Below are 114,161 nucleotides of genomic sequence, written 5' to 3'. Positions count from 1 at the left end.
TGCAATCTCGGTGCGTACCCGGGTACTGGTGAGCGTCTGGCCGAGCTGATCCAGTTCGGTTTCGACCAGGCGCTCGTGCAAGGCCCACAGGCTGGGGTTGTGGGTGGGGATGGGTGAGCGCAAATCGACATCGGCCAGCAGGAATCGGTTGGCGGGCTGGCCAAAACGTGGCAGCAGGCCGAAGGCGGCGCGGTGGGGCGTGTCGTCTGCCGGGGGCGGGGTGATGAGCTCGACGGCCAGCGGTGTCAATTCCCGGCGCGTGAGCCAGTGGCACAGCGTGAGCAGGGTGAGCACCGCGTATTCCACGCGTTGGCGCGGTATGGGCCGGGTGGCGCCTATGTGGCTGAGCACCAGCCAGTAGCCGCGCGGATCGCTCTGCAGGGCGAAGGTGGTGGCATCCGAGATGACGGCCATGTGCCGTTCCAGGTGCCGAAAGCCGGTCAGCAGATCGGGGCCAGAGGCGAGCGCATAGCCCACCAGATCCACATTGCCGTAGCGGGCCGTCAGGTTTCGATCAAGGCCCAATGCGGGATTGCCGTGGCGGGCAACAGCCAGTTCCCATAAGTGACTTACCCGGTCCACATCCACTCGGGTGTGCGGCTGCTGCAAGGCTTGCAGGTCGATGCCGGCTTGCGTGCACAGATCGGCGGCAGGCAGCCCCTGGGCCGTCAGCATGTCGGTGATGCCGCGCACCCATGCCGCAGAGCTGGTGCGCGGCGTCATGCGCGGTCTCCGGGGTTAGGGAGAACACTGGAGTGGCACTCTGAAGTCACTGTTTTGGCGCGGTTGCGATAGTGGCAAATGGGGCAGGGTTCGCACAATCGGCGGCGAGGCCGGATGCACAGCGCATGCGGTTCCTCGGCAGGGGGGCCGAGCATTCCACAAAACCCCCGAGGAGACAAACATGGCCGATTATCTTTGCAGTTGGCGCATCCGGGCTGCCATGCTGGTGGGGGTGCTGCTCGCAGGGTGCGCAGGCGTTGGTCGGCAGCCCGCCGCGCCTGAGTTGCGTGAAACCCGCTATGGGCTGGTGCGCGGGGTGAACGACAGCGCTGCCAGCGGCACCTATGTATGGAAAGGGATTCCCTTTGCCCGACCGCCCGTCGGTGATCTGCGTTGGCAACCACCCGTGGCGCCCGAGGCGTGGCAAGGTGAGCGCGATGCCACCCGCTTTGGTCAGGCCTGCCTGCAGATAGGGCGTATCTATGGGCCGGGAGCGAACAACCGTTTCGATGAAACCATTGGCCAGACGCTGAACACCCCCGTGGGCAGCGAGGACTGTCTGACGCTCAACATCTGGCGTCCGGCGAACGAACAGGGGCAACTGCCGGTGCTGCTGTTCCTGCATGGGGGCAGTGCCATCTCGGGGTACACCGCTGACCCGGTGTACGACGGTGCGGCGCTGGCCCGTGCCGCGGGTGCCGTGGTCGTCACGGCGAACTACCGGCTGGACGTGCTTGGTTTTCTGCACCTGCCCGATCTGCAGGCTGGCCACCAGCCTGCCACTGGCAACTATGCGCTGCTGGACCACCTCCAGGCGCTGCGCTTCATCCAGGACAATATCGCCCACTTTGGTGGTGATCCGCGCAATGTGACGCTGATGGGGCAGTCCGCAGGCGCCATCAACGCTCTGGCGCTGCTCACGGTGCCCGAAGCGCAGGGGCTGTTCCACAAGCTCGTGGCCGTGAGCGGTGGTATTTCACTCCCGGCCAATCTGCCGCCCGGCAGCATCCCTACGCTGAGTCCGTCTGCCAAATACGCGGCCCAGGCGGCGGGATTGCTGGCCCATCTGGCGCTGGCCGACGCTCTGGCAGGCGACCTGGGGCAAGCCAAAGCCCTGGTCGCGGGCTGGACCCCCATGCAGAAAGCCCGCTACCTGCGCGGCAAGGACGGGCGCGTGCTTTTGCAGACGGTGCTGGCGAACCGGTTGACCGGCTCGGGCCCCATCCCTGATGGCGTGCTGCTACCGGCTGACCCCATGGCCGCCATCGCCGCCGGCCGCTACCACAAGGTGCCGGTGCTGACGGGCTATACCGCCGAAGAGGGCAAGCTGTTCGCGCCTTTCCTGGCACTGCTGGGCGGTAAACCGGGCATGAAGATCGGTGACGCCGAGCGTTTTGCCATGATGCAGCGCTTCGACCCCGATGCGCCGCCGACGCTCACGGCGGGCGACATCCTCGATGCCTCTTACCTGCCGGTGTCTGCGCCGGGCACGGGTTACAACGCTCGTACCCGGCTGCTGGCCAGCCGCTTCTTCGATCCCAGCCGCGACAACCTGCTGGACACGCTGCGCGGCCAGCAGAAGGAGGTGTGGAGCTACCGCTTCGACTGGGCCCAGCAGCCCGCGCCCTGGAACGAGGTGTACGGCGCGGCCCATGCTTTCGATCTGCCTTTCCTGTTCGGCAACTTCGGCCCCTCGGTTTTCTCCCGAGCCAGCAACAGCAGCGCCAACAGGGCGGGGCGCATGGCGCTCTCCCAGGCCATGATGGACAGCGTGGCTGCGTTCATGCGCACCGGACTGCCAAACAACGCCACCGTGGCCATCGACTGGCAGCCATGGCCGCGCAAGCTGGTGTTCGACGCCGATGCACAGGCTGTGCGCCTGCGACAGGAGTAAGGCAATGGCAGTCGCCTGCAGTCAGGCCAATGCCGTGGCGGCCAGGTGGGCGTTCAGCGCCTCATCGTCCACGATGGCCACACGGCCGAAATCCAGCGTCACGATGCCTGCGGCCTCCAGTGCCTGCAGCACGCGGTTGACGGTCTGGCGTGAGAGCCCGGCCAGCTGTCCCAGCTCCTCTTGGGTGAGATTCAGCCTGCGCGTGCTGCGCCAGAACAGGCGACTGAGGTACAGCGCCACACGGTGTTCGGGCGAGCGTATGCGGCCGGCCTCGATGATGGCCATGGCCTGGCCCAGGCGCAGGTTCATGTGCTGCACCAGGAACTGGTTGAACGCCAGGCTGGTGTCGCGCAGCGTGTGGAACAGCGGCAGGGGCAGGCACAGCAAGGACGTAGGGCGCAGTGCCACCACCTCGTACTTGCGTGCTTCGGCCTTGAGCGCAGAGCCCTCGCCAAACCATTCGCCGTCCGGAATACCTATGAAGGCCGAAGTGCGTGCCTTGCATGCGGGGCTGCGCAGGGTCACCAGCCCCTGGAGCACAGCGTGCCAGCCCTCGACCTGCGAGCCGACCGGCAGCATGACCTCGCCTTTGGCGCCTTCTGTTTGGTACACGCCGCTGCGCACCGCTTCCTGCAGCGTTGCGGGCAGGCTGGGATACCAGGGCTGGCTGCAAATGAAGCGCTCGGCAGGGTGGGCAACGCAGAACATGCAGCCATTTTCGCAGTTCTGCGGGGGCGCGATCGGGAAAACCCTGGGCAGTTGTCTGCGTGGCGACAGGTGTTGGCAGCGCAGGGAGCGGGCGCGACACTGCGCCCCGTTGGGCCTTGCAAGGCCTGGGTGTGACTCAGGGAGACCGATGTGAACAAGCGAGAGTTTCTGGGGGCGCTGGGTGTGGCCGCTGTGGCGCCCTGGGGCGCGGCGCATGCTGCTGCGGGGGTGACGGACGGCGAAATCTTGCTGGGCCAGTCTCTGGATCTGTCGGGGCCGCTGGCCGAGATGGCGCCCGATATCGTCAACGCCAGCAAGGCCTGCTTCGATGCCGTCAATGCCCAGGGTGGCATCCACGGGCGGCGCATTCGCATACTGACCGAGGACGACGGCTACAAGCCCGAAAACACCGTCAACAACCTGCGCAAAATGCTGGGCCAGGATGGGGTGTTTGCCTTGTTCAACCTCACCGGCACGGCCAACGTTGCTGCGGCCTTGCCCCTGCTGGCCCAGGAAAGCCCTGCGGTGCCTTTGATCACGCCATTCACGGGCGCCGACCTGGTGCGCGCCCCCGGCCTGGACCACGTGTTCAACCTGCGCGCCAGCTACGGGGACGAGGTGGACAAGCTTGTGCAGCACCTGACCACCATCGGTGTGCCGCGCATTGCCGTGCTGTGGGTGAACAACGCGTTTGGCAAGGATGGCCTGGCGGGCGTGCGCAAGGCCATGGACAAGCGCGGGCAGAAGCTCCATGCCGACGCGCCCGTCCAGGCCGATTCATCCGATGTGGCCCAGGCCGTTGCCGCGCTGGTGGCTGCCGATCCCACGGCCATCATCCTGATCACTGCCGGGGCGCCCACGGTCAGCTTCATCAAGGCCTACCGCAAGCACAGCCGGGGGGCACGGTTCTACACGCTCTCGGTCATGGGTACGCAGGCGACCCTGCGTGCGCTGGGGGAGGACGGCGTGGGGGTGGTGGTCGCCTCGGTGGTGCCGTTTCCGTGGAGCCAGAGCCTGCCCCTGGCGCGCGAGTACCGCACGGCACTGCAGGCGGCAGGGTTCGGTCAGCATGTGTCCTTCATCGGGCTGGAGGCCTACATGAATGCGCGCCTGGTGGTCGAGGGGCTCAAGCGCGCGGGTCGCGATCTGACCAGGCCGCGATTCCTCCAGGCGCTGGAGTCCCTGCGCCACTACGACCTGGGAGGCTTCGAACTGGACTACGGCAAAGGCGTGCGCCAGGGATCAAGGTTTGTGGATTTGACCATCATCGGCAAGGGCGAGCGGTTCACCCGTTAGGATGGTGCGTGGGTTATTTGATTGCTACACAAAGGAGTACACATGTTGGGTTTGATGCAGAGCCAGCCGTTGCTGATTTCGTCGCTGATCGAGTTTGCCGAGCGGCACCATGGCGACGGGCAGATCGTCTCGCGCCGGGTGGAGGGTGACATCCACCGCTACACCTACAAAGAGCTTGCGGCGCGCTCGCGCCAGCTGGCCAATGCCCTGGATGCGCAGGGCCTGCAGTTCAGTGACCGCGTGGCCAGCCTGGCCTGGAACGGCTACCGCCACATGGAGATGTATTTCGGCGTGAGCGGCTCGGGTCGCGTGCTGCACACCATCAACCCGCGCTTGCACCCCGAGCAGATTGCCTGGATCGTGAACCACGCCGAAGACCAGGTGCTGTGCTTTGACCTCACCTTCCTGCCGCTGGTGCAGGCGGTGCACGCCAAGTGCCCCACGGTCAAGAAATGGGTGGCGCTGTGCGATCCCGACAAGCTCCCGCAGGACAGCGGCGTTCCCGGCCTGGTCAGCTACGAGAGCTGGATCAGCGCCTATGCCAGCAGCTATGACTGGCCGTCGTTCGACGAAAACAGCGCTTCCAGCATGTGCTACACCAGCGGCACCACGGGCAACCCCAAGGCTGCGCTGTACAGCCACCGTTCTACCGTGCTGCACGCCTACGCGGCAGCGCTGCCCGATGTGATGTGTCTGTCGGCACGCGACGCCGTGCTGCCGGTGGTGCCCATGTTCCACGTCAACGCTTGGGGCATTCCCTATTCGGCAGCACTCACGGGCTGCAAGCTGGTGTTCCCTGGGCCGGCGCTGGACGGCAAGTCGGTGTACGAGCTGATGGAGGCCGAGCAGGTCAGCTACGCTGCGGGCGTGCCCACGGTCTGGCAGATGCTGCTGGGCCACATCAAGCCTGCAGGGCTGAAGTTCTCCTCGCTCAAGCGAACGGTCATTGGCGGCTCGGCCTGCCCGCCCGCCATGATCACGGCCTTCCAGGAAGAGTACGGTGTGGAGGTGCTGCACGCCTGGGGCATGACCGAGATGAGCCCGCTGGGCACGCTGTGCACGCTCAAGAACAAGCAGCTGGGCCTGTCCAAGGACGAGCAGATGAAGGTGCGCCAGAAGCAGGGCCGCGCCATCTTTGGCGTGGACATGAAGATCATCGACGGCGACGGCAACGAGCTGCCCTGGGATGGCAAGACCTATGGCGACCTGTTGGTGCGTGGCCCCTGGATTCTGGACACCTACTACAAGGGCGAGAGTCCGCTCATCAAGGACGCCCAGGGCCGGGGCTGGTTCCCCACCGGGGACGTGGCCACCATCGACGCCGACGGCTTCATGCAGATCACCGACCGCAGCAAGGACGTGATCAAGTCGGGCGGCGAGTGGATCAGCTCCATTGACATTGAAAACATCGCCATGGCCCACCCGGCCATCGCCATGTCGGCCTGCGTGGGCATGCCCCATCCCAAGTGGGACGAGCGCCCCATCGTGGTGGTGGTGAAGAAGCCTGGCGCTGAAATCACGCGCGAGGAGTTGCTGAAGTTCTACGAGGGCAAGACCGCCAAGTGGCAGATCCCGGACGACGTGGTGTTTGTCGATGCCATTCCGCTGGGTGCCACCGGCAAGATGCTCAAGACCCGGCTGCGCGAGCAGCTCAAGGATTACAGGCTCCCCGGCCTGTGATTCAGGACTGGCGCGGCCACGGGGGTCGGCCGTGCCAGTCACATGTGCGATAGGGGCTAGGGGCAATCCCTGAGCAATGCCGCAGCGCAACACTGTACGCTGCATCCATCGATTCAACCGGAGACTGAAAACATGAAATTTGCTATTAAAACCGTAGCTGCTTCCGTAATGCTGGTAAGCGCTGGCGCTGCATTTGCTCAAAAGGGTGAAACCGTCAAGATCGCCTGGATGGACCCGCTGTCTGGCCTGATGGCTGCGGTCGGCACCAACCAGCTCAAGAGTTTTCAGTTTCTCGCTGAAGAGTTCAACAAGAAGAACGCTGCGGGCGTGAAGTTCGAGATCATCGGCATCGACAACAAGCTCAGCCCGCAGGAGACCAGCAGCGCCCTGCGCTCGGCCATCGACCAGGGCGTGCGCTACGTGGTGCAGGGCAACGGCTCCGGCCCGGCCCTGGCCATCATCGACGCGCTGGAAAAGCACAACGCCCGCAACCCCGGCAAAGAGGTGCTGTACCTCAACTACGCCGCCGTGGACCCTGACCTGACCAACAGCAAGTGCAGCTACTGGCACTTCCGCCTGGATGCCGACACCTCCATGAAGATGGAAGCCCTGACGACCTACATGAAGGACATTCCCGAGGTCAAGAAGGTCTATCTGATCAACCAGAACTATGCGCACGGCCACCAGGTGTCCAAGTTCGCCAAGGAAATGCTCAAGCGCAAGCGTCCTGATGTGCAGGTGGTGGGCGACGACCTGCACCCCCTGGCGCAGGTGCGTGACTTTGCGCCCTACATCGCCAAGATCAAGGCCTCGGGCGCCGATACCGTGATCACCGGCAACTGGGGTTCCGACCTGGCGCTGCTGGTCAAGGCCGCCAACGATGCGGGTCTGAACAACGTCAACTTCTTCACCTACTACGGCTCGGTCACTGGCACGCCCACGGCCATGGGTTCTGCGGCCGCAGGCCGTGTGTACATGGTGGCCTACGCGCACATGAACCTGCCCGGCCCGCTGAACCAGATCGTGGTGGACTACAAGAAGAAGTTCAACGACGACATGTACACCGGCGCCGTGTACCACGCCTACTCCATGCTGTCGGAAGCCTTTGCCAAGGCCAAGACCACCGATCCGGTCAAGGTGGCCGCGGTGTTGGAAGGCATGAAGTTCAAGAGCTTCAACGGTGAAGTCGAGATGCGCAAGACCGACCACCAGCTCCAGCAGGGCCTGTTCATCTCCAAGTGGGAAAAGGCCGGCGGCAAGAACCCGCTCGATTCCGAAAGCACGGGCTACACCTTTGTCCCGGTCAAGTACTACGAGCCCTATGTGGCCAGCACGCCCACTTCGTGCCAGATGAAGCGTCCTTCCTGATCGCGCCCTGGGGCGGCGCTGGTCGCGTCCACGCCATCTGCGTGGAACCTGTTCAGCGTTGCCTTGGCAAGAGGCCCGACGCCCCTCGGGCCTCTTTTTTTGACTCGGTGTAGCGGTAACTGCGATGAATCTTGAATTTTTTGTCATCTCCATGCTCAACGGCATGAGCTACGGCCTGCTGCTGTTCATGCTCAGCTCGGGCCTCACGCTGATCTTCAGCATGATGGGTGTGCTCAACTTTGCGCACACCAGCTTCTACATGCTGGGGGCCTACTTTGCCTACACGCTGTCGGGGTTGGTGGGCTTCTGGCCTGCGTTGGTGCTGGCGCCACTGGCGGTGGGTGCGCTGGGGGCACTGTTCGAGCGCTACAGCCTGCGCCGGGTGCACAAGTTCGGCCATGTGCCCGAGCTGTTGGTCACTTTCGGGCTGTCGTACCTGATTCTGGAACTGGTGCAGCTTGTCTGGGGCCGCTCGACGGTGCCTTATGGCCTGCCCGAGCAACTGCAGGGGCCGTTGTTCACGCTGTTCAACACGCAGTTTCCCAAATCGCGTTCCTTCGTCATGCTGGTGGCGCTGCTGATGTTGCTGTCTGTGTGGCTGCTGCTCACGCGCACCCGCATCGGCCTGGTGATCCAGGCGGCACTCAAGCACCCCGAGATGGTGCAGGCCCTGGGCCACAACGTGCCGCGCGTTTTCATGCTGGTGTTCGGCGGTGGCTGTGCGCTGGCCGGGCTGGCCGGCGTGATCGGCGGCAACACCTACGTGACCGAGCCTGCCATGGCGGCTTCGGTGGGTTCCATCATCTTCGTGGTGGTCGTGGTCGGCGGCATGGGGTCGCTGGCGGGGGCCTTTCTGGCCTCGCTGCTCATCGGCGTGGTGCAAACCTTTGCCGTGGCCATTGACCAGTCGCTGGCCACCGGCCTGCAGGCCTTGGGCATGACGGTGACCGAAGAAACCTTTGGCTGGCCGGTGCTCAAGCTCACCGTATCGCAGGTGGCACCGATCCTGCCCTACCTGTTCCTGGTATTGATATTGATCTTCCGCCCCAAGGGCCTGCTGGGCACGCGGGAGGACTGACGCCATGACTTCCAACACTGCAACCACCACGCCCACGGCGTACTACCGTTTCAAGCCCTGGAATGTGGGCCGCATCGTCATCTGGGGGATGTTTGCGCTGCTGCTCATCGTGGCACCGCACCTGTTCACCAGCAGCCTGGCGCTGACCATGCTCTCGCAGATCGGCTACCTCATCATCATCTGCCTGAGCTACAACATGCTGCTGGGGCAGGGCGGCATGCTGAGCTTCGGCCATGCGGTCTATACCGGCCTGGGCTCGTTCATCGCCATCCACGCCATGAACCTGGCCAGCAAGGGCAGTCTGCCCATTCCGCTGGTCCTGATTCCCTTGGTCGGCGGGCTGGCAGGCATGTTCTTTGCCATCTTGCTGGGTTACGTCACCACCAAAAAGGCCAGCACCACCTTCGCCATGATCACCCTGGGCGTGGGCGAGTTGGTGGCCGCCATGGCGCTGATGTTCCCCGAGTTCTTTGGCGGCGAGGGCGGCATCACCACCGACCGGGTGTACGGCACATCGTTCTTCGGCATTAACTTTGGTCCGGGCATCCAGGTGTACTACCTGATCGCGGTGTACTGCTTTGTATGCACGGCGGCCATGTTTGCCTTCACCGGCACGCCGCTGGGCCGCATGCTCAATGCCGTGCGCGACAACCCCGAGCGCGCCGAGTTCATTGGCTACAACACGCAAAAAGTGCGCTACCTCGCCTTCATCATCGCCGGGTTCTTTGCCGGCATTGGCGGGGGGCTGACGGCCATCAACTTCGAGATCATCACCGCCGCCGACAGCGTGAGCGTGATCCGTTCGGGCGGATATCTGCTGTTCACCTTCCTGGGTGGGGCCACGTTCTTCTTCGGCCCCATCATCGGTGCGGTGCTGCTGGTGCTGGCGTCGGTGCTGCTGTCCGAGCTGACCAAGGCCTGGCTGTTGTACCTGGGTCTGGTGTTCTTGTTCATGGTGATGTACGCCCCTGGTGGTGTGGCCAGTCTGATCATGATGAACCTGCGTGTGGCCAAGTACGGCAAGCTGGGTCGCCTGTGGCCTTCGTACCTGGGCCTGGGCGGCACCGCCCTGGTGGCCTTGCTGGGCGCGGCCTGCATGGTCGAGATGACCTACCACCTGCAACTCAACGCGGCTTTGGGGTCAGAGATGACCTTCATGGGTGCCACCATCAATGCCAAGGGGCTGACCAGCTGGTTTGGCGCCGCCTTTGTGATGCTGACCGGGCTGGGCATGTTCGAGCTGTGCCGACGCCAGTTCCGGCACCAGTGGGGGCAAATTCAGGAGCAGATCGAACATGAAATCAAGCGTGGGGAGGCGCTGTGACCATGGCGCATGACACCACTTATGCACTGGAGCTGCGCGACCTGCGCAAGTGCTTCGGCAAGACAGAAATCATCCGCGGCGCCAACCTGGCCGTGAAGGCGGGCGAGCGCGTGGCCATCATCGGCCCCAACGGTGCGGGCAAGTCCACGCTGTTCAACCTCATCAGCGGGCGCTTCGCGCCCACCAGCGGCGAGGTGCTGCTGGGCGGCCAGCGCATCGACGGCAAGAAGCCCTTCGAGATCAACCGCATGGGCCTCTCGCGCAGCTTCCAGATCACCAACATCTTCCCCAACCTCAGCGTGTTCGAGAACCTGCGCTGCGGTGTGCTCTGGAGCATGGGCTACAAGTACACGTTCCTGCGTTTTCTCTCGGGGCTGGATGACGCCAACGAGCGTGCCAAGCAGCTCATGGAAATGATCAAGCTGGAGAAGAAGCGCGACACGCTGGCGGTCAACCTCACCTACGCCGAGCAGCGCGCGCTGGAGATCGGCATCACCATCGCCGGTGGCGCCAGGGTCATCCTGCTCGACGAACCCACTGCCGGCATGAGCCGCAGCGAGACCACGCGCTTCATCCACCTCATCAAGGAGGTGACCGAAGGCCGCACACTGCTGACCGTGGAGCACGACATGGGCGTGGTGTTTGGCCTGGCTGACAAGATCGCCGTCGTGGTGTATGGCGAGGTGATTGCCTTTGACACCCCCGAGAAGGTGCGCGCCAACCAGCGCGTGCAAGAGGCCTACCTGGGCTCCGCCGTGGCCGATGCGCAGGCGGGAGGACACTGACATGCTGCATATTGAGAATCTTCACGCCTACTATGGCAAAAGCCATGTGCTGCATGGCGTTACCTTCGATGTGCAGCCGGGCGAGATCGTTGCCCTGCTGGGCCGCAACGGCTCGGGCCGCTCCACTACTGCCAAGGCCATCATGGGCCTGGTGGACTGGGAGGGCACCCTGCAATGGAAGGGCCAGAACCTCAACGGCAAAAAGGCCTACGAAATTGCCCACCTGGGCCTGGGCTACGTGCCCGAGAGCCGCGACGTGTTCCCCAACCTCACGGTGCACCAGAACCTGCTGCTGGGCCAGAAGGGCAGCGGCAAGGGCAGCCGCTGGTCGTTCGACGACATGTACGACATGTTCCCGCGCCTCAAGGAGCGTCGCAACATCGAGGCAGGAGTCATGTCGGGCGGTGAGCAGCAGATGCTCACCCTGTGCCGCACGCTCATGGGCGACCCGGACTTCATCATCATCGACGAACCCACCGAGGGCTTGGCGCCCAAGATCGTCGAGCTGGTAGGCCAGTACCTGAAAAAAATCAAGGACCGCGGCGTGTCGGTGTTGCTGATCGAGCAGAAGCTCACCATCGCCATGGACATCTCCGACCGCACCCTGGTCATGGGCCATGGCAGCATCGTGTTCCAGGGTACCCCCGATGAACTGCGCGCCAACAGCTACGTGCGCAAGGAGTGGCTGGAGGTCTGACGAGGCCGTACAACGTCAGAAATAGCGCCGCACGCTGAGCTCCCACCGCCGTGCGGCCGGCCAGAGACCAAACTGGCTCAGAGGGGCGCCATGGTTGCGCTGCCACTGCAGCGCCACATCGAACGCCTTGCCCCGGTACCGGGCTTCCAGCCAGAAGCGGCGGCTGGCGTCCACCCGGTCCAGGTGCCACAGGCTGCTGAGGTCCAGGCCGGGCATGAGCGCGTCTTTCCAGGTGGCATGGAAGAACAGCGCCCAGCGTGTGGGGGGCTCCAGGGCCTGCAAGCTCCAGGCACGGTACTGCAGGTAGGTGGGCAGCGGCTCGCCGCGCAGGGCCTGCCAGGCGCTGCGCCCTGGGGCCGTGCCGTTGTAGTGCAGTTCTGCCGTCAGCGTGAGTTTGTGGCGGGTGGTGTGTGTGGCACCGGCTGCCAGCCGGTGGCGCCAGCGCTGGGGGCCGGGCAGGTCCAGTGCCTCGTGCCACTGCGTGTGGGTCTGGCCGGCAGCCCATTCCAGATGCGCCACGGTGGCCTGATCCACCAGTCCGGAAAGGTTCAGTCCCCATTGCGCGCTGTGCCCTTGGCGCAGGTGCAGCAGTCCTTGGGCGCTGAGGGATTCGCCCCAGCGGGGAGCAAAGGCCAGCAGCGCGCGGTGCTGGTGGTTGGTGGCGCCCCAGTCCGGGTGCCAACCACTCGGGGCTGGCTTGCGCTGCTCGAGGCGAGGCGAGTAGGCGAACTGCCATGCGCCGTCGGCCCCCAGTTGCTGCACGCGCACCATGCCGCTGCCCTGGCGGTTTTCGCGCAGGCTGGCGGGATCCATGGACACTTCCGAGCGCACCGATCCATCACGGAAAAAATCGGTCGGGTTGTAGCCCAGCGCCACCCCCTGGCGCAGCCGGATGCGCCCCGCCTCCACCAGCACCTGCGTGCTCGCGGTGTAGCCCAACACGGCGTCCTTCAGGGTGTGCACGGTGTGTTCTTGCATGGGTGCAGGGCGCGAGCGCACATCCAGCCGACCCGCAGCCCGCAGTTGCCAGGGGCCGCTGGCTCTGGGCTCCAGCCGCCAGTCCAGGCTGAGGCGGGTGTCGTTCTGCGCAGCACCACCGGTCTGCGGCCAGGCGGCCCCGGCAGCAAGTTCGGCATGGGCCTGCCAGGGGCGTGCTTCGGTGGCGGCGGCCGGGGTGTCGTCGGCCAGCCGCAGTGCGTCGGATTCTGCGTCGTCTGCCAGTGCGGGCAAGCCGCAGAGCATCGGTAGAACAATGGCGATCCAGCGCATCATTCGGGCCTGAACCGGGGCAGGTAGTCGCGTTGCAGCCAGGCTTGCGGCACCTCGCGGCGTTCCCATTGTGAGTAACGCATCACCGTGACCCAACTGGGGTCCAGCCCGTCGATGATCACGGTTTCCGTGGGGCGCTCGGTGCCAAAGGCGTTTTCGTAGCGTCGGTAGTACGCCGTCTTGAGCAAGGCGCCCGTGTCGGCATAGAAGCGTGCCTTGACGGGCCGGTGGTTGCTGGCATCGACCCACATCTCGACGCGTGGATAGTGGGCGTCGGGGCCCTGGGCTTGCAGCTCGAGTTTCAGGCACTGGCGTGGCTTGCGGTCACCGTCCTGTGTGGTGTCTTCCACCGCATTGGTGGCACGGTAGTCGCGTGCGAAGTTGGTGGTGACCACATCGCCGTTGGACGCCTGGCCCAACAGGCGCTGCTGGGGTGACAGGCGAATGCTGCCCTGGCTGGCAGGGTCATAGAACCACAGGTCCTTGCCGTTGTAGAGAATGAGCTTGCCCACATCGCGTGCCGGGGCCAGGTAGCGCACCAGACTGCGGAATTGCCCGCCCACCGCGTCGGGCCGGGAGTACACGGCGAGCTGGCTGCTGTCGGTCTGCCGACCCTGGCGGTATTCGACCAGGGTATTGACCAACCCAAAGGAAAAATCCGGGTTGCGGATCGCATCACTGGCCGCCAGAACGGCCTGGGGATCGGGTCCGGCCCAGGCATGGGTGTGCCATGCGGTCAGTGCGGCCAGAGAGAAGGTAAGAAGTGAACGTCGTTGCATGGTATGCCTTGATCTGACGGGTTTCAGGCGTGGCGCAGCGCGTCCACGATGTCCATGCGCGCTGCGCGCCGTGCGGGCCACCAAGCCGAGGCCAGGGTGACCGCCAGCATGCCCACGATGCTGCCTGCCAGCAAGGGCAGGTCTTGCCACACCCGCACCAGCACCAGATAGGCATACGAATAGCCCGGCGGCGTCCAGGTCCAGCCGCTGTGGTTGATGGCCCAGGCCACCACGGCCGTGGCCAGCAGGCCCAGCACCGTGCCCGCCGCACCCAGCAGCAGGGCTTCGCACAGGAACAGGCGGCGGATGCCGCTGCAGCGCTGGCCCATGGCTCGCAGGGTGCCAATCTCCACGGTGCGCTCCACCACCGCCGTGCCCATGGTGTTTGCAATGGTGAACAGCACGATCACCGCAATCAGCAGCGCGATGAAGCCGAACATGGAGGCCATGAACTCATCGGTCTGCCCAAACATCGGGTTCAGCATGCGAAAGTCCAGCACCTCCAGGTCTTGCGCGGCAAAGTCCTGCGCCAGCAAGGCGTGCAGCCGTGCGCGGGCCGCAGGCATCTGCGCGGTGTGCTGCAGTTGCACCACGATGGACGTGACCTCGGGTGCTTGCGTGCCGTACAGCAGGCGCTGGGCTTGCGGCAGGTGCATCGCCAGGTACATGTCGTCAATCGCCTTGATGCCCAGGTTCACGGCCTTGATGGCCTGCAGGCTGGCCACATTGGGGGCACCCTTGGCGGTGGCCACCAGCATTTCGATGCGGGTGGGCGGGCGCTCGGCATCTGGGCTGCGTTCCAGGGCCGAGAGCGCGGCCACATCGTCGGGCACGGCGGGGGCTTCGGGCGCCTGCACTGCTGCAGAAGTGCGGGCGCTGGTGTAGGCATTGGTGCTGGCATTGGTGCTGGCATTGGTGCAGTGTGGCACTTGCAGCGCTGCGCACAGTTGCAGCTTGCGCGCCACGCCGGTGCCTATGACGGCGGCATGGGGCGCCGTGCCCTCCAGCGCCAGGGGCTGGGCGTAGCTGACCATGCCGTAGTCGTTCCATTGCATCAGGCGGTTGATGTCTGGTGCCACCAGCCCCTGGGCCAGCACCGAGCGCGTGTGCCCCGACTCCATGTGCCCCGCAATGCCGCCCAGTTGCAGTGTGGGTGTCACCACGCGCAGCAGGGGCGCCAGTTCGGGGTCGCCGCTGATGGCGTCGATGACGCGCTGGTAGCCCGCAATGCCGTAGGCCGTGGGGTTGTCGCCCCCATCCACAAAATAGCCGCGCCGCTGCACCTGCAGGTGGCCGCTGAATTGGACAAAGCCGGTCTCCATGCCATACAGGATGTTGGAACGGTAGCCGCCAAACAGCAGGATGGCGGTAAGCCCCACCACCATGGCCAGCAGGGTGGCCAGGGAGCGGCGGCGGTTGCGCAGCAGGTTGCGCAGGGCGAGCATCCAGAGGTTCATGCGGCCACCTCCGCGCTGGTGTCCCGGTGCTCGATGGCGTCGATGCGGCCATCGCGGATGCGCACCACGTCGTCGGCCTGGGCCAGCACCATGGGGTCGTGCGACGAGAACACAAAGCTCGCCCCGCGCTCGCGCTGCAGGCGGCGCATCAGGGCAATGATCTCGGCGCCGGTCTGGCTGTCGAGGTTGGCGGTGGGCTCGTCGGCCAGCACCAAGGCCGGTTCGGTGGCAAGGGCCCGGGCAATGGCCACGCGCTGGCGCTGCCCGCCCGACAGTTGCCCTGGGCGGTTGCCTGCGCGGTCTGCCAGGCCCACGGCGTCCAGCAGCGTGCGCACTCGCTCTTTGCGTTGGGCAGCCGGTACTGCGGCCAGCACCAGCGGGTATTCCACATTCTCAAAGGCGGTCAGTACCGGCAGCAGGTTGAAGTTCTGAAACACGAACCCGATGCGCCGTGCGCGAAAGTCCGACAGCGCATCGTCCGTCATGGCCTGCACGGCCTGGCCATCGACCTGGATTTCGCCTGCATCGGGCCGGTCGATGCAGCCCATCATGTTGAGCAGCGTGGTCTTGCCGCTGCCCGAGGGGCCGCACAGCACGGTGAAGCGGCCCGGCCGGATATCGATGCTCACTGCGCTCAGGGCGGGAACCGTCACGGTGTCCAGCCGGTATGTTTTGCCCACGTTGCGTAAACTCACTGGGTACATGAACACTCCCTTTTCAATGCATGGCGCCTATCGTAAAAACCAAGCCCATGGGGTGTATTGAATGATTGCGACACCGCCGCACACGGCACGCGCCCCCTATCACCACTTTCACAAAATCCCGCCCTGGCCCCGTGAGCCCGCCATGACCTACAGCGATGCGCGCTCCGAGCTGTGGCTGCCGCGCAGCGCCCTGGCGTCCTGCGTGCGCGGGGTGATGGCGCGCGATACGCTGTCGGTGGCGCTGGATGAACCGCAGCGCTACAACCACATGCCAGTGGCCCCTACGTGCGCGCTGCTGTGGTACCTGCGGGGCGAATGCCAGGTGCTGGAACCCGGCGCGCCGCCACTGCCCCACAGCCCGCGTGCGCCCATTGCTGCGGCCACGCTGTGCGGCCCCTTCACCCGGCCCACCACGAGTTGGAACCCCGGCCCCATGCATGCCTTCATGGTGCTGCTCATGCCCGATGCGCTGGCGCACATGACGGGCCTGGACACGGCCGCGCTGCTGGATCGCATCGTCCCGGCCGAAGAAGTCTTTGATGCCGACTGGCAGGCCCTGTTTGCCCAGGTGGCGCAGGCCGACAACGACGATCAGCGCGTGGCCCTGGTCGAAGCCTTCTTGCTGCCCCGCTGGCAGCAGTCGCGGCCCGCATCGGCGCTGCACAGCCACCGTCTCACCGACTGGTCGCGCAGCGTGGCCCTGCGCGCCGCCAGCTCGGGCCTGGGCCGCAGCCTGCGCCAGGCAGAACGCCGCATCAAGCAATGGACCGGGCAAACGCAGCGCAACCTGCACGGCCTGGGCCGCTCGGAGCGCGCCTTCTTCGAAGGCGCACAGGCGCACCAGGACGGCGCCGTGCATTGGGGCGACATCGCCCAGGCCAGCGGCTACGCCGACCAGGCCCACATGTGCCGCGAGTCCCGGCGCATCACCGGCTACGCACCGGGCGAGCTGTATCGCCTGATGCAGAGCGAGGAAAGCTTCTGGGCGTACCGGCTGTGGGCTTTTGGGGTCGGGGCCTCCTTGGAATAGGCCGTTTGCCCCTGGGCGTTTGGGCGTCGCCTGGTGGCATTTGTCCCAATAGAGACATAGACCTCTGGTCAAAGCGCGGTCTGCCCCTACAATAAAAATCGCACGACCGTTCTTTTTCCACTTTCCAAGGAACAACAGCATGACCGCTGAATACAAAGTCCACGGCAGCGTCGCCGTGATCACGCTGGCCAATCCGCCTGTCAACGGCCTGGGTCTTTCTACCCGCCAGGGCATTGTGGACGGCCTGGACAAGGCGCAGCAGGATGCCGCCGTCAAGGCCATCGTCATCACCGGCGCCGGGGGGGCGTTCTCGGGCGGGGCGGACATCAAGGAGTTCGGCACCGACAAGGCGATGCAGGAGCCCAATCTCAATTCCGTGATTGCAGCCATTGAGAATGCCAGCAAGCCCGTGGTGGCTGCCATCCACAGCGTGGCCATGGGCGGCGGCCTGGAACTGGCCCTGGGTTGCCATTACCGTGTGGCGGCACCGGGTTGCAGCATTGCGCTGCCCGAGGTCAAGCTGGGCATCCTGCCCGGTGCGGGCGGCACGCAGCGTCTGCCCCGCGTCATTGGCGTGGAAGCGGCCCTGAACATGATCGTCAGCGGCGAAGCCATCAAGAGTGAAATGCTGGCCATGCTGCCGGGCCAGAAGCTGTTCGACAAGCTAGTGGATTCGCCCGAAGCGCTGGCCGCCGAGGCCCTGGCCTTCGCGCAGAGCGTGGCCGACGTGCGCCCGCTGCCGCTGGTGCGCAACCTGCCTTGCAAGCACCCCGAGGGTGATGCGTACTTCCAGTTCGCGCGCAACATGGTCAAGGGCATGAGCAAGAACTTCCCTGCGCCCGCCAAGTGCGTGGATGCCGTGGAGGCCGCGACCAAGAAGAAGTTTGCCGATGGCATGGCCGTTGAGCGCGAGATCTTCATCAACCTGATGTGGACGGCCGAGTCGCGCTCGCTGCGCCACCTGTTCCTGGCCGAGCGCGCCGCGAGCAAGATCCCTGACGTGCCCTCCGACACCCCCAAGCGCGACATCAAGGCCGTGGCCGTGATAGGCGCCGGCACCATGGGCGGCGGCATTGCCATGAACTTCCTGAACGCCGGCATCCCCGTCAAGATGCTGGAGATGAAGCAGGAGGCGCTGGACCGTGGCATCGCCACCATCCGCAAGAATTACGAAGCCCAGGTGGCCAAGAAGAAGCTCAAGCAGGACAAGTACGAACAGCGCATGGCCTTGCTGTCCACCACGCTGGACTACGCCGATCTGAAGGACGCCGACCTCGTCATCGAGGCCGTGTTCGAGGAACTGGGCGTGAAGGAAGCGGTGTTCAAGCAGCTCGACGCCGTGATGAAGCCCGGTGCCATCCTGGCCTCCAACACCTCCACGCTGGACGTGAACAAGATCGCCCACTTCACCCAGCGTCCGCAGGACGTGGTGGGCCTGCACTTCTTCAGCCCCGCCAACGTGATGAAGCTGCTCGAAGTGGTGCGTGGCGAAGCCACAGCCAAGGACGTGATGGCCACCGTGATGGCTGTGGCCAAGAAGATCAAGAAGGTTGCCGTGGTTTCGGGCGTGTGCGATGGCTTCATCGGCAACCGCATGATCGAGCAGTACGGTCGCCAGGGCGGTTTCCTGCTGGACGAAGGCTGCACGCCCCAGCAGGTGGACAAGGCCATGGAAAAGTTCGGCATGGCCATGGGCCCGTTCCGCATGGGTGACCTGGCGGGCAACGACATCGGCTGGGCCATCCGCAAGCGCCGCTATACCGAGAAGCCCGACATGAAGTACAGCAAGACCGCCGACCTGCTGTGCGAAAAAGGCCGCTTCGGCCAGAAGGTGGGCAAGGGCTGGTACGACTACGTGCCCGGCAAGCGCGACGCCATCCCGAACGCCGAAGTGGAGCAGATGATTGCCGACCACCGCGCAGCGCTGGGCATCACCCCGCGCAAGATTTCGGACGAAGAAATCGTGCAGCGCCTGGTGTTCGCTCTGGTCAACGAGGCCGCCCACATCCTGGAAGAGGGCATTGCCAACAAGGCCAGCGACATCGACATTGTGTACATCTACGGCTACGGCTTCCCGGTGCACCGTGGCGGCCCGCTGAACTACGCCAACGAGATCGGTCTGTTCAACGTCGTGCAAGCCATGAAGCGCTTTGCACAGAACCCGCTGGACGATGCCGCGTTCTGGAAACCCGCTCCGCTGCTGGCCAAGCTGGCCGCCGAGGGCAAGACCTTCCAATAAGCGCGCAGCCACACAACCGAACAAGGAAACCACATGACTTCCGCAGTAATCGTATCGACCGCACGCACCCCCCTGACCAAGAGCTGGAAGGGTGCCTTCAACATGACCCACGGCGCCACCCTGGGTGGCCACGTGGTCCAGCACGCCATCCAGCGCGCAGGCATCGAGGCCGCCGAGGTGGACGACGTCATCATGGGCTGCGGCACCCCTGAGGGTGCCAGCGGCGCCAACATCGCCCGCCAGGCCGCGCTGCGCGCGGGCTGCCCCGTCACCGTGTCGGGCATGACCATCAACCGCTTCTGCTCGTCCGGCCTGCAGACCATCGCCACCGCCGCCCAGCGCATCATCGCCAATGAAGGCGACATCTATGTGGCCGGCGGCCTGGAAGTCATCTCCTGCACCGCGCAGGAAATGAACCAGCACATGCTGCAGGAAACCTGGCTGATGAAGAACAAGCCCGAGGTCTACTGGCCCATGCTGCAAACGGCCGAGCAGGTCGCCAAGCGCTACAACATCAGCCGCGAGGCCATGGACGAGTACGGCGCCGCCAGCCAGCAAAAGGCCACCGCTGCGCTGGAAAAGGGCCTGTTCACCGACGAAATCGCCCCCATCACCGTGACCATGGGCGTGGCCGACAAGGTCATGGGCCTGACCACCAAAGAAGTGACCGTGAGCGTGGACGAAGGCATCCGCGCCGGCACCACCTATGACGGCATCAAGGGCCTGCGCTCGGCGCTGCCGGGCGGCCTGGTGTCGGCCGGCAACGCCAGCCAACTCTCCGACGGCGCGGGCGCCGTGGTCGTGATGCACGAAGACCTGGCCGCCAAGAAGGGCCTCAAGCCCCTGGGCCGCTTCCTGGGCTTTGCCGTGGCCGGTTGCGAGCCTGACGAAATGGGCATCGGCCCCGTGTTCGCCATCCCCAAGGTGCTCAAGCGCCTGGGCCTGACGATGAACGACATCGACCTGTGGGAGCTGAACGAAGCCTTTGCCGTGCAGGTGATCTACTGCCGCGACAAGCTGGGCATTCCCGCTGACAAGCTCAACGTCAACGGCGGCGCCATCGCCGTGGGCCACCCCTTCGGCATGAGCGGCCAGCGCCTCACCGGCCACGCCCTCATCGAAGGCAAGCGCCGCGGCGCCAAGCGCGTGTGCGTGACCATGTGCATCGGCGGTGGCATGGGCGCTGCGGGCGTGTTTGAAGTGCTGTAAGCACCGATTCCCTGCCCGAGTGCATCAACAGAACGCCCCGTGCAGACCGATGGGTCTGCACGGGGCGTTTCATTGGGTGACCAGAAGGCAGATGGAGCGGATGGAGGGAATCGAACTCTCTCAGCAAGCTCTTGGGAAGCTGCCGCTCTACCCGTGCGCCCTGCGCCTGCTTACTTGAGTATGTCCCCCAAACACAAATACTTGATCTCGACATAGTCATCCATGCCATGGTGCGAACCCTCGCGCCCCAGGCCGGACTGCTTGACACCGCCAAAGGGCACATGCTCGGTGGCCAGGATGCCCACGTTGATGCCCACCATGCCGTACTCCAGCGCCTCGCTGACCCGGAAGATGCGGCCCACATCGCGGCTGTAGAAATAGCTCGCCAGCCCGAACTCGGTGTTGTTGGCCGCGTCGATGGCCTCCTGCTCGGTCCTGAACTTGAACACCGGGGCGAACGGCCCGAAGGTCTCCTCACGCGCACACAGCATGTCGGGCGTGGCATTGGCCACCACCGTGGGCTCGTAGAACTGACCCGAACCCAGGCTCGTTAGGCGCTTGCCGCCGGTCAGCACCTGGCCACCCTTGGCCACCGCATCGTCCACATGGCGCTGCACCTTCTCCAGCGCGGCTTCCTCGATCAGCGGCCCCTGGTTCACCCCCTCCTCAAAGCCATTGCCCACCTTGGCCGTCTTGACCTTGGCAGCGAACTTGGCGACGAACTGGTCGTACACCCCCTCCTGCACATAAAAGCGGTTGGAACACACACAGGTCTGACCCGCATTGCGGTACTTGCTGGCAAAAGCCCCTTCCACGGCCGAATCGATGTCGGCATCGTCAAACACAATGAAAGGCGCATTGCCACCGAGCTCCAGCGACATCTTCTTCACCGTAGGTGCCGACTGCGCCATGAGAATGCGGCCCACCTCCGTGCTGCCGGTAAAGCTGATGTGGCGCACCGTATCGCTGGCGCACAACACCTTGCCAATGGCAATGGAGTTGGCGGCATCGGCCGACAGAATATTGAGCACCCCGGCCGGAATACCCGCACGCACCGCCAACTCGGCAGCGGCCAGGGCCGTGAGCGGCGTGAGCTCGGCAGGCTTGATGACCACCGGGCAACCCGCGGCCAGGGCCGGGGCCACCTTGCGGGTGATCATGGCCAGCGGGAAGTTCCAGGGCGTGATCGCCGCGCACACGCCGATGGGCTGCTTGAGCACCAAGAGGCGCCGGTTGTTGTCGAACTGCGGCAGGGTCTCGCCATTGACGCGCTTGGCCTCTTCGGCGAACCACTCGACAAAGCTGGCGCCATAGGCCACCTCGCCCTTGGCCTCGGGCAGGGGCTTGCCCTGCTCGGCGGTCATGATGCGGCCCAGATCGTCCTGATGCTGCATGAGCAGGTCATACCACTTGCGCAGCAGGATGGAGCGCTCCTTGGCGGTCTTGGCGCGCCAGGCAGGCCAGGCGGCGTTGGCGGCGGCGATGGCGGCCTGGGCATCCTGGGGGCCGAGGTTGGCCACGTTGGCCAGCAGGGCGCCGGTGGCCGGGTCGTGCACGGCGAAGCGGCTGGGGCCTGCGATCCATTGGCCGTCAATCAGCGCATCGGTCTTGAGCAGGCTGGGGTCGTTGAGCAGCGAAAGCGGGGAGCTTGGGGTGTTCATGGCAAGGCTCGGTCGTGTCGGAAAGGTGAAAAGGGTAGCGCCAAATTCAGGGTGCGGGTGTCGCAAAGGATTACTTGCGCCGCCCGCGCAGCCATTCGAGGGTCATCATCAGCGCGGTGGTGAACAGCGTCAGCAGCGTGGCCACGGCGGCGATCACGGGCGAGATGTTTTCGCGGATGCCGGTGAACATCTGGCGCGGCAGCGTGACCTGCTCGGGCCCGGCGAGGAACAGCGTGACCACCACCTCGTCGAACGAGGCCGCAAAGGCGAACAGCGCGCCCGAGATCACGCCCGGCGCAATCACGGGCAGCGTGACCTTGAAGAAGGTGCGCACCGGCCCGGCGCCCAGGCTCAGGCTGGCCTTGACCAGGTTCTGGTTGAAGCCCTGCAGCGTGGCCAGCACCGTGGTCACCACGAAGGGCGCGCCCAGCGCGGCGTGCACCAGCACCAGGCCGAGGTAGGTTTCGGACAGGCCGATGCGCGCGAAGAACAGGTAGGTGCTGACGGCCACCACGACGATGGGCACCACCATGGGCGAGATCAGCAGGCCGCTGATGAGTCCCTTGCCCACGAAGCGCGTGCGCGCCAGCCCCATGGCCGCGAGCGTGCCCAGGGCCGTGGCCAGCAACGTGGCCAGCGGCGCGACGATGAAGCTGTTGCGCGCGGCGCGCGCCCATTCGGCCGAGGCGAACAGTTCCTGGTACCACTGCAGCGACCAGCCCGGCAGAGGGTACGACAGGAAGGAGCCACTGGAGAACGACAGCGGCACGATGACGATGATGGGCAGCAGCAGGAACAGCAGCACGCCAACGCAGAAGGCGCGCAGCGCCAGCCAGCCCAGCTTGTCGGCCAGGCGGTAGTGCGCAGGGAAGTAGGCGGTTTTCATGGTGGGTAGTCCGCGCAGGGGTTAGCCTAGGTTGAGTTCAGCCTTGCCGAACTTGCGGTACACGGCATAGAGCACCAGGGTGGTCACCAGCAGCACCGAGCCGAGCGCGGCCGCCATGCCCCAGTTGACCTCGACGTTGGTGTACTGCGCCACGTAGTAGCTCAGCATCTGGTCGGTGGGGCCGCCCAGCAGGGCAGGGGTGACGTAGTAGCCGATGGCGGTGATGAACACCAGCAGGCCGCCCGCGGCCACGCCGGGGTAGGTTTGCGGCACGTACACGCGGAAGAACGCGGCCAGCGGCGTGCTGCCCAGCGAGATGGCGGCGCGCAGGTAGTTGGGCGGGATGGACTTCATCACGCTGTACAGCGGCAGCACCAGGAAGGGCAACAGGATGTGCACCATGGCGATGACCACGCCGAGCCGGTTGAACAGCAGCGGTACGGGCGTGTCGGTGAGGCCGATGGAGATCAGGAAGCGGTTGACCAGGCCGTTGCTTTGCAGCAGCACGATCCAGGCGGCGATGCGTACCAGCACCGAGGTCCAGAACGGCACCAGCACCAGGATCATCATCAGGTTAGCGCGACGCTCGCTCAAGGTGCTGAGCCAATAGGACAGCGGGTAGCCGATGAGGATGGCCAGCAGCGTCACCGTGGCGCTCATCTCGAAGGTGCGCACCAGGATGTCGCGGAACGCGGCGGCTTCTGCGGGCACCTGGGTGATGCGCCCCTCGGACGTGCGCTGCAGGTCCACGGCGGCGAGCAGGTAGTCGGGCGTCCAGCGCGAGGCGTTCTTGGCAATCGCCTGCCAGTACGGCAGTTCACCCCAGCGGGCGTCAAGTGCCAGCATTTGCTCGCGGGTCTGGGCATCGGTCAGGCCGGTGCCCAGCGGCAGCGCGCGGTAGGTGCCCATGATGAGCGAGCGCGCGCCGCTGATTTCGCTGTTCAGGCGCCGCGCCAGGGCGCCGGCCTGCGCCGTTTCCTGCAGCGCCGAGAGGTCGCGCACCAGCGCGGCATAGGCCGCGTCGGGCGGGGCGCTCTGGCGGTCCCAACGTTGCAGCGCCGCGCCGGTGTGGCCCAGCGTATCGGCCACCTCGGGGTTCTCGATGGCGCGCACCAGCAGGCCCGCCAGCGGCACCACGAACACCACCAGCAAGAAGGCCAGCAAGGGCAGGGTGAGCGCCATGGAGCGCAGGCGGCGCCTGCGCTCGGCGGTGCGCAATTGGCGCCCCAGATCGGGGGGCGCGTCCTGGTCCTGGGGAATGGCCATGGTGGCGATGCTCATGCGGGGGCCTTCATGCGGGTGGATGTTTGGCGGTGCGTACTCCGTGTCCGAATCACGCGTGTCTAGGCGCGAAGCCGCAGGCAGTGCCGAGGCACGACAAGGCTGAGCAACAACGACACGCGTGATTCAGACATGGAATCATTGGGCGGCCCAGGCGGCGAAGCGCTTTTCCAGGGCCTCGCCCTGGTCGGCCCAGAAGGCCACGTCAAAGCGCAGCGCATCCTTGCTGTTGGCGGGCGAGGTGGGCAGCAGTGCCTGCACCTTGGGATCGATCTTGGCCATGGCCTTGGTGTGGGTCGGGCCGTAGGAGATGTGGCGTGCGTATTCGGCCTGGGCATCGGGCGAGCTGGCCAGGGCGATGAACTTCATGGCCGCTTCCTTGTTGGCACCGCCCTTGGGCATGACCCAGAAGTCCAGGTCGTAGATGCCGCCGGTCCAGGTGATCTTGAGGTTCTGGCCCTCGCGCTGGGCGGCGTCGATGCGGCCGCTGAAGGCCGTGGTCATGGCCACGTCACCCGCCACGAGGAACTGCGGGGGCAGGGCGCCGGCTTCCCACCACTGGATGTGGGGCTTGAGTTCGCCCAGCTTCTTGAAGGCGCGGTCGGCGCCGTCCTTGGTGCCCAGCACCTTGTACACGTCGGCGGCCTTCACGCCGTCGGCCATGAGCGCGAATTCGAGGTTGTAGCGCGCGCCCTTGCGCATGCCGCGCTTGCCGGGGAATTTCTTCACGTCCCAGAAATCGGCCCAGCCGGTGGGGGCGTTCTTGAGCTTGTCGCCGTGGTAGGCCAATACGGTGGACCAAACGAAGGCGCCCACGCCGCATTCATGCACGGCGGCGGGCAGGTAGTCGGACTTGCTGCCCAGCTTGCTCCAGTCCAAGCGTTCGAACAGGCCTTCATCGCAGCCGCGGCTGATGTCCGGGCCCTCGACCTCGACCACGTCCCAGGTCACCTTCTTGGCCTCGACCATGGCCTTGATGCGGGCTTGTTCACCGTTGTATTCCACGGTGGTGATCTTGGTGCCAGTGGATTTTTCGTAGGCCTCGACAAAGGCCTTCTTCTGCGCCGCGCCGTTGGCGCCGCCGAAGTTCACCACGGTGATGCCCTGCTGGGCCAGGGCCGGGCCAGCCAGCACGGCGGCTGCGGCCAGCACCAGGGTGCGAAGGGGGAAATGTTGCATGGTTGTCTCCTTGGTTGGTTGTGAATGCAAAAAGGGAAATCAGAGGTACACGCGCATGTGCTGCGGGGGTGCATGCAGGTGGACGCGGTGGCCGGGGGTGGGCACGGCGCTGTGGCCCAGCGCGAGCTTGACCATGACCTCGGCCTCGCTGGGCAGCTTGCAGCGCAGGCGCAGGTGGTCGCCGAAGTAGATGATGTCCATCACCGTGCCGCTCACGGTGTTGGGCCGCGCGGCCTCGGCCAGTTCGATGCGCTCGGGACGCACGCTGCACTGCACGGCATCGCCCACGCCGGCGCGGTTGACGTTGATGCCTTGCAGCCGCTCGCCGCTGGGCAGCACCACGTCGCAGGTGTCGCCGTTGGTGGCGTGCACCTTGGCCTGCAGCACGGCGTTGTCGCCCACAAAATTGGCCACAAAGCGGTTGACCGGGGTTTCGTAAAGCCGGTCCACGCGGTCGATCTGCTGGATGCGTCCGTCGTTGAACACCGCCACGCGGTCGGACATGGTCAGCGCCTCGGCCTGGTCGTGCGTGACATAGACAAAGGTCACGCCCAGGCGGCGGTGCAGGGCCTTGAGCTCGATTTGCATGTGCTCGCGCAGTTGCTTGTCGAGCGCGCCCAGCGGCTCGTCCATCAGCACGAGCTGGGGGTCGAACACCAGTGCACGCGCCAAGGCCACGCGCTGCTGCTGCCCGCCCGACATCTGCGCCGGGTAGCGCATGCCCATGGTGTCCATCTGCACCATCTCCAGCGCCCGCTTGACCTTGGCTTCCAGTTCGGCGCGGGGGAGCTTGCGCACATGCAATGGGTAGGCGATGTTCTCGGCCACCGTCATGTGCGGGAACAGGGCGTAGTTCTGGAACACCATGCCGAAGTTGCGCTTGTGCGGTGGCGTGCGCGTGATGGGCTGGCCATTCAGGCAGATCTCGCCTGCGGTCGGGGACTCGAAACCGGCGAGCATCATCAGCGTGGTGGTCTTGCCCGAGCCCGAGGGCCCCAGCAGCGACAGGAACTCGCCGCGCTGGATGTCCAGGTTCAGGTCACGCACCACCAGGCTGGTGCCGTCGTAGGTTTTTTGCACCCCTCGAAAGGTCACGAGGGCTTCGCTAGCGGTCATGGGCAGAGGTAGGTTCGTGAAAGGGGATGGTTGCCACTGTAGGCGGACTGTCATCGCACCGACATATACAGACGCCGGTGCGGCGGTGGGGCACTGTGCAGCAAGCCAGGCCGCTACACAGAAACCCTTGGTGCCATCGCAGGCAAGAAGCCACCGGTCGATATGCTATTGATTTAATAGCTGCAAGCGCTTATGGATATTGCGCTGGAAACCATTTTTATGCCTAATTATTTAGGCCCTTGCCTGTGCCTGGCATTGCTCAGCCCGCCAGTGCCGCCTGCAGCGAGGCACCGATGATGGCCAGGCCTTCATCGATCACCGCGTCGCTGGCGGTCAGCGGCACCAGGATGCGCACCACGTTGCCGTAGGTGCCACAGGTCAGCAAAATCAGGCCGCGCTGGGCGGCATGCGCGGCCAGGGCCTTGGCCAGGGCGGCGTCGGGGCGGTGGGGGTTGCCGTCCTGGCACAGCTCCATGGCCACCATGGCGCCCAGGCCGCGCACCTGGGCCACGCAGCGGTGCTGCTGGGCCAGGGCCTGCAGGCCTTCCGTCAGGCGCTGGCCCACGTCTTCGGCGCGCTGCAGCAGGTTTTCTTTCTCGAACACGTCCATCACGGCCAGCGCGGCAGCGCAGGCCAGCGGGCTGCCCGCATAGGTGCCGCCCAGGCCGCCGGGGTTGGGGGCGTCCATCACGTCGGCGCGGCCGATGACGGCAGAGATCGGGAAGCCGCCCGCCATCGACTTGGCCAGGGTGATCATGTCGGGCGCCACGCCGCTGTGCTCCATGGCAAACCACTTGCCTGTGCGTCCCGCACCGGTCTGCACTTCATCGGCAATGAGCAGGATGCCGTGCTGGTCGCACACGGCGCGCAGGTGCTGCAGCAGGGCCGTGGGCGCCACGTTGAAGCCGCCTTCGCCCTGCACCGGTTCAATGATGATGGCCGCCACGCGGCTGGGCTCCACGTCGTTCTTGAACAGGGCTTCGAGCGAGTCGATGGCGTCCTGCACGCTCACACCATGCAGTTCGTTGGGGAAGCGCGCATGGAAAATCTCGGCCGGGAAGGGGCCAAAACCCGTCTTGTACGGGGCTACCTTGCCGGTCAGGCCCAGCGTCATCATCGTGCGCCCGTGGTAGCCGCCGGTAAAGGCAATCACCCCCGAGCGGCCGGTGTGGGCGCGTGCGATCTTGACGGCGTTTTCCACGGCCTCGGCGCCGGTGGTCAGGAACAGCGTCTTCTTTGCGAAATTGCCCGGCGCCTTGGCGTTCAGGCGCTCGGCCAGTTCCACATAGGGCTCATAGGCCACCACTTGGAAGCAGGTGTGCGTGTAGCGGTCGAGCTGATCCTTCACGGCCTGCACCACGGCGGGGTGGCGGTGGCCGGTGTTCAGGACGGCAATGCCGCCCGCGAAATCGATGTAGCGCTGGCCTTGAACGTCCCAGATCTCGCCGTTCTCGGCGCGGTCGATGAAGATCTGGTGCGAATGGCCCACGCCGCGAGGAACAGCGGCTTCACGGCGCGCGTAGAGGGAGGCATTGCTGGGCAGGGGGTCGCGGTGCATGGATATCCTTTGGTCTGCAAATCGTGTTGCCACTGTAGGAGCCGCCCCGCGCCGCTAACATATACAGATAGCCCGCGCTCCCCTCTGCACTGTGCTGTTCAGCTTGCCTGTACAGACAAACCCTTGGTAGTACCCGTCCTGCCCGCGATCCCATGTTCTCTTTGAATCCCCAGTCCTCCACGCCGCTGGTTCTCCAGGTGGTCGAGGGTTTCCGGCAGTTGGTCGAAGACGGCAGTTTGCGCGCCGGGGCCAAGCTGCCTTCGATTCGGCAGTTTGCCCACGCCCACGGCGTGAGCGTCTATACGGTGGTGGACGCCTACGACCGACTGGTGGCCCAGGGCTACTTCGTTTCGCGCCCGCACTCGGGCTTTTTTGTGCGCCGCCGGGCCGACGCCGCCCAGGCGCCTGCCGCGCCGGGCGGGCAGTTCAGCTTTGATTCCATGTGGTACATGCAGCGCATTTTCGAGAACCGCGCGCTGCGCCTCAAGCCCGGCTGCGGCTGGCTACCGGGGGACTGGCTGTTTTCCGAAGGCGTGCGGCGCAGCCTGCGCGCGCTGGCCGCCGAGGACACCGACCTGGGCGGCTACGGCGAGCCCAAGGGCTACCTGCCACTGCGCCAACTGGTGCGCGACCTGCTGGCCGAGCACGAGGTGGTGGCCAATGCCGAGCAGGTGCTGCTGACCCTGGGTTCCAGCCAGGCCATGGACCTGGTGGCGCGCCATCTGGTGCGCCCTGGCGACCCGGTGCTGGTGGATGAGCCGGGCTATGCCAACCTGCTGTCGTCACTGCGATTCCTGGGCGCACGTCTGGTCGGTGCGCCGCGCACGCCCCAGGGCTACGACCTCGATGCTTTGGAGGCGCGGGTGCAGGAGCACCGCCCCAAGGTCTTTTTCACCCAGCCCCGGCTGCAAAGCCCCACGGGCTCGACCGCGCAGGTAGCCCACCTGTACCGCCTGCTGCAACTGGCCGAGAAGTACGACTTCGTGGTGGTCGAGAACGACATCTACGCCGACCTGGACCCCGAGCCCCGGCCCACGCTGGCCAGCCTGGACCAGTTGCGCCGCGTGGTCTATATCAGCAGCTTTTCCAAGACCATCTCGCCCAACATCCGCGTGGGCTACCTGGCCGCGCAGCCGGATCTGCTGGAGGAGCTGGGGCGGCTGAAGATGATTTCCGGCCTCACCTCGTCCGAGTTCACCGAGCGCCTTGCCTACGGTGCCTTGCTGGATGGGCGCTGGCGCAAACACACCAAGTCGCTGCGCGACCGCCTGGCCGTGGCCCAGCAGCGCGTGGCCTCGCAGCTGCTGGACCTGGGCTTTGTCCTGTTTGCCGAGCCCAAGGCCGGCATGCTGCTGTGGGCCCGCCATCCGGCCATCGCCAATGCCACCGAGCTGGCCTACAAGGCCGCCGAGCAGGACATCCTTCTGGGCCCTGGGCATTTGTTCAATGTGGAACTCGAACCCAGCCCATGGATGCGCTTCAACGTGGCGCATTGCCAGGACGAGGCCTTGTTCGCCTTTTTACGCAGCCAGACCCTCTAAAATGCAAGGTTCGCCTGGGGTTTTGCACCCCAGGCCAGAGCGCCGCCGTTTCCCACCCAAGACCACGCCATGACAACACCGATCACCGTTGCCGACATCCGCAAGACCTTTCTGGACTTCTTTGCCTCCAAGGGCCATACCGTGGTGGCATCCAGCCCGCTGGTGCCGGGCAACGATCCCACGCTGATGTTCACCAATTCAGGCATGGTGCAGTTCAAGGACGTGTTCCTGGGCACCGACAAGCGCAGCTATGTGCGCGCTGCCTCGGTGCAGGCCTGCCTGCGCGCAGGGGGCAAGCACAACGACTTGGAAAACGTGGGCTACACCGCACGCCACCACACCTTCTTCGAGATGCTGGGCAATTGGTCGTTTGGCGACTACTTCAAGCGCGAGTCGCTGAAGTGGGCCTGGGAACTGCTGACCGAGGTCTATAAGCTGCCGCCCGAGCGCCTGCTGGCCACTGTGTACGAAGAGGACGACGAGGCCTTCGACATCTGGACCAAGGAAATCGGTCTGCCGCCCGAGCGTGTGATCCGCATCGGCGACAACAAGGGCGGCCGCTACAAGTCCGACAACTTCTGGATGATGGCCGACACCGGCCCCTGCGGCCCGTGCTCGGAAATCTTCTACGACCACGGCGACCACATTCCTGGCGGCCCTCCGGGCAGCCCCGACGAAGACGGCGACCGCTTCATCGAGATCTGGAACAACGTGTTCATGCAGTTCGACATGAAGGAAGACGGCTCCGTGGTGCCGCTGCCCGCGCCCTGCGTGGACACCGGCATGGGCCTGGAGCGCCTGGCCGCCATCCTGCAGCATGTGCACAGCAACTACGAGATCGACATCTTCGACGCGCTGATCAAGGCCGCCGCACGCGAGACCGGTACCGCCGACCTGGCCAACCCCTCGCTCAAGGTGATTGCAGACCACATCCGCGCCACCTCGTTCCTGATCAGCGACGGCGTGATCCCCAGCAACGAAGGCCGCGGCTACGTGCAGCGCCGCATCGTGCGCCGTGCCATCCGCCATGGCTACAAGCTGGGCCAGAAGACGCCGTTCTTCCACAAGCTGGTGGCCGATCTGGCGCGCCTGATGGGCGATGCCTACCCCGCCATTCGCGAACAACAGCAGCGCATCACCGAGGTACTCAAGACCGAGGAAGAGCGCTTCTACGAGACCCTGGCCAATGGCATGGAGATTCTGGACGCAGCGCTGGACGGCGGCGCCAAGGTGCTGCCTGGCGAAGTGGCCTTCAAGCTGCACGACACCTATGGCTTCCCGCTCGACCTGACCAACGACGTGTGCCGCGAGCGTGCCGTGGCGGTGGACGAGGCCGGCTTTGCCTCCGCCATGGACAAGCAGAAGGCCCAGGCCCGCGCCGCAGGCAAGTTCAAGATGGACAAGGCGCTGGACTATGCGGGTGACGCCAACCGCTTCACCGGCTACGAGCACCTGGCTGAAACTGCAAAAATCGTAGCACTCTACGTAGATGGGGTAAGCGTTGCAGCCCTGAAAGCCGGTCAAAACGGTGTGGTGGTGCTGGACACGACCCCGTTCTACGCCGAAAGCGGCGGCCAGGTGGGTGACGAAGGCGTCATCACCAGTGGCTCGGCCCGGTTTGCGGTGGGCGACACGCTCAAGATCAAGGCCGACGTGTTTGGCCATCACGGCACGCTGGAAGAAGGCACGCTCAACGTGGGCGACACGGTGCAGGCCCAGGTCAACACGGCGGTGCGCGCCGCCACCATGCGCAACCACTCGGTCACCCACCTCATGCACAAGGCCCTGCGCGAAGTGCTGGGCAGCCACGTGCAGCAAAAGGGCAGCCTGGTCAATGCCGAGCGCACCCGCTTCGACTTTGCGCATAACGCACCCGTCACCGATGCCGAGATCCGTGAGATCGAGCGTCGCGTGAACGAGGAAATCCTGGCCAACGCGGCCACCCAGGCGCGTGTGATGGACATCGAATCGGCCCAGAAAACCGGCGCCATGATGCTGTTCGGCGAGAAGTACGGCGAGACCGTGCGCGTGCTGGACATCGGCAGCAGCCGTGAGCTGTGTGGCGGCACGCACGTGCAGCGCACGGGCGACATCGGCCTGTTCAAGGTGGTGGCCGAAGGCGGCGTGGCCGCTGGCGTGCGCCGCATCGAGGCGGTGACGGGCGCGAATGCGCTGGCCTACCTGCAAAGCCTGGAAGACACGGTGAACCAGGCCGCTGGCGCGCTCAAGGCGCCCGTGGCCGAGCTGAACGCCCGTATCGCACAGGCACTGGACAACGCCCGCGCTCTCGAAAAGGAAGTCGCCGCCCTCAAGGGCAAGCTGGCCTCGGCCCAGGGCGACGAATTGCTGGCCCAGGCCGTGGACGTCAAGGGCACCAATGGAACGATCAGGGTGCTGGCCGCAGCCCTGCCGGGCGCCGATGCCAAGACCTTGCGCGAGACCATGGACAAGCTCAAGGACAAACTGAAAACCGCCGCCATCGTGCTGGCCGCCGTGGATGGCGACAAGGTGCAACTGGCCGCTGGCGTGACCCAGGATTCCATTGCCAAGGTCAAGGCCGGGGAGCTGGTCAACTTTGTGGCCAGCCAGGTGGGCGGCAAGGGCGGCGGCAAGCCCGACATGGCCATGGCCGGCGGCACCGATGCGGCCAAGTTGCCTGCGGCGCTGGCATCCGTGGCGGGCTGGGTGGGCGAGCGGCTCTGAAGCTGGGCGGGGGGGGGGGCTGGCCTCAGCCCCTGACCGCACGCTTCAGAAAAGTTCCACGTCGTCGTTGCTGACCTGCTTGGTCTGCAACAGCCCAGCGGCCACGAGGTCGTCGTAGTAGCGCACCTGGTTGCGGCCGTTTTCCTTGGCAAAGTACAGGGCCTGGTCGGCGCGGCCCAGCACTTCCACGGGAGAGCCATTTTCCGCAGAGACAAAGCCCACGCTCACGGTCACCTGGCCGACCTGAGGGAAGTAGTAGTCCTCGACGTTCTTGCGGAAGCGGTTGAACACCTTGTGCGCCGTGGCCAAACTGGTGGAGCGCAGCAGCACCACGAACTCCTCGCCACCAAAGCGGAAGATGCGATCGTGGCTGCGAAAAGACGAGCGCAGGATGTTGGCGACCAGGATGAGCACCTCGTCGCCATAGAGGTGACCAAAGCGGTCGTTCACCATCTTGAAGTGATCGATGTCCACCACCGCAAGCCATTGCTTGTCTGCGCCTTCGGCGCCGGGCTCCGCGCTGTCGCGGGGCAACTCCAGTGCTATGGGCTCGGAGGTGTCATGCGTCGTGGCGCGCGCAAACTGCTCGTCGAAGGTCTTGCGGTTGAACAGCCCGGTCAGCGCATCGCGCTCGCTGTAGTCCAGCAGGCTTTGGTAGTTCTGGAACACCTGGAAGACGCTGTTGATCGTATCGATCTTCTGCGCAGAAAAGGGCCGCGCCTGGATCACTTCCAGGCAGGTGTGCACCTTGTCGTTCATCCAGACGGGCAGCCACAGGGCGTGGCGCCCCTTGCCCAACTTAGCCACGGCCTGCGAGGCATGGGCTTGCAGGCATTCATGCAGCGCGGGCATGTCGGCCACGCGAACACGCTGGGGGTCGGACTGGGCCTCCGTGCCCGCGCTGAGCCATTGGCCCCTGCCATCCATCCAGGTACGCGGCCGACAGTAGTACTCACCGTCCAGCATAAACACTTCCAGTGAACGCACCTGCACCATGCCGCTGAAGGCTTGCAGCGTGGTAAGCACCGATACCTCCAGCCGTAGGTGGTCGCGGTGACCGGTCATTTCGACCAGGTTCTGCAGAATGGGTTTCATGGGAGCGGGCTCCTGCGGTTCATGCGCGGCGCTGGAACACCAGGTCCCAGACGCCGTGGCCCAGACGCAGCCCGCGGTTTTCGAACTTGGTCAGCGGGCGGTAGTCGGGCTTGTCGGCATAGCCCGCAGCGGTGTTGGTCAACAAAGGCTCGGCGCTCAGCACCTGCAGCATCTGCTCGGCGTAGGGCTGCCAGTCGGTGGCGCAGTGGATGTAGCCGCCAGGGCGCAGGCGCGCGGCGAGCTTGGCCACCAGCGCTGGCTGGATCAGGCGGCGCTTGTTGTGCTTGGTTTTGTGCCAGGGGTCGGGGAAGAACACATGCACGCCTGACAGGCTTGCGGGTGCCAGCATGTGGTCTATGACCTCGACAGCGTCGTGCTGCAGGATGCGGATGTTCTGCAGACCTTGTTCGCCAATGCGCTTGAGCAGGGCGCCCACGCCGGGTTCGTGCACTTCGCAGCACAGGAAGTTGTCCTCTGGGCGCACGCGGGCGATGTGGGCGGTGGCCTCGCCCATGCCGAAGCCGATTTCGAGGATCAGCGGTGCCTCGCGCCCAAAGGCGGCCGGCGCATCGAGCGGTGCGGCGGCGTAGGGCAGGATGAAGCGCGGCCCGAAGTCGGCAAAGGCCTTGGCCTGGCCGGTGGTGGTGCGGCCTGCACGGCGCACAAAGCTCTTGATGGTTTTGGGGTGGAGCACGCCCTCGGGCGCGCTGCCGGGCGCTGTGGTGCCGGCCGGCGGTGGTGCGGATACGTCGGACGCGAGCAGGGTGGGGGCGGGATGCATGGTTTCGATCACGATGCCCGATTGTAGAGAGCTGCCCAGGCCTTGACCCACTGCGCAAGCGCCTGGGCGGGCGTGGTGTTGTGGGGATGCACCAGTGGCGGCAGCCCCAGCACGGCAGCAGCCTGTCCCAGAGCGGCCACTGGGTCGTCCAGCTCCAGCGGTGCCGCGCCGTGTTGCTTGGAGAGCTTCTCGCCGTCGCAGCCGCGCACCAGGGGGGTGTGCAGGTACTGCGGCGTGGGCAGGCCCAGTGCGTGTTGCAGCAGCATCTGGCGCGGGGTGTTGTCGGCCAGGTCTTCTCCACGCACCACGTGCGTGATGGCCTGTGCGCCATCGTCCACCACCACGGCCAGTTGGTAGGCCCACAGGCCGTCGGCCCGCAGGAGCACGAAGTCACCCACGCTCTGGGCCACATCCTGTTGTTGGGCTCCCAGGCGCCGGTCGTGCCAGTGCAGTACACCATTCGCTATCAAAAAAGGAGCTGCTTGCGCTTTATCAACGGGCGCTTGAGGCCATTTTTGTATGTAGTCCGTGGTGGCAAAGCGCCAGGCACGGGGGCTGCGGCCCCGCAGGCCCTGGCGGCAGGTGCCGGGGTAGGGCAGCCCTGCGTGCCGCTCGCGCTGGTGTCCTGCGGCCAGCAATGCAGCTTCGATGTCCTTGCGGCTGCAGGCGCAGGGGTAGGCCAGCTCGGCTTGTACCAGGCGGTCCAGCGCCTGTTGATAGCTGCTGCCGCGGGTGGACTGCCAGACTGGCGCCTCGTCAGGCACCAGACCGCAGGCGGCCAGTTGTGCCAGGATGTGCTCTCCCGCGCCGGGCTGGCAGCGTGGTGTGTCCACGTCTTCGATGCGCACCAGCCAGCGGCCGCCGGGGTGGGCGCGCGCATCCAGCCAACTGGCCAGGGCGGCCACGAGCGAGCCCGCATGCAAGGGGCCGGTGGGAGAAGGAGCAAACCGGCCGGTGTAAGGTCCTGGCTCTGCCAGGCTCATGCCACGGCCAAGGCCAGTTCCAGCCCCGAGACGAAGGCGTCTTCCACGCGGTGGCCCAGGCACCAGTCACCGCACACGCCCAGTCCTGCCGGGGCATCCCACAGGTGGCTTTGGCCCAGGGGTTGCAAGGTGCGTGCGTGGCGCCAGCGTTGCAGTTCGGCATGGGCGGGCTCGGTGCGGATGCCGGTGATCTCGGCAAAGGCCTTGCGCAGCTTGGCCAGCACGCGGGCAGGGTCGTCCTCCAGGTGCTCGGCAGACCATTCGGGGCTGGCCTGCACGGTCCAGCGCTCGATCAGGCTGCGCCCTGGCTTGGACGATTCGCGCGCCACCCAGGCGATGCGGTGGTGTGTGCTGCGCGCTGCATTCCATTGCGGGCCAAGGGTGGTGAGGCCGGGCTGCATGGCCTGTGGGTAGGCCAGCATCAAGGTCCAGCAGGGGGCCATGGCAACGCCCGAGAGGTTCTTGGCCAGCGGGCTGGCGGCATCGGCCAGCAGGGTTTGTGCGGGGATCGCGGGCATGGCCAGCAGCACGGCGTCGAATCCCGCGTGCACATGGCGCGCGCCATCCTTGCTCACGGTGGTCAGTTGCCAGGCGCCAGGGCGCAGACGGTCAGGTTCCATGCGCACCACCTGTGCGTCGGTGTGCAGATGGCCCGCGTCCTGCAGCGGAGTCGCCCAGGCTTGCACCAGGGCATCCATGCGGGGTGCCGCCACCCAGTGCGGGTCTTTGGGCACGGGGCTGGCCGCGACGACACGGCCCGCGGCGTCGAGCACGCGCACCGTGCTGGCGCTCCAGGGGCGGCACAGGCCTGGCTGGGTTTGCAGCACGCGCTCCAGGCGCGGGTCGCGCACGGTGAAGTACTGCGCCCCAGCGTCAAAGCTGCCAAAGGGGCTGTCCACGCTGCGGGTGCGCCCACCGGGCTCGGGGTGCTGCTCAAACACACTGACCTGGTGCCCGGCCTGCACCAGGGTGCGTGCGCAGGCAATGCCCGCAACCCCCGCACCCACAATGGCGATGTGGCGCGGTGCCTTGGCAAAGCCTTTGCGGCGGACGGTGGAGGGCGATGTGTGGGGGGCTTTGGGCATGGCAGGGGCTTTCTGGCAGAGGTTGCTATGGCTTGTACACCACTCTACACGCCCGGCAGCCGACGCTGCACCGTTCTGGATCAGAAATGGTGGTGATTTTCCAGGAGTGCCCGGCGTGTGGTGGGACTGTGCAGCTGTTCCAGCCACCATTGCAAAGCCCTCCCCGGTACCGTGAAACCGGGTCCACCCCAGGCGTAATGCAGTGATACCAGCCGTTCGGGTCGGGCCACCTTGCGCTCGACCAGGCGGCCCGCCTCCAGGTAGGGGCGCACCATGGATTCGGGCAAAAAACCACCGCCCAGGCCGCGCAACTGGGCCTGTATCTTGGCCTGCATGCTGTCCACCGTGAACACGTCCTGCCCGCCGAGCAAGCCCATGGTCAGCCCGCCGCGCAGCGCCGAATCGGCAACGGCGATCGCCCGGTGCCCGCGCAGCACGGCGTCGGCGATGGGTTCGGTGGCCTGGGCCAGGGGATGGTGGGGCGCCACCACGTAGATGAAGCGCTGGCTGCCCAGCGGCATCTGCTGCAGCCCTGCCACCGCAGGCCCCAGGGCGCCCACGCCAATGGCCAGGTCGGCCCGCCCCGAGGTGAGTGCCTCGAGCGTGCCGGACATGATGCCGTCGCACAGCTTGAGGCGCGTGGGCGGGCTCATGACATAGAACGCCTCGACGAGCTCCAGCATGGTGTGCGGAGAGATCACGCCATCGACCGAGATGGTGAGCTGCGGCTCCCAGCCCGTGGCCACGCGCCGCACACGGTGGGCCACCGCGTCGATGTCGTGCAGCAGGCGCCTGCCTTCGCGCAGCAGCTCGGTACCGGCCTCGGTGGGGCGTGCCTGGCGCGCGCTGCGGTCGAACAGCAGCACGTCCAGCGCATCCTCGATCTGTCGCACCCGGTAGGTCAGCGCGCTGGGAACCAGGCCCAGCTTGCGCGCTGCAGCGGCAAAGCTGCCTTCCTCGGCAATCACCTCCAGCATGGCGAGGTTTTCGGGGGTCAGGGCGTCGCGAATGTCTTGCATGGTCGGACTGGTTTGTTTCAAGGATTTTGAATCATCCCATCAAAGCGCTCGTGCCTATCGCGGGCGATGGCGCCCTACAGTCCTTTCAGAAGGAGCACACCATGCTGACACTGCGCAAATCCCAGGATCGAGGCTATGCCGACCACGGCTGGCTGCGGTCGTTTCACAGCTTTTCGTTTGCGGGCTACCACGACCCGCGCTTCATGGGCTATGGCAACCTGCGCGTCATCAACGAAGACCGCATTGCGCCGGGCACTGGCTTTGCCACCCATGCCCACCGGGACATGGAAATCATCAGCGTGGTGCTGTCGGGCGCATTGGCCCATCGGGACAGCATGGGCAACACGACGGTGATTCCGGCGGGTGACGTGCAGGTGATGAGCGCCGGCAGCGGCGTCACGCACAGCGAATACAACCACGCCAGCGGCGAGGAAACGCATTTCCTGCAGATCTGGATCGAGCCCTCACAGCGGGGGCTGCAACCTAGCTACGATCAGATGCCCTTTGGCTGGCAGGCCGGGCAGGGACTGCGGCGGCTGGCTTCCGGGCAAGACCAGATGGGCACCCTGCGCATCCACGCCGATGCCGCCCTGTGGGCAGGTCACCTGGCGGCAGGTGAAGCGGCGGATCTGGCACTGGATGGGGCACGCAAGGCCTATGTGCACCTGGTGCGTGGCAGCCTGCGCGTCAATGGCCAAGCCCTGCAAACGGGTGATGCCGCCATGCTCGAAGGAGAGGCGCTGCTGCAATTGGAGGCAGCGTCGGAGGGCGCGCTGGTGCTGGTGTTCGACCTGCGGGCGTAGGGCGTGTCGTCATTCAATTCCCCCACGCGAATTGAATGACCACACGCCCTGGCAAGCCTGCCGCACGGGTCCTCAGGCCTGTCGCACGAGCAGCGCTTCCTCGATCTTGCCAGCCAGCTGCGCGATCGCCAGCGCCGCTGGGCAGCCCGGAAGCTGCAGCAGCAGCAACTGGCGCCGCATTACGGCATCGCGCACGGCGGGGTCGGCCGGAATGTCGCCCATGTGGATGAGCCTTAGTGCGCGACCGGTGGCGGTGGTCACAAACCGTTCCAACACCTGTTGCAGCTGGCCGGTAATGGCCCGGCCGTCGCCGGGGCGGGCCGTCTGGTTGATGACCATGCGCACATGCTGGCGCTTCTGCTGCATGGCCAGCACCTTGATGGCGGCGTAGGCGTCGGTCAGTGACGTGGGTTCGGGCGTGGCCACGATCAGCACCTCGGAAGCCAGTGAGACGGAGAACAGCACCACGTCGGAGATGCCGGCGCCGGTATCGAGCAGGATCACATCGAATCGGGGCGCCAAGGTCTGGATCACGTTCAGAAACTGCGTACGGACCTCGGGCGTGAGGCGCGAGTACTCGACCATGCCCGAACCCGCCAGCAGCACGGAAAAGCCCCCTGGCGCTTCGATCACAGCGTCTTCGAGGGTGGATTTGCCCGTGAACACGTCGTGCAGCGTGGTCTTGGGATACAGGTTCAGCACCACGTCCAGGTTGGCCAGGCCCAGGTCGGCATCCAGAACGAGCACGCGCTGGCCGCGGCGGGTGAGTGCGGCGGCCAGGTTGGCCGACACGAAGGTTTTGCCCACGCCCCCCTTGCCGCTGGTGATGGCAATGATGCGGGCACCCGTGGGCGCACCGGTGGGGGGGACGGTGGGGGAGGGAATGGAATTGGACGACGCTGGGCTCATGGTCTTGCCTTCAGGGGGCGTTGTCTTTGGGGATCATGGCGGCCAGGTCGCCCCAACCGGAGGGGGTGTAAAGCGGGCCGATGAGCATGCCTTTTTCATCCGCGCTGACCGTGCTGTCGGGCTGGGGTTCAATGCACACGCGGTTGCGGCCCTCGGCCTTGGCCAGGTACAGCTGGTGGTCGGCACGGTCGGTCCAGAGAATGGGAGAGGAGCGGATCCACTGCATGGCATAGGCACCGCCAATGCTGATCGTCACCTCCAACTGGGTCGATGGGTCGATCTGCACGGGTGTGGCCGCCACGGCGCGCCGGATGCGCTCGGCCACTGCCATGCCAAAAGCTGCCTGGCAGGCGGGCATGACGATCGCGAATTCCTCGCCGCCGTAGCGCGCCAGCGTGTCCATGGGCCGCACGCATTGCGCCAGGGTGCGCGCCACGGCCTGCAGCACCCGGTCGCCCGCACTGTGGCCGTAGGTGTCGTTGACCTGCTTGAAACGGTCGATGTCCAGCATCAACAGCAGCGCGGCTTCACCCGAACGCGCCACGCGGTCGATCTCGCGGTCCAGCACGGCCTGGAAATGCCTGCGGTTGGCCAGGCCCGTCAGAGGGTCTTTGAGCGACAGAGTGCACAGACCGTCGATGATTTCCTGCAGCTGGCGCGCGGGCGTCTGCCCCGGCGCGGGCAGGCAGCCCGCGTCCATGCCGACGAGCGCACAGGCTGTCTCCAGGCGCAATTCGCGCAGATCGACAAGGGAATGGTCAGGTTTGGGCAGCACAGGCGTGAACAGAGCAGACGCCAAAGTGTACCTTTGCCCCGAGGCGCCATGAGTGCACAAATAGCGGGTAAAGAACCTGCTCATGCCCGCTACGATGGCGGCATGCAAGACACAAACCCATTCCCGGACCCGGCCACTGCACTGATCCACCACGCCTACCAGCCCCCGGCAGGTTTCGAGGCGCCGCAGCCTGGTGTGTTCAAGGCCTCTACCGTCATCTTCCCCAACGTGGCCGCGATGCGCGAGCGCGAGTGGAAGGACAAAAGCGGCTACACCTACGGCCTGCACGGCACGCCCACCACCTTCATTCTGGAAGAGCGCATCTGCGCGCTTGAAGGTGGCCTGCAGTGCGTGCTGGTGCCCAGCGGCCTGGCGGCGTTGGCCAATGTGGCGCTGGCCTTGCTGCGCCAGGGCGACGAGGTGCTGGTCCCCGACAACGCCTATGGGCCCAACAAGGCCATGACGGCCTCGCTGCTGGCGCAGTTTGGCGTGCGCCATGCGCTGTACGACCCGCTGGACCCTGCCGACCTGGCTCAGCGCATCACCCCCGCCACGCGGCTGGTGTGGCTGGAGGCACCGGGCTCGGTGACGCTGGAGTTTCCCGACCTGCGTGCCCTGGTGGCCCTGTGCCGTGAGCGCGGTGTGACCACAGCGCTGGACAACACCTGGGGCGCGGGCCTGGCGTTTCGTCCGTTCGACCTGATGGGCGATGGCAGTGGCAGCCTGGCGGTGGATGTGTCTGCCCATGCCCTGACCAAGTACCCCAGCGGCGGGGGCGATGTGCTGATGGGCAGCATCACCACGCGTGACCCGGCACTGCACTTGCGCATCAAGCTGGCCCACATGCACCTGGGCCTGGGCGTAGGTGCCAACGATGCCGAAGCCGTGCTGCGGGCCTTGCCCAGCGTGGCGCTGCGCTACCACACCCACGACCGGGTGGCGCGGAACCTGGCCCGGTGGATGCAGCATCAGGCCCCCGTGGTGCAGGTGCTGCACCCGGCGTTGGAAGGCGCTCCGGGCCATGCGCACTGGCATGCCTTGTGTGGCCAGGGTCAGGACGGGCAGGGCGCTGCGGCAGGTTTGTTCAGCGTGGTGTTCGACCCCGCGATCCCGCAGGCGCGGGTGGACCACTTTTGCGACAGCCTGCACTTGTTCCGCCTGGGCTACAGCTGGGGTGGACCCATGAGCCTGGTGGTGCCCTACGACCTCGCCAGCATGCGGCAACGACCCAGCACCCATGTGCGACCGGGGCATGTGGTGCGGTTTTCCATCGGCCTGGAGGCGGAGGCCGACCTGCGCGCCGACCTGGCGCAGGCGCTACGCAGCGCCTTTGTGCAGAGGTAGCGCTTGTCATAGCCGATCAAATCAGTCGGATTTGGTTTGATTGGCATCAAGAAGGCAGGTGGCGGCATACAGTGCATTGGACTTCATCGCGCATGCCATGACCACCACCAGCCAAACCGAATCCAGCCCATTCACGGTCAGTTTGCAGCCATTGAACTGGGGCGATCCGCTGCGTTGGCTGGCCCTGGGCTGGGCGGACCTGCGCGCGGCGCCAGGGGTGGCCGTGTTCTATGGCTGCTGCTTTTGGGGCATGGCGCTGGTGCTGGGCTGGGTGTTTCGCCGTCAGCCTGAGTATGTGATGTCGCTGGCCAGCGGCTGTCTGCTCGTGGGGCCTTTTCTGGCCATGGGTCTGTATGACACCAGCCGCCGCCGCCAGGTCGGCCTGGCACCGGAACTGGGCAGTTCACTGACCTGCTGGGACCGCCACCTGGGCAGCATGGGGCTGCTGGTGCTGGTGCTGGTCATTGTTGAGTTGCTGTGGGGGCGGGCTTCTCTGGTGGTGTTCGCGGTGTTCTTCAACACCGGGCTTCCATCCACCACCGGTGTGGTGGACGCCCTGCTGAGCCCGCAGAACTGGAGCTTTGTGGGGGTGTACCTGTTGGTGGGTGGCGTTTTTGCTGCGCTGGTTTTTTCCACCACAGTGGTGTCCATTCCCATGATCCTGGACAGAGACACCGATGCCCTGACCGCCGCCATCACCAGCATGCGTGTGGTGCTGGACAACCCAGGCGTGATGGTGCTGTGGGGCAGCCTGATCACGCTGATGGTGGCGCTTTCCCTGTGGGCCTGGGGTGCGGGCCTGCTGGTGGTGGGGCCGCTTCTGGGGCATGCGAGCTGGCATGCCTACCGCACCGCTGTGCGTTCGGCAGGGCAAACCGGGCTGGCGGGGGCCTGAAGCTGCTACAGTGGCTTTCCACTGCAGAAAGTACACCTTGGCAACACCCAACTACGGCTACGAAAAGCGCCAGCGCGAGCTGGCCAAGAAACAGAAAAAAGAAGACAAACTGCGTGCCCGTGCCGCCACTGCGCGCCGAGGCGCAGGGGACAACGGGGCCGAGCCGTCTCCGAGCCCGCCCGCAACGCAGGACGGGCAGGCACCTAACGCAGCAAACCTTTGAGCGTGGGCCACACGTTGTCCAGCATGCGCGGATGGGCCTGCTCGTTGGGGTGAATCCGGTCCGTCTGGAACCAGCGCATGGCGTCCGGCGCATTGGCCACCCCCTCCAGCAAAAAGGGCACCAGTGCGGTCTTGTACTGCTGGGACACAGTGACAAAGGTCTGGGCAAAGCGGCGCGTGTAGTCGCCGCCATAGTTGGGCGGCACCTGCATGCCCACCAGCAGCACCTGGGCACCGGCTTTTTGCGCCGCCTGCACCATGGTGGCCAGGTTGTCCTCGGTGTTCTTCAGCGGCAGTCCGCGCAGCGCATCATTCCCCCCCAGTTCGATCACCACCACCGTGGGCTGGTGCTGCGTCAGCAGCGCGGGCAGGCGGGCGCGGCCCCCAGCGGTGGTGTCGCCGCTCACGCTGGCGTTCACCACCTTGGCATTTACCTTCTGTTCTTGCAGGCGCTGCTGAAGCAGGGCCACCCAGCCCGAGCCACGCTGGATGCCGTATTCGGCGCTCATCGAATCGCCCACCACCACAATCGTGTGCGCACGGCCCTTGCCTGCCGCCAGGCCTGGCGCAGCGTAAAGCCCCACCAGAGCGCCGCCCGCGGCGCTCAGGATAAAGTGGCGACGATTCCATTTGGTATTCACTTGCGGACACCTTTCTACGTTCATGTCTGATTCTTCCACGCCCCCCGTGACCCCGGTCATTGCCGTCGAGCATGTGTTCAAGTCGGTCAGCGACTCCACGGGCACGCTCGACATTCTGCGCGACATCGATTTCCGCCTGGCGCCCAGGGAAACCGTGGCCATCGTGGGTGCCTCGGGCTCGGGCAAGAGCACGCTGCTGTCCATCATTGCCGGGCTGGATACCCCCACGCGCGGCACGGTGCGCCTGGACGGGCAAGACCTGTTCGCGCTGGACGAGGATGCCCGCGCCGCACTGCGGGCGCAGAAAGTGGGCTTTGTGTTCCAGAGCTTTCAGCTGATGGGCAACCTCACCGCACTGGAAAACGTCATGCTGCCGCTGGAGCTGGCGGGCCAGCGCGAGGCGCGCCAGCGTGCCGCCGATATGCTGGCCCACGTGGGCCTGGGCCAGCGCCTGGGGCATTACCCCAAGCTGCTGTCGGGTGGCGAACAGCAGCGCGTGGCCTTGGCGCGGGCGTTTGTGGTGCAGCCGGCCGTGCTGCTGGCCGACGAGCCCACCGGCAGCCTGGACTACGCCACCGGCGAGACCATCATGGAGCTGATGTTCCAGCTCAACCGCGAGCAGGGCACGACCCTGGTGCTCGTCACGCACGACCGGGGCATTGCCCAGCGTTGCGAGCGACGCATCACCATCGAGGCCGGGCGCATTGCAGATATGTAGTGTTTTTGGCCTCTGGCTCAATAAATACAGGCGCAAGCAGCTATAAATATGATAGCAAATGGCGCAGCGGATAATCACCCCCCATGTCCAGTCCTAAAGTCCTGTTCGGCTTCCATGCCGTGGGGGTGCGCCTCAAGACCGCACCGCAATCCATCATCGAGATCTATTACGAGCCCACGCGCCGTGACCAGCGCATGCGCCAATTTCTGGAGCGTGCGCGCGAAGCCGGGGTGCGCCTGATCGAGGCCGACGGCCTGCGCCTGGCCAAGCTCTCGGGCAGCCACGGCCACCAGGGCGTGGCCGCGCGGGTCAACCCCATGGCCCAGGCCAGCTCGCTGGACGACCTGCTCGATCGGCTCGAAGCCGACGGCGGGGTGCCGCTGCTGCTGGTGCTCGACGGCATCACCGACCCGCACAACCTGGGCGCCTGCCTGCGCGTGGCCGATGGGGCGGGTGCCCATGCCGTGATCGCACCCAAGGACCACGCCTGCGGTATCAACGCCACCGTGGCCAAGGTGGCCAGCGGCGCAGCCGAGACCATTCCGTATTTCATGGTGACCAACCTGGCGCGCACACTCAACGAGCTGAAGGAGCGCAACATCTGGATCATCGGAACCAGCGACGATGCGCCCCAAACCATTTACCAGGCGGATTTCAAGGGCCCCGTGGCGCTGGTGCTGGGCGCCGAAGGCGATGGCATGCGCCAGCTCACGCGCAAGACCTGCGATGCGCTGATCAGCATCCCCATGCAGGGTGCGGTCGAAAGTCTGAACGTGTCCGTGGCCAGCGGGGTGTGCCTCTACGAGGCCCTGCGCCAGCGCAGCTGAGCAAGGCATGGACAGCGCCGCGCTCGAAACGGTGCAGGCCTGGCTGCGCGAGGCGCCGCAAATTGCGGTGCTGACCGGGGCCGGTGTCAGCGCCGAATCGGGCGTGCCCACCTTCCGCGATGCGCAAACCGGCTATTGGGCGCAGTTTCGCCCCGAGGACATGGCCACCGAGGAAGGTTTTCGGGCGCAGCCTGCCCTGGTGTGGCGCTGGTACCAGCATCGGCGGCAGCTGCTGCAGGGCGTGCAACCCAACGCGGCGCACCTGGCCTTGGCGGACTATGCACAGCAGCACCCTGGGCGGCTGACGCTCATCACCCAGAACGTCGATGGCTTGCACCAGCGTGCGGGCAGCGCAGACGTGCTGTGCCTGCACGGCGACCTGATGGAAGATCGCTTTCTCGATCTGCCCCGGCCCTGTTGCCACCCTGACACCGTGGAAGCGGGCGACCCACCCCATTGCCCGCGCTGCGGTAACCTGCTGCGCCCTGGCGTGGTGTGGTTTGGAGAAGCCTTGCCCCTGGCCACGCTGGAGGCCGCCCAGCGCGCCGCCCGCCGCTGTGCGCTGATGCTGGTGGTGGGTACCGCTGGTGCCGTGTACCCGGCGGCAGGCCTGGCCCACCTGGCGCGCGATGCCGGTGCCAGGGTGGTCATCGTCAACCCCCATGCCAGCGAGCTGGACCCCGTGGCCCATGCCGTGCTGCGGGGCACGGCGGCGCAATTGCTGCCGCTGTTGTTGGCGCCTGAGTCAATGCTCCCGCAGTCGGTAGGGGGCCCCAGCGGCGCGTGATCGCCATGGATCGCTGGGCTCGGTGGTGGCGCGCATGCCACCGGGACGGTGGTCACAGTCCTGTGGGGTGATGAGGTGCTGGTGGGGCCAAGCACCATGCAGCTGCACGTTGCGCGTGCACCCCAGCCAAGGGTTTTCACTGTGTCCGCACAGCCGCAGGCTGTCGCTGAACTGACAGGCGGGGCAGGGGGCCGGAACGTAATCTTCGGCCACCTTTTCTTGCATGGAGCCCCGCACCACCATGAGCCGCCGCGACTTTCTTCTGCATTCCACCCAGGCCCTGGCCGTCGGCACCATGCCCGCCTGGATGCGCCACAGCCACGCCGCCGAGACCGAGGGCGTCGGGCGCGTGGTCACCCTGGGCTGTTCCCTGGCCTTGTCGGGCCCCTTGGGCGCGGCGGGGCTGGAGCAGGTGGCCGGCATGAAAGCAGCGTTCCACGAGATCAATCGCTCCGGTGGCATCCATGGTCGCGAGATCGCATTGCAGGTCATGGACGATGCCTATGTCCCCGCGCGCACCCTGAAGAACGTGACGGAGTTGGTCGATGCCCAGTCGGTCTTTGCTCTCATCTCGCCCATGGGCACGGCCAACACAGCGGCCTTGTTGCCACTCATCGAGGGCAAGGGCATTCCAACGGTGGGGCCGATTACGGGCGCGCCCTCCGTCCGCAGCCCCGAGCAGCGCAACCTGTTCTTTGTGCGCCCCAGCTATGCCGATGAGGCGCGCCGCCTGGTGCAGCAGATGGTGGACATGGGTTTGCGCCGTATTGCCGTGGTGTACCTGGACAACCCCTTCGGAAAGGAGGTACTGGGCTACCTGTCCGCCGCACTGGACGAGGCGCAGGTCGAGCGTGCCGGCGCTTTTGCCCTGGCTGTGGACGGCAAGAACGGCGAGGAGGTGGCCGAGAAGGTCTATGCCGATCGACCGGGGGCGGTGGTGCTGGCCACAACGGGCACAGCCAATACGGCTTTTGTGCTGCCATTCCGCGCGCGCGCCAAGACCGTGCCGCTGGCAGGCCTTTCGGTGACGCTCTTTGTCTCCGAGTTGCCCAAGCTCGGGGACGCTACGCGGGGAATGGCTGCGGTGCAGGTGTTTCCGGATGCCACCTCCGCCAAGTCGGTGGTGGTGCGCAAGTTCCAGACTTCGATGAAGAGCGCGGGAGCGAAGCCGGAGTACCTCACCAGCGGCAGCAGCCTGGAGGGCTGGATCAACGCCCAGGTCATGATCGAAGGTCTGCGCAACGCAGGCAAGGACCTCAGTCGCGAGCGCCTGCGCGCCGGGCTGGCGGGCATTCGCTCGCTGTCCTTTGGTGATTTCCATGTGGGCTTTGGCAACAAGGCCCCTTATGTCGGGTCGAACACGCTGTATCTGGCCATTTATGCGGAAAACGGACGCCGGGTGAGTTGAGAACCGGGGTTTCGGTTGCGTTCTACAGGGGAGTGTCAGCGCGGCGTGTGGGACCAGCAGCATCCGTCTTACCAAAATGGACTCCGTGGGGCGGCGTCACTGCAGTCCTTGTGCAATCATTTGACAGTACGCCATGGATTCCAGGTTCTCCACCGTTGTCCTGTCTCCCGCTGCGCGCCCTTGGCAAACTGCCCGGGCGTGGTGGCAGCGCCATGCCCGCCATCTGGCGAGTTGGATGGTGCTGTCGCTGCTGGCCTTTGTTCCGCTGGCGGCTGGGGTGCTGTGGCTGGCGGCCAGCGAGCGGGTGCTGGTGGGTGTGGAACTGGGCTGGAGCCAGGAATTCCAGGCCGTCTGCCTGCACCCTGAGGCTGATTGCAAACGGCCGGTGGTGAGCATTCGCAGCCCTAATGGGGCGCTGGAGCTTGACGCCTGGCTTTTGAGCGACGCGGGGCATTTCCTGCCCAGCCATGAGCTGCGCGAAGCCTACAACGACCGCCACAAGGCCCTGCACGCCTTGTTGGTGAGCGACTCCGCGCGCCTGGTCATGGCCGATGGCAGCGAGCATCCGGTGACGGTGCGCGACCGGGGATTGGGCGGCATCGGCGCCATGCTCTGGTGGCATTTGTTGCTGGCTGCGCTGGCATGGACCAGTGGATGGGCCCATTATCTGCGTCAGCGCAGCCTCGGAAACGGGTTTCTGGCGTTGGCCTGCAGCGGATACGCCGTTGGCATGGCGTTGGGCGGGCTCGAACTGGTGCATGGCCTGGCCTGGCCCCTGGGGGCTGCGGGCAGCATCAACGGCGCGGCGCGGGCTGCGGTGCAACTGGCGTTTGCGGGCTACCTGGGCTATGTGTTGACCCTTCCGCGCCGGTATGTGCCTGCGCGATGGTTGGGCGTCCTGCCCTGTTTGGCACTGGCTGTGATCGTGGTGGACTTGGCCGCCCTGGCACCCGCACCCATGTGGGGACACCAGGCCTTCATGGTGGTGTGGACGCTGGCCCTGCCGCTGGCCATGGGCTGGCAATGGCGGCGCTCGCACAGCCCCTTGCTGCGGGCCCTGATGCAGTGGTTTGCCCTGGGTGGCTTGATATTGCTTGCGCGTTTGGCGCTGATCCATGCCTTGCCGGTGCAAGACCTGGAGACACGCGCCTTTTTCGTCAGCGCCAGCTTCCTGGCGGTCAAGACCTACTCCATCGTCGTGCTCCTGGTCAGTCCGGTGCTGGGTTGGGCGCAGGGGGGGCTGCGCCGCATTCTGCTATGGGTGCTGGCCAGTTTGCTGTTGGTGGTTTGCGACCTGATGCTGGTACTGGCCCTGAGCGTGCAGGCCGAGACCGCCCTGCTCATCAGCCTGTTGGTGGTGGGTGCGGCCTATTTGCCTTTGCGTGGCTGGATTGCACAGACCTTGCTGGGGATCCGGCCGCTGCGACTGGAGCAGCACATCGCTCCGCTGTACGACGTGGCACGTGCAGCCCAGCAATCCGACATGGCCGCATTGCAGGCTTGGCAGCAGTTTCTGCAGCAGGTGTACGAGCCCGAGAGCAGTGTGCTGGCGCAACAGGCGGGTTCGCACAGCCGCATGCAGGAAGCGGGTGGCGCCCTGTGGGCTCCACTGGCATGGACGGGGCAGGGTGTGGTACTGGTGCATGCCCATGGCGGCAGGCGCCTGTTTGGCCCGCAGGACGAACGCTTTGCCGACCACTGCGCCCACCTGGTACAGACCATGGTGGAGAAAGACCGTGCCGCCATGCAGGCGCGCCAGAGCGAGCGTGAACGCATTGCGCACGACCTGCACGATGACCTGGGAGCACGTCTCCTGCACATGGCCCATGCGGCGCCCCCTGGCGACTGGGGGCGTTATGCCCAGGACACGCTGCAGGAGATGCGTCTGATCACCCACGGCATGGCGGGCGAGGCGGTGGCATTGACCGATCTGCTCGCCGACCTGCGCGCCGAACTGGCCGCCCGCATCCGTGCAGCAGGTCTGCAACTGCAATGGCAGAGCGCGCTGCCGGGCCAGGTAGGTTTGCATAGCGTGCGCCCGCAGGCCGCACTGGCCTTGGCGCGCATCATGTCCGAGGCCGTACGCAACGCCATCAGCCACGGCGGAGCCAGCCGCATCGAGGTGTTGGTGCAGGTACTGGAGGAGTGCTTGCTGGTGCGGGTGCGCAACGATGGCCCCACGACTGATCCGGCGACCTGGCGCGCAGGGCTGGGCATGCAGTCCCTGCTGCGCCGGGTGCAGCGCCTGGGTGGGCAATTGCAATGGCAGGCGCTGGGTTCCGGTGGTACGGCCATAGAAGCACGCCTGCCCCTGAGCGCCCTGCAGGAGCCAGGCTGAGCCATGACAATCAGGCACATGAACATTCTGATTGTGGAAGACCAGCCCGAAGCCTGCGCGCTGCTGCAAGACATTGCCCAGCAGGTGTACCCCGGCGCACAGACCACGCACTGCCCGACCGTGGCACATGCGCTCATGCGGGTGACCGAAGCATGGGACCTGGCCCTGATCGACCTGCGCCTACTCGATGGCTCGGGGCTGGAGGTGTTGCGCCGTTTCAAGCAGTGCCACCCTGAGGTGCCCGCCGTGGTGACCACACTGTTTTCTGATGACGCCTCGGTGTTTGGCGCCCTGCAGGCAGGGGCCGATGGCTATCTGCTCAAGTCCGAACCGGTCTGCGACCTGGTGGCCGCACTGCAGCGCATCGCCCGGGGAGAGCTGCCGCTGTCTCCTGCGGTGGCCCGCAGGGTGCTGGGTTACTTTCGCAGCACCCCAGGCGCCGATCTGAGGCCCAGCGCTGACCTTGCCGAAGCGCTCACCCCCAGAGAAAGCGACGTGCTTGCCGCCATTGGTGAGGGCCTGAGCATCCACGAGACCGGAGAGCGCCTGGGCATCACCTACCACACGGCCAACGGCTACATCAAATCCATCTACCGCAAACTGGGCATCAAGAGCCGCGCCCAGGCAGCGGTTGAGGCACAGCGGCGCGGATTGCTGCAATAAGTCACGGTGTCCCCCAAGTTCTGGGGGTGGGCATGCTCTGCAAGGGTTTCCACAATGGCGCTCATGTTGCATAGTCCCTGTCGCATGGACCGGGCTGCAATTTTTGGAGCCGAGGAAATCGACACATGACACGTACCAGACACATTGGGAGCACGCTGCTGTGGGGCTTGGCCTGCGGGTGGCCCCTGGGTGCCAGTGCAGCACCCTTGGCCGAACTGGCCTGTGCCGCTGGCGTGCACTGCACGGGTACTGCCAGCGCCATCGGGGCGCGTGCCCGCCTGGGTATGGATAGGAACCAGGCCGAGCTTGCCTTTGTCGAAGCCAGCAGAGACTGGCCCGACACGGTGTGGGCCTGTGCTGCCACTGCGTCGCAGTGTGGGCACCTGAGCCGCGATGAGGCGCGCATATTGATCGGGCTGCATGACGATGCCTACGGACCAGCGCAGCGCTTGCGTGGGGCTCCGCCAGCAGCGCAGTCGGCAGCCATGCAGGCGCCCCTGGTTGTCGCCGCAACAAACCCCTCCGCAAGTGGGCGAGGGCAGCGACCGGCCGGGATCGATGTCGAAGTGCCTCGCCCGGGGGCTTCGGAGGTCGTGCTTGTACCACCATCAACACCTGGGACGGATTTCCAGCCCCGGGACGGGCACTGGGTATTCCGGTTCGAAGGGCAGCCCCGTGCCAGTGGTGGTTGCCTTGCGGGTGTAGCCCAGGCGGTCGCAGGGCAGATGCCGGCGCCCCAATCGGGGCAGGTCGTGTTTGCGCGGCCCTTCAGCGGCGGCCAGCTCATTCCCAGCCCGCAGGTGCAGTGGAGCCGTGTGGCGGCCAACCACTGGAAGGCCAGGCTCAAGACAGCCAGCGCTGCCATGTCCATGGAGTACGACCTGCGGGTGCTCAGCCCCGAGCGCATGGAGGGTGCCAGCATCGTGCGCGTCACCGTGCCGCAGGCCTGCACCATCCAGTCACCTTTTGTTTTCACGCGCCAGTCATGAGACAGGCGTTCACTGCAACTTTTTGGAGAGGGAACACCATGAACCATTCGCGCATGGGCCGGGCCGCCTGGTGGCTGGCCGCCGGTATGTTGCTGTCGATGGGCGCCCAGGCACAGCAAGCCCAGCGCGCCCCCAGCCCACCGCAAGGGCCGGGGCAGAGCATGCTGGTGCTCGATGCCTCGGGGTCCATGTGGGGAAAGATGGGGGGGCGGGCCAAGATCGAGATCGCACGCGATGCTGTGGCACAAATGCTCGATGGCTGGCCCGCAGGCCAGCAACTGGGCTTGATGGCCTATGGCCACCGCAGCAAAGGCGACTGCAGCGACATCGAGCTGTTGCGTGCCCCAGGTGCGCTGGACCGCAGCGCCATGGTGCAGACCGTCAATGCGCTGCAACCCAAAGGGATGACGCCCATTTCGGCATCGGTGCGCATGGCAGCAGAACAACTCAAGTTCAGCGAACGCAAGGCCACGGTCATTCTGGTCTCTGACGGCGAGGAAACCTGCCATGCCGATCCCTGTGCCGTGGGCAAGGAACTGGAGAAGCTGGGCGTGGATTTCACGGCCCACGTGATTGGCTTTGACATTTCCAAGGGCAGCAAGGCCGAGCAACAGCTCCAATGCCTGGCTTCCAGCACGGGCGGCCGGTATCTGGACGCCCGTGATGCGGGCAGCCTGAGCGATGCCCTGCGCAGCGTGGCCAAGGCTGCGCCCCCCGCGCCCAAAGTCAATGCCACCCAGGGCCGCGAATGGATGCCCAACACCATGCTGTGGTGGGAGGCGGGCACACAGATTGAGGGTGGCGGGAGCGAGCGCGATGGGGAGCTTGGCGTGAAGGACTTTGCCAAGGGCCAGACCGCCCGCGACTGCCAGGCACTGTGCATGCAGCACACGGCCTGCGGTGCCTGGGTGTACAACCCACCGGGCAGTTATTTCATCGAGCACCCACGGTGTGATCTCAAAGGCACGGGTGGTGCGCTGAGCGAAGAAAAGACCAATCCAGGTGAAGGTTGGGTCTCTGGCGTGAAACCCGGCGCCAAGGTCATGTTCCAGCCCGCTGCTGCGAATTGATGCGCAGCGCAAACCATTCTGATCACTTCAAGGACATTGCACCATGAACACTTCCCCCCTGGCTTCGACAGACCGCGCAGCGCTGTTGCAGCGTGTGCTCGATATCTTGATGCGCCCACGCGATACCTGGCTACAAATCGACGCCGAGGACGGCAACCCGGCGCGCATTTACCTGGGCTATCTGGTGTTTCTGGCCGCTATTCCGGCAGTGGCTGGGTTCATCGGATACAGCCTGATCGGCGTGGGTGCTTTTGGCATCTCGGTGCGCGTGCCCGTGGTGCAAGGTCTGGTCAGCATGGTGGTGGGCTATGTGCTGTCGCTGGCCATGGTGTACGTGCTGGCGCTGATTGCCAACATGCTGGCACCGCGTTTTCAGGCGCAGCAAGACATGGGCAGCGCCTTCAAGCTGGTGGCCTATGCCTCCACGGCCGGCATGCTGGGTGGGGTGTTCAGCATCCTGCCGTCACTGGCCATGCTGGGCTTGTTGGCAGCCCTGTATTCGGTGTACCTGATCTACACCGGTATCCCTGTGCTGATGAAGGCCCCTCAAGAGAAAGCGGTGGGCTACACGGCAGCCTTGGTGGTCTGCGGCATTCTGGCAGGCATTGTGGTCGGGTTGGCCACATCACTTGTGACTCCGGGGGCACGGGGTCTGGGTGCAGGCATGGCGGGCATGGGCGACACGGGCTCGGTCGCGATGAAGGTTCCCGGCACCGACATCAAGATCGACACAGGACGCCTGGAGGAAGCCAGCCGCAAAATGGAAGAGGCCCAGGCCAAGGGAGACACCCAGGCCGCAGCCAAGGCAGCCACCGAGATGATGGGCGCTGCACTGGGTGGCAAGGGTGGTGAGCCCTTTGCGCCAAAACTTCTGCGGGACACCCTTCCCGAGCGTGTGGGCGATTTGCCGCGCACGGCGATCGAGGCGCGCTCCGAAAGCGCCATGGGCATGCAGTTCACCCATGTCAGTGCGCAGTACACGCACGAGGACAAGGAGTTGGAGATCCAGATCCAGGACCTGGGCGCCGTCCCTGCGCTGCGCATGGCCATGGCGGGCTGGGCGACGACCACCGCCGAGAGCGAGAATGCCGATGAAGTGGAGCGCATCTACCGTCAGGGCGACACGACCATCAAGGAAAGCTACCGCAAGGACGGCAGCAGTTCGGATGTGGCGCTGATGCTGCCCAACGGGGTGATGGTGCAGGCCTACGGCAGGCTGCCGGTGGAGGACCTCAAGCGCCATCTGTTGCCCTTGGGCCAAAAGCTGGGGGCGCTGCGCAGGGCCTCTTGATGTGGGCCGAGGGGGCAGGGCTCTTGCGCTAGCTCAAACACCCCATGCATCGTGTGCGCAATTGCCGCGCCGTGTGTTGACGTGCAGGTCAACCGCTGCCGATACTCCCCTACAGCTCGACGCCTTCCTCCGCCGCCCGCCATGGGTGTGTGCGGCGGACGGTTCACCTGGGAGGGGCCATGGAGCGATCGCACACCACAAAGGCTGCGCTGGAGCAGGAACTGGCGCAATGGCAGCAGCGCTGCGCTGCCTTGGAGGCCGAACTGACCGCCAAGGACAGCGCCATGCGCGAAGCCCAGGACACACTGGAGCGCAGCGCGGCCTACAACAAGCGGGTGTACCAGGATTCGCCGGTGCCCATCGTCATCATCGACCCAGCGATCGGCATCGTGGACTGCAACACCGCAGCGGTGCGTATCTACGGCTTCCAGTCTCGGGACGAGGTGCTAGGCCGCATGCCGCTGGACTTTTCTGCGCCCACGCAATACGACGGCACCGACACCCAGACCGCGGGGGAGGAAATCACCCGTTCCATCGTCGAGCACGGTATTGCCAATTTTCTGTGGCGTGCGCGTCGTGCGAATGGCGAAATCTTCGACGCCGAGGTCAATCTCATGGCCTTCGACTGCGGGGGGCGCATCCTGCTGCGCTTCACCGTGGACGATGTGTCAGAAAAGCGCCGCGCCCGCCTCGAGATCGAGCGCCAGCAGGCCGAGATCCGCAAGCTGCTGGAGGAGCAGCAGGTCATCTTCGAAAACGCTCCCAATGGCATGTGCTTCACGGCGGACGGCATCATCCTGCGGGTCAACCGCAGGTTGTGCCAGAGCCTGGGCCTGCAGCCGTCCGACCTGGTGGGCCATTCGGTGGCGCAGCGGTTGTTTCGGGATGAAGCCAGCTATCAGGCGTTCTCGGCCGTGGCGGCACCGCTGCTGGCGTCGGGGCAGGAAGTGCATGTGGAGTGGGATTTCCGGCGCAACGATGGGGCGGTGTTCGAGGCCATGGTGTCGGGCCAGGGCATCAATATCCCTGGGTTCGAGCGCTCGGCCGTCTGGGTGTACGAGGACATTGCCGAACGCAAGCGCCTGGAACGGGAGCGCCAGGAGAACGAGGCCCGGCTGCTCCGCATTCTCGAAAACAGCCCCGTGGGCGTGATCATCGGCACCGAGGCCGGGCAGATTGTTTTTGCCAACCGCCAGCACGCGGAAATGCTGGGTGTGCGCCCCGAGGAGCTGGCCACACATCCTGCCAGCAAATCCTGGCGCAACCCGGCGGATCGCCAGACCTTTATGGAGCGCTTGCGCCGTGAAGGCGCCGTCAAAGGCTACCAGGCCGACTTCGTGCGCTCCGATGGCACGCCCGTCACGGTACTGCTCTCGTCCATCCTGCTCGACTTTTCGGATGGGCGTTACCTGGTTTCCTGGATCTACGACATCACCGAACGCCAGAAGGCCGAACAACTGGTAGCGCGCAGCGAGGAACGCCTGGCCCTGGCCTTGCGGGGAGCCAGCCTGGGGCTGTACGACTGCACCATCAACGACCAGCATGAGATCGTAGAAGTGGCGGTCAACGACATTTGGGCGGGGATGCTGGGCTACGACAAGCAAAGCCTGTTGGCTCAACATCCCAACCACATGGCCTGCTGGGTGTCACTGATCCACCCTGACGACGTGCAGCGCGTGCAGGACCACCTGCGCCGCTTCCTGCTCAACGAGATACCCGACTACACCGAAACCTTCCGCATGCGCAGCGCATCGGGCGAATGGCGCTGGATTCTCGACATCGGCCACGCAGCCTTGCGCGGCAGCGATGGCTGCCCACGCCGTCTGGTGGGCATCAACCAGGACATCACCGAGCAAAAGGTGGCCGAAGCCAGCCTGCGTGACAGCGAGGCCTACAACAAGATGCTGTTCCAGGAGTCTTCGCGCCCCATCATCATCCTGGATCCGGACTTTGGCTACATCGACTGCAACCCGGCGGCGGTGCGGATCTTTGGCGTCAACGCCAAGAGCCAGTTGCTGGGCAAAGGCCTGTTGTTCCTGTCGGCGCCCGAGCAATACGGCGAACAGGACAGTGCCAGCCTCATGCAGGACACCCTGCAGCGCGCTCTGACCCAGGGGCATGCCCGCTGCGAGTGGCGCTACCAGCGCCCGGATGGGGACACCTGGGACGCCGAAGTGCACCTGGCGGCCTTCGAGTACCGGGGGCGCCGCCTGGTGCAGTGCATGCCCGAGGACGTGACCGAAAAGCGCCGTGCGCGCCTGGAGATCGAGCTGCAGCAACGCGAGTTGCAGAACCTGCTGGACGAGCAGCAGATGATTTTCGACAACGCCCCCAACGGCATCATCTACACCGCCGATGGCGTGATCCTGCGCGTGAACCAGCGCCTGGTTGAGTACCTGGGCTACCGGGCAGACGAGCTGGTGGGCCAACCTGGCAGCATCATCCAGCAGTCACCCGAACACTACGCACGCTTTGGCGCGCTGGTCGGGCCAGTGCTGGCGGCGGGTAAGGACGTCAACGTGGAATGGGACTTTGCCCGCAAGGACGGCGGTACCTTCGTGGCGCAGGTATCGGGGCGGGGCATCCGATCGGCTCGCCACCACCATGTGACGATCTGGGTGTTCGAGGACATCGCAGAACGCAAGGCCGCCGAGCGTGCCATGGAGCAGGCGCGCCGTGTGGCCGAGGACGCTGCCAAGGCCAAAAGCGACTTCCTGGCCAACATGAGCCATGAGATCCGCACGCCCATGAACGCCATCATCGGCATGTCCCACCTGGCGCTGCAGACCTCGCTGGATGCACGCCAGCGCAACTATGTGGAGAAGGCTCACCGCTCGGCCGTGGGTCTGCTGGGCATCATCAACGACATCCTCGATTTTTCGAAGATCGAGGCGGGCAAGATGGTGATCGAAGACACCGAGTTCTGCCTGGACGATGTCATGGAGAGCCTGTCCAACCTCATTGGCCTGCGCACCGAGGAAAAAGGCCTGGAGTTGCTGTTCTGCGTGCCGGGGCAACTGCCCACGGCGCTGGTGGGCGACCCGCTGCGCCTGGGCCAGATCCTGGTGAACCTGGGCAACAACGCCGTCAAGTTCACCGAACAGGGCGAAGTGGTCATCGGCATCGAGGAAATCGACCGCGATGCCGAGCACATCGAACTGCACTTCTGGGTGCGCGACACCGGCATCGGCATGACGCAAGCGCAATGCGCCAAGCTGTTCCAGCCCTTCAGCCAGGCCGACAGCTCCACCACACGCCGCTACGGCGGCACGGGGCTGGGGCTGGCCATCTCGCGGGCGCTGGTGGAGCAGATGGGGGGGCGCATTTGGGTTCAGAGCGAACCGGGTGTGGGTTCGGAGTTCCACTTCACAGCGCGCCTGGGACGTAAGGCACAGGGCAGTGCCTCGCGCCGCATGTCGCGCGAGGTGCTCCAGCACATGCGCGTGCTGGTGGTGGATGACAACAGCAGCGCCCGCGAGATCACGGCCAGCATTGCCCGTGGCCTGGGCCTGCGGGTGGACACGGCGGCCAACGGCCAGGCCGCGCTGGCCTGCGTGGCACAGGCCGAGCAGCAGGGCCAAGCTTACGACCTGGTGCTGATCGACTGGAAAATGCCCGAAATGGATGGCATTGAAACCCTGCGCCTCATGCATGCGCGCCGGCTGCCCAACGTGCCCGCCAGCATCATGGTCACCGCCTTTGGCCGCGAAGAGGCGCTGGACGAGGCGGAACGCCAGGGCGTGGCGCTCAAGTCCGTACTGACCAAGCCGGTGATGCCCAGCCAGTTGCTCGACGCCATTGGCGCCGCCATCGACCGCAAGGGCTTGGTGGAGAACCGCACCGGCATCATGGCGCACGAAAGCCGCAATGCCATGCGCCAGCTCGAAGGCGCACGGGTGCTGCTGGTGGAAGACAACGAACTCAACCAGGAGCTGGCCATGGAGCTCTTGCGTCACGCCGGGGTGCAGGTCACCCTGGCCACCAATGGGCTGGAGGCGCTGGAAACGCTTCAGGCGCGTGGTGCAGACTTTGACGGCGTCCTCATGGATTGCCAAATGCCTGTGATGGACGGCTACGAGGCCACGCGCCGCATCCGTGATAACGCTGCCTTGCGAGCGTTGCCCATCATCGCCATGACCGCCAACGCCATGGCCGGTGACCGTGAGCGCGCATTGGCCATGGGCATGAACGATTACATCGCCAAACCACTGGATGTGGGCAGCATGTTCAGTACCTTGGCGCGTTGGCTGGGCAAGTCCGCAGCGCCCGCCGCAGAGGTGCGCAAGCCCCATGCATCAGACGCCTTGTCGCCAGCTTCTGCCATGCCAACGCACAATCTGCCGCCCTTGCCGGGCATTGACGTGCATGCGGGCCTGGTGACCTCCATGCACGACGAAAGCTTGTACCGCTCGCTGTTGGGCCGTTTCCTCGCGGGGCAGCGGGCGTTTGGTGTCGATTTTCGGGCGGCGCAACAGGCATCAGACTCCAGCGCCCCAGAGCGACTGGCGCACACGCTCAAGTCGGTGGCGGGCAGCATTGGTGCGCGTGGCGTGCAGGCCGCCGCTGCCGACCTGGAGCGTGTCTGTCGTGCGCTGGCACCCCTGCCCGCGGTGGAGCAGGCATTGTCTCGGGTCGGGGCGGAGCTGGCGCCGGTCATCGAAGGCCTGGCGACTTGCCTGACTGGCGAGCACAGTCCCGCACCGACCCCCGCTGCCCCCGCCAAGGCGGCTGAGGGCGAGGCCATCGCCTTGTTCTGCGCCCAGCTCCAAGCCTTGCTGGCAGAAGGCGACAGCGCGTGCATGGAGTGGGTGGGACGGCAGCCGGGGTTGCTCGCCCAGGCCTACCCGGAACACCACACTGCCATTGCGCAGGCCATCGAGGGGTTTGACTTTGAACAGGCGCTCCAACTCATCCGCTGCGGGTAGCGCGCGCTGGCCTCAGTGTCGGCGCGCTAGCGCGCCTTGAGCACGTGGCGGTTGCGCCCCGCGCTCTTGGCTTCGTAGAGCGCAGCGTCGGCCAGATCCACCAACGCCTGGTGCGACTCGTCGGCTTGTGGTACCACGGTGGCCACGCCCAGGCTGATGGTGACATGCGTGTGTGTGCCGGACTGCGCGTGTTCCAGCGCCCGGGCCAGGATGCCCAGGCGGATCTGCTCGGCCAGGTTGGCTGCGCCAGCGCTGTCGGTGCTGGGCAGCACACAGGCAAACTCTTCTCCGCCACAGCGGGCGACCAGGTCGCAGGGGCGTGTCACGCAGGTGGCCAGCGTGCGTGCCACCTCGATCAGGCATTGGTCGCCACCAGGGTGTCCGTAGTGGTCGTTGTAGGCCTTGAAGTGATCGATATCGATGGCGATCAACGAGATGGGGGCCTGCTCGCGCGCTGCGCGGCGCCATTCCATGTCCAGAAAATCATCGAACCGGCGCCGGTTGCTGATGCCGGTGAGGTGGTCCTGCGTGGTCAGGCGTTGCAGCAGGTCGCGGCTGCGTTTGAGATCCAGGTGATTGCGCACGCGTGCCTGCACGATGGAGGGCCGGATCGGCTTGACGATGTAATCGATGGCGCCTAGTGACAGGCCGCGGGCCTCGTCTTCCTCCTCGTCGCGCGAGGAGACAAACAGTACCGGAATATTGGCTGTGGCTGCATGGCTCTTGAGATGCTTGCAGACTTCATATCCGTCCATGCCGGGCATCATCACATCCAGCAGGATGAGGTCCGGGGTTGGCTCGGCCTGTGCCAGCGCCAGGGCGCGTTCCCCATTCAGGGCGACCTTGACCTTGTACTGTCCCTTCAGAACGGCAGAGAGAACCTGTAGGTTTTCGGGCGAGTCATCCACCACCAGGATCGTTGCCTGTGCATCCATCAGCCTGTCTCCATCATTCGCCTGGGGCGCTATTTGTTGCTGAATGTGTATGCGCGCCAGCATAGAGGCGCCAAGACGCCTTGTGCATAAAAAAACGGCGTTACCTGTGCTGGATCAATACCGCAGTGCAGCAAACCTGCGCCAGCCACCAAGGCAGCAACAGACCGACAGCAGGGTAGAAAGAATGGGCCTGGAACGGCCCTCAGACCCAGCCCAACGCACCCAACAAGGCCCCAGCAGCCAGCAGCCACAGCAGGTGCAGGCGCGTGCGCCACACCAGCACGGCCACCACCGCAGCCAGCAGCCAGAGCAGGGCATCGGTGGTTGGCTGGCCCTGGCCACGGCCCAGCACCCAGGTGGCAGCCATCAGCAGCCCGATGACCACGGGCGCCATGCCTTGCTTGAAGGCCCGCACCGAACGCCGCTGCCGGTTGCGGTGGGCCCAGCGCGTGGCCAGCCAGGTCAGTGTGGTGCTGGGCAGCATGATGCCCACCATGCAGACCAGCGCCCCCCACAGGCCCAGGGCCCAACCCCAGGGGCTGGCGCCTGCCGCGTTGAGGCCCACATGCCAACCGATGAGCGCAACAAACAGCACGTTGGGTCCTGGCGCTGCCTGGGCAATGGCAATGCTGGCGTTGAACTGCACATCGGTGAGCCACGCTTGTTGGTTGACCAGATAGCGGTGCATGTCGGGCGCTGTGGCAATGGCGCCGCCCACCGCCAGCAGCGAGATCGACAGGTAGTAGAGAAACAGGTTTAGCCAGTCCATGGCCTGCAGTGCAAAGACCTGGGTCATGGTGCCAGTCTTCGCCAGGTAAGGACGCAGGCCACACCGCCCAGCACCAGTAGCACGCCGTACAGCGGGATGTGCCACCACACCACCGCCACAAAGGTGGCCAGCGCCAGGGCGGCGCACACCCAGGGTCCCAGCACATGCGTGCGCAGCGACGCTGCCAGCTTGAGTGCCATGCCACCGATCAGACCCGCCGCCACTGCGCCCATGCCGCGCAGTGCTCCCGCCATGGCCGGGTGGGTGGCCCACTGGGCATAGAGCAGCGCGGCCGCCAGTGCCAGCACCATGGGCAGCGTGAGCATGCCTGCCAGCGCCGCCAGGCCGCCGCGCAGGCCAAAGTGGCGGTCACCGATCATCAGCGACAGATTCACCACATTGGGCCCCGGCATGACCTGGGCCACGGCCCAGTCTTCCAGGAACTCCTCATTGGTCATCCAGCGCTTTTTCTCGACCAGTTCGCGCTGCACCACTGCCACCACGCCGCCAAAGCCCTGCAGCGCCAGCCATGTGAAGGACCAGAACAGATCCGCGGGACTTTGCGGCCGGGGGTGATCCTGAGCGTGGGCAGCAGGCGGGGAGGGGTTCAGCGACATTTTCAAGAAAAATTGGCCTTCAACGCTCTATCTATAAGCGCCAATAGCTATCAATAGTATAGCAAAATGGCCGTGGAAGCATGCTGCCGTTGATGCCGGGCTATGCTTGCGGTTCAGGCCATTGGCTACAAACTCAAGAGTACTCCCATGCGACTGATCCGTTACGGCCTGCCCGGCGCCGAGCGCCCCGGCATGTTGGATGCCCAGGGCATCCTGCGCGACCTTTCCATGCTGCTGCCCGACATCGGGCCAGCGCAACTGGCGCCGCGCACCCTGGCGGCCCTGGCTGCCATCGACGCCACCCGCCTGCCTGCGGTGCAAGAGCCGGTGCGCCTGGCGTGCCCCGTGGCGGGCGTGGGCAAGATCGTGTGCGTGGGCCTGAACTACCGCGACCATGCCCTGGAGGCCGGCCTGCAGCCGCCCACCGAGCCCGTGCTGTTCATGAAAGCGGTGACCGCACTCAGCGGCCCGAACGACCCTCTGCTCATTCCACCCGGAGCCACCAAGACCGACTGGGAGGTGGAACTGGGCGTGGTCATTGGCACACGGGCGCAGCGCATTGCCGAGGCGCAGGCCTTGCAGCATGTGGCAGGCTATGTGCTGGCCAACGACGTGTCCGAGCGCGCCTGGCAAATGGAGCGCGGCGGCCAGTGGGACAAAGGCAAGGGCCACGACAGCTTTGCCCCCATCGGGCCCTGGCTGGTGACCACGGACGAACTGCCCGATCCGCACGCCATCGGCCTGTGGCTGGAAGTCAACGGCCAGCGCATGCAAGACGGCCACACCTCGCAGTTCATCTTTGGCGTGCCGCAGGTGCTGGCCTACATCAGCCAGTTCATGCGTCTGGAGCCTGGCGACATTGTGTTGACCGGCACCCCGGCCGGCGTGGGCCTGGGCCGCAAGCCCCAGCCGGTGTTCCTGAAGCCCGGCGATGTGGTGCGCCTGGGAGCCGGCGGGCTGGGTGAACAGTGCCAGACCTGCGTGCAGGTCTGACGGTGGGGCGCCTCAGCCCAGCTTGCCGCGCAGCTTGTGGTTGGGGGTGCGCCAGCCCGCCTGCTCGGCGTACTTGACCTTGTGGACCTTGAGGTCGGCCTGGGTTTCGTACTTGACCCAGAGGATCTTGAAGCTGGCCTGCTGCTCGTAATCCACAAAGCACCACACCGCATCTCCCTGCGCTTGGGTAGCGTGGTTCACCTCGAACCAGCACAGGTCGGCCTGGCTTTCGTAGGCCACTTCACAGACCTTTGCATCGGCCTGGCTATCGTATTTGGTCTCCAGAATCTTGGCCATGGTTGCTTTCGATGGGAGGAGGGGCGCCTTGTAGGCCACCCGGATGGGATCTGCCTTGCGCACCGGGCAAAGGGGCGGCAGGTTTCGTGGGTAAACACCTGGAGGCCATCGACTGGCTCCAAGAGCCGCCGTCAGGCCTGCAAATGTGGCGAGTGTATTGCAGGATCTTTGCTTGCCTTGGAGCAGGGGTAGGCAGAACAGCCGCGCACCCAGGCCCGCCATGGGCGCCCGAAGGGCCAATCGCAGCGCATCTTGTGGCTAAGATAGCCGTGCCCCACGGCAGAACTCTTGCTGTTCGGTACAGTCTGCCTTCATGCCAACTCCTTTGCGGAGTTGAACGTTACCTTCCCCATCTGACATTCACACGATTCGACCAGGCCACGACCTCGATGCTGCTTACCACCCTCGTACTTGCTCCCTTTGTCGGCAGCCTTTTGGCGGCGTTGATGCCCCAGGATGCGCGAAACCGCGAGTCCTGGCTGGCGATCGGGGTCACGGTGTGCGGATTGCTCATCGGCGGCCTGCTGTTTCCCCAGGTGGCCAGTGGCGAGGTAGTGCGCACCGAGTTCGCCTGGTTGCCTGCGATGGGGCTGAACTTCGCACTGCGGGTCGATGGACTGGCGTGGATATTCAGCATGCTGGTGCTGGCGATCGGCCTGTTGGTGGTGCTGTACGCGCGCTACTACATGTCGGCAGAGGACCCGGTTCCACGCTTTTTCTCTTTTTTGCTGGCCTTCATGGGCTCCATGCTTGGTGTGGTGTTGTCGGGCAACCTGGTGCAACTGGTGGTGTTTTGGGAGCTCACCAGCCTCACGTCCTTCTTGCTGATCGGGTATTGGCATCATCGCGCCGACGCCCGGCGGGGCGCACGCATGGCTTTCACCGTGACCGCTACCGGGGGGCTGTGCCTGCTGGTGGGTGTATTGCTGGTGGGGCATATCGTTGGCAGCTATGACCTGGACGCTGTTCTTGCTGCGGGCGACACCATCCGCGCCCATGCCTTGTACCTGCCGGCACTGGTCTTGGTCGCGCTCGGCGCCCTGACCAAGAGCGCACAGTTCCCTTTCCACTTCTGGCTGCCGCACGCGATGGCAGCGCCCACGCCCGTGTCTTCGTACCTGCATTCCGCCACCATGGTCAAGGCGGGTGTGTTTTTGCTCGTGCGCCTTTGGCCCGCGTTGGCAGGCACCCCGGAGTGGACTTGGCTGATCGGTGGAGCCGGCGTGTGCACCCTGTTGATCGGTGCGTTCATCGCCATCTTTCAGCACGACCTCAAGGGCTTGCTGGCGTATTCGACCATCAGTCACCTCGGTCTGATCACGGTGCTGATTGGTATTGGCTCCCCCATGGCCATCGTGGCCGCCATCTTCCACATCCTCAATCACGCCGTGTTCAAGGCCTCGCTGTTCATGGCGGTCGGCATCATCGACCACGAGTGCGGAACGCGTGACATGCGCCAGTTGCGGGGCCTGCGCCATTCCTTGCCGATCACGGCCACGCTGGCCATTGTGGCGAGTGCGGCAATGGCGGGCGTGCCCCTGCTCAACGGATTCCTGTCCAAGGAGATGTTCTTTGCCGAAACAGCCCTGGTTGGCGGGGATACGGATTGGTCCATGTCCGTGGCAGCTTTGGCCATGGGCATCTTTGGCGTTGCGTACTCGCTTCGTTTCATCTCGGTGTTCTTTGGCGCTCCGGCGCAGAATCTTCCGAAAGAGCCGCACGAACCACCGCACTGGATGAGGCTGCCGGTCGAACTGCTGGTATTCACCTGTCTGGTCGTGGGTGTCATTCCAGGGCTCAGCATCGAGCCGCTGTTGAACCTTGCGGTGGTCGCAACGCTTGGGGATGCCGCACCGACCTATGACCTGGCCCTTTGGCATGGTTTCAATCTGCCCTTGGTGATGAGCGTGGCAGCACTGTGCGGCGGCGTGCTGTTGTATGCGGTGCTCCGCCGACATTTCAACCTCCAGCAACGCGAGCATGTGCCTCTGATTTATCGGTTCAACGGCGCCCAGGCGTATGAAAGCGTGATGCTGCAGATGACCCGCGGGGCGGACCGCTTGCTGCGCTATGTCGGCACTGAACGGTTGCAGGCACAGTTGCTGCTCATGATGCTGGGATTGTTGGTGGTGCCACTGTGGCTGGCGGGCCCGCCGCCCGCATGGATCGTGCTGCCCCTGCAAGACTTCGATCCGCTGTTTGCGGGCCTGTGGTTGGTGGGGGCCGGCTGCGCAGTGGCCGGGGCCTGGATGGCCAAATACCACCGCCTGGCCGCACTGGCCCTGATTGGCGGCACCGGCATCGTGACCGCAGCGACCTTCCTGTGGCTGTCTGCTCCTGATCTGGCCTTGACTCAATTGATGGTGGAAACCGTGACCACGGTTCTCATCCTGCTTGGCTTGCGTTGGTTGCCCCCCAGGTTGGAGTCCGTCGCCGGTTCGGCCCAACGCTCTTGGAGCGACTGGGGGCGCCGAGCGCGTGACCTCGCCATCGCCATCAGCGGCGGGGCTGCGCTGGCAGCGTTGACCTATGCGGTGCTGGTGCATCCAGCGCCGGACACCATGGCGGACTTCTTTCTCCTGAACGCGCTGAGCGGTGGCGGCGGCAGCAACGTGGTCAATGTGCTGCTGGTGGATTTCCGCAGCTTCGACACACTCGGTGAAATCACCGTGCTGACCATCGTCGCCTTGACGGTGTACGCACTGTTGCGCCGCTTCCGTCCCGCTCCCGAAAGCGTGGCCCTGCCGCCGCAGCAAACCTTTGAGGGTGATCCGGCGAGTCGGCAAAGCCCGGCCGAGCAAGCCAATAGCGGCTACCTGCTGGTGCCTGGCATCTACATGCGTTTGCTCTTGCCGGTGATGGGCGTGATGGCGGTCTATTTCTTCATGCGTGGCCATAACCTGCCCGGCGGGGGGTTTGTTGCAGGTCTGATTTTTGCGGTCGCGCTTCTGGTTCAGTACATGCTGGCTGGTACCACCTGGGTCGAAAGCCATGTCAATCTTCGTCCCCATCGCTGGCTGGGCGCGGGCTTGTTGATCGCTTGCACCACGGGCCTGGGGGCCTGGTGGTTTGGTCACCCCTTCCTCACCACCCATACGGCGCATGTGGACTGGCCTCTGGTGGGCGAGTTGCATCTGCCCAGCGCGTTCGTGTTCGATCTGGGTGTGTTCGCTGTGGTGGTGGGCACCACCATGTTGATGCTGGTCGCGCTGGCGCACCAATCGGTGCGGAGCCATCGCCAGACAAGTGAGCTGGCCGAGGCGCACGATGAACAGACGGACGTGGGGAGGGCCTCCTGATGGAAATCACCCTTGCCATCTCCATCGGTATCGTCTTCGGCTCGGGCATCTGGCTCATCCTGCGCCCGCGCACCTTTCAGCTCATCACCGGGCTGCTTTTGATGTCCTATGCCGTGAACCTGTTCATCTTTGCGATGGGCAGGCTCTCGGTGGACAAGCCGCCCATCACACCGAGCCTCCCCATCGATCCCACCCAATTTGCCGACCCGCTGCCACAGGGGCTGGTGCTGACCGCGATCGTGATTGGCTTTGCCACCACGGCGCTGTTTCTGGTGATGATGATCGGTGCCAGGGGCCTGTCTGGCAGTGACCATGTGGACGGTGAGGAGCCTCGCCCATGAGTGCGCTGCCCTGGATCCAACACCTGGTCATCGTGCCGGTTCTGCTGCCACTGATCGTCGGTGCGCTGCTGATTCCCATCAACCAGACCCGCTACGGACTGAAATTTGCTCTGGGCATCGGCAGCGGCCTGCTGTTGTGGGTGGTGTCCGTGGCGCTGCTGCTGATGGCCGACGGGGAGCATTGGCCGGCAGGCATCGGCGTCTATCTGGCGTCAAACTGGGCTGCCCCCGTGGGCATTGCCCTGGTGGTGGACAGGTTGACTGCCATGATGCTGGTGCTGACCTCCACCATTGCGCTGGCCGTGCTGGTGTTTTCGGCACGTCGTTGGGATCGGGTCGGCGTCAGCTTTCATTCCCTGTTCCAGTTCATGCTGATGGGGTTGAACGGCGCATTTCTCACCCATGACCTGTTCAACCTCTTCGTGTTCTTCGAGGTGATGCTGGCGGCCTCCTATGGGCTGGTGCTGCACGGCTACAACCTGCGCCGTATCCAGGCAGGCATGCAGTACATCGCGGTCAATCTGGTGGCATCTCTGCTGTTTCTCATCGGTGTCTCGCTGATCTATGCCGCATCGGGAACACTCAATATTGCAGATTTGGCGGGTCGCGCCCCGGCGCTTGGGGCGCAGGACACCTGGCTGTTGCAGATCGGCGCCACGGTGATGGCGCTGGCTTTCCTGACCAAGGGCGCCATGTGGCCGCTTGGGTTCTGGCTGCCCACCACCTACGCCTCGGCCTCCGCGCCCGTGGGTGCCATGCTGGTGCTGATGACCAAGGTGGGCGTATATGCCGTGTTGCGCGTCTGGCTTGCAGTGTTTGGAGCCGAGGCCGGGGGGATGAGCCACTTTGGTCTGGCAGCACTCACTGCGGGCGGAATGGCCACCTTGCTGTTCGGAGCGATTGGCATGCTGTCGAGCCAGGACGGCGGGCGCATGGCCGGTTTTGGCGCCATCATCTCCTCGGGCACGCTGATGGCGGTCATTGGCCATTCGGGCACCGCAGTGCTGGCAGCGGGACTGTATTACCTGCTGGGCTCCACGCTCGCGATGGCCGCGTTCATGTTGCTGATCGAGCTCACCGAGCGCATCCGGCCACCGGGATCCGCCATGCTGGCGTTGACCATGGAAGCCTTTGCCGTGGAGGACAAACCGGAAGACCCCGTCGGCGTGGGCATTCCTGGCACATTCACGTTCCTGGGCCTGAGTTTTGTCGTCTGCGCTCTGGTCATCTCAGGCATGCCACCGTTGGCGGGTTTTGTGGCCAAGTTCAGCCTGTTCCATGCCCTGCTTGCGGCCAGCCCAGAAGCCGTCCCATGGAGCACCTGGCTGCTGATCGCGTTGATGGTCGTTGGCGGGCTGGCCGCCATCATTGCGTTGATGCGCCTGGGGGTGCGTATATTTTGGGCATCGGGAGTGGTCAAATCGCCGCCGCTGCAAGTCACTGAGGCGGCATCCATCGGCGGATTGGTGGCCCTCTGCATGGCACTGACGGTGCAGTCCGGTGCCGTTTTTGATTTCCTGGGGCGCACCACTGAGGGGTTGTTGCGCAGCCAGGACTACCCCCAGCGCGTATTGGGGGAGCAGCCCGTGCAGCGAGTACCGCAGATCGAGGTGCCACGATGAAGCGCTGGTTGCCATCCCCATTGCTGTCGGTGGGTTTGCTGCTCATGTGGCTGCTGCTGAACCAGACCCTGGAACCTGGCCACTGGCTTCTGGGCGGTTTGCTGGGGATTGTGGCACCCCTTTTGGCAAGGCCTTTGCAGCCCCATGGCTACGCCCAGCTCCGCCGCCCACTGGCGCTGCTGCGCTTGATGGGTTTTTCGATTGTCGAGATCGTGCGGTCTTGCTTCAACGTCTCCCAAATCATCATGCTGCGGCGCTCGGCCAATGTGAATTCACAGTTCATCCGCGTGCCGCTCGACCTGCGCAGTCCGCATGGTCTGGCTTTGCTCTCGTGCCTGATCAATACCACCCCCGGAACCGTGTGGGTGGATCATCTCCCAGACAAACACGAACTGCTGTTGCACGTCTTCGACCTGCACGACGAGGCATGGTGGGTGGATACGATCAAGAGCCGGTACGAGCGCCCCATCATGGAGGTTTTTGAGTCGTCCGCTACCGAAAAAGGCCACACATGACGACAGCCGCACTGCTTTCGGCAGCCTCTTTTTTCGCGATGGCCTGCGTAGTCCTGTCGATGCTGTTGTGCACATGGCGCCTGATGATCGGCCCGTCTGCCCAGGACCGCGTCCTCGCGCTCGACACCCTGTGGATGTGCACCATGCTGCTCGTGCTCATGCTCGGCATCAGGCATGGCAGCCAGATCTACTTTGAGGCGGCGCTGATGATTGCCCTGGTTGGTTTTGTTTCAACGATCGCGCTGGCCAAGTTCCTGATGCGCGGGGAGGTGATTGAATGATCAGTGTGGAAGCCTTGCCTTGGTGGGCAGCCATTCCGGTTGCGCTGTTGCTGGTACTGGGGGGCTTGATCACCTTGATTGGCGCAACCGGCCTGGCGCGGTTGCAGAGTTTTTATCAGCGAATCCATGGCCCGGCGATCGCCGTCACACTTGGCGCCGGCTGCATCCTCATCGCATCGATGGTGTATTTCACGGTAACCCAGTCGCGGCTGGTCATTCACGAGTTGCTCATCAGTGTGTTTGTACTGATGACGGCGCCCGTGGTGGCAATGTTGATCATGCGCGCCGCGTATTACAGAGATCAGCGCGAATCCAGGAATGAACCAGGAGATCAAACGATTCCATAAAGCAGCCATTTCAGCCCAACGCGCCTGAAACGTGCGGGTTTTGAGAGGTTGTTAGACGATCTGGAGCGCTGATGTGGCCTGCCCGGAGGGACTCGAACCCCCGACCTATAGCTTAGAAGGCTATTGCTCTATCCGGTTGAGCTACGGGCAGGTGTGGCCTTTGCAAGGCCCCGGATCATAACCGGATGCTGTGCTGCCTTGATGCCTGATCAGGCCTATTCCATGTCTTCAAATACCAAGCTGGGTGTCACCATCACGCGCAACACTTCTTCGGGCAGACCGACGAGGCGCTGGCTTGCGAAGCCAAAGGGGGTGTCGGCTTCCAGCGCGGCGATGGCTACGTTGGCCATGGGCTGGTTTAGAGGGACGTAATAGCTGCCTGCCGGCACATCGATTGCGGTGCGCGCCAACGGGCTTGCCGCTGTGGTGCCGGGTGACTGGGGTGCTTCGGCCAGTACCGCTCCCGCTTCTGCAACCCGCAGTACCTGCAAGCCATGCAGGCGCAAGCGCTCGATGGCCGGCTGTGCCGTGGGTGCGACCCAATAGCCGCAGGGGCGTGCGCGTTCCAGTGTGGGGCTCAGGCGCAGTGCGCTGTCCCATTCCACGGTGGTCGGCATGTCTGCGCCAGTGTCCGGGTTCAGCAGGGTGAGTTCGCGGCTTTCGGTGGTGTGCGCGGCCTGCACCACCACCTTGTTGCGGCAGGCCAGCGCCACGGTGTCACGTATGACGAAGGAGCGCACTTGTTCCAGGCGCGCTGCGCGCTCGGAGGCCATGCGCAGTGCGGCGGCCATGGCATTGACCTGGGTGTGTACGCGTCGCTGGATATGGGTACGGCCCAGACCTACGCCACGGCTGGCTACGCGCAGGCTGACTGCGTGCTTGAGGCCCCACAGGTTGCGGCCACTGTCGGGCTGCACGCTGTCCATGACCATGCGGCGCTCGCCAGGCACGGCAGACGGGCTGTGCGCCCATTCCACGGCCAAGCCCAAGCCCTGCAATGCCTGTTCCAGCGGCTGTTGCATCCATTCGCGTGCGGCCTTGGTCACGAACTCGTGGACGTTGCCGGTGGTGGCGTAGCTCAGGTGGGCGTCATGCCGGTTCAGGCCGCCAAACTGCGTCAGCACGGCGCCTGCGGCAGGGAATTCGCCGCTGTCGAGCACCACCATGGGCCGGTAATCGCGCACGAGTTGGTTCAGTACGCGGGCTTCGGGGCTGTGCAGCAGCAGATGGTCGCGTTGGAGGTCGGTGCCGTCCGCTGTTGCGGCAGTGCCTGCTTCGGCACCGTCGGGGTTGGCGCGCGGCACGATGATGACGTTGATCCGCTCCAGCAAAGGTGCCAACAAGCCCTGCGCCAGTTCCTGGGCCACCACCAAGAGTGCCTCGCTGGAGGCTGGTGCATCGCCGTGCTGCTGTCCGATGAGCAGCACCGTGGGGCGTTTGCTCTCGGCCAAGGCTTGCGGTTGCTCGTCGCGTTCCTGGGTCAGGACCAGGGCGTGTATCGGGGCTCCCCGTTGCGATGGGCCCAGTTGCAACACGGTGGCCCGGGTGGTCGGCGGTGTGGTTTGCTGGGCCAGGGCATGGAGCCACTGGCCAATTTCGGCATTGGTGGTGAAGGCGCGGCGATCGGGGTGCAGACCTGGGGTGTGGTAGAGGATGGGCGGGTCGGGGAAGCGCGCTGCCACTTCAGGCCGGTAGGGCAGGTCGGGCAGGGTGCCAGTCAGTGGAGCCAGCGAGGGACGGACCACGGGCGCCGTCGTCGCCCCATCGGCGGTGCGTGGCACCGGCGCGGGCAGCACCACACCAGGGCGGGCCATGGGCGCCGGGGCCTGTTCCTGGCGGCTGGGCGGCGGAATCTGGCGCACCGGAGGAGGGGGACGGCTGGCATTGCGATCGGGCCAGGGGGGGAGCGGGGTGCTGGCACAGCCTGCCAGCAGTGCGCTGGTCAGGGCTGCAGCCATGAGCGCGCAGGGCCGGGCGCCCGCGCGGCTGGGGGTTGGAGAGCTGGAAATTTGCGAGAGGCTCATGCGTGGACCACGGTGCCCTGGCGCCGCCACATGGGGCCGGGGTAGGGCGGCATATTACCTGCGAAGCCGCTGGGCAGTCACAGGCGCACAAGGTCTGGTGTGGTGGATGGCACGCGTCATCGGAGAGGCCCGGCTGTCGATGCTCCAATAGCAAAAGCGCCAGTAGCTATCAAAACAATAGCTGCTGGCGCTTGAGGGACGGGCGGTGGCTGCAAATTGTTACAAATATGCAGCTTCCAGGGATGCGCGCTGACAGGAAGGCAGGGCGCAGCGACTGGGTTTCAGCGGCTGAAGCCGCGGGGGCCGCCGCGACGACGGCCACGGTCGGCCATGCTGTCGATGCTGGTGCGCATGGGGTCGGGTTGGCCGGAGCCTCCCATGCCACGGCGGGCCTGCAGGTTCAGGCCGCTGTGGGTACCCAGGTGTGCGTCGGGGCGTGGCGGCTGGTCTTCGAAGCGCTGCGGACCGCCCGCGCCAGGAGCCGAGCCACTGCGGTTGCGGCCACCACCGGCTTGCTGTGGTCCCTGGCGATTGCCACGGGGTGCCGGTTGCCCTTGGCGCGCCGCCTGGCCCTGGCTGTGCCCCCCACCCGCGTTGCCTTGGCCGGCAGGCTTTTTGCGTTGGCCGTTACCGCCCGCTTTACCCGCACCGGCGTTGGCACCCTGACGGTTGCCGCGCTCGCCCTGGGGGGCCTTGTTGGTGCGGATGCGCTCCATCATCTCGCTGCGGGCGGCCTTGGCGGCGGCCAGCATCACGTCGCGGCTCGGTGGCTTGCCAGCGCCGCCCCAGAGGGTCTGGCGACCCATCGCAATGGGCTCGGCCTTTTCGCCTTCGTCCGGGCCGAAGCCATCGAGGATTTGCACGGGGATTTCCTGCTTGGTGAAGCGCTCGATCTCCATCATGAAGCCCTCTTCGTCCATGCAGACCAGGCTCACAGCCTGGCCTTCACGCCCGGCGCGACCCGTGCGGCCAATACGGTGCACGTAGTCCTCGGGGACGTTCGGGATCTCATAGTTGACGACATGCGGCAGGTCGTCGATGTCGATGCCGCGGGCGGCAATGTCGGTGGCCACCAGGGCGCGGATCTGACCGGTCTTGAAACCCTCCAGCGCCTGCGTGCGAGCGCTCTGGCTCTTGTTGCCGTGCAGTGCCATGGCCGTGACGCCGTTTTTCTGCAGAAAGTCGGCCACGTTGTTGGCGCCAAACTTGGTGCGCGTGAACACCAGCACCTGGCTCCAATCGTTCTCTTGGATGATGTGCAGCAGCACTTGCTTTTTCTTGGCGCGGCCCACGGGGTGAATGACCTGGCTGATGCGCTGCACCGTGGTGTTGCGCGGCGTGACCTGGATGCTTTGCGGGTTGCGCAGCAAGGTGTTGGCCAGTTCGCGGATTTCGTCGCTGAAGGTGGCCGAGAACAGCAGGCTCTGCTTTTCGCGCGGCACCAGGGCAAGAATCTTCTTCACATCATGGATGAAGCCCATGTCCAGCATGCGGTCGGCTTCATCAAGCACCAGCACTTCGACGGTGGACAGGTCCAGGTGCCCCTGCTGCTGCAGGTCCAGCAGGCGGCCGGGCGTAGCCACGAGGAAATCCACACCGCGCTGGATGCGGTCGATCTGCGGGTTCATGCCGACGCCGCCGAAGATCACCGTGGAGTCCAGATCGAGGTACTTGCCGTAGGTGCGGATGGATTCCTCGACCTGTGCGGCCAGCTCGCGCGTGGGCGTCAGGATCAGCGCGCGCAAGCCTTTGCCACCGCGCTTGCCTTGCGGGGCGGGCTGCTGTGAAAGGCGGTGCAGCAAGGGCAGCGTGAAGGCGGCCGTCTTGCCCGTGCCGGTCTGTGCGCCGGCCAGCAGATCCTGGCCCTGCAGCACGGCAGGAATGGCTTGCGCCTGGATCGGGGTGGGGTTTTCATAGCCCTGCTCGCGCACGGCCTTCAGGATGGCCGGGGCCAGGTTCAGTTCGTCAAATGTCATGTAGGGAGATGCGCCTTCCGGGCGCCGGGGATCAGCCTGTCGGTACAACCGCTGTGGGCTGCCGAGCCAGTGTCAAGCCGATGGTTCTTTCGGATGGGACGGTGCAAATCGGGATTGCTGTCCCCAGCACATGTTGCTGATGCCGTGTCCACTGGAGGGCACGGCGCATGGCTATTGTCGCATGAGTCGATAATCACGGTTTGCCCACGGCACAATTGCCGCACTTTTTGACAGAAACAACTCCATGGCCCAATACGTCTATTCCATGAACCGTGTCAGCAAGATCGTGCCGCCCAAGCGGCAGATCCTGAAGGACATTTCGCTCTCTTTCTTCCCTGGCGCCAAGATCGGTGTGCTCGGTCTCAACGGCTCTGGCAAGTCCACGCTGCTCAAGATCATGGCGGGCGTGGACAAGGAGATTGAGGGCGAGGCCATTCCCATGCCGGGCCTGAAGATCGGTTATCTGCCGCAGGAGCCCCAACTCAACCCCGAGCACACGGTGCGCGAGAGCGTGGAAGAGGCCATGGGTGAAGTGTTCGCCGCCAAGGCCAAGCTGGAAGAGGTGTACGCCGCCTACGCCGAAGAGGATGCCGACTTTGACGCGCTGGCCGCCGAGCAGGCGCGCCTGGAGGCCATCATCGCCACGGCCGGCACCGACTCCGAGCACCAGCTCGAAATCGCCGCCGACGCGCTGCGCCTGCCGCCCTGGGACGCCAAGGTCGGCGTGCTTTCTGGCGGTGAAAAGCGCCGCATCGCGCTGTGCCGCCTTCTGCTGTCCAAGCCCGACATGCTGCTGCTCGACGAACCCACCAACCACCTGGACGCTGAATCGGTGGACTGGCTGGAGCAGTTCCTGCAGCGTTTCCCTGGCACCGTGGTGGCCATCACCCACGACCGCTACTTCCTCGACAACGCGGCCGAGTGGATTCTCGAACTGGACCGCGGCCACGGTATTCCGTACAAGGGCAACTATTCCGACTGGCTGCTGCAGAAGCAGAACCGCCTGGAGGCCGAGCAGAAGGGTGAGGAAGCCCGCGCCAAGGCCCTGAAGAAGGAACTGGAGTGGGTGCGCCAGAACGCCAAGGGCCGCCAGGCCAAGAGCAAGGCACGTATTGCCCGCTTCGAGGAGCTGAGCGATTACGAATACCAAAAGCGCAACGAGACGCAGGAAATCTTCATTCCTGTGGCCGACCGCCTAGGCAGCCAGGTCATCGAGTTCAAGAACGTCAGCAAGTCCTTCGGCGACCGCTTGCTGATCGACAACCTGAGCTTCAACATCCCAGCGGGCGCCATCGTCGGCATCATCGGCCCGAACGGCGCTGGTAAATCGACGCTGTTCAAGCTGATCGCCGGCAAGGAGCAGCCCGACAGCGGTGAAGTGGTGATCGGCCAGACCGTGAAGATGGCATTCGTGGACCAGCACCGCGACGTGCTGGCCAATGAAAAAACCGTCTGGGAAGACGTCTCTGGCGGTCTGGACATGCTCAACATCGGCAAGTTCCAGATGGCCAGCCGCGCCTATTGCGGCCGCTTCAACTTCAACGGCGGCGACCAGCAGAAGAAGGTGGGCATGCTCTCGGGCGGCGAGCGCGGACGCCTGCACCTGGCCAAGACCCTGATCCAGGGCGGCAACGTCCTGCTGCTCGACGAACCCTCGAACGACCTCGACGTGGAAACCCTCCGCGCGCTGGAAGACGCACTGCTTGAATACGCAGGCACGGTGTTGGTCATCAGCCACGATCGCTGGTTCCTCGACCGTATCGCCACGCACATCCTGGCCGCCGAAGGTGACAGCCAATGGACCTTCTTTGACGGCAACTATCAGGAGTACGAAGCCGACAAGAAAAAACGCCTGGGTGAAGAGGGCGCTCGCCCGCACCGCATGCGCTTCAAAGCACTCAAGTAGAAGTACGATAGGAGACCCGCGAACAATCCACCCGCCTGCAACAAAATGCAACAACCAGCTCCCGGTTCACGGACGGTGTTTCGTGCCTGCGTCGTCAACGCGGTGCGCGAGGGCGAGTCGCTGATGCAGCAGTTGGTGACGGTGACGCGGGGGGCGCTGGCCACTCAGGAAAGCGAGTTGCGCGACATTGCGCGGCGCAACCTGGCCAGCGATGCGCTGCGCCTGCTCAACCAGCACGAGGCAGCGCTGCTCAAAGGCTACCCAATGGCGCTGCTGGAGGTGTTTGCGGACGGCCCGGAGCCAGCGCGCACCACCAAGGCCGATGCCACCGGGCTGGATTTTGGCGAGCTCTCCCTGGTGGATGACGACGAAGTGCAGGCGCAGGTGGAGCTTTCACGCGCCCAGCAACTGGCCGTGCATGCGACCGAGGCGGTGCTTTCCGAGCTCAACGGCCTGGTCAGTGCGGCCCAGGGGCTGCGCCGCGTGCACCCTGAACGCAATCCGCTGCGTCCAGAAAACTACATTCGCGCCCTGCAGCAGGTCATTGCCGATACCGGCGTGGCCTCACCCATTCGCGAAGCCTGGATGCAGCCCATGCGCACACAGTTGGGCAGCCTGCTGGTGGATGTTTACAAGCGCGCGGCGCAAAGCCTGCGCGACCAGGGCGTGCAGCCTGTGGGGTTTGGAGCTGCGCCGGGGGCTTCAACGGGCTACGGCCCAGCGGGACGCAGCGCCTATGGCAATGCCTACGCCGCCCCGGGCAGCCAGTGGGGAGGCGCTCCCAGTGGCCATGGCGGCAGCTATGGCGGCGGTACAGGCTATGGCCCGCCCACCGGATACGGCCGCACGGGATGGGCCGCGGCCGATCCCGGCATGGGGGGGCTGGCTTCCGAGGCGGAGGAGGCCTTGCTTACCGTCGGCATCTTGCGCCAGATGTTGGCCGGAGGGGGCGATCCCTTTGAGTCGGTGCGCGCGCCGATGCCGATGGCTCCAGCCGGCATGACAGGGCGGCGCGGAGGTGAGGTGGCACCCTATTCCACGCAGGGCGCGCCCATCAGCGGCCATTACGCGCCCATGAATGTGTCCGCCGCCGAGGCCATGGAAGACATCGCCCAGCTGGAACGTCTGGTGGGGCGCTTGGCTGGCAGCAGCCAGCCTGGCTATGTCCCCAGCGGGCACAGTGCCCCGCGCAGTCTGTATGGGGTGAGCTATGGCGCGGCAGAAGAGGCATCTCCAGCACAGGCGGCTGAAGTCGTTGCGCGCATGGTGGAGAACATCGCTCAGGATTCTCGCCTGCTGCCGCCGGTGCAGCAGGCCGTGCAACGCATGGAGCCAGCCATTCGCCAGCTGGTGCGTTATGACGTGCGCTTTTTCAGCGACGCCAACCACCCCGCGCGCAGACTGCTGGACGAAGTGACCCAGCGCAGCCTGGCCTACACCGACGTCAACGCCTCCGGGTTTCGCAGCTACATGCGCCTGGTGCAGCAGGCAGTGGATCATCTGGCCCAAAAAGAAATTACCAGCGCCGCCCCCTTTGAGGCCGTTCTCAAGGCCCTGGAGTCGGCTTGGGCGCAGCAGGAGAAGAAGCTGCAGGCCCGACGGGAAGCCGAGCAGCAGGCACTGCTGCAGGCCGAGCAAAGGGAAATGCTGGCTGAAAAGATTGCTGCCAACATCCTGAAGCTCTCGGGTGTCGGCCACGTGCCTGCGGACATCATGGACTTTGCCACCGGCCCCTGGGTCCGCGTGGCGGCTCAGGCCCAGGTGCAGCAACCCGGTGCGGCAGATGGCGACCCTGGCGGTTACCTGGCCTTGATCCCGGAGCTGTTCTGGAGCGTGCAGCCCGCCTTGGTGGGCACCGACAAGGATCGCCTGATTGAAGTCATTCCCTCCATGTTGGCCAAGCTGCGCCAGGGGCTGCAGTCCATTGACCACCCGGTGGAAGAGACCAACGCCTTGATCGAGCGGCTGGTGCTGTTGCACCAGCAGGTGCTTGATGCCGCCGAGCTGGCGTCCCAGCAGGCAGCGCTGGATGTGGATCCTTCGTCGGACACTGCCGAGGCCATTCTGGAACAGGAAGCCACATCGAGCGTGGCAGGTCTTGACGTCAACCTCGAAGACTCGGCGCCAGAGGCGAGCCCGGAGCAAGAGGTCGATGAAGACCCTTTCTACATCGGTGCCTGGGTCGATCTGGTGACCAATGGCAAGGTGGTGCGCACCCAGCTTACCTGGGCCAGCCCGCACAACACCTTGTTCCTTTTTACCGGTGCAGACGGTAGCACCCAGTCCATGACCCGACGCATGCGCGACAAGCTGGCGGCCGAAGGGCTGTTGCGCGTGCTGCCGCGCCAGCATGTGGTGGATCGTGCCATCGGCGCCATGGCCAGCGCCCGTCGCAGCAAGCGCCCAAGCAACACCCGAAAATAATCAGGCGTCGGGAACTTTCTTGCGCACCAGCTGAATGTGGTTGCGCAAGGCATACAACTCATCGGCATAGGCCAGCGGAACGCTCACCTTGAGTACCTGGGCCTCCAGTGCGTCCAGTGCCTCGATGGCCGCGCTGGCAGGCATGCGCCCGGCGGCCATGTCGTCTTCCACACTGCGCAGCCGTCCATACCAGCGGAACACCCGCGAACGCACGCGGAACTGGTAAAGCGGCGGCACGACGCGCGAGAGCGGCAGCATGACGGCGATCAGGATGCCCAGCACCAGCCACATGCGCTCGATCAGATTGGCCAGCCAGAATGGCAAGTAGCGCTGCAACAGCGGCACCGGCTCGTTGATGGCGCGGTCGGCCTCGGGTGCGATGGGCAGCTCGTTATTGCGTGTGCCCGGAAACTCGCGTGCCCGGTTGAACCAGCCCGCGCCCCCATGCAGACCCTGGGCGCTCTGGGCAAAGAGCTGCAACAGGGCGGGGTGGGTGCCCTCGCGCGCCAGCAGGGCGGTGGTGGACGCCACCAAGCGTACATCGGCAGGGGGCACGTTGGTCGCCAGATCCACCACGCCCCGGGGCAGGGTGACGGGTGTGAGAAACGGAAAGCGACGTCCATAGGCCTCGTTTTGCGGAAAGTCCATCAGACGCACGCCTGGGGTCTGCAACAGCATCTGCACCATGGGCGATTCGGGGGCCGAGGCAAACACCAGCACGTCGATGTCGCCCGCCAGAAAAGCCACCGTGGCCGGTGTCTGCTCCAATCGCGACACCTTCAGCGCCTGGGTGTCAAGGTGGTTGGCTTCGAGCAGCTTGTCGATCAGCGTAGGCACGCCACTGCCTGCACTGCCCACATTCACGCGCAGGCCCTGCAATTGGGGCAAGGCGTCGAGCCGTCCGGAAGGCGACACGCGGCGCGCGGCTTTTTCACGATAGAACAGCCACAAAGGCTCGACAAACAGGCTGCCCAGCGACCGCAACTGTTCATGGTCTTCAGGCTGCAGCACGGCGGTGCCACCCTGCACAAAGGCCAGGTCGGCGTGGCCCTCGCGCAGCAGTTGCAGATTGGTCAGCGAGCCCTCGCTGGGCAGCAACTGCACCGTGATGCCTTCCACAGCCAGCGCCTGCTGGTAGCGCTTGCCGAATTCCTCGTAGGCACTCTGCGCCGGGCCGGTGGCCAACACCACGGTCTTGGGTGGTGTGGGCTGAAGCCACCAGTAGGCCAGTGCCAGCAACAGCACCGGCAGCAAAGCCAGCGGCCCGGCGGACACGATCATGTCGCGCAGCGAGAGCAACGAGTTTCGGAAGGCCTGGGACATGAGGTTGGAACGCGCTCTCAGCCGAGATCTGCCATGCACGGAAGAAGCAGCCCCTCGGGCGTGGTGATGCTGCGCGCCGCCTGCACCGCACGCAGCGTGGCGCGGGCCGTGGCCTCGGCGGCCAGCGCGCACAGCAGCAGCATGCCGGGGTTCCTGCCCGCCAGGCCCGTGCCAAGGGTGAACAGCGTGTCGCCATCGAGCTGGGTGTGCACCGGGTTGATGCTGCGCGCCAGGCCATCGTGCGCGGCAACGGCCAGACGGTGCGCCTGCGCCTTGGTGATGACCGCATCGGTCGCCACCACGCCAATGGTGGTGTTGGTGCCCGCCAGCAGCGACTGCGCCAACTCGCCGCGCAACAGCGCACGCCGGGTATCGGCCAGGCGCAATCCATCGGCGGTGCGGGCGCCCGCCACAGGTTGCGCAGTGTCGGGGTCGATCACATCGCCCACCGCGTTGCAGGCAATGAGCGCGCCCACTGTCACACCATCGACCGTGACCGAAGCGCTGCCAATGCCGCCCTTCATGGCCCGCGCCATGCCGAACATCTTGCCCACGCTGGCCCCCGTGCCCGCACCGACATTGCCCTCGGCCGGGTCGGCGCGCGAGGCGGCGGCGCAGGCGGCGTGGCCCGCCGCCGCATCGGGCCGGATGCGCATGTCGCCCACCATCAGATCGAACAGTACGGCCGAAGGCACGAGCGGAAGCCGGCCTACGCCAATGTCCAGCCCCACGCCTTGCTCTTCCAGCCAGCGCACGGCGCCCGTGGCGGCCTCCAGGCCCCAGGCGCTACCGCCCGAGAGCATCACGGCATGCACTTTTTCGACCAGGTTGCAGGGGTCGAGCAAATCGGTTTCACGGGTTCCAGGCGCCGCGCCGCGCACGTCCACCCCGGCCACGGCACCCTCACGGGCGATCACCACGCTGCAGCCCGTGGGGCGGCGCGTGTCGGTGAAATGTCCCACCTCGATCCCAGCCACGCGGGTGATGCTGCCAGGATCGGTGGCGCTGCTCATGCCTTGGCGCCCTGGTGGTAGCTGCTGAACACGCGCGTGCTGCCGTCGCGTGCCACCAGCAGCACATCGTAGGGGTCGCGCCGGTTGCCGTACACCGGGCCGTCCATGCCGGGTGATCCCACCGGCATGCCCGGCACCGCCAGGCCCAGTGCGTTGGGCTTTTGCTGCAACAGGCGGCGCACGTCTGCGGCGGGGACATGGCCCTCGATCACATAACCGCCGACCAGGGCAGTGTGGCAGGAGCCCAGCTTTTGTGGCAAGCCCAGGCGCGCGCGGGCGCCGGTGTTGCCGATGTCGTGCACCTTGAACTGGAAGCCGGCGGCTTCCATGTGGGTCACCCAGTCATGGCAGCAGCCACAGCTGGGGTCCTTCCAAAGTTCCACAGGCGTGCCTTGGGGTGTGGCGGCCTGGCTCCAGCGGGGCCAAGTGATGGCCGCCACACCCGCCCCCAACAGGGGCAGGGCGGTGGTCAGCCACTGGCGGCGGGGCAGGGAGCGCAGGGGAGGGCGAGGTTGGGATGGCATGGCGATCCTTGGGGCGTTCAATGGAGAGGAAATCCGAAATGGCGCGCTACAGACATTGTGCGGCATCTCCCTCGATCGGAGCCGCTGCGGTGCGCAAAGGTTCCGTCCGGTGGCTCAAGTGCCGGTGTAGCGCCCAGGCCGGTGGTTCAAGGCCAGCACCAGGTTGAGCGCCACGGCGCCCACCACCGACCAAGCCACGCGCAGGGGCTCTACCGTCCACAGGGCCAGCAGCACAATGCAGCAGTCCACCGCCATTTGTACCTTGCCTGCACGCCAACCGTAGCGGTCTTGCACGTACAGCGCAGCGATGCCCACCCCGCCCAGGCTGCAACGGTGGCGAAACAGCGCCAGAAAGCCGGTGCCGGTGATCAATCCCCCGGCAATGGCGGCGTACAGCGGTTCGATGCGTGCCATCTGCAGCCACTGGTGCTGCCACTCGGTCATCAGCGACAGCAGCAGCACCGCCACAAAGGTCTTGAGCGTGAATTCGCGCCCCAGCTTGCGCAGCGCGAGCCAGTAGAACGGCAGGTTGAGCACGAAGAAGATCTTGCCGAAGCCCTCGCCAGTGGCGTAGTGCAACAAAAAGGCCAGGCCCGCCGTGCCGCCGGTCAGCAAGCCTGCACTGGTGAAGAACGCCACGCCCACGGAAATCATCAGCACCCCGGTAAAGATAGCTACCACGTCTTCGGTGGCGCTGTGGGGCTCGGCGGCGGGAGGGGTGGGCGCGGTCATTGGCGGCGTGCAATAGAAAAGCGGGGGGAGAGGAATTGGAACACGGTTGCACTACAGCCCCACCGATGTCGGCAGCCTACCCCGCGCGCAATTCCCCCAGCGCCTGCCGGATCACGCTGATGCCGCCACTGATGGCCAGGCTCGCCATGATGGCTGCCACCGCCAGGTCGGGCCAGGCGGCGCCGGTGCCAAACACACCCAGCGCGGCCGCCAGCACGGCCAGGTTGCCCAGGGCGTCGTTGCGCGTACACAGCCAGACGCTGCGCATGTTGGCGTCACCCTCGCGCCAGGCGTAGAGCAGCACGGCCACACCCAGGTTGGCCGCCAGGGCCAGCAGGCCGATGGCACCCATGGTGACGGGCTCGGGCGGCACGCCCTGCAGCGCACCCCAGGTCACGCGCGCAATCACGAACACGCCAAAGGCCAGCATGCTTGCACCCTTGAGCAAGGCTGCGCGCGCGCGCCAGGCGGTGGCCATGGCCAGTACCCACAGCGACACGCCGTAGTTGGCCGCATCGCCCGCAAAGTCGATGGCGTCGGCCAACAGCGCTGCCGAGCCCGACTGCACGCCAGCCCCCAGCTCCACAACAAACATGGCAGCGTTGACGAGCAGCGCAATCCACAGAATCCGGCGGTAGCGCGGATCGGCGCTGGGGGGTGGGCTGCTGCAGCAGCCGCCATGGCAATGGGCGGACATAGGGGTTTCTCCAGAACAAGCGATCGATGGCATGATTGGAAACCCTCAAGCCACTTCAAGGTCAAGCATGTCTGCGCCAACCCCCCACCATCGTATCGGCGACGCAGCCCGCCGCTCGGGCGTGACGGCGGCCAACATCCGCTACTACGAGAAGGAAGGCCTGCTGCCCGCCGGTGTGCGTGCCGACAACAGCTACCGGCTCTACAGCGATGCCGATGTGCACCGTCTGCGCTTCATCCGCCTGTGCCGGGCCATGGACATGTCGCTGGACGAAGTGCGCTCGCTGCTGTCGCTGGACCTGCGCTCCAAGGCCGACTGCGATGCCGCCTGCACCACCATCGACGCCCACCTGCAGCATGTGCGCGAACGCCTGCAGGAGCTGCAGGCGCTGGAGCGCAGTCTGCTGGATCTGCGCAACGGCTGCGACGGCACAGGCGCGCACTGCCGCATCATCGAAGCGCTGCATGCCCAGGCAGATGCCCAACCCGGTGGCGAGTCTCCACGACCTGGTGGCCCCTTGCGGCATGTTTGATTTGCTACTATATTGATAGCTGATTGCGATTGATAAATAAGCGCTAGAGCCATATTTCATTCAAATATTCTGTCGCCCGCTATCATCCTCCCCATGCTGCACCGCCTTGCACCGCCAGCCCTGCATGCCCGCCTGTGGATGGCCCTGCAGCGCCGTGTGCTTGCCTGGGGGCGCATGGTGTATTTGGGAGCGGTGGTGCTGGTGCTGGCACTGTCGCCATCGACCTACGCCCACCCAGCACGGCGCAGCCTGATGCAGCGCATCTATCTGGAAACAGCCCCCATCCTGCCGGGCTTTACGGTGCTGGCCGCGCTGCTGAGCCTGGTGCTCACACGCATTGTGGTGGTCACGGCGCTGAGCTATGGGCTCACCGCCTATGCGCTGGAGATGGTCATCCGCGTGCTGGTGCTGGAGCTCATCCCGCTGACGGCGGCGCTGTTTGTTGCCTTGCGATGCACCATTCCAAGCGGCGCGGCGCTGGCCCAATTGCGCCATGCGGGCCATCTGGACGCTCTGCGCCGCGCCGGTGCCGACCCGGTGCGCGCCGAACTGTTGCCGCGCGTGGCTGCTGGGGTGTTTGCCTGCATCACGCTGGCGGCACTGTCCTGCGTGGTGGCCCTGGTCATGGCCTACCTGGGGGTGTACGGTTTCAATCTGGCGGGCTTGCCCAGCTATACACGCATGTTCGGCCAGGTGTTTTCGCCTGCGGTGACACTGGTTTTTGGCATCAAGACGCTGCTGTCCAGCCTGGCCGTGGCGGTGATCCCGCTGGCCTCTGCCCTGTACGATGAAGGCCAAGCCCTGTCGCAGCAAAGCGAGTTGGGCGGCCTGGCGCGCATGTTTGCGGTGCTGCTGCTGATCGAAGTGGCCTCGCTCGTGGGCAATTACTACTGAGAAGGTATGAACGCCACCCCACCGTCCCCACCCCCGGCTGCGCCCGAAGCGCTGCGCCCGGTCGCACACCTCGAACTCAAGGCCGCCGCGCTGCTGCTGTTCACGCTGGCACTCATCGTCGGCTCGGTGATGTACCTGCTGTATGCGCGCGGCGCCTTTGAGCCCACCCAGACCCTGGTGCTGGTGGCCGACGACTCCGAGGGCGTGGTGGTGGGCATGGACATGACGTTTTCTGGCTTTCCCATCGGCCGGGTGCGCCGCATTGAATTGGCCGACGAAGGCAATGCACGCATCGTTGTCGATGTGGCGCGCAAGGACGCGCACTGGCTGCGTGTCTCCAGCGTGTTCACCCTGGTGCGCGGTGTGGTGGGAGGTACGGCCATTCGTGCGTATTCGGGCCTGCTCAACGACGACCCGCTGCCCGACGGGGCCGTGCGCCCGGTGCTGCGCGGCGATGCCACGTCGGAGATCCCGCAGCTCATGGCCAGTGCACGTGAACTGCTGGGCAACCTCAATGCGCTGACCGCACAGGACGCCGCCCTGGCCAGCAGCCTGGCCCAGGTGCGCACGCTGACCGAGCGGCTCAATGCCCCTGGCGGCGCATTGCAGGTGCTCATGGGCAATGCGCAGGATGCAGGCAAGGTGCTGGCGGCGCTCGACCGCACCAACGCCTTGCTCACCCGCATCGACGGCCTGGCCGCGAAGACCGACACCCAGCTGTACGGTCCTGGGGGCCTGATGCCCCAGGTGCAGGCCAGCGTCGCGCAGCTGGGTGGCTTGCTGGCCGACACCCGCGCCACGCTGAAGAAGGTGGACGCCGTGCTGGCCGAGGCCCAGGCCGTCGGCGCCAATGTGCGCGAGGGCACGGCCGATCTGGGGGCGCTGCGTGCCGAGGTGGAGTCCAACCTGCGCAAGATCGACCAACTGGTGGGCGACATCCAGCGCAAATGGCCGTTTGCCCGCGATACGGAAATCAAGCTGCCATGACTGCGAACGCCATCCCCTGGACAGGGCGCACAGCCGCCGCTGCCACCCTGTGTCTGCTGCTGGCAGCATGCTCCAGCCAGCCCCCCACACCCGCGTGGCAAATGGATTCGCATGGCGCATCGCAGCGTGCGCTGGAGGCCTACCTCAGCGGGAACCAACGGGTGGCGACACTGGAATGGCAGCACGCCCGCCAAGCCATTGCCCGCACTGGCCAACCCGCACGCATGGCACGGTTGGAGCTGCTGCAATGTGCCGCACAAACTGCCAGCGCCATGCCCTGGGACTGCCCTCGCTTCGAGGCCCTGCGCACCGATGCTGCCGGGCCAGAGCGGGCCTACGCCGCCTATCTGGCTGGCCAGACGCTGGACCCCGTGCAGGCGGCGTTGTTGCCACCCGCACAGCAGGCCCTGGCCCTTGCCACCACGGACGCTGCGGCCGCTGCCCACGTCCTGCAGCTTTCTGACCCGCTGGCGCGCTTGGTGGCGGCCGGGGTGTTGCTGCGCCGGTCTCAGGCATCGCCTGCAGTGGTGCAGGCAGCTGTGGACACCGCGTCGCAGCAGGGCTGGCGCAGGCCCTTGCTGGCCTGGCTGGGGGTGCAGCGGCAGTGGGCAGAGCAGGGCGGTCAACCCGATGTCGCCGCCCGCATTCGGCGCCGCATGGATTTGGTGGAGCAGGGCGCTGCGCCCTGAAGACGGCCCTCCACACCACGCCCACACTTGCCATGGTCAGCCCTGAGCCAGCGAACGGCGCCCGCGCATCGACAGGGGCTTTTGCGCGGGCAGGGTGGTTGCGTCTGCGCTTTGCCGATGCGGCGCTGGAAGCCGACTTTCGCCGCTACCACCTGGCAGAGTTTCTGCCCCGCATGCGAAAGTCGCTGCCGGTGGCTCTGGCGCTGTTCCTGGCCTTCGCAATGCTGGATGCCTTGAGCCTGCCGCCGTTAGTGCGCGACGGCGTGCTTGGCTTGCGGCTGGGCGGCATCGTGCCGGTGCTCGCGCTGACCTGGGTTGCCTTGTACGTGCGCAGCCTGCGTGAATGGCTGCAATGGCTGGTCAGTGCTTCGGCGCTGGCGAGCGGACTGGGGATCGTGGGCATCATCTGGGTCGCTCGGGTGCACGCCTTCGGCTTGCCTTATGAAGGCATCATCCTGGCCACCTTCTTTTCCTATTTTTTGACCGGGCTGCGCTTTGTGGCTGCTTCCCTCTGCGGGTGGCTGGTGTTCCTGGCCTATGTGGCCATGGAGCTTCACGTCGGCCTGAATGGCGACACACTGTTGTACAACGCGTTTTTTCTGGCCACTGCCAACCTGATTGGATGCTTTGGAAACCATTTTCTGGAGCAAGCAGTACGTCAGAATTTTTGCTCCATGGTGCAAATGCACAAGCTCGCCGAGCGTGATTTCGTCACCGGACTGCTCAACCGCCGCGCCTTCAGTACCAGGGCAACAGGCATATGGCGCGAGGCCCTGCGGGATGGGCGCAGCATCGGCATCGCCATGGTGGATGTGGACCACTTCAAGCACTACAACGACCATTACGGCCATGCGGCCGGTGACGTGGCCTTGCAGTCGGTGGCCCATGTGATTGCCGAGCATGCCCGCAGACCGCTGGACGCTTGCGCCCGCTATGGCGGCGAGGAGTTTGTGGTGCTGTGGTACGACGTGGACGCCGACCATGCCATGGCCCTGGCCCAGCGCATGTGCCAAGCCGTGCAGGCGCTGGGTTTGCCGCATGTGGCCTCGCCCACCGCAGGGGTCGTGAGCATCAGCGTGGGTCTGGTATGCACTGCGGTGCACAACGCAGCCCAGTGGGACGCGGCCCTGCGCGCTGCGGACCAGGCCTTGTACCAGGCCAAACAGCAAGGGCGCAACCGCGTTTGCGCGGCCGACCCCCGCACCGCGGCGGGCGGATGACCGCCAGCCCTGGCTGTGGGCTGCGTCGGACAGCAGGGTTATTGCCAATGCGCAAGCGCTCGCAATATCTGGATACTTTTTCACGCACGACCGTTCGTTTTTGACCTGCATCACCATCCCCAGGGCGCGGTTGTGCATCCCAGTGGCAGGGATGGCAGACCAATCACCACGACGAGAGGGAATCCTGATGCGTACTTTGGGCCTGAACATTTCTCGAATCCGTCCGCGCCGCTGGGCGCTGGGTGCGGTGGCACTGCTGGGGGCGCTGGCCACAGGGGTGTATGCCACCAACTATTCGCTCTGGATCAATGGCCGCACCGGAGGCGGCCAGCCGGGCAACCATGCCGACTTCACGTACTGGGGCCCTGCCAGCACCGAGGCGGGGGTCAACAAAAAATCGGTCAATTGGGACGGCTACAACCGCATTGCCGACCAGAACTACCGCATCCGCGACGCCCTGGACTGCTACTGCACCGGGCAGAACTGGTGCTACATCGCCGCGCACAGTGCAGGCAACCTGCAGATCGGCTATGCGCTGTCGCTCTACGGCGGATCTGCCCGTTACAAGAAGAATGCCACTCCCAATGCCTCGGGGGTGTGCGGCAACACCGATGGCAGCACCCAAACGGGGTGGAATATCAAGTGGGTCAACGTGGCCGCAGGGGCCGCCGGGGGCAGCGAGCTGGCCAACGTGGGCAGTTGGGCGGTGTCGGACCCTCTCACATCCGACCTCAAGACGGCCACCGCACGCGCCATGTACGACCACAACCAGACCCGCGCCAAGTGGTTCTACATGTATGCGGGCGCCAAGGGCACGCTCTACTCGGGCATCCTGCCGGGACAGGACGATGAGGCCGTGGCCTACCACTCGGCCGGCGGTGTGTCGGGCAGCGGTGGCGCTGGCTTCTGCAACCCCTCGGACTGGTTTTGCAACGATCTGACCCTGGGCACAGCGGCCAACGAGGGTGGGCGCGCGAAATGGGCTTACCACAGCGTCCAGTTCCGGGACGACAGCGAGTCCCTCGACCACTACACCCGGGGCAACTGGGGCGGGGTGGTCTCCAAGGTGCGCGCCGACATGGCCGCCAACGCCCGCTGACCCTGCGGACACCCGGTGGCATCGCGGGCATGGATTGCGGCGGGCCTGGCCGCCGCTGCCGTAGGTGGGGCATGGTGGTGGTTGGCGGGCGACGGGGCCTCGGCGGGCGGGGCAGGGGCTGCCGCCAGCGCAGCGCCCTCGTCCGCCATGGCTTCAACCCTCGCCACGCCGGGACAGGCTGGTGCGTCGGGCCCGCCCACGCCCGGCGCGCAGGCTCCCCTGAGTGCTGCAGGGCAACAGGCCCAGGCCGAAAAACTGCGCTTGTGGCAAGCCCGCTACGAGCGCGCGGAGCAGGTGTATGCCAGCTACCGCGACGCCACACGCTACCCGCACGAGTCGCGTCCCCTGGCGGATCACCCCGACCAGGTGCGTCCTTTCGATCCGGTGACGGAAGAAACCCCTTTGCGCGATGCCAAGGGCGATGTCGTCAAGGGCGTGCGGCTACGCACCACCCAGGATCGGGTCTTCCTCAGCGGTACCGACGTGGCCCGTTTTTCCATCGAGGCCCTGAACGAAGAAGGCCAGCGCCTGCCGCTGATCGTGCGCGGCGCAGCAGCCCAGTCGGTCCCGGACACGCGCACGCCGGTGCCGCTGATCCAAACCGACCTGGCCTTTGCTGACAACGGCACCGGTGCCGATGCGCTGGCAGGCGACGGCGTGCATAGCGCCTTGCTCAGCCCTGCACAGCAAGGCTTTGGTCAATACGACGGCACCATCCGCATCCTGGCCCAGGTGGCTGCGCAGGGGCGACAAGGGGTGGCGCATTTCGACGTGGTGTACGCACCCGCCGTGCCCGCCACCTGGCACGGGGTGCGGGAGGCGGTGGAGGGCGGTTCGCTCCACTTTTACCTCAAGGCGCAGGTGCGCACGGCAGGTCGTTATGTGGTCAGCGGCCGCGTGGACGATGCGCAAGGCAAGCCATTTGCCCTGGTGCAGTTCAACCAGGAGCTGGGCTCTGGTGAGCAGGAAATGCGTTTGCAGGTGTTTGGCGCACTGATACGTGACAAGGCACCCGCCTTTCCGCTGCGCTTGCGCGACGTGGAGGGCTTTCTGCTGATCCCCGACCGTTTTCCCGACCGCGCGCTGATGCCGCGCTGGGCCGGTTTGGTGCACCAGAGTGTCAGCTATCCGCTCGCGCGCTTTTCGTCCGATGAATGGAGCAGCGAAGAGCGCGATCGCTACCTGGCCGAATATGCCCGCGACGCCGAAGCAGCCCGCCGCGAGGTGGATGCGCTCACACGACGATCAATTGAAGCCAAATAGTGCTCTGGCGCCCGCAAATAAAGCGTCAGATGCTATTAAATAGATAGCAAATGTTTGGCTTGGCACCATGGTCAGCGCAAGCCTGCACCGGTTTCACTGTGCTGCCGCTGGATCAACTCGATCTTGTAGCCGTCCGGGTCGGTCACAAAGGCGATCACCGTGCTGCCGCCCTTGACCGGCCCCGGTTCGCGCGTGATGTTGCCCCCGGCAGCACGGATGCGCTCGCAGGCGGCATAGGCGTCGGGTACCCCAATGGCGATGTGGCCATACGCGGAGCCCATGTCATAGCTCTCCACGCCCCAGTTGTAGGTCAGCTCGATTTCTGCCTGGCCGGGGTTGCCGCCGTCAAAACCCAGGAACGCGAGCGAGTATTTGTATTCAGGGTTCTCGGACTGGCGCAACAACTGCATGCCGAGCACCTGGGTGTAGAAGTCGATGGAGCGCTGGAGATTGCCAACGCGCAACATGGTGTGCAGGATTCTCATAGGCCCATTGTGCCGTGGGATGCAATGTATGGTTGGGCGCTGTGGTGATCCACGATGCAGCTTGTGCCGCTGATCTCGGATCACTACAATACTAGATACGATGTATATTATGTTAAATAATAAAAACAAGGAGGTCTGGGTATTCCGTCGTCGCCAGGCCTGATCCAACCACGCTGCCCCTCATTCCCTCGAAAAGATGGCGTGCTGCGTCTTGGTGGCACGCTCGTACTGGCGCGCAATGCTGCCACAGACCAAATCGCACAACGCGTAGACCGATTCATCGGCAATGCTGTAGTACACGCTGGTGCCACGGCTCTCACGGCGTACCAGGCCTTGCTGGGTCATCAGGGACAAATGTCGGGAGATGTTGGCTGCCGTGTAGCCGCAGAGTTGGGCCAGTTCACCGACATTGCGTTCGCCCTCACGCAAAAGGTTGAGGATGCGCAGGCGCGTGGGCTCTGCCAACGTCTGGAAGTAAGCGGCGACCTGCTGCAGGGCTTCTGGCGGGAGGTTTTTCATCGGAATATTCCTAGTGCGGGCGCTGAAAGGCACCCGCAGACATCGCTGTCACAGGGTTGCCATGATACATCGTTTGACTAATTAGCTGTTTGGCTAAATAATTCAGTCAACAAATGTTCTGCAACGCATCGCGAAGGAGATTGCAATGACTTCCTGGCAAGTGGTCCGCCTGTTGGCGGGTACCTTCATCCTGCTGTCCCTGGCCCTGGGTATTCCAGGCAGTCCGCTGTTCATGAGCCAATGGTGGCTGGCGTTCACCGCCTTTGTAGGCGCCAACCTGCTGCAAAGCGGGTTCACCAAGTGGTGCATGCTGGAAAACATCTTGCGCAAGCTGGGCATCCAGCCGGGCTGCTGATTGCCGATGGCTTCGGGCATGGGTTCCGAGACCGGCACTGACGCCGCCCCCATCCTGGTGGACGTTCGTTCACCCGGAGAGTTTGCTTCTGGCCATGTCGAAGGAGCATTGAACTTGCCCCTGGATCGACTGCAGGTTGACGCACCCAAGGCCTTGCCAGACCCGTCTGCCGAGGTGCTGCTGTACTGCCTGTCCGGAGCCCGCTCGCAGATGGCCATGGTGTGGCTACAGCAAATGGGCTACACCGGCGCACGCAACGGAGGCTCCGTGGGCATGGTGGCCATGCAGATGGGGCGTGCCATTCAACGCAACTGATACCTACAAAGGATAGCCATGAGCGAGAGCAACGTCCGCATCACCCTGCGTCAACAGCAGGACTACCAGTTCCAGGTCGATTTTGGCGAGGGGATTCCACCCCTGCTGGCCGACGAGCCCGCGCCGCTGGGCACGGGGCAGGGTCCCTCCCCCGTGCAGTTGCTGGCGGCTGCCGTGGGCAACTGCCTGTCGGATTCGCTGCTGTTTGCCCTGCGCAAGTTCAAGCAGACGCCCGAACCATTGCACTGCACCGTGGACGCCGAGATCGGCCGCAACGAGCAAAAGCGCCTGCGCGTGCTCAAGATGACCGCCGCCCTGCACTTGGGCGTACCCGCCTCCAGCCTGGAGCACCTGGACCGCGTGCTTGACCAGTTTGAGGCCTATTGCACCGTGACCCAGAGCGTGGGCCAGGGCATTCCCATTGAGCTGCACGTATTTGACAGCAGCGGCCAGCGCCTCAAGTGACCCTGCCAGGCAATCTCCATACTTCAACCAGAAAGGAAAACCATATGAAACACAATGCTGGATCTCTGGATCGCATCCTGCGCATCGTCGCCGGGTTGGTCTTGATTGCCCTGGCTGCCACGGGCACGGTGGGCGTTTGGGGCTGGATCGGTGTCGTGCCGCTGGCCACGGGCCTGTTCGGCTTTTGCCCGGCCTATACGTTGCTGGGCATCAACACCTGTCCGATGAAAAAGTAAAACACGTACTTCTCTTGGTAAAAATGGCTTGTAGCGCTCTATCCACGGGCGCTACAAGCTATATTTTTTATAGCAATTCTCAGCCGCAAGTACAACCGCAGCCGCATCCCTGCGCTGCATTGGCGGCAGGTGCAGCGCCCTCCTCCTGCGTCTGGCGGCTGCGCAGGCCCAGCTTGCGCAGCAGTTGCAGGTCGGCGTTGGCGTCCGGGTTACCGGTGACCAGCAGCTTGTCGCCGTAAAAAATCGAGTTGGCCCCCGCCAGAAAGCACAGCGCCTGCACGGCCTCGCCCAGTTGCTGGCGCCCGGCCGACAGGCGCACGCGTGCTTTGGGCATGGTGATGCGGGCCACGGCAATCATGCGCACAAAGTCCAGCGGGTCGATCGGCTCGCTCTCGGCCAGCGGTGTGCCGGGCACGCGCACCAGGTTGTTGATGGGCACCGAGTCCGGGTAGGGGTTCAGGTTGGCCAGTTGCGCAATCAGCCCGGCGCGGTGCACGGGCGCCTCGCCCATGCCCACAATGCCGCCGCAGCACACGCGCAGGCCCGCATCGCGCACGTTCTGCAGGGTGTCCAGCCGCTCCTGGTACTGGCGTGTGCTGACCACGTCCTGGTAGTACTCGGGCGCGGTGTCCAAGTTGTGGTTGTAGTAGTCCAGCCCGGCGGCCTTGAGGGCCAGGGCCTGGTCCGGCTGCAACATGCCCAGCGTGGCGCATGTTTCCAGCCCCAGACCTTTGACGGCAGAAATCAGGCCGGCCACTTTGTCGATGTCGCGGTCCTTGGGGGCGCGCCAGGCGGCGCCCATGCAAAAACGGGTGGCGCCCGCCTGCTTGGCGGCCTGCGCGGCCTGCAGCACCTCGTCCACCTCCAGCATTTTTTGGGCTTTGACGCCGGTGTCGAACTCGGCGGACTGCGGGCAATAGCCACAGTTTTCGGGGCAGCCGCCGGTCTTGACGGACAACAGCGTGGCCAGTTCGATGTCGCCCTCGGGCCAGTGCTGGCGGTGCACAGATTGAGCTTCGAACACCAGGTCGAGCAAAGGGCGATCGAGCAGCGCCTGCACAGCGGCCACCGGCCAGCGCTGATGCACAGCGGCCTGCGCTGGTGGGACTGGAACATGCAGCTGCACCGGTTGGGTGCCAAGGTTCTGGGTCATGCAATACCTCCTACGTCCGTGATCCTGCCTGGTGCAGCCCAGGGCAGTTCAGGTAACAAATTGCGCCATGCTTTTCATGATGGCGAAGCGCAGCGGAGGATTTTGTCCCATAAATTCATGGGTATTGCGGCCACACGGCTCACATATTGCGCCATTATTTTGACACAAGAAAATGCCCTATCTGCACGTATTTTTGCGTGCAGATAGGGCGTTTTGGCAACCACAGGGTGCTGTTTGCTGCAACCGCATTCATTGGCGCCGATCTGGCGCCCCAATGCATGTTTCAGGCATGAACCAGGCGTGCCGCCATCGGGCTGCGGCGAATGACAAACTTCTCCAGCTCGGCCACCAGAAACACCAGCAAGCCGGCCCCCAGCACCTTGGCCCATTCCAGCGCGCTCAGGTCCGCCGAGCCAAAAATTCCCTGCATGAGCGGTGTGTGCGTGAATGCCCATTGCAGCGGAATGCAGGCCGCCAGCGCCCACAGCACCATACGGTTGCCGGTAAGCCCCTGGCGGCTGAGCACCGGGGCCAGGATGAAGCGGCTGTTGACGAGGTAGAACATTTCGGCGACCACCACGGCGTTCACGGCCATGGTGCGTGCCACCTCGATGCTGCTGCCTGCCTGCAGCTCCCACAGGAACAGGCCCAGCGCGCCCGTCATCATCAGGGCCGACACCATCAGCACCCGCCAGACAAAAAAGCCCGACAGCAAGGCCTCGCCGGGAGGCCGGGGCGCCCGCGACATCAGGCCACGCTCCGCAGGCTCGAATGCCAGGGCCAGGCCCAGCGTGCTGGATGTGACCATGTTGATCCACAGCACCTGCGCGGGCGTGAGCGGCAGCGTCAGTTCAAACAGGATGGCGGCAATGACCACCATCGCTTCACCCCCGTTGGTAGGCAGCATGAACAGTACGAACTTCTTGAGGTTGTCGTACACCGCCCTGCCCTCGCGCACCGCTGCGGCAATGGTGGCAAAGTTGTCGTCGGCCAGCACCATGTCGGAGGCCTCCTTGGCCGCCTCGGTGCCTTTCTTGCCCATGGCCACGCCCACATCGGCACGCTTGAGGGCCGGGGCGTCGTTCACACCGTCACCGGTCATGGCCACCACCTGCTGGTTTTCCTGCAGGGCATGCACCAGGCGCAGCTTGTGCTCAGGGCTGGCGCGGGCGAAAACGTCCACCTCCATGGCCACGCTGCGCAGTGCGGCGTCGTCCATCAGCGCCACCTCGGCGCCCGTGATGGCGGGCTTGCCTGCACCTATGCCCAGTTGCGCACCGATGGCGCGGGCGGTTTCGGCATGGTCGCCGGTGATCATCTTCACGCGGATGCCCGCGTGGTGGCACTCGCGCACGGCCTGCATGGCTTCTTCGCGCGGCGGGTCGATGATGCCCACCAGGGCCAGCAGCATGAAGCCATGCTCCATGTCGGCCATGTCCAACTGCGCCTTGCCAGCGTCGGTGCGCTTGCACGCCAGGGCCAGCAGGCGCAGGCCCTGCGCGGCGGTGTCGGTGGCCATGCGGCGCCAGTGGTCCACGTCCAGGGGCTTTTCGCCGTCATGTGCCAGTTGCGAGCCACACATGTCCAGAATCCGCTCGGGCGCGCCCTTGGCAAAAATCCAGGCGTCGCCATCGCCGTCCTGGTGCAGCGTGGCCATAAAGCGGTGCTGCGACTCGAACGGGATGGAGTCACGCCGGGGCCAGGCCTGCGCGCCCTGCTCCTGGGTAAAGCCCGTTTTGCCACCCAGCACCAGCAAGGCGCCCTCGGTCGGGTCGCCCACCACGCTCCAGACGCCTGTGTCCTCGTTCAGGCGGGCATCGTTGCACAGCACACCGGCGCGCACCGCCATGGCCAGTGCGGGGTAGCGGGCCACGTCGATGGTGCGACCGTCAATGCTGCAATCACCCACCGGGGCGTAACCCACACCACCCACGTCGAACACATGGCCTGCGCAGACCACACGTTGCACAGTCATCTCGTTGCGGGTAAGCGTGCCAGTCTTGTCCGAGCAAATGACGGTGACCGAGCCCAGGGCCTCCACCGCAGGCAGGCGGCGGATGATGGCGTGGCGCCGGGCCATGCGCTGCACGCCCAGCGCCAGGGTCACGGTCATGATCGCGGGCAGCCCCTCGGGGATGGCCGATGCGGCCAGCGCCACGACCATCATGAACATCTCGGACGCATCGTGCCCGCGCAGCCAGGTGCCCAGCGTAAAGGTCAGCGCCGAGATGCCGAGAATGACCACCGCCAGCACGCGCCCAAAATGGTCCACCTGGCGCAGCAGCGGCGTGGTCAGGCTCTGGATGCCCGAGAGCATCTGGTTGACCTTGCCCAACTCGGTGGCAACGCCCGTGGCCACGACCACGCCCTTGGCCTGGCCGTACACCACCAGCGTGCCGGAATAGGCCATGCAGCGGCGGTCACCCACCGGCGCATCGGGCAAAACGGTGGCCGTGTCTTTTTCGGCTGGCAGGGATTCGCCCGTCAGAGCCGATTCGTCCACGCGCAGTTCCTTGTGCGCGATCAGGCGCAAATCGGCGGGCACCCGGTCGCCGGAGGCCAGCAGCACCACGTCGCCGGGCACCAGCGCTGCGGCGTCGATTTCACGCTGAACCCCGTCGCGCAGCACCATGGCGTGGGGCGAGAGCATGGCCCGGATGGCGTTGAGCGCCGACTCGGCCTTGCCTTCCTGCACAAAACCGATGATGGCGTTGACCACCACCGCCATGAGCAGCACCCCGGTGTCCACCCAATGCCCCAGCAACGCGGTGATGAGCGCCGATCCCAGCATCACGTACAGCAAGATGTTGTGGAACTGGAGCACAAAGCGCAGCAGCGGCCCACGCTGGCGCGGTGGCGCCAGGCGGTTGAGGCCGTGGGTGGCCAAACGCTCCCTGGCCTCGGTCTCGCTCAGCCCCTGGGGGCCGGTGCGCAGGGCTTCTTCGGTCTGATCGGTACCCAAGGTGTGCCAGAGTGGGTTGGCAGGGACCTTGGTGTGCTTGCTCGAACGGTTGGGCGGTGTCATGGGCAATGCAACGGTGGTGGGCGGGATGGTTTGGGAAGCTGTGCTCCACTGATGGGAGACAATGCCAGCGCAATGGTTCAGCCTGCGCTGCCAGTATGGCCCAACCCCCAACGAGGACCGCGATGACCTCCTTCCAACGCATTCTGGTTGCTACCGACCTTTCCGCCCCTGCCCGGCGCGCAGCGGAGCGCGGCGCCATGCTCAGCCGCCAGACCCAGGCTGCGCTGGACCTGCTGCATGTGGCCGATCTATCGCCGCTGGACCATCTGCGCCAGTGGCTGCCTGGTCAGGCGCAAGACATGCCCCAGCGCGTGCTGGAGGCTGCCCAGGCCCAGGTGCAGGCCCTGGCCGACCTGCTGCGGCAACGCCATGGCGTGGCAGCGAACACCCATGTCCGCACCGGGGCAGTGACGAACGAACTGGTACGCATCGTGAAGGAGCTGCAGGCGGACCTGCTGGTCTGCGGTGCACGGGGGGAAAGTGTGGTGCGCCACCTGCTGCTGGGCACCACGGCGCAGCGCATTCTCAGAACCACGCCCTGCCCGGTGCTGGTGGTCAAGCAGTCGCCGCACGAAGGCTACCGGCGCGTGCTGGTGCCCGTGGATTTTTCTGACGCCTCACTGGGCACGCTGGCACTGGCGCGCCGCATCGCACCTGGTGCCGAGCTGGTGCTGCTGCACGCTTTCGAGGTGCCGTTTGAAGGCCACCTGCGCTATGCCCGCGTCGAGGAAGACACCCTCACCCAATACCGCACGGTGGCGCGCCAGGTGGCCACCGAAAAACTGGAGGCCCTGCGTGTGCAAGCGGGCCTGGCCAGTGAGGAATGCCACTGCATCGTTCAGTACGGCGACCCGGCCCTGCGCACCGTGGAGCAGGAGCAAGACCAGGACTGCGACCTGATCGTCATGGGCAAGCACGGCGAAGGCCCCGTGGCCGACCTGCTGCTGGGCAGCGTCACCAAGCACGTGCTGGCCGAGTCGCAGTGCGACGTGCTGGTGTCCGTGTAGGCGGGTCAGCCCAGCGCGGCGATCACCTCGGGCGGTGCCTGCACCAGTTCGATCAGCACGCCCTCACCGGCCACGGGAAACTCCTCGTTGCTCTTGGGGTGCAAAAAGCAGATGTCATAGCCCGCAGCCCCCTTGCGGATGCCGCCGGGCGCAAAACGCACGCCCTGGGCCGTGAGCCACTCCACGGCCGCGGCCAGGTCGTCGATCCACAGGCCGATGTGGTTGAGCGGCGTGGTGTGCACGGCGGGCTTTTTGTCGATATCGAGCGGCTGCATGATGTCCACCTCGACCTTGAAGGCGCCCTGCCCCATGGCCAGGATGTCCTCGTCCACGTTCTCGCGCTCGCTCTGGAAGGTGCCGGTCTGCTCCAGGCCCAACATGTCCACCCACAGCTTTTTCATGCGGCCCTTGTCGGTACCGCCAATGGCGACCTGCTGGATGCCCAGCACTTTGAAGGGGCGGATTGCGTTGCTCATTGATGTACTCCTGATTTGATAGCTGCTCGCGCAATAAATACGGGCGCTAGAGCCTAAAAAAACTATGAAAAAGGGGCGCAAGGCCCCTTTTCACGGAATGGCGCTGGATCACTGGAATTCCAGAATCACCTGGTCCACCGCGAGCGACTCACCCTTGCCCGCGACGATCTTGCCCACCACGCCGTCCTGCGCGGCAAAGAGGATGTTTTCCATCTTCATGGCCTCGATCACGGCCAGCTTTTCGCCGGCCTGGACCTTCTGGCCCGGCTGCACGGCAACGTCCACCAGCAGGCCAGGCATGGGCGAGAGCAGGAACTTGGACAGATCCGGCGGCGCCTTGAAGGGCATGAGCTGGTGCAGCCGTGCGCCCAGCGGCGAGAACACCATGGCCTCGACCTGCGTGCCGTTGTGCGCAATGCGCAGCGCCAGCGGGTTCTTGCCTACACCGCGCTCGACCTGGGCGGTAAAGCCCTGGCCGTTGCAACTGCCCTGCACACGGATCTGGCCCAGCGTTGCAGTGCTACTGATTTGATAGCTCTTGCCGCCCACCAGCACAGCGCTGGAGCCCGATTTGTCTTCAAAGTCGGACACCGTGACCTCGTGGTGCTGGTTCTTGCCCTCGGCCCCCAGGGTGACCACGACAAACTGCTCGCCCACCCGCACCTCATGCCCGGCCAACTGGCCGCTGATGCCCGAGGCACGCGCACGGTAGCGGCGGTGCATGAAGGCGGCCAGCGCCACCAGGAACTGCGGGTCGTCGTGCGGCACGTCCTCGGCCGCAAAGCCCTTGCCGTAGTGCTCGGCAATGAAGCCGGTGTTGAAGTGCCCCGACACAAACTTGGGATGCGCCAGCAGCGCGGCCTGGAACGGGATGTTGCTGCTGATGCCGCGGATGACGAAGCCGTTGAGCGCAGCGCGCATCTTGGCGATGGCGTCGTTGCGGTCCGTGCCGTGCACGATGAGCTTGGCAATCATCGAGTCGTAGTACATCGGGATCTCGCCGCCCTCGTACACGCCCGTGTCCACGCGCACTCCCAGCTTCTTGCTGGTGTCGGACTGGAACATGCTCTCCTCGGGCGGCTGGAAGCGCACCAGGCGGCCGGTGGAGGGCAAAAAGTTGCGGAACGGATCTTCAGCGTTGATGCGGCACTCGATGGCCCAGCCGTCGCGCTTCACATCGGCCTGCGTCAGCGGCAGCTTTTCGCCCGCCGCCACGCGGATCATGAGTTCCACCAGGTCCAGGCCGGTGATGCACTCCGTCACCGGGTGCTCCACCTGCAGGCGGGTGTTCATTTCGAGGAAGTAGAAGTCCTGGTCCTTGCCGACCACGAACTCCACCGTGCCCGCGCTCTGGTACTTCACCGCCTTGGCCAGCGCCACGGCTTGCTCGCCCATGGCCTTGCGTGTGGCATCGCTGATGAAGGGCGACGGCGCTTCCTCGATCACCTTCTGGTGACGGCGCTGGATGGAGCACTCGCGCTCGTTCAGGTACACCACGTTGCCGTGGCTGTCGCCCAGCACCTGGATCTCGATGTGGCGCGGCTCCTGCACGTATTTTTCGATGAACACGCGGTCGTCGCCAAAGCTGTTGCGCGCCTCGTTCTGGCACGACGCGAAGCCTTCAAACGCCTCCTTGTCGTTGAAAGCCACGCGCAGGCCCTTGCCACCGCCGCCCGCGCTGGCCTTGATCATCACGGGGTAGCCAATGCCCTTGGCAATCTCCACCGCCTGCTCGGGGCCGGAAATGGCGTCGTTGTAGCCGGGGATGGTGTTGACCTTGGCCTCATTGGCCAGCTTCTTGGACGCGATCTTGTCGCCCATGGCCGCAATCGAATGCGCCTTGGGGCCGATGAAGGCAATGCCTTCGTCCTCGCAGCGCTTGGCAAAGGCCTCGTTCTCGCTCAGGAAGCCGTAGCCGGGGTGCACGGCCTGCGCGCCGGTCTGCTTGCAGGCCTCGATGATCTTGTCGGCCAGCAGGTAGGACTCGCGCGAGGGCGCTGCGCCAATGCGCACGGCCTCGTCGGCCAGCTTGACGTGGCGGGCTTCCTTGTCGGCGTCGGAATAGACGGCCACGGTTTGGATGCCCATCTTCTTGGCCGTTGCAATCACTCGGCACGCAATTTCGCCACGGTTGGCGATCAGGATTTTGGTGAACATGTGTGATCTCCTGGTTTCTTGTTCTTCTTACAGCGGAATGTTCCCGTGCTTGCGCCAGGGGTTCTCAAGCTTCTTGTCGCGCAACATGACCAGCGAGCGGCAGATGCGCTTGCGCGTCTCGTGCGGCAGGATCACATCGTCGATGAAGCCACGCGCACCGGCCACGAAGGGGTTGGCGAAGCGGGCCTTGTATTCGGCTTCCTTGGCGGCGAGCTTTTCGGGGTCGCCCTTGTCTTCGCGGAAGATGATTTCCACCGCGCCCTTGGCGCCCATCACCGCGATTTCGGCGTTGGGCCAGGCAAAGTTCACGTCGCCGCGCAGGTGCTTGGAAGCCATCACGTCGTACGCGCCGCCGTAGGCCTTGCGGGTGATGACGGTGATCTTGGGCACGGTGCACTCGGCATAGGCGTACAGCAGCTTGGCGCCGTGTTTGATGATGCCGCCGTATTCTTGAGAAGTGCCGGGCATGAAGCCGGGCACATCGACAAAGGTGACCACGGGGATGTTGAACGCATCGCAGAAGCGCACAAAGCGCGCGGCCTTGATGGAGCTCTTGATGTCCAGGCAGCCCGCCAGCACCAGCGGCTGGTTTGCCACGATGCCCACCACCTGGCCCTCCATGCGGGCGAAGCCGATGAGGATGTTCTTGGCGTATTCGGGCTGCAGCTCGAAGAAGTCGCCGTCGTCCACCGTCTTGACGATCAGCTCCTTCATGTCGTAGGGCTTGTTGGGGTTGTCGGGCACCAGGGTGTCCAGGCTGCGGTCTGCGCGGTCGGCCGGGTCCTTGCTGGGGCGCACGGGCGGCTTTTCGCGGTTGTTCAGCGGCAGGTAGTTGTACAGGCGGCGCAGCATGAGCAGCGCCTCCACGTCGTTCTCGAAGGCCATGTCGGCCACGCCGCTCTTGGTGGTGTGCGTCACGGCGCCGCCCAGTTCCTCGGCGGTCACTTCCTCGTGCGTCACGGTCTTGACCACTTCGGGGCCGGTCACGAACATGTAGCTGCTGTCCTTGACCATGAAGATGAAGTCCGTCATGGCGGGCGAATAGACCGCGCCACCCGCGCAGGGGCCCATGATCATGCTGATCTGCGGAATCACGCCGCTGGCCATCACGTTCTTCTGGAACACGTCGGCATAACCACCAAGCGAAGCCACGCCTTCCTGGATGCGCGCGCCGCCCGAGTCGTTGAGGCCGATCACGGGGGCGCCCACCTTCATCGCCTGGTCCATGACCTTGCAGATTTTCTCGGCATGCGCCTCAGACAATGCGCCGCCGAACACGGTGAAGTCCTGGCTGAACACGAACACCAGGCGGCCGTTGATCATGCCGTAGCCCGTCACCACGCCGTCGCCAGGGATCTTGTTGCCTTCCATGCCAAAGTCGGTGCAGCGGTGCTCGACGAACATGTCCCATTCCTCGAACGTGCCGTCGTCCAGCAGCAGCTCGATGCGCTCGCGCGCGGTGAGCTTGCCTTTCTTGTGCTGGGCGTCGATGCGCTTTTGTCCGCCGCCCAGGCGGGCCAGCTCGCGCTTTTTCTCCAGTTGGTCCAGGATGTCTTGCATGGTTCGTCCTTTTGAGTGAACTTGGGTGGTGGTTGTTTTGCTATTGATTTGATAGCTGCTTGCGCTTATCCGTATTGCGCTGCAAGCAGATTTCTTGCCGCAGTGGAGGGCGCGATGCGCCCTGCCGTCACATCCTGCTGCATGCGGGGCAGCAGCGCGCGCACCTGCGGGTGCTGGTGGAATGCGTGCTTGAGCCCGGCCTCGATGCGCTCCCACATCCAGGCCAAGGCCTGCTTTTCGCGGCGCGCGGCCAGGCGGCCGTTGGCGGTCTGCAGGTCGCGGTACTGCTGCACGGCAACCCAGAAGCCGGCTATGCCCTGCCCTTGCAGCGCGCTGATCTGCACCACCTGGGGGTGCCACTGCGTCTGGTCATGGTGGGCGTGCTCGGGGTTGCCGTGCTGGCTCAGCAGGCGCAGGCTGGAGGTGATCTGGGCCTGGGCACGCATGGCAGCGTTGGCGTCAATGTCGGCCTTGTTGATGGCCACCAGGTCGGCGATTTCCATCACGCCCTTCTTGATGGCCTGCAGATCGTCGCCCGCATTGGGCAGCTGCAGCAGCACGAACATGTCGGTCATGTTGGCCACGGCGGTTTCGCTCTGGCCCACGCCCACGGTTTCGACGATGACCACGTCATAGCCTGCCGCTTCGCACACCAGCATGGCCTCGCGGGTTTTTTCGGCCACGCCGCCCAGCGTGCCGCCGCTGGGGCTGGGGCGGATGTAGGCGCTCTCGTTCATCGAGAGGTGCTCCATGCGCGTCTTGTCGCCCAGGATGGAGCCGCCCGAGACGCTGCTGGACGGATCCACCGCCAGCACCGCCACGCGCAGGCCCTGGGCGATCAGGTACAGCCCCAGCGCCTCGATGAAAGTCGATTTGCCCACGCCCGGCACGCCGCTGATGCCCAGCCGGAACGCCTTGCCCGTGTGCGGCAGCAGCTGCGTGAGCAGCGCGTCACCCTGCGCGCGGTGGTCGGCGCGGGTCGATTCCAGCAGCGTGATGGCCTTGGCCATGGCGCGGCGCTGCACGGCGGCGCTGCCATGGACGATGCCATCAAACAGGGCGTCAGGTGTCACACGCGGGCCTTGCGGATTTGCTCCAGCACATCCTTGGCGCTGGCGGGAATCGGCGTGCCGGGGCCGTAGATGCCCTTGACGCCCGCTTCGTACAGGTGGTCATAGTCCTGCACCGGGATCACACCGCCCACAAAGACCACGATGTCGTCAGCGCCCTGGTCCTTGAGCGCCTGGATGATGGCGGGCACCAGCGTCTTGTGACCTGCGGCCAGGGTGGAAACGCCCACGGCGTGCACATCGTTCTCGATGGCCTGGCGCGCGCATTCTTCGGGGGTCTGGAACAGTGGGCCGATGTCCACGTCAAAGCCCAGATCGGCAAACGCGGTGGACACCACCTTGGCGCCACGGTCGTGGCCGTCCTGGCCCAATTTTGCAATCATCACGCGCGGGCGTCGGCCCTCTTGCTCGGCGAAAGCGGAGATCTCGGCCTTGAGCTTGTCCCAGCCCTCGGCGGAATCGTAGGCAGCAGCGTACACACCAGTCACCTTTTGCGTTTCGGCGCGGTGGCGCCCATAGACCTTTTCCAGCGCATCGGACACCTCGCCCACCGTGGCGCGCAGACGCACGGCCTGGATCGACAGATCCAGCAGGTTGCCCTGGCCCGATTCGGCCGCCGCCGTGAGCGCATCCAGCGCGGCCTGCACCTTGGCGGCATCGCGCGTGGCGCGGATCTGCTGCAGGCGGGCGATCTGGCCGTCACGCACCTTCATGTTGTCGATCTGGAGGATATCGACCGGGTCTTCCTTGGCCAGCTTGTATTTGTTGACGCCCACGATCACGTCCTTGCCCGAGTCGATGCGCGCCTGCTTCTGCGCTGCGGCCGCCTCGATCTTGAGCTTGGCCCAGCCGCTGTCCACGGCCTGGGTCATGCCACCCATGGCCTCGACCTCTTCGATGATCGTCCAGGCGGCGTCGGCCATGTCCTGGGTGAGCTTTTCCATCATGTAGGAGCCCGCCCAGGGGTCAATCACGTTGGTGATGTGGGTCTCTTCCTGGATGATGAGCTGCGTATTGCGCGCAATGCGGGCCGAGAACTCGGTGGGCAGCGCGATGGCTTCATCGAGCGCGTTGGTGTGCAGGCTCTGCGTGCCGCCGAACACGGCCGCCATGGCCTCGATGGTGGTGCGCACCACGTTGTTGTACGGGTCCTGCTCGGTCAGGCTCCAGCCGGAGGTCTGGCAGTGCGTGCGCAGCATCAGGCTCTTGGGGTTCTTGGCGTTGAAACCCTTCATGATGCGGCACCACAGCAGGCGCGCGGCACGCATCTTGGCCACTTCCAGGTAGAAGTTCATGCCGATGGCCCAGAAGAAGGAGAGGCGACCGGCGAACTCGTCCACGTCCATGCCCTTGGCGATGGCGGTCTTCACGTATTCCTTGCCGTCGGCCAGGGTGAAGGCCAGCTCCAGCGCCTGGTTGGCGCCAGCCTCCTGCATGTGGTAGCCCGAAATCGAGATCGAGTTGAACTTCGGCATGTTCTTGGCCGTGTACTCGATGATGTCGCCGATGATCTTCATCGACGGCTTGGGCGGGTAGATGTAGGTGTTGCGCACCATGAACTCTTTCAGAATGTCGTTCTGAATGGTTCCGGAGAGCTTGTCCTGCGAGACGCCCTGCTCTTCCGCCGCCACCACGTAGCCGGCCAGCACGGGTAGCACGGCGCCGTTCATGGTCATGGAGACGCTGACCTTGTCCAGCGGGATCTGGTCGAACAGGATTTTCATGTCCTCGACCGAATCAATGGCGACGCCGGCCTTGCCCACGTCGCCGGTCACGCGGGGGTGGTCGCTGTCGTAGCCGCGGTGCGTGGCCAGGTCGAAGGCCACCGAAACGCCCTGCCCGCCCGCGGCCAGCGCCTTGCGGTAGAAGGCATTGGATTCCTCGGCGGTCGAGAAGCCAGCATACTGGCGGATGGTCCAGGGGCGCACCGCGTACATGGTGGCCTGCGGGCCGCGCAGGTAGGGCTCAAAGCCCGGCAGCGTGTTGGCGTGCGGCAGGCTGGCCGTATCTTCGGCGGTGTAGAGGGGTTTCACCGTGATGCCGTCGGGCGTCACCCAATTCAACGCCTGGATATCGCCGCCTGGTGCCGACTTGGCGGCTGCCTTGGCCCAGTCGGCCAGTGAGGCGGTGGCAAAACTGGGCGCGTTGGTGGGTTTGGATTCACTCATGGCGGGCATTCTCCGGCGGTTGCGTTGCTCTGTGTCAGGGCTTCAGGGGATTCCCTGTGTAACGACGAGTTTACATCATTCATAATTATTCATTCAAAATATTGTTTGCAGCTTACAATCGCACCCATGTCTGCCGTTACCCTCACCCCCCGCGCCCTGTATGAAGATGTGGCCGAACTGCTGCGCCAACGCATCTTTCGGCGCGAGCTGGAGCCCGGCAGCTGGATTGACGAGCTGAAAATTGCCGAGGAGCTGGGCATCAGCCGCACCCCACTGCGCGAAGCCCTCAAGGTGCTGGCCGCCGAGGGCCTGGTCACCATGAAGGTACGCCGAGGGGCCTACGTCACGGAGATGTCGGAAAAAGACCTGCGCGACGTGTACCACCTGCTCAGCTTGCTGGAGAGTGACGCCGCCGCCGTGGTGGCAGCCAAGGGCAATACGGCAGACCTCCAATCCCTGCAAGCCCTGCATGAAGAACTGGAAGCCGCCGCAGGTGAGCGCGATCGGTTCTTTGCCATCAACGAGCGCTTCCACATGCGCCTGCTGGAACTGGCCGACAACCGCTGGCGCAGCCAGATGGTGGCCGACCTGCGCAAGGTCATGAAGCTCAACCGCCACAACTCCTTGCTCAAGCAGGGGCGCATTGAGGATTCGCTGCAGGAGCACCGCCGGCTGATGCAGGCCTTGTGCACGCACGACGCCCAGGCCACGCGCCAGGCCATGCAGGATCACTTCCACCAAGGGCTGGAAGCGGCCACCTAGCGCGTCGAAAGGCCTTGCGAGGCGGGGCCATGGCGGCTGGGGCGCTATAGTTTCAGGGTTTACCCTGAATTGCGGTGCACCTGTTCGCCCCGCCCCTTCGCCCCATGACCACCCTTCCCCAAGACCTCGCAGCGGTGCAGACACTGCCCGAGTTGCTGGCCTATCGCGCCGCCCGCACCCCGAACGCTCCGGCCTACCAGGCTTTTGATCCTTCACTTCAGAGTTGGCAGACCCTGAGCTGGGCCCAGGCCGCGCAGCGCGTGCAGCAGTGGAGCCAGGCGCTGGCCGCCATGGCACTGCCCCCCGGCGCGCGCGTTGCCATCCTGCAGCCCAATGGGCTGGACGCCATGAGCATCGACCAGGCCACGCTGGCCTGCGGCCATGTGCCAGTGCCGCTGCACGCCATCGACAACCCCGGCAGCATTGCCTACATCCTGTCGGACTGCGAGGCTTCGGTGCTGGTGCTGGAGCGCGAGGAGCAGTGGGAGCGCATCCGTGCCGTGGGCACCGATCTGCCCCAATTGCGCTGCGTGCTCGTCACCCAACCCACGCAGGCCAGCGACCTGCAGGCCCCGGTACCGCGCTGGACGCTTGCCGACTGGCTGGCACACGGCGCCACCTGCCAGCACCAGATCATGCCCCCGCGTGCCGACGACCTGGCTGCCATCGTCTATACCTCGGGCACCACCGGCAAACCCAAGGGGGTGATGCTGACGCACGGCAACGTCATGGCCGACGTCAAGGCGGTGCTGCAGCGCGTGACCCCCACGGTGGACGATGTGTTTCTGTCGTTTCTGCCGCTGTCGCACACCTTCGAGCGCACGGCGGGCTACTACCTGCCCATGGCGGCGGGTTGCTGCGTGGCCTACGCGCGCTCGGTGGCGCAGTTGTCCGAAGACCTGCGCACGGTGCGCCCCACGGTGCTGGTGTCGGTGCCGCGCATTTACGAGCGGGTGCACGCCAAGGTGCTGGAGTCGCTGGCCCCCTCGCGCCTGCGCACCCAGTTGTTCGAGGCCGCCGTGGCCGTGGGCTGGCGGCGCTTTTGTGCTGCCCAAGGGCTCCCTGCCCCTGGCGCCGATGACGCCCGGGCCGCAGGCCTGTGGGCCGCCCTGCCCTGGCCGCTCTTGCAGCGTCTGGTGGCCAGGCCGCTGCTGGAACAGTTCGGCGGGCGTGTGCGCGTGGCCATCAGTGGCGGCGCGCCGCTGTCGGCCAGCATTGCGCGCTGTTTTCTGGGCCTGGGCCTGCCCGTGTTGCAGGGTTACGGCATGACCGAAACGGCGCCCGTGGTGGCCGTCAATGGGCTGGACGACAACCACCCGGCCAGCGTGGGCCGGGCGCTGCCGGGCGTCGAGGTGCGCATTGGCGACAACCGCGAGCTGCAGGTGCGCGGTCCCATCGTGATGCAAGGCTACTGGAAACGGCCCGAGGACACGGCACGCATCCTCTCGCCCGAGGGCTGGCTGGGCACGGGCGATCAGGCCGAGATTGTGGATGGGCGCATCTACATCCGCGGCCGCATCAAGGAAATCATCGTCACCTCTACCGGCGAGAAAGTGCCCCCGGCCGACCTGGAACTGGCCGTGACCTCCGACCCGCTGTTTGAACAGGCCTTTGTGGTGGGCGAGAACCTGCCCTTCATTGCCTGCGTGGCGGTCGTCCACCCTGAAGAGTGGCAGCGTGTGGCGCGGGGCCTGGGGCTGGACCCGAAGGATGCCGCCAGCCTGGCCCACCCTGCCGTACAGCAGGAGGCATTGGCACGCATTGCCCGCCAAACGGCCGGTTTTGCGCGCTATGCCGTGCCCCGAGCGGTGCACCTGGTCACCGAGCCCTGGAGCATCGAGAACGGCATGATGACCCCCACCCTCAAGCTCAAGCGCGCCAACCTCTTGGCGCGCCATGCCGCCGCCATCGAGGCCATGTACCAGCGCCCAGGGGCACGTTGACAGCCTGTTGCGTTGCGTGCAGCACGCTGCGGGCCTGAAAACAATCGGAAACATCTGGCCGGATGGCTGTACCTGCCCTATGCTACGGACAGGTCAGCCATCCAACGCAGCAGCATGAAAACCGCAGAAAACCCCGTCGTGTACGGCATCGAAGACATTCTCACCAGCCTGTGCAACTCGGTCACCCGGGTGCTCAACAAGGCCACGCAGAGCGAAATCCACTACTCCGGCATGGTGCAGCGCATCACGCGCACCTGCCTCAAGCCGGACATCGGCTGCTTTGTGCTGTTCGACGGCGGGTTCTCGGGTTTGGTCATCATCAACTTCTCGGCCCAGGCAGCCATGGAGCTGTATTCCAAGTACATGCTGCACATGGGCATGGCGCGTGAAGACCTGGCGGGCTCGTTCACCGCCGACGAGGTGGGCAACGTCATGGGCGAACTGATGAACCAGGTCCTGGGCGACTTCACCAGCAAGGTGCACCGCGAGTTGCAAACCCACATCACCCAGAGCCAACCCAAGATGATGGCGCTGAACAAGCAGGTCCTGCTCAGCGTGGACGCGAACCTGGACCAGCCCGAAGCCCGGCGCGTGACGTTCTACACCGCGTCCAACCACCTTTTCTACCTGGAAATGGCGATTGACCGCACCGAGTTCATCAAGCTCTACGACTTTGCCCCCCAGGAAGCGCCCGATCCCGATGCCCTGATTGCGCAGGCGCACGAATTGGGTGCCCAAGCCGCGCCTGCTGCACCGGCAGCGCCCAGCGACACGGACGACCTGCTCAGGTCGCTGGGCATGTAGCTCACACCGCGCAGGCCTCTGCGCAGGTTTCGGGCTGCGTGGCGTACACGCTGCCAAAGCGGTTGGCCAGAAAATCGGTCAGCGCCACCTGTTCCTGCCCCACAAAGCCCTGCTGCGGCAGCTTCCCCTGGGCCACCAGATCCAGTGCGGCGCAAATGCCCGCGGCCGTGGTGCGCTGGATCGCGCTGAGGCGGTGCCCATCGACCTCGCAGCCCAGAATGCGCGAGGAATGCGATTCCTGCACCAGGCGGCCGCCCTGCACTCCGGTGCTGCTGGCGAACACCACGATCACGTCCTGCTCGGTGGTGGGAATGGCGGCCTCGAAAATCTCTTTCAGCAGATCGCGCCGCTCGCGCAAGCGCAGGTCGTTGAGCAGGAGCTTCAGGATGGCGCAATGCCCAGGGTAGCGAATGGACTTGTAGTCCACCTGGCGCGCACGGCCCGCCAGGGTTTCGGTCAGCGTGCCCAGGCCGCCCGAGGTGTTGAAGGCCTCGTACTCCACGCCGTCCAGCGCAAAGGTTTCCAACCCGTCGAGCGCGGCCACCGTGGTCTTCGCGCCGTCCACAATCGCCTCGCAAGGGTTGCAGTATTCGTTGATCAGGCCCTCGGTGCTCCACGTCAGGTTGTAGCGCAGCGCACCCTGGGGGTAGCGTGGCAGCGCGCCCACGCGCATACGCAGGCTGTGCAGCTCGTCGAAACGGCGCGCCAGGTCATTGCCCACAATGCCGATGAAGCCCGGCGCCAGGCCGCACTGCGGCATCAGCACGCTGCGTGCACCTTGGGCCAGGGCGCGAATGGCCTGGGTGCTGGGCACATCCTCGGTCAGGTCAAAGTAATGCACCCCGGCGCGCGCGCACAGGGTAGCCACACCCACGGCGCAGTGGAACGGCAATGCGTTGAGCACGGCAAAGCGCCCTTCGATGGCGCGCTGCAGTTCGGCATCGTCGCCCGTGGTGCAGGTGGCTACGCCCAGCGCCGCCACAGCGTGCAAGCGCAGCGGATCGCGATCGGCGACCAGTACCTCGTAGTCGCCGCTGCGCGACAGCAGCAGGGCCATGGCAAAGCCGATATGGCCTGCGCCCAGGATGGTGATGGAACGGCGGGGGGTGGTCATGGTGTGTCTCCTCGTTTTGTTGGATGGCGGCCGTCGTGCGGCCTTGGGAGATGCTAGGCCCTGGTGCTGTCAATGTGTAGCGTGCAATTCGGCGAATACGGATTTAATATTCGTCATTCCGACGAAATGGCCCGACACACCATGCACCCTACCCTGGATGAGACCGATCGCCAGCTTCTGAGCCTGCTGCAGACCAACGCCCGTGAGAGCACCGCCACCCTGGCAAGGCAATTGGGGCTGGCGCGCACCACCGTGGTGTCGCGCATCGCGCGGCTGGAGCGCGAAGGCGTGGTGGCGGGCTACGGTGTGCGCCTGGGCACGCGCATGGACCAGGCCACCGTGCGCGCCTGGTGCAGCCTCAGCGTACTGCCGCAATCGGCCCCCCAGGTGCTGCGCGCCCTGGCTGCCATGCCCGAGGTGGAGGAGGTGTCGGCCGTGAGCGGGCCGTTTGACTACCTGGCCTTTTTGCGCTGCCCCAGCCACGAGCGACTCGACGCCCTGCTCGACCAGATCGGCCAGACCGATGGCGTGCACCGCACACAAACCAGCATCGTGCTTAGCCGCAAGATTGACCGCCGCGGGATTGGGTAACACCCCCCTGTGGCGCCGCGCGCCTTCTCCCTGCTCTCGCAGCGCTGCGCGCTGCGGGCAGGGGGACGCCCCCAGCGTGGCGGGGCGGCCCTGGCGCGGGGGCTGTTGCGCAGGGAAGCGCCTATGCAGACGTTGTGTAACGCCCGGTAAACGCTCTATTTTTCATAGCTACTGACGCTTACTCAATAAGCGCTGGAGGCCAATTTCATTCAACATCAAATTGGTCTGCATTCTTGCCCTGGATGGGGGCATAGAACGCTTTGATGCGGGCCATATCGGCCTCTACGTCGCCCGTGGGCTCAAACAACGGCCCCAGGCCGCCCACCTTGCGGCCATAGTCCACAAATGCCAGCACGATGGGAACGCCTGCCTGCTGGGCGATGAAGTAAAAGCCCGTTTTCCAATGGCGCGTCTTCCCGCGCGTGCCTTCGGGCGGAATGATGAGCTGCATGGGCCCTTCGGCCTCGCGCATGGCCTGGGCCGAGCTGGCAACCAGCTTGTTGTTCTGGCTGCGGTTGACCGGAATGCCCCCCAGCCAGCGCATCAGCCCCCCGAACGGCGCGCGAAAGATGCTCTGCTTGCCCATCCAGTACACACGCAGATTCAGCACAAAGGCCAGCATCAGGGTGTAGGGCAGGTCCCAGTTGCTGGTGTGTGGTGCGGCAATCAGCACGCTCTTGGCCGCCTGCGGGGGCAGGCTGCCCTCCACCCTCCAGCCGCCGAGCCGTAGCAAGGCCATCGACAGGCTGCGCAGCAAGGTGTTGACAACAGGGGTATCAAAAATGGTGCGGTGGCGCATGGAAACAAGGGCTGTGCATGCACCAAGGGTGATCTTGATACTTCTTGCAACAAACGGGCGCGAGTGTATCAGTGCCACCCCGCCTCGCCCTGACATAGGCCAACAATGCCGCCCCCGTGCGTCTCAGCGTTAACCCTTACGAAGATATCTTAAATATTCTGCTAATATATTTAACAACGATCGACGATCCACCGTTTCACCCACCCACAGGAGTTCCATCCATGAGCACGACCCGCTGGCAAGGCATCTTCCCCGCCGTGACCACCAAGTTCCACCCCGATGAGCGCATCGACGCCGAAGGCACGGCCCGCCACATCGACTTCCAGATCCGCAACGGCATTCATGGCGTCGTCACCTGCGGCTCGCTGGGCGAGGCCAGCACGCTGTCGCTCGAAGAAAAGCTCGAAGTCGCGCGCATCGCGATGGAGGCCAGCGATGGCCGCGTGCCCGTGCTGGCCAACGTGTCGGAAACCAGCACCCGCGACGCGCTGCGCTACATCGACGCCGCCAACAAGCTCGGCGTGGCCGGCTACATGGTCATGCCCTCGGTCATCTACGTGGCCGACGCCCGCGAGGCCATGGCCAACGTGCGCGCCATGGCCAAGGCCGCGCAGCGCCCGCTGATGGTTTACAACAACCCCGTGGCCTACCGCGTGGACCTCAAGCCCGAGCACATGCTGGAGCTGGCCGACTGCGAGCAGGTCGTTGCCGTCAAGGAGAGCACGGGCGACATCCGCCGCGTGACCGACCTGCGCAACACCGTGGGCGACCGCTACCAGATCTTCTGCGGCGTGGATGACCTGGCCTATGAAGCCCTGGCCCTGGGCTGCGACGGCCTGGTGGCCGGCGTGGGCTGCGCCTTCCCGCGCGAAACCGTGGCGCTGTACGAGCTGATGAAGGCCGGCAAGTTCGCCGAGGCCCTGGCGCTGTACCAGTGGATGACGCCCATGCTGCACCTCGACGTGTCGAACAAGCTGGTGCAGAACCTCAAGCTCATCGACGCGCTGGTCGGCGTGGGCACCGAGCATGTGCGCCTGCCGCGCATGCCGCTGGTGGGTGCCGAACGCGAGTTCGTCACCGCCGTGGTGCAGAAGGCCCTGGCCAACCGCCCCGCCCAGTACCGTTCGGTCGCCTGACACCGCCACGGAGCCCAGCCATGCCCTCCTCCAGCCCCACCCCGGACAGCACGCCCGGCCATGGCTGGGCCCGCGGGATCCAGCGCGCCTCGGCCGCGATCCTGCGGGCCGAGCGCCTGGCCCTGATGGCACTCATGGGCCTGCTCGCGCTGATGATCCTGCTCAACGTCGCCACGCGCTATTCCGGCGTACCGATCTACTGGGTGGACGAAGCAGCGGTCTACCTCGTGGTGTGGCTGTGCTTCGTCGGCGCCTCCACCATGACGCGGCTGCGGCTGGACTTCGCCGTCACGCTGCTGACCGACGCCGTGGGCGAGCGCCATGCGCGCCGCCTCAAGGCGCTGTCCACCGCCTGCGTGTTCCTCTTTGGCTGCGCGCTGATCGCCATGTGCTGGGTGTGGATGGACCCCGTGGGCATCGCGCGCCACGGCTTCGACGCCCGCGAGTACGCGGCCGAAAGCTTCAACTTCCTCTACACCGAACGCACCCAGACCCTGAACTGGCCCACCTGGGTGGTGCAGCTCGTGCTGCCGCTGTTCGCGCTGTGCTTCACCCTCCATGCGGCGGCCAACCTTGTCGAGGACCTGGGCCTGCGGCCCCGCGCCGCCATCGCCGGCTTCGACCTCGGCAACGCCGAGGAAACCGTCAACTGAACCCGCACGGATCGACACCATGACCACTGGCCTGTTCTTCCTCGCCGTCATGCTGCTGGGCGTGCCCATCGGCGTGTGCCTGTGCCTCGCGGGCATCGTCTATATCTTCGCCACCGACGCCACGGTGCTGTTCCAGTCCTTTCCCTCGCAGATGTTCGGCGGCGTGGACAGCTACGGCCTGATCGCCATCCCGCTCTTCATCCTGATCGGCGAGATCATGGGCAGCGGCGGCATCACGCGCCGCCTGGTCGATCTGGCAATGGGCTTCGTCGGCGCCGTGCGCGGCGGCCTGGCCTATGTGAACGTGCTGGCCAACATGATGCTGGCCTCCATCATCGGCTCGGCCACGGCACAGGTGGCCATCATGTCCAAGATCATGGTGCCCGAGATGGAAAAGCAGGGCTACGACAAGACCTTCGCCGCCGGCGTCACGGTCTACGGCGGCATGCTCGGCCCCATCATCCCGCCCTCGGTGATGTTCGTGGTCTACAGCGTGCTGGCCCAGGTGGCCGTGGGCGACATGCTCATGGCGGGCATCCTGCCCGGCATCCTGCTGACGGTGCTGTTCTTCATCGTCATCGCCTGCATGGGGCTCGTCTACAACTACCCGCGCAGCGAGAAGAAGACACTGCGCGAGCGCGCCCGCACCATCGCGCTGGCCTCGCCCACGCTGCTCATTCCCATCGTCATCGTCGGCTCCATCCTCGCGGGCATCGCCAACCCGACCGAATCGGCCGCCGTGGGCGCCGTGGTCTCGGCGCTGGTGGGCCGGTTCGTGACGCGCGAACTGCGCTTTTCCATGCTGCCGCAGATCCTGCTGCGCTCGGCCGTGTACTCGGCCATCGTGCTGTTCCTGGTCGCGGCGGCCGCCGTGTTCTCCTGGCTGCTGATCTACGGCAAGGTGCCGCAGGCCGCCGCCGCCTGGATCCAGACCGTGGCCAAGGACCCGGTGAGCTTCCTGCTCATCACCAACGTGATCCTGCTGGTGATCGGCACCGTGATCGACGGCATCCCGGGCCTGATCATGACCGTGCCCATCCTGCTGCCCATCGCCACCGAGATCTACCACATCGACCCGCGCCACTTCGGCGTGGTGGTGGTGGTGAACCTGGTGCTGGGCCTGATGTCGCCCCCCGTGGGCCTGAGCTTCTTCGTCGCGGCGGCCGTGACGGGCGCCAAGCCCGGAAAGATGTTCCTCGTCACCCTGCCCTTCTTTCTGATCTGCTGCGCCGCGCTGGTGCTGCTGTCGCTGTTCCCCAGTCTCTCCCTCGGCCTCCTTGATTGATCCTCCCACCCACGAAAGGCATTGCACCATGAACCTGTCCCGCCGCCACTTCGTCCAGGCCAGCGCCGCGCTGGCTGCCCCCGCCTTCATCGGCCAGGCCCGCGCCCAGGCCAAGGAATTCCGCCTCGGGCTCATCACGCCCGCGGGCCATTCGTGGAACCGCGCCGCGCTGGCCTTCGGCGAGTCGCTCAAGAAGGAAACCGGCGGCCGCCTCTCGGCCACGGTGTTCCACTCGGGCCAGCTCGGCAACGAGGCCGCGATGATGCAGCAGCTGCAGACCGGCGCGCTGGACATGGGCTGGATCCAGGCCGCCGAGCTGGGCTCGCGCGTGGCCAGCATCGCCTCGATCAACGCGCCCTACCTGGTGCGCTCCACCACCGACGTGGCCCGGCTGGTGCGCCACGAGGCCGCGCTCAAGCTGCTCGACGTGCTGCCGCGCGAGACCGGCACCATCGGCCTGGGCTGGGGCATCACCGGCATGCGCGTGGTGTTCTCCACCCGCGAGATCGGCGGCACCAAGGACATCAAGGGCATGAAGCTGCGCATCAACCCCACGCCGGTGTACCGCGACTTCTACCAGCAGCTGGGCGCCGCGCCCACACCCATCCCCACGCCGCAGGTGTTCGACGCCATGGCCAACGGCCAGGTGGACGGGCTGGAGGCCGACATCGAGTTCTCGTGGAACCAGCGCTTCGACAAGGTGGCCAAGTCCATGCTGCAGATGAACGCGCTGTTCATGCCCTTCGCGCCGCTGGTCTCGGGCCGCGTCTGGCAAGGCCTGAGCGCCCCGGACCGCGAACTGATCCGGGGCCTGGTGCGCCAGTCGCTCGACGCGCAGATCCGCGACATCGTGACCACCGAGCTGGGTCTGATCGAGAAATTCAAGGCAGTTCCCTTCCCGATCAAGACCGAGCCCACCCTGGACGTGGCCGAGCTGGCGCGCGAGTTCGACAAGATCTGGTTGTCCAAGGCGCCGCAGATCGCCGAGTTGCGCAAGGTCGGCGCCGCCCTGTAACCACGCTCCCGTGGTCCGGGCACCGCCCGGGCCACGCCCCACCTTCCTACCGCATCGCCATGGACACCCGTACCTCTCCGCTCTCGCTGCTCAACGACCCTTCGCTCCTGAAAACCGATGGCCTCATCAACGGCCAGTGGATCAGCGGAGCCAGCCGCTTTGCCGTACACGACCCGGCCACCGGCGCCCTGCTGGCCAACGTGGCCAACCTGGGCCCCCAGGATGCCCAGGCCGCCATCGCCGCCGCCAACGCCGCCTGGCCTGCCTGGCGCGCCAAGACCGCCAAGGAGCGCTCCATCCTGCTGCGCAAGTGGTATGACCTGCTCATGCAGCATCAGGACGATCTGGGCCGCATCATGACCGCCGAGCAGGGCAAGCCCCTGCCCGAGGCCAAGGGCGAGGTGGCCTATGGCGCCAGCTTTGTCGAGTGGTTCGCCGAAGAGGCCAAGCGCGTCAATGGCGAGACCCTGCCGCAGTTCGACAACAACCGGCGCCTCTTGGTGCTCAAGCAGCCCATCGGTGTCTGCGCGGCCATCACGCCCTGGAATTTCCCGCTGGCCATGATCACGCGCAAGGTCGCCCCGGCCCTGGCCGCCGGCTGCCCGGTGGTCATCAAGCCGGCTGAGCTCACGCCGCTCACGGCCCTGGCCGCGGCCGAGCTGGCGGTGCGCGCGGGCATTCCCGCCGGTGTGCTCAATATGCTCTCGGCCGATGCCGCCAATTCCATTGCCATCGGCAAGGTGCTGTGCGAGAGCGATGTGGTGCGCCACATCAGCTTCACCGGCAGCACGGAGGTGGGCCGCATCCTCATGGCGCAGAGCGCGCCCACGGTCAAGAAGATGTCGCTGGAGCTCGGCGGCAATGCGCCTTTCATCGTGTTTGACGATGCCGATATCGACAGCGCTGTGGAAGGGGCCTTCGCCAGCAAGTACCGCAATGCCGGCCAGACCTGCGTGTGCTCCAACCGCTTCTATGTGCAGGAGGGTGTGTACGAGGAGTTCGTGCAGAAGTTCGCCGCCAAGGTCCGGACGGCCAAGGTGGGCAATGGCTTCGAGGAGGGCGTGAACCAGGGTCCGCTGATCGAGGAGGCCGCCCTGGAGAAGGTGCAGCGCCATGTGGAGGACGCCATTGCCAAGGGCGGCCAGGTGCTCACCGGCGGCAAGCGCCTGTCCTCCCTGGGTTCGGGCCAGTTCTACGAGCCCACGGTGGTGGCCGGTGCCACGCCCGACATGCTGTGCGCGCGCGAGGAGACCTTCGGCCCCTTCGCCCCGGTGTTCAAGTTCAAGACCGAGCAGGAGGCCATCGCCGCCGCGAACAACACCGAGTTCGGCCTGGCGAGCTATTTCTACAGCCGCGACGTGGGCCGCATCTTCCGCGTCAGCGAGGCGCTGGAGTACGGCATGGTGGGCATCAACGTGGGCATCCTGGCCACCGAGCATGTGCCCTTTGGCGGCGTCAAGCAGTCCGGCCTGGGCCGCGAGGGCTCCCACCATGGCATGGATGACTACGTCGAGATCAAGTACCTCTGCGTGGGCGATATCCTCCAGTAACAAACAGGCCGCTGGGGCGCGGCAGACATACGCCGAATTGATTACTTTGGATTTTTATTAATGCCACTGAAATCACGATCCGCTCTGGCAGACTCGCTGCGCGTGTTTTTCGCATTTGTCTGTACCCAGACAACTCCGCCCCCGGGCGCTGGGCTATCCGCCCGGCGCCCCTGGGTTCCCTCTCCATAACCCTTCCCGGAACCATCACCATGCAATTGTTCTCCCTGAAAACCACCCTGGTGGCCACTGCCGCCCTGGCCTGCGCCGCCTCCGCCCTGGCCCAGGAACAGATCGTCAAGATCGGCCACAGCGGCCCCCTCTCCGGCCCCAACACCTTTGCCGGGCGCGACAACGACAACGGCGTGCGCCTGGCGGTCGAAGAGCTCAATGCCCGCAAGATCAGCGTGGGTGGCAAGACGCTGAAGTTTGAAGTGGTTTCCGAGGACGACCAGTGCGACGCCAAGAC

100 protein-coding genes and 1 tRNA gene (1 of these 101 running past the window's edge) are annotated in these 114,161 nt (G+C 65.3%); 58 read left to right on the top strand and 43 right to left on the bottom strand.

Annotated elements, in window-relative coordinates:
* Nucleotides 1-723: the 5' portion of an AraC family transcriptional regulator gene (locus MJ602_RS12915; protein ID WP_243021167.1), read on the bottom strand. It extends 303 nt beyond the left edge of the window; only the first 723 of its 1,026 coding nucleotides appear in the window; its start codon is at nt 721-723; the stop codon falls past the left edge of the window.
* Between the two features lie 181 nt (nt 724-904).
* Here MJ602_RS12915 and MJ602_RS12910 point away from each other — a divergent pair, with 181 nt between their 5' ends.
* The gene (locus MJ602_RS12910; protein ID WP_423246710.1) at nt 905-2,617 is read left to right on the top strand and encodes a carboxylesterase/lipase family protein; all 1,713 of its coding nucleotides are present in this window, start codon (nt 905-907) and stop codon (nt 2,615-2,617) included.
* A 21-nt stretch (nt 2,618-2,638) separates the two neighbouring features.
* On the opposite strand, the gene MJ602_RS12905 is transcribed toward MJ602_RS12910, so the two are convergent.
* The gene (locus tag MJ602_RS12905) at nt 2,639-3,325 is read right to left on the bottom strand and encodes a Crp/Fnr family transcriptional regulator (RefSeq protein ID WP_243021166.1); all 687 of its coding nucleotides are present in this window, start codon (nt 3,323-3,325) and stop codon (nt 2,639-2,641) included.
* 150 nt (nt 3,326-3,475) lie between these two features.
* On the opposite strand from MJ602_RS12905, the gene MJ602_RS12900 reads away from it, so the two are divergent.
* The 7 genes from MJ602_RS12900 to MJ602_RS12870 all read left to right on the top strand — a co-directional run bounded on the left by MJ602_RS12900 (nt 3,476) and on the right by MJ602_RS12870 (nt 11,553).
* Nucleotides 3,476-4,621 (top strand): ABC transporter substrate-binding protein, encoded by a 1,146-nt coding sequence (locus MJ602_RS12900; RefSeq protein ID WP_243021165.1) that lies wholly within the window; start codon nt 3,476-3,478, stop codon nt 4,619-4,621.
* A 42-nt stretch (nt 4,622-4,663) separates the two neighbouring features.
* Nucleotides 4,664-6,301 carry a 3-(methylthio)propionyl-CoA ligase gene (locus MJ602_RS12895; RefSeq protein ID WP_243021164.1) on the top strand — a complete coding sequence of 546 codons (1,638 nt, stop codon included), beginning with the start codon at nt 4,664-4,666 and terminating at the stop codon, nt 6,299-6,301.
* Between the two features lie 132 nt (nt 6,302-6,433).
* Nucleotides 6,434-7,669: a branched-chain amino acid ABC transporter substrate-binding protein gene (locus MJ602_RS12890; RefSeq protein WP_243021163.1), complete on the top strand. Its 1,236-nt coding sequence runs from the start codon at nt 6,434-6,436 to the stop codon at nt 7,667-7,669.
* A 124-nt stretch (nt 7,670-7,793) separates the two neighbouring features.
* Nucleotides 7,794-8,747, top strand: coding sequence for a branched-chain amino acid ABC transporter permease (locus MJ602_RS12885; protein ID WP_162016180.1), 954 nt, complete (start codon nt 7,794-7,796; stop codon nt 8,745-8,747).
* Between the two features lie 4 nt (nt 8,748-8,751).
* Entirely contained in the window at nt 8,752-10,071 is a 1,320-nt protein-coding gene (locus tag MJ602_RS12880; RefSeq protein ID WP_243021162.1) for a branched-chain amino acid ABC transporter permease, read from the top strand.
* Between the two features lie 2 nt (nt 10,072-10,073).
* On the top strand, nt 10,074-10,856 hold the full coding sequence (locus MJ602_RS12875; RefSeq protein WP_162016182.1) for an ABC transporter ATP-binding protein: 783 nt from the start codon (nt 10,074-10,076) through the stop codon (nt 10,854-10,856).
* Nucleotide 10,857: 1 nt separating this feature from the next.
* Nucleotides 10,858-11,553: an ABC transporter ATP-binding protein gene (locus MJ602_RS12870; protein WP_162016183.1), complete on the top strand. Its 696-nt coding sequence runs from the start codon at nt 10,858-10,860 to the stop codon at nt 11,551-11,553.
* 15 nt (nt 11,554-11,568) lie between these two features.
* Here the strand turns inward: MJ602_RS12870 and MJ602_RS12865 are convergent, their stop codons facing one another.
* The 4 genes from MJ602_RS12865 to MJ602_RS12850 are packed head-to-tail and all read right to left on the bottom strand — an operon-like array spanning nt 11,569 to nt 15,762.
* Nucleotides 11,569-12,825, bottom strand: coding sequence for a hypothetical protein (locus tag MJ602_RS12865; protein ID WP_243021161.1), 1,257 nt, complete (start codon nt 12,823-12,825; stop codon nt 11,569-11,571).
* Nucleotides 12,822-13,601, bottom strand: a complete 780-nt coding sequence (locus tag MJ602_RS12860) for an outer membrane lipoprotein-sorting protein (RefSeq protein WP_243021160.1) — start codon at nt 13,599-13,601, stop codon at nt 12,822-12,824. The genes MJ602_RS12865 and MJ602_RS12860 overlap by 4 nt, the downstream gene beginning before the upstream one ends.
* Before the next feature lie 23 nt (nt 13,602-13,624).
* On the bottom strand, nt 13,625-15,058 hold the full coding sequence (locus tag MJ602_RS12855) for an ABC transporter permease (RefSeq protein ID WP_243021159.1): 1,434 nt from the start codon (nt 15,056-15,058) through the stop codon (nt 13,625-13,627).
* Entirely contained in the window at nt 15,055-15,762 is a 708-nt protein-coding gene (locus MJ602_RS12850; RefSeq protein WP_243021158.1) for an ABC transporter ATP-binding protein, read from the bottom strand. Before MJ602_RS12850 ends, MJ602_RS12855 begins: the two co-directional genes overlap by 4 nt.
* 142 nt (nt 15,763-15,904) lie before the next feature.
* On the opposite strand from MJ602_RS12850, the gene MJ602_RS12845 reads away from it, so the two are divergent.
* The 3 genes from MJ602_RS12845 to MJ602_RS12835 all read left to right on the top strand — a co-directional run bounded on the left by MJ602_RS12845 (nt 15,905) and on the right by MJ602_RS12835 (nt 20,240).
* Nucleotides 15,905-16,792 (top strand): helix-turn-helix domain-containing protein, encoded by an 888-nt coding sequence (locus tag MJ602_RS12845; protein WP_243021157.1) that lies wholly within the window; start codon nt 15,905-15,907, stop codon nt 16,790-16,792.
* Between the two features lie 139 nt (nt 16,793-16,931).
* Nucleotides 16,932-19,031 carry a 3-hydroxyacyl-CoA dehydrogenase NAD-binding domain-containing protein gene (locus MJ602_RS12840; RefSeq protein ID WP_243021156.1) on the top strand — a complete coding sequence of 700 codons (2,100 nt, stop codon included), beginning with the start codon at nt 16,932-16,934 and terminating at the stop codon, nt 19,029-19,031.
* A 33-nt stretch (nt 19,032-19,064) separates the two neighbouring features.
* Complete coding sequence (locus tag MJ602_RS12835; RefSeq protein ID WP_243021155.1) at nt 19,065-20,240, top strand: acetyl-CoA C-acyltransferase; 1,176 nt, start codon at nt 19,065-19,067, stop codon at nt 20,238-20,240.
* A 170-nt stretch (nt 20,241-20,410) separates the two neighbouring features.
* On the opposite strand, the gene MJ602_RS12830 is transcribed toward MJ602_RS12835, so the two are convergent.
* From MJ602_RS12830 to gabT, 6 genes are all read right to left on the bottom strand, one after another.
* Nucleotides 20,411-21,901 (bottom strand): NAD-dependent succinate-semialdehyde dehydrogenase, encoded by a 1,491-nt coding sequence (locus MJ602_RS12830; RefSeq protein WP_243021154.1) that lies wholly within the window; start codon nt 21,899-21,901, stop codon nt 20,411-20,413.
* A gap of 70 nt (nt 21,902-21,971) precedes the next feature.
* A complete protein-coding gene (locus MJ602_RS12825; RefSeq protein WP_243021153.1) occupies nt 21,972-22,787 on the bottom strand; it encodes an ABC transporter permease in 816 nt (271 codons plus the stop codon).
* 21 nt (nt 22,788-22,808) lie between these two features.
* Entirely contained in the window at nt 22,809-24,068 is a 1,260-nt protein-coding gene (locus tag MJ602_RS12820; protein ID WP_243021152.1) for an ABC transporter permease, read from the bottom strand.
* Between the two features lie 138 nt (nt 24,069-24,206).
* Nucleotides 24,207-25,247 carry an ABC transporter substrate-binding protein gene (locus MJ602_RS12815; RefSeq protein ID WP_243021151.1) on the bottom strand — a complete coding sequence of 347 codons (1,041 nt, stop codon included), beginning with the start codon at nt 25,245-25,247 and terminating at the stop codon, nt 24,207-24,209.
* 39 nt (nt 25,248-25,286) lie between these two features.
* Complete coding sequence (locus MJ602_RS12810) at nt 25,287-26,363, bottom strand: ABC transporter ATP-binding protein (RefSeq protein WP_162016195.1); 1,077 nt, start codon at nt 26,361-26,363, stop codon at nt 25,287-25,289.
* A gap of 259 nt (nt 26,364-26,622) precedes the next feature.
* Nucleotides 26,623-27,921, bottom strand: a complete 1,299-nt coding sequence (gene gabT, locus MJ602_RS12805) for a 4-aminobutyrate--2-oxoglutarate transaminase (protein ID WP_243021150.1) — start codon at nt 27,919-27,921, stop codon at nt 26,623-26,625.
* A 152-nt stretch (nt 27,922-28,073) separates the two neighbouring features.
* Between gabT and MJ602_RS12800 the strand changes: the two genes are divergently transcribed.
* Entirely contained in the window at nt 28,074-29,462 is a 1,389-nt protein-coding gene (locus MJ602_RS12800) for an aminotransferase-like domain-containing protein (protein WP_243021149.1), read from the top strand.
* Nucleotides 29,463-29,531: 69 nt separating this feature from the next.
* Entirely contained in the window at nt 29,532-32,165 is a 2,634-nt protein-coding gene (alaS, locus tag MJ602_RS12795) for an alanine--tRNA ligase (protein ID WP_243021148.1), read from the top strand.
* A gap of 45 nt (nt 32,166-32,210) precedes the next feature.
* Here alaS and MJ602_RS12790 read toward each other — a convergent pair whose 3' ends face one another.
* The 5 genes from MJ602_RS12790 to MJ602_RS12770 all read right to left on the bottom strand — a co-directional run bounded on the left by MJ602_RS12790 (nt 32,211) and on the right by MJ602_RS12770 (nt 37,128).
* The gene (locus MJ602_RS12790) at nt 32,211-33,260 is read right to left on the bottom strand and encodes a GGDEF domain-containing protein (protein WP_243021147.1); all 1,050 of its coding nucleotides are present in this window, start codon (nt 33,258-33,260) and stop codon (nt 32,211-32,213) included.
* A 19-nt stretch (nt 33,261-33,279) separates the two neighbouring features.
* Nucleotides 33,280-34,041: a tRNA (guanosine(46)-N7)-methyltransferase TrmB gene (trmB, locus tag MJ602_RS12785; protein ID WP_243021146.1), complete on the bottom strand. Its 762-nt coding sequence runs from the start codon at nt 34,039-34,041 to the stop codon at nt 33,280-33,282.
* An 8-nt stretch (nt 34,042-34,049) separates the two neighbouring features.
* On the bottom strand, nt 34,050-35,024 hold the full coding sequence (gene gluQRS, locus MJ602_RS12780) for a tRNA glutamyl-Q(34) synthetase GluQRS (protein ID WP_243021145.1): 975 nt from the start codon (nt 35,022-35,024) through the stop codon (nt 34,050-34,052).
* A complete protein-coding gene (locus MJ602_RS12775) occupies nt 35,021-36,109 on the bottom strand; it encodes an NAD(P)/FAD-dependent oxidoreductase (RefSeq protein ID WP_243021144.1) in 1,089 nt (362 codons plus the stop codon). The genes gluQRS and MJ602_RS12775 overlap by 4 nt, the downstream gene beginning before the upstream one ends.
* A gap of 80 nt (nt 36,110-36,189) precedes the next feature.
* Nucleotides 36,190-37,128, bottom strand: a complete 939-nt coding sequence (locus MJ602_RS12770) for a LysR family transcriptional regulator (RefSeq protein ID WP_243021143.1) — start codon at nt 37,126-37,128, stop codon at nt 36,190-36,192.
* A 101-nt stretch (nt 37,129-37,229) separates the two neighbouring features.
* On the opposite strand from MJ602_RS12770, the gene MJ602_RS12765 reads away from it, so the two are divergent.
* Entirely contained in the window at nt 37,230-37,931 is a 702-nt protein-coding gene (locus MJ602_RS12765) for a pirin family protein (protein WP_243021142.1), read from the top strand.
* A gap of 72 nt (nt 37,932-38,003) precedes the next feature.
* Here the strand turns inward: MJ602_RS12765 and MJ602_RS12760 are convergent, their stop codons facing one another.
* Together MJ602_RS12760 and MJ602_RS12755 are read right to left on the bottom strand one after the other, a co-directional pair.
* Nucleotides 38,004-38,840 carry a MinD/ParA family protein gene (locus MJ602_RS12760; RefSeq protein ID WP_243021141.1) on the bottom strand — a complete coding sequence of 279 codons (837 nt, stop codon included), beginning with the start codon at nt 38,838-38,840 and terminating at the stop codon, nt 38,004-38,006.
* 10 nt (nt 38,841-38,850) lie between these two features.
* Nucleotides 38,851-39,540: a GGDEF domain-containing protein gene (locus MJ602_RS12755; RefSeq protein WP_242455467.1), complete on the bottom strand. Its 690-nt coding sequence runs from the start codon at nt 39,538-39,540 to the stop codon at nt 38,851-38,853.
* A gap of 177 nt (nt 39,541-39,717) precedes the next feature.
* Between MJ602_RS12755 and MJ602_RS12750 the strand changes: the two genes are divergently transcribed.
* The 3 genes from MJ602_RS12750 to MJ602_RS12740 all read left to right on the top strand — a co-directional run bounded on the left by MJ602_RS12750 (nt 39,718) and on the right by MJ602_RS12740 (nt 42,077).
* On the top strand, nt 39,718-40,959 hold the full coding sequence (locus MJ602_RS12750; RefSeq protein WP_243021140.1) for a PLP-dependent transferase: 1,242 nt from the start codon (nt 39,718-39,720) through the stop codon (nt 40,957-40,959).
* A gap of 97 nt (nt 40,960-41,056) precedes the next feature.
* The gene (locus MJ602_RS12745; protein WP_243021139.1) at nt 41,057-41,854 is read left to right on the top strand and encodes a DUF2189 domain-containing protein; all 798 of its coding nucleotides are present in this window, start codon (nt 41,057-41,059) and stop codon (nt 41,852-41,854) included.
* 37 nt (nt 41,855-41,891) lie between these two features.
* Nucleotides 41,892-42,077 (top strand): hypothetical protein, encoded by a 186-nt coding sequence (locus tag MJ602_RS12740; RefSeq protein ID WP_243021138.1) that lies wholly within the window; start codon nt 41,892-41,894, stop codon nt 42,075-42,077.
* Here MJ602_RS12740 and MJ602_RS12735 read toward each other — a convergent pair.
* Nucleotides 42,058-42,741, bottom strand: a complete 684-nt coding sequence (locus tag MJ602_RS12735; RefSeq protein ID WP_243021137.1) for an arylesterase — start codon at nt 42,739-42,741, stop codon at nt 42,058-42,060. The two genes, MJ602_RS12740 and MJ602_RS12735, sit on opposite strands and share 20 nt — an antisense overlap.
* Here MJ602_RS12735 and MJ602_RS12730 point away from each other — a divergent pair.
* The 10 genes from MJ602_RS12730 (at nt 42,740) to MJ602_RS12685 (ending at nt 57,733) form a co-directional block, all read left to right on the top strand.
* Nucleotides 42,740-43,435: an ABC transporter ATP-binding protein gene (locus MJ602_RS12730; RefSeq protein ID WP_243021136.1), complete on the top strand. Its 696-nt coding sequence runs from the start codon at nt 42,740-42,742 to the stop codon at nt 43,433-43,435. The genes MJ602_RS12735 and MJ602_RS12730 overlap by 2 nt on opposite strands.
* Before the next feature lie 83 nt (nt 43,436-43,518).
* Nucleotides 43,519-44,262 carry a 23S rRNA (guanosine(2251)-2'-O)-methyltransferase RlmB gene (gene rlmB, locus MJ602_RS12725; RefSeq protein WP_243021135.1) on the top strand — a complete coding sequence of 248 codons (744 nt, stop codon included), beginning with the start codon at nt 43,519-43,521 and terminating at the stop codon, nt 44,260-44,262.
* A gap of 7 nt (nt 44,263-44,269) precedes the next feature.
* Nucleotides 44,270-45,049 carry an SIR2 family NAD-dependent protein deacylase gene (locus MJ602_RS12720; protein ID WP_243021134.1) on the top strand — a complete coding sequence of 260 codons (780 nt, stop codon included), beginning with the start codon at nt 44,270-44,272 and terminating at the stop codon, nt 45,047-45,049.
* Between the two features lie 241 nt (nt 45,050-45,290).
* Complete coding sequence (locus tag MJ602_RS12715; RefSeq protein WP_243021133.1) at nt 45,291-46,457, top strand: ABC transporter substrate-binding protein; 1,167 nt, start codon at nt 45,291-45,293, stop codon at nt 46,455-46,457.
* Between the two features lie 235 nt (nt 46,458-46,692).
* Nucleotides 46,693-48,795 carry a sensor histidine kinase gene (locus tag MJ602_RS12710; protein ID WP_243021132.1) on the top strand — a complete coding sequence of 701 codons (2,103 nt, stop codon included), beginning with the start codon at nt 46,693-46,695 and terminating at the stop codon, nt 48,793-48,795.
* Between the two features lie 18 nt (nt 48,796-48,813).
* Complete coding sequence (locus MJ602_RS12705) at nt 48,814-49,458, top strand: response regulator transcription factor (RefSeq protein ID WP_243021131.1); 645 nt, start codon at nt 48,814-48,816, stop codon at nt 49,456-49,458.
* A gap of 725 nt (nt 49,459-50,183) precedes the next feature.
* Nucleotides 50,184-50,447 carry a hypothetical protein gene (locus MJ602_RS12700; RefSeq protein ID WP_243021130.1) on the top strand — a complete coding sequence of 88 codons (264 nt, stop codon included), beginning with the start codon at nt 50,184-50,186 and terminating at the stop codon, nt 50,445-50,447.
* Between the two features lie 38 nt (nt 50,448-50,485).
* Nucleotides 50,486-51,517 carry a VWA domain-containing protein gene (locus MJ602_RS12695; RefSeq protein WP_162016217.1) on the top strand — a complete coding sequence of 344 codons (1,032 nt, stop codon included), beginning with the start codon at nt 50,486-50,488 and terminating at the stop codon, nt 51,515-51,517.
* Nucleotides 51,518-51,560: 43 nt separating this feature from the next.
* Nucleotides 51,561-52,808, top strand: coding sequence for a Yip1 family protein (locus MJ602_RS12690; RefSeq protein ID WP_243021129.1), 1,248 nt, complete (start codon nt 51,561-51,563; stop codon nt 52,806-52,808).
* 179 nt (nt 52,809-52,987) lie between these two features.
* Nucleotides 52,988-57,733, top strand: coding sequence for a PAS domain-containing hybrid sensor histidine kinase/response regulator (locus MJ602_RS12685; RefSeq protein ID WP_243021128.1), 4,746 nt, complete (start codon nt 52,988-52,990; stop codon nt 57,731-57,733).
* A 26-nt stretch (nt 57,734-57,759) separates the two neighbouring features.
* Here the strand turns inward: MJ602_RS12685 and MJ602_RS12680 are convergent, their stop codons facing one another.
* The 3 genes from MJ602_RS12680 to MJ602_RS12670 form a co-directional block, all read right to left on the bottom strand.
* Entirely contained in the window at nt 57,760-58,668 is a 909-nt protein-coding gene (locus MJ602_RS12680; RefSeq protein WP_162016220.1) for a diguanylate cyclase domain-containing protein, read from the bottom strand.
* A gap of 202 nt (nt 58,669-58,870) precedes the next feature.
* Nucleotides 58,871-59,464, bottom strand: a complete 594-nt coding sequence (locus MJ602_RS12675; RefSeq protein WP_243021127.1) for a chromate transporter — start codon at nt 59,462-59,464, stop codon at nt 58,871-58,873.
* Entirely contained in the window at nt 59,461-60,054 is a 594-nt protein-coding gene (locus MJ602_RS12670; protein WP_243021126.1) for a chromate transporter, read from the bottom strand. The genes MJ602_RS12675 and MJ602_RS12670 overlap by 4 nt, the downstream gene beginning before the upstream one ends.
* A 147-nt stretch (nt 60,055-60,201) precedes the next feature.
* Here MJ602_RS12670 and MJ602_RS12665 point away from each other — a divergent pair, with 147 nt between their 5' ends.
* Nucleotides 60,202-61,047, top strand: a complete 846-nt coding sequence (locus tag MJ602_RS12665; RefSeq protein WP_243021125.1) for a fumarylacetoacetate hydrolase family protein — start codon at nt 60,202-60,204, stop codon at nt 61,045-61,047.
* A 12-nt stretch (nt 61,048-61,059) separates the two neighbouring features.
* Here the strand turns inward: MJ602_RS12665 and MJ602_RS12660 are convergent, their stop codons facing one another.
* Entirely contained in the window at nt 61,060-61,344 is a 285-nt protein-coding gene (locus tag MJ602_RS12660) for a 7(1) septoil knot domain-containing protein (RefSeq protein WP_162016224.1), read from the bottom strand.
* A 389-nt stretch (nt 61,345-61,733) separates the two neighbouring features.
* Between MJ602_RS12660 and MJ602_RS12655 the strand changes: the two genes are divergently transcribed.
* From MJ602_RS12655 to mnhG, 6 genes are read left to right on the top strand one after another with little or no spacing between them, the layout of a single operon-like run.
* Nucleotides 61,734-64,643 (top strand): monovalent cation/H+ antiporter subunit A, encoded by a 2,910-nt coding sequence (locus tag MJ602_RS12655; protein WP_243021198.1) that lies wholly within the window; start codon nt 61,734-61,736, stop codon nt 64,641-64,643.
* A complete protein-coding gene (locus tag MJ602_RS12650) occupies nt 64,643-64,984 on the top strand; it encodes a Na+/H+ antiporter subunit C (protein ID WP_243021124.1) in 342 nt (113 codons plus the stop codon). The genes MJ602_RS12655 and MJ602_RS12650 overlap by 1 nt, the downstream gene beginning before the upstream one ends.
* Entirely contained in the window at nt 64,981-66,606 is a 1,626-nt protein-coding gene (locus tag MJ602_RS12645; protein ID WP_243021123.1) for a monovalent cation/H+ antiporter subunit D, read from the top strand. The genes MJ602_RS12650 and MJ602_RS12645 overlap by 4 nt, the downstream gene beginning before the upstream one ends.
* Entirely contained in the window at nt 66,603-67,121 is a 519-nt protein-coding gene (locus MJ602_RS12640) for a Na+/H+ antiporter subunit E (RefSeq protein WP_162016228.1), read from the top strand. Before MJ602_RS12645 ends, MJ602_RS12640 begins: the two co-directional genes overlap by 4 nt.
* A complete protein-coding gene (locus tag MJ602_RS12635; protein WP_243021122.1) occupies nt 67,118-67,402 on the top strand; it encodes a K+/H+ antiporter subunit F in 285 nt (94 codons plus the stop codon). The genes MJ602_RS12640 and MJ602_RS12635 overlap by 4 nt, the downstream gene beginning before the upstream one ends.
* Entirely contained in the window at nt 67,399-67,749 is a 351-nt protein-coding gene (mnhG, locus tag MJ602_RS12630) for a monovalent cation/H(+) antiporter subunit G (RefSeq protein WP_243021121.1), read from the top strand. The genes MJ602_RS12635 and mnhG overlap by 4 nt, the downstream gene beginning before the upstream one ends.
* A 74-nt stretch (nt 67,750-67,823) precedes the next feature.
* On the opposite strand, the gene MJ602_RS12625 is transcribed toward mnhG, so the two are convergent.
* The 3 genes from MJ602_RS12625 to MJ602_RS12615 form a co-directional block, all read right to left on the bottom strand.
* Nucleotides 67,824-67,900, bottom strand: a tRNA-Arg gene (locus MJ602_RS12625).
* A 64-nt stretch (nt 67,901-67,964) separates the two neighbouring features.
* Entirely contained in the window at nt 67,965-69,707 is a 1,743-nt protein-coding gene (locus tag MJ602_RS12620; protein ID WP_243021120.1) for a M14 family zinc carboxypeptidase, read from the bottom strand.
* 347 nt (nt 69,708-70,054) lie between these two features.
* On the bottom strand, nt 70,055-71,749 hold the full coding sequence (locus MJ602_RS12615; protein WP_243021119.1) for a DEAD/DEAH box helicase: 1,695 nt from the start codon (nt 71,747-71,749) through the stop codon (nt 70,055-70,057).
* 244 nt (nt 71,750-71,993) lie between these two features.
* Here MJ602_RS12615 and ettA point away from each other — a divergent pair, with 244 nt between their 5' ends.
* Nucleotides 71,994-73,655, top strand: coding sequence for an energy-dependent translational throttle protein EttA (gene ettA / locus MJ602_RS12610; RefSeq protein ID WP_162016233.1), 1,662 nt, complete (start codon nt 71,994-71,996; stop codon nt 73,653-73,655).
* A gap of 45 nt (nt 73,656-73,700) precedes the next feature.
* Entirely contained in the window at nt 73,701-76,079 is a 2,379-nt protein-coding gene (locus tag MJ602_RS12605) for a DUF1631 family protein (protein ID WP_243021118.1), read from the top strand.
* Here the strand turns inward: MJ602_RS12605 and MJ602_RS12600 are convergent, their stop codons facing one another.
* The 5 genes from MJ602_RS12600 to MJ602_RS12580 form a co-directional block, all read right to left on the bottom strand.
* Nucleotides 76,080-77,402 (bottom strand): TAXI family TRAP transporter solute-binding subunit, encoded by a 1,323-nt coding sequence (locus tag MJ602_RS12600; RefSeq protein WP_243021117.1) that lies wholly within the window; start codon nt 77,400-77,402, stop codon nt 76,080-76,082.
* A 17-nt stretch (nt 77,403-77,419) separates the two neighbouring features.
* Complete coding sequence (locus MJ602_RS12595; RefSeq protein WP_243021116.1) at nt 77,420-78,415, bottom strand: P1 family peptidase; 996 nt, start codon at nt 78,413-78,415, stop codon at nt 77,420-77,422.
* Complete coding sequence (locus MJ602_RS12590; protein WP_243021115.1) at nt 78,412-78,939, bottom strand: DUF411 domain-containing protein; 528 nt, start codon at nt 78,937-78,939, stop codon at nt 78,412-78,414. The genes MJ602_RS12595 and MJ602_RS12590 overlap by 4 nt, the downstream gene beginning before the upstream one ends.
* 114 nt (nt 78,940-79,053) lie before the next feature.
* A complete protein-coding gene (locus MJ602_RS12585) occupies nt 79,054-79,671 on the bottom strand; it encodes a YitT family protein (protein ID WP_243021114.1) in 618 nt (205 codons plus the stop codon).
* A 76-nt stretch (nt 79,672-79,747) separates the two neighbouring features.
* Nucleotides 79,748-80,368 (bottom strand): cation efflux transmembrane domain-containing protein, encoded by a 621-nt coding sequence (locus MJ602_RS12580; protein ID WP_243021113.1) that lies wholly within the window; start codon nt 80,366-80,368, stop codon nt 79,748-79,750.
* Nucleotides 80,369-80,435: 67 nt separating this feature from the next.
* Between MJ602_RS12580 and MJ602_RS12575 the strand changes: the two genes are divergently transcribed.
* The 7 genes from MJ602_RS12575 to MJ602_RS12545 all read left to right on the top strand — a co-directional run bounded on the left by MJ602_RS12575 (nt 80,436) and on the right by MJ602_RS12545 (nt 87,052).
* Nucleotides 80,436-80,900, top strand: coding sequence for a Cd(II)/Pb(II)-responsive transcriptional regulator (locus tag MJ602_RS12575; protein WP_162016240.1), 465 nt, complete (start codon nt 80,436-80,438; stop codon nt 80,898-80,900).
* A gap of 93 nt (nt 80,901-80,993) precedes the next feature.
* A complete protein-coding gene (locus tag MJ602_RS12570; protein WP_243021112.1) occupies nt 80,994-81,794 on the top strand; it encodes an MlaE family ABC transporter permease in 801 nt (266 codons plus the stop codon).
* A 6-nt stretch (nt 81,795-81,800) separates the two neighbouring features.
* Nucleotides 81,801-82,781, top strand: a complete 981-nt coding sequence (locus tag MJ602_RS12565) for an MlaD family protein (RefSeq protein ID WP_243021111.1) — start codon at nt 81,801-81,803, stop codon at nt 82,779-82,781.
* Nucleotides 82,778-83,470 carry a hypothetical protein gene (locus MJ602_RS12560; RefSeq protein ID WP_243021110.1) on the top strand — a complete coding sequence of 231 codons (693 nt, stop codon included), beginning with the start codon at nt 82,778-82,780 and terminating at the stop codon, nt 83,468-83,470. Before MJ602_RS12565 ends, MJ602_RS12560 begins: the two co-directional genes overlap by 4 nt.
* Before the next feature lie 32 nt (nt 83,471-83,502).
* Nucleotides 83,503-84,690: a GGDEF domain-containing protein gene (locus MJ602_RS12555; RefSeq protein WP_162016244.1), complete on the top strand. Its 1,188-nt coding sequence runs from the start codon at nt 83,503-83,505 to the stop codon at nt 84,688-84,690.
* Nucleotides 84,691-84,877: 187 nt separating this feature from the next.
* Entirely contained in the window at nt 84,878-85,789 is a 912-nt protein-coding gene (locus MJ602_RS12550; protein WP_243021109.1) for a hypothetical protein, read from the top strand.
* 15 nt (nt 85,790-85,804) lie between these two features.
* Nucleotides 85,805-87,052, top strand: coding sequence for a hypothetical protein (locus tag MJ602_RS12545; protein ID WP_243021108.1), 1,248 nt, complete (start codon nt 85,805-85,807; stop codon nt 87,050-87,052).
* Nucleotides 87,053-87,123: 71 nt separating this feature from the next.
* Here the strand turns inward: MJ602_RS12545 and gloA are convergent, their stop codons facing one another.
* Entirely contained in the window at nt 87,124-87,537 is a 414-nt protein-coding gene (gene gloA, locus MJ602_RS12540) for a lactoylglutathione lyase (RefSeq protein WP_162016246.1), read from the bottom strand.
* Nucleotides 87,538-87,717: 180 nt separating this feature from the next.
* Entirely contained in the window at nt 87,718-88,056 is a 339-nt protein-coding gene (locus MJ602_RS12535; protein WP_162016247.1) for an ArsR/SmtB family transcription factor, read from the bottom strand.
* 145 nt (nt 88,057-88,201) lie between these two features.
* On the opposite strand from MJ602_RS12535, the gene MJ602_RS12530 reads away from it, so the two are divergent.
* The 4 genes from MJ602_RS12530 to MJ602_RS12515 are packed head-to-tail and all read left to right on the top strand — an operon-like array spanning nt 88,202 to nt 89,427.
* Complete coding sequence (locus MJ602_RS12530; RefSeq protein ID WP_162016248.1) at nt 88,202-88,411, top strand: YgaP family membrane protein; 210 nt, start codon at nt 88,202-88,204, stop codon at nt 88,409-88,411.
* A gap of 18 nt (nt 88,412-88,429) precedes the next feature.
* Entirely contained in the window at nt 88,430-88,726 is a 297-nt protein-coding gene (locus MJ602_RS12525) for a rhodanese-like domain-containing protein (protein WP_243021107.1), read from the top strand.
* 18 nt (nt 88,727-88,744) lie between these two features.
* Nucleotides 88,745-89,191: an OsmC family protein gene (locus tag MJ602_RS12520; RefSeq protein WP_243021106.1), complete on the top strand. Its 447-nt coding sequence runs from the start codon at nt 88,745-88,747 to the stop codon at nt 89,189-89,191.
* A 44-nt stretch (nt 89,192-89,235) separates the two neighbouring features.
* The gene (locus MJ602_RS12515) at nt 89,236-89,427 is read left to right on the top strand and encodes a YgaP family membrane protein (protein WP_243021105.1); all 192 of its coding nucleotides are present in this window, start codon (nt 89,236-89,238) and stop codon (nt 89,425-89,427) included.
* Nucleotides 89,428-89,506: 79 nt separating this feature from the next.
* Here MJ602_RS12515 and bioB read toward each other — a convergent pair whose 3' ends face one another.
* Together bioB and MJ602_RS12505 are read right to left on the bottom strand one after the other, a co-directional pair.
* On the bottom strand, nt 89,507-90,580 hold the full coding sequence (gene bioB, locus MJ602_RS12510; RefSeq protein WP_243021104.1) for a biotin synthase BioB: 1,074 nt from the start codon (nt 90,578-90,580) through the stop codon (nt 89,507-89,509).
* Nucleotides 90,581-90,863: 283 nt separating this feature from the next.
* Entirely contained in the window at nt 90,864-93,605 is a 2,742-nt protein-coding gene (locus MJ602_RS12505) for a cation-transporting P-type ATPase (protein WP_243021103.1), read from the bottom strand.
* Nucleotides 93,606-93,727: 122 nt separating this feature from the next.
* On the opposite strand from MJ602_RS12505, the gene MJ602_RS12500 reads away from it, so the two are divergent.
* Nucleotides 93,728-94,612, top strand: coding sequence for a universal stress protein (locus tag MJ602_RS12500; RefSeq protein ID WP_243021102.1), 885 nt, complete (start codon nt 93,728-93,730; stop codon nt 94,610-94,612).
* Nucleotides 94,613-94,617: 5 nt separating this feature from the next.
* On the opposite strand, the gene MJ602_RS12495 is transcribed toward MJ602_RS12500, so the two are convergent.
* The 5 genes from MJ602_RS12495 to scpA form a co-directional block, all read right to left on the bottom strand.
* Nucleotides 94,618-95,088, bottom strand: coding sequence for a VOC family protein (locus tag MJ602_RS12495; RefSeq protein WP_243021101.1), 471 nt, complete (start codon nt 95,086-95,088; stop codon nt 94,618-94,620).
* A 108-nt stretch (nt 95,089-95,196) separates the two neighbouring features.
* Entirely contained in the window at nt 95,197-97,245 is a 2,049-nt protein-coding gene (locus MJ602_RS12490; protein WP_243021100.1) for an acetyl-CoA carboxylase biotin carboxylase subunit, read from the bottom strand.
* A gap of 27 nt (nt 97,246-97,272) precedes the next feature.
* Complete coding sequence (locus tag MJ602_RS12485) at nt 97,273-98,805, bottom strand: acyl-CoA carboxylase subunit beta (RefSeq protein WP_243021099.1); 1,533 nt, start codon at nt 98,803-98,805, stop codon at nt 97,273-97,275.
* A 65-nt stretch (nt 98,806-98,870) separates the two neighbouring features.
* Complete coding sequence (meaB, locus tag MJ602_RS12480) at nt 98,871-99,878, bottom strand: methylmalonyl Co-A mutase-associated GTPase MeaB (RefSeq protein ID WP_243021098.1); 1,008 nt, start codon at nt 99,876-99,878, stop codon at nt 98,871-98,873.
* Nucleotides 99,875-102,043 (bottom strand): methylmalonyl-CoA mutase, encoded by a 2,169-nt coding sequence (gene scpA, locus MJ602_RS12475; RefSeq protein ID WP_243021097.1) that lies wholly within the window; start codon nt 102,041-102,043, stop codon nt 99,875-99,877. The genes meaB and scpA overlap by 4 nt, the downstream gene beginning before the upstream one ends.
* 126 nt (nt 102,044-102,169) lie before the next feature.
* On the opposite strand from scpA, the gene MJ602_RS12470 reads away from it, so the two are divergent.
* From MJ602_RS12470 to MJ602_RS12460, 3 genes are all read left to right on the top strand, one after another.
* A complete protein-coding gene (locus MJ602_RS12470; RefSeq protein ID WP_162016274.1) occupies nt 102,170-102,805 on the top strand; it encodes a GntR family transcriptional regulator in 636 nt (211 codons plus the stop codon).
* A 104-nt stretch (nt 102,806-102,909) separates the two neighbouring features.
* On the top strand, nt 102,910-104,748 hold the full coding sequence (locus tag MJ602_RS12465) for an AMP-dependent synthetase/ligase (RefSeq protein WP_243021096.1): 1,839 nt from the start codon (nt 102,910-102,912) through the stop codon (nt 104,746-104,748).
* 114 nt (nt 104,749-104,862) lie between these two features.
* Nucleotides 104,863-105,552 carry a DUF3334 family protein gene (locus MJ602_RS12460; RefSeq protein WP_243021095.1) on the top strand — a complete coding sequence of 230 codons (690 nt, stop codon included), beginning with the start codon at nt 104,863-104,865 and terminating at the stop codon, nt 105,550-105,552.
* A gap of 1 nt (nt 105,553) precedes the next feature.
* Here the strand turns inward: MJ602_RS12460 and MJ602_RS12455 are convergent, their stop codons facing one another.
* Nucleotides 105,554-106,666 carry a saccharopine dehydrogenase family protein gene (locus MJ602_RS12455; protein ID WP_162016277.1) on the bottom strand — a complete coding sequence of 371 codons (1,113 nt, stop codon included), beginning with the start codon at nt 106,664-106,666 and terminating at the stop codon, nt 105,554-105,556.
* A 141-nt stretch (nt 106,667-106,807) separates the two neighbouring features.
* On the opposite strand from MJ602_RS12455, the gene MJ602_RS12450 reads away from it, so the two are divergent.
* Entirely contained in the window at nt 106,808-107,257 is a 450-nt protein-coding gene (locus tag MJ602_RS12450; RefSeq protein ID WP_162016278.1) for an Lrp/AsnC family transcriptional regulator, read from the top strand.
* 205 nt (nt 107,258-107,462) lie between these two features.
* Here the strand turns inward: MJ602_RS12450 and MJ602_RS12445 are convergent, their stop codons facing one another.
* Nucleotides 107,463-108,056 (bottom strand): lysophospholipid acyltransferase family protein, encoded by a 594-nt coding sequence (locus tag MJ602_RS12445; protein WP_243021094.1) that lies wholly within the window; start codon nt 108,054-108,056, stop codon nt 107,463-107,465.
* A gap of 221 nt (nt 108,057-108,277) precedes the next feature.
* On the opposite strand from MJ602_RS12445, the gene MJ602_RS12440 reads away from it, so the two are divergent.
* The 6 genes from MJ602_RS12440 to MJ602_RS12415 all read left to right on the top strand — a co-directional run.
* On the top strand, nt 108,278-109,192 hold the full coding sequence (locus MJ602_RS12440) for a dihydrodipicolinate synthase family protein (RefSeq protein WP_243021093.1): 915 nt from the start codon (nt 108,278-108,280) through the stop codon (nt 109,190-109,192).
* A gap of 20 nt (nt 109,193-109,212) precedes the next feature.
* Nucleotides 109,213-109,845: a TRAP transporter small permease gene (locus MJ602_RS12435; RefSeq protein WP_162016281.1), complete on the top strand. Its 633-nt coding sequence runs from the start codon at nt 109,213-109,215 to the stop codon at nt 109,843-109,845.
* A gap of 19 nt (nt 109,846-109,864) precedes the next feature.
* Nucleotides 109,865-111,130: a TRAP transporter large permease gene (locus MJ602_RS12430; protein ID WP_243021092.1), complete on the top strand. Its 1,266-nt coding sequence runs from the start codon at nt 109,865-109,867 to the stop codon at nt 111,128-111,130.
* 28 nt (nt 111,131-111,158) lie between these two features.
* The gene (locus tag MJ602_RS12425) at nt 111,159-112,145 is read left to right on the top strand and encodes a TRAP transporter substrate-binding protein (RefSeq protein ID WP_243021091.1); all 987 of its coding nucleotides are present in this window, start codon (nt 111,159-111,161) and stop codon (nt 112,143-112,145) included.
* Nucleotides 112,146-112,204: 59 nt separating this feature from the next.
* Complete coding sequence (locus MJ602_RS12420; RefSeq protein WP_243021090.1) at nt 112,205-113,695, top strand: NAD-dependent succinate-semialdehyde dehydrogenase; 1,491 nt, start codon at nt 112,205-112,207, stop codon at nt 113,693-113,695.
* 209 nt (nt 113,696-113,904) lie between these two features.
* Nucleotides 113,905-114,161: ABC transporter substrate-binding protein (locus MJ602_RS12415; protein ID WP_243021089.1), on the top strand; the 257-nt coding region annotated here is incomplete at its 3' end.

It is taken from the genome of Simplicispira sedimenti (assembly GCF_022760965.1).
GTDB classification, from domain to species: Bacteria; Pseudomonadota; Gammaproteobacteria; order Burkholderiales; family Burkholderiaceae_C; genus Simplicispira; species Simplicispira sedimenti.
The sequence above is the reverse complement of the archived record's forward strand: the minus strand, read 5'-3'. Positions and strand labels throughout refer to the sequence as shown.

Bases quoted from the DNA above. Each gene is read 5' to 3' on its own strand.
- MJ602_RS12680 (WP_162016220.1), bottom strand. From the start codon at position 58,668: ATGGATGCACAGGCAACGATCCTGGTGGTGGATGACTCGCCCGAAAAC.
- MJ602_RS12585 (WP_243021114.1), bottom strand. From the start codon at position 79,671: ATGACCGCGCCCACCCCTCCCGCCGCCGAGCCCCACAGCGCCACCGAA.
- MJ602_RS12615 (WP_243021119.1), bottom strand. From the start codon at position 71,749: ATGACATTTGACGAACTGAACCTGGCCCCGGCCATCCTGAAGGCCGTG.
- MJ602_RS12885 (WP_162016180.1), top strand. From the start codon at position 7,794: ATGAATCTTGAATTTTTTGTCATCTCCATGCTCAACGGCATGAGCTAC.
- MJ602_RS12865 (WP_243021161.1), bottom strand. From the start codon at position 12,825: ATGATGCGCTGGATCGCCATTGTTCTACCGATGCTCTGCGGCTTGCCC.
- MJ602_RS12755 (WP_242455467.1), bottom strand. From the start codon at position 39,540: ATGGACGCGGGCTGCCTGCCCGCGCCGGGGCAGACGCCCGCGCGCCAG.
- MJ602_RS12750 (WP_243021140.1), top strand. From the start codon at position 39,718: ATGCAAGACACAAACCCATTCCCGGACCCGGCCACTGCACTGATCCAC.
- MJ602_RS12660 (WP_162016224.1), bottom strand. From the start codon at position 61,344: ATGGCCAAGATTCTGGAGACCAAATACGATAGCCAGGCCGATGCAAAG.
- MJ602_RS12650 (WP_243021124.1), top strand. From the start codon at position 64,643: ATGGAAATCACCCTTGCCATCTCCATCGGTATCGTCTTCGGCTCGGGC.
- MJ602_RS12490 (WP_243021100.1), bottom strand. From the start codon at position 97,245: ATGTTCACCAAAATCCTGATCGCCAACCGTGGCGAAATTGCGTGCCGA.
- MJ602_RS12880 (WP_243021162.1), top strand. From the start codon at position 8,752: ATGACTTCCAACACTGCAACCACCACGCCCACGGCGTACTACCGTTTC.
- MJ602_RS12430 (WP_243021092.1), top strand. From the start codon at position 109,865: ATGACCACTGGCCTGTTCTTCCTCGCCGTCATGCTGCTGGGCGTGCCC.
- MJ602_RS12760 (WP_243021141.1), bottom strand. From the start codon at position 38,840: ATGAGCCCAGCGTCGTCCAATTCCATTCCCTCCCCCACCGTCCCCCCC.
- trmB (WP_243021146.1), bottom strand. From the start codon at position 34,041: ATGCATCCCGCCCCCACCCTGCTCGCGTCCGACGTATCCGCACCACCG.
- MJ602_RS12905 (WP_243021166.1), bottom strand. From the start codon at position 3,325: ATGTTCTGCGTTGCCCACCCTGCCGAGCGCTTCATTTGCAGCCAGCCC.
- MJ602_RS12730 (WP_243021136.1), top strand. From the start codon at position 42,740: ATGTCTGATTCTTCCACGCCCCCCGTGACCCCGGTCATTGCCGTCGAG.
- MJ602_RS12840 (WP_243021156.1), top strand. From the start codon at position 16,932: ATGACCGCTGAATACAAAGTCCACGGCAGCGTCGCCGTGATCACGCTG.
- MJ602_RS12670 (WP_243021126.1), bottom strand. From the start codon at position 60,054: ATGTCGCTGAACCCCTCCCCGCCTGCTGCCCACGCTCAGGATCACCCC.
- mnhG (WP_243021121.1), top strand. From the start codon at position 67,399: ATGATCAGTGTGGAAGCCTTGCCTTGGTGGGCAGCCATTCCGGTTGCG.
- MJ602_RS12420 (WP_243021090.1), top strand. From the start codon at position 112,205: ATGGACACCCGTACCTCTCCGCTCTCGCTGCTCAACGACCCTTCGCTC.
- MJ602_RS12620 (WP_243021120.1), bottom strand. From the start codon at position 69,707: ATGGCTGCAGCCCTGACCAGCGCACTGCTGGCAGGCTGTGCCAGCACC.
- MJ602_RS12685 (WP_243021128.1), top strand. From the start codon at position 52,988: ATGGAGCGATCGCACACCACAAAGGCTGCGCTGGAGCAGGAACTGGCG.
- MJ602_RS12655 (WP_243021198.1), top strand. From the start codon at position 61,734: ATGCTGCTTACCACCCTCGTACTTGCTCCCTTTGTCGGCAGCCTTTTG.
- MJ602_RS12520 (WP_243021106.1), top strand. From the start codon at position 88,745: ATGAGCGAGAGCAACGTCCGCATCACCCTGCGTCAACAGCAGGACTAC.
- MJ602_RS12605 (WP_243021118.1), top strand. From the start codon at position 73,701: ATGCAACAACCAGCTCCCGGTTCACGGACGGTGTTTCGTGCCTGCGTC.
- MJ602_RS12500 (WP_243021102.1), top strand. From the start codon at position 93,728: ATGACCTCCTTCCAACGCATTCTGGTTGCTACCGACCTTTCCGCCCCT.
- MJ602_RS12700 (WP_243021130.1), top strand. From the start codon at position 50,184: ATGCCGGCGCCCCAATCGGGGCAGGTCGTGTTTGCGCGGCCCTTCAGC.
- MJ602_RS12565 (WP_243021111.1), top strand. From the start codon at position 81,801: ATGAACGCCACCCCACCGTCCCCACCCCCGGCTGCGCCCGAAGCGCTG.
- MJ602_RS12555 (WP_162016244.1), top strand. From the start codon at position 83,503: ATGGTCAGCCCTGAGCCAGCGAACGGCGCCCGCGCATCGACAGGGGCT.
- MJ602_RS12600 (WP_243021117.1), bottom strand. From the start codon at position 77,402: ATGTCCCAGGCCTTCCGAAACTCGTTGCTCTCGCTGCGCGACATGATC.
- scpA (WP_243021097.1), bottom strand. From the start codon at position 102,043: ATGAGTGAATCCAAACCCACCAACGCGCCCAGTTTTGCCACCGCCTCA.
- MJ602_RS12440 (WP_243021093.1), top strand. From the start codon at position 108,278: ATGAGCACGACCCGCTGGCAAGGCATCTTCCCCGCCGTGACCACCAAG.
- MJ602_RS12445 (WP_243021094.1), bottom strand. From the start codon at position 108,056: ATGCGCCACCGCACCATTTTTGATACCCCTGTTGTCAACACCTTGCTG.
- MJ602_RS12570 (WP_243021112.1), top strand. From the start codon at position 80,994: ATGCTGCACCGCCTTGCACCGCCAGCCCTGCATGCCCGCCTGTGGATG.
- MJ602_RS12895 (WP_243021164.1), top strand. From the start codon at position 4,664: ATGTTGGGTTTGATGCAGAGCCAGCCGTTGCTGATTTCGTCGCTGATC.
- MJ602_RS12720 (WP_243021134.1), top strand. From the start codon at position 44,270: ATGGACAGCGCCGCGCTCGAAACGGTGCAGGCCTGGCTGCGCGAGGCG.
- MJ602_RS12535 (WP_162016247.1), bottom strand. From the start codon at position 88,056: ATGAAAAACCTCCCGCCAGAAGCCCTGCAGCAGGTCGCCGCTTACTTC.
- MJ602_RS12550 (WP_243021109.1), top strand. From the start codon at position 84,878: ATGCGTACTTTGGGCCTGAACATTTCTCGAATCCGTCCGCGCCGCTGG.
- MJ602_RS12470 (WP_162016274.1), top strand. From the start codon at position 102,170: ATGTCTGCCGTTACCCTCACCCCCCGCGCCCTGTATGAAGATGTGGCC.
- gabT (WP_243021150.1), bottom strand. From the start codon at position 27,921: ATGCACCGCGACCCCCTGCCCAGCAATGCCTCCCTCTACGCGCGCCGT.
- MJ602_RS12820 (WP_243021152.1), bottom strand. From the start codon at position 24,068: ATGAGCATCGCCACCATGGCCATTCCCCAGGACCAGGACGCGCCCCCC.
- MJ602_RS12825 (WP_243021153.1), bottom strand. From the start codon at position 22,787: ATGAAAACCGCCTACTTCCCTGCGCACTACCGCCTGGCCGACAAGCTG.
- rlmB (WP_243021135.1), top strand. From the start codon at position 43,519: ATGTCCAGTCCTAAAGTCCTGTTCGGCTTCCATGCCGTGGGGGTGCGC.
- MJ602_RS12595 (WP_243021116.1), bottom strand. From the start codon at position 78,415: ATGAGCAGCGCCACCGATCCTGGCAGCATCACCCGCGTGGCTGGGATC.
- MJ602_RS12640 (WP_162016228.1), top strand. From the start codon at position 66,603: ATGAAGCGCTGGTTGCCATCCCCATTGCTGTCGGTGGGTTTGCTGCTC.
- bioB (WP_243021104.1), bottom strand. From the start codon at position 90,580: ATGACCCAGAACCTTGGCACCCAACCGGTGCAGCTGCATGTTCCAGTC.
- MJ602_RS12790 (WP_243021147.1), bottom strand. From the start codon at position 33,260: ATGAAACCCATTCTGCAGAACCTGGTCGAAATGACCGGTCACCGCGAC.
- MJ602_RS12675 (WP_243021127.1), bottom strand. From the start codon at position 59,464: ATGACCCAGGTCTTTGCACTGCAGGCCATGGACTGGCTAAACCTGTTT.
- MJ602_RS12765 (WP_243021142.1), top strand. From the start codon at position 37,230: ATGCTGACACTGCGCAAATCCCAGGATCGAGGCTATGCCGACCACGGC.
- MJ602_RS12835 (WP_243021155.1), top strand. From the start codon at position 19,065: ATGACTTCCGCAGTAATCGTATCGACCGCACGCACCCCCCTGACCAAG.
- MJ602_RS12815 (WP_243021151.1), bottom strand. From the start codon at position 25,247: ATGCAACATTTCCCCCTTCGCACCCTGGTGCTGGCCGCAGCCGCCGTG.
- MJ602_RS12735 (WP_243021137.1), bottom strand. From the start codon at position 42,741: ATGAACGTAGAAAGGTGTCCGCAAGTGAATACCAAATGGAATCGTCGC.
- MJ602_RS12830 (WP_243021154.1), bottom strand. From the start codon at position 21,901: ATGAACACCCCAAGCTCCCCGCTTTCGCTGCTCAACGACCCCAGCCTG.
- MJ602_RS12560 (WP_243021110.1), top strand. From the start codon at position 82,778: ATGACTGCGAACGCCATCCCCTGGACAGGGCGCACAGCCGCCGCTGCC.
- MJ602_RS12695 (WP_162016217.1), top strand. From the start codon at position 50,486: ATGAACCATTCGCGCATGGGCCGGGCCGCCTGGTGGCTGGCCGCCGGT.
- MJ602_RS12465 (WP_243021096.1), top strand. From the start codon at position 102,910: ATGACCACCCTTCCCCAAGACCTCGCAGCGGTGCAGACACTGCCCGAG.
- MJ602_RS12810 (WP_162016195.1), bottom strand. From the start codon at position 26,363: ATGACCGCTAGCGAAGCCCTCGTGACCTTTCGAGGGGTGCAAAAAACC.
- MJ602_RS12745 (WP_243021139.1), top strand. From the start codon at position 41,057: ATGACCACCACCAGCCAAACCGAATCCAGCCCATTCACGGTCAGTTTG.
- MJ602_RS12645 (WP_243021123.1), top strand. From the start codon at position 64,981: ATGAGTGCGCTGCCCTGGATCCAACACCTGGTCATCGTGCCGGTTCTG.
- MJ602_RS12690 (WP_243021129.1), top strand. From the start codon at position 51,561: ATGAACACTTCCCCCCTGGCTTCGACAGACCGCGCAGCGCTGTTGCAG.
- MJ602_RS12435 (WP_162016281.1), top strand. From the start codon at position 109,213: ATGCCCTCCTCCAGCCCCACCCCGGACAGCACGCCCGGCCATGGCTGG.
- MJ602_RS12910 (WP_423246710.1), top strand. From the start codon at position 905: ATGGCCGATTATCTTTGCAGTTGGCGCATCCGGGCTGCCATGCTGGTG.
- MJ602_RS12850 (WP_243021158.1), bottom strand. From the start codon at position 15,762: ATGTACCCAGTGAGTTTACGCAACGTGGGCAAAACATACCGGCTGGAC.
- MJ602_RS12590 (WP_243021115.1), bottom strand. From the start codon at position 78,939: ATGCCATCCCAACCTCGCCCTCCCCTGCGCTCCCTGCCCCGCCGCCAG.
- MJ602_RS12575 (WP_162016240.1), top strand. From the start codon at position 80,436: ATGTCTGCGCCAACCCCCCACCATCGTATCGGCGACGCAGCCCGCCGC.
- MJ602_RS12450 (WP_162016278.1), top strand. From the start codon at position 106,808: ATGCACCCTACCCTGGATGAGACCGATCGCCAGCTTCTGAGCCTGCTG.
- MJ602_RS12495 (WP_243021101.1), bottom strand. From the start codon at position 95,088: ATGAGCAACGCAATCCGCCCCTTCAAAGTGCTGGGCATCCAGCAGGTC.
- alaS (WP_243021148.1), top strand. From the start codon at position 29,532: ATGACAACACCGATCACCGTTGCCGACATCCGCAAGACCTTTCTGGAC.
- MJ602_RS12875 (WP_162016182.1), top strand. From the start codon at position 10,074: ATGGCGCATGACACCACTTATGCACTGGAGCTGCGCGACCTGCGCAAG.
- MJ602_RS12460 (WP_243021095.1), top strand. From the start codon at position 104,863: ATGAAAACCGCAGAAAACCCCGTCGTGTACGGCATCGAAGACATTCTC.
- MJ602_RS12855 (WP_243021159.1), bottom strand. From the start codon at position 15,058: ATGAACCTCTGGATGCTCGCCCTGCGCAACCTGCTGCGCAACCGCCGC.
- MJ602_RS12775 (WP_243021144.1), bottom strand. From the start codon at position 36,109: ATGCCCAAAGCCCCCCACACATCGCCCTCCACCGTCCGCCGCAAAGGC.
- MJ602_RS12485 (WP_243021099.1), bottom strand. From the start codon at position 98,805: ATGCAAGACATCCTGGACCAACTGGAGAAAAAGCGCGAGCTGGCCCGC.
- MJ602_RS12770 (WP_243021143.1), bottom strand. From the start codon at position 37,128: ATGCAAGACATTCGCGACGCCCTGACCCCCGAAAACCTCGCCATGCTG.
- gloA (WP_162016246.1), bottom strand. From the start codon at position 87,537: ATGAGAATCCTGCACACCATGTTGCGCGTTGGCAATCTCCAGCGCTCC.
- ettA (WP_162016233.1), top strand. From the start codon at position 71,994: ATGGCCCAATACGTCTATTCCATGAACCGTGTCAGCAAGATCGTGCCG.
- MJ602_RS12705 (WP_243021131.1), top strand. From the start codon at position 48,814: ATGAACATTCTGATTGTGGAAGACCAGCCCGAAGCCTGCGCGCTGCTG.
- MJ602_RS12525 (WP_243021107.1), top strand. From the start codon at position 88,430: ATGGGTTCCGAGACCGGCACTGACGCCGCCCCCATCCTGGTGGACGTT.
- MJ602_RS12715 (WP_243021133.1), top strand. From the start codon at position 45,291: ATGAGCCGCCGCGACTTTCTTCTGCATTCCACCCAGGCCCTGGCCGTC.
- MJ602_RS12515 (WP_243021105.1), top strand. From the start codon at position 89,236: ATGAAACACAATGCTGGATCTCTGGATCGCATCCTGCGCATCGTCGCC.
- MJ602_RS12860 (WP_243021160.1), bottom strand. From the start codon at position 13,601: ATGCAACGACGTTCACTTCTTACCTTCTCTCTGGCCGCACTGACCGCA.
- MJ602_RS12530 (WP_162016248.1), top strand. From the start codon at position 88,202: ATGACTTCCTGGCAAGTGGTCCGCCTGTTGGCGGGTACCTTCATCCTG.
- MJ602_RS12635 (WP_243021122.1), top strand. From the start codon at position 67,118: ATGACGACAGCCGCACTGCTTTCGGCAGCCTCTTTTTTCGCGATGGCC.
- MJ602_RS12845 (WP_243021157.1), top strand. From the start codon at position 15,905: ATGACCTACAGCGATGCGCGCTCCGAGCTGTGGCTGCCGCGCAGCGCC.
- MJ602_RS12425 (WP_243021091.1), top strand. From the start codon at position 111,159: ATGAACCTGTCCCGCCGCCACTTCGTCCAGGCCAGCGCCGCGCTGGCT.
- MJ602_RS12710 (WP_243021132.1), top strand. From the start codon at position 46,693: ATGGTGCTGTCGCTGCTGGCCTTTGTTCCGCTGGCGGCTGGGGTGCTG.
- MJ602_RS12870 (WP_162016183.1), top strand. From the start codon at position 10,858: ATGCTGCATATTGAGAATCTTCACGCCTACTATGGCAAAAGCCATGTG.
- MJ602_RS12890 (WP_243021163.1), top strand. From the start codon at position 6,434: ATGAAATTTGCTATTAAAACCGTAGCTGCTTCCGTAATGCTGGTAAGC.
- MJ602_RS12665 (WP_243021125.1), top strand. From the start codon at position 60,202: ATGCGACTGATCCGTTACGGCCTGCCCGGCGCCGAGCGCCCCGGCATG.
- MJ602_RS12505 (WP_243021103.1), bottom strand. From the start codon at position 93,605: ATGACACCGCCCAACCGTTCGAGCAAGCACACCAAGGTCCCTGCCAAC.
- gluQRS (WP_243021145.1), bottom strand. From the start codon at position 35,024: ATGAGCCTGGCAGAGCCAGGACCTTACACCGGCCGGTTTGCTCCTTCT.
- MJ602_RS12800 (WP_243021149.1), top strand. From the start codon at position 28,074: ATGTTCTCTTTGAATCCCCAGTCCTCCACGCCGCTGGTTCTCCAGGTG.
- MJ602_RS12580 (WP_243021113.1), bottom strand. From the start codon at position 80,368: ATGTCCGCCCATTGCCATGGCGGCTGCTGCAGCAGCCCACCCCCCAGC.
- MJ602_RS12455 (WP_162016277.1), bottom strand. From the start codon at position 106,666: ATGACCACCCCCCGCCGTTCCATCACCATCCTGGGCGCAGGCCATATC.